This is a genomic window from Priestia sp. AB, from assembly GCF_028369225.1.
Taxonomy (GTDB): Bacteria; Bacillota; Bacilli; order Bacillales; family Bacillaceae_H; genus Priestia; species Priestia megaterium.
On the sequence record NZ_JAQMYN010000013.1, the window covers coordinates 1 to 114,729 of the forward strand.

123 protein-coding genes and 8 pseudogenes are annotated in these 114,729 nt (G+C 33.9%); 55 read left to right on the top strand and 76 right to left on the bottom strand.

The window, feature by feature from the left end; translation table 11 throughout:
* Positions 1-176: 176 nt before the first annotated feature.
* Positions 177-701, top strand: a complete 525-nt coding sequence (locus POF52_RS25470; RefSeq protein ID WP_271996048.1) for a hypothetical protein — start codon at positions 177-179, stop codon at positions 699-701.
* 654 nt (positions 702-1,355) lie between these two features.
* Here POF52_RS25470 and POF52_RS25475 read toward each other — a convergent pair.
* The 3 genes and pseudogenes from POF52_RS25475 to POF52_RS25485 form a co-directional block, all read right to left on the bottom strand.
* A pseudogene (locus tag POF52_RS25475) lies at positions 1,356-1,472 on the bottom strand (RsbT co-antagonist protein RsbRB); the annotation flags it as partial.
* 424 nt (positions 1,473-1,896) lie between these two features.
* Positions 1,897-2,949 carry a fatty acid desaturase gene (locus tag POF52_RS25480; RefSeq protein WP_271996051.1) on the bottom strand — a complete coding sequence of 351 codons (1,053 nt, stop codon included), beginning with the start codon at positions 2,947-2,949 and terminating at the stop codon, positions 1,897-1,899.
* Between the two features lie 341 nt (positions 2,950-3,290).
* On the bottom strand, positions 3,291-3,476 hold the full coding sequence (locus POF52_RS25485; protein WP_034652964.1) for a hypothetical protein: 186 nt from the start codon (positions 3,474-3,476) through the stop codon (positions 3,291-3,293).
* A 386-nt stretch (positions 3,477-3,862) separates the two neighbouring features.
* Between POF52_RS25485 and POF52_RS25490 the strand changes: the two genes are divergently transcribed.
* The gene (locus POF52_RS25490; protein WP_047934552.1) at positions 3,863-4,066 is read left to right on the top strand and encodes a cold-shock protein; all 204 of its coding nucleotides are present in this window, start codon (positions 3,863-3,865) and stop codon (positions 4,064-4,066) included.
* A 284-nt stretch (positions 4,067-4,350) separates the two neighbouring features.
* Here the strand turns inward: POF52_RS25490 and POF52_RS25495 are convergent, their stop codons facing one another.
* On the bottom strand, positions 4,351-4,554 hold the full coding sequence (locus POF52_RS25495) for a cold-inducible protein YdjO-related protein (RefSeq protein ID WP_095380013.1): 204 nt from the start codon (positions 4,552-4,554) through the stop codon (positions 4,351-4,353).
* A gap of 284 nt (positions 4,555-4,838) precedes the next feature.
* Between POF52_RS25495 and POF52_RS25500 the strand changes: the two genes are divergently transcribed.
* The gene (locus tag POF52_RS25500) at positions 4,839-6,239 is read left to right on the top strand and encodes a DEAD/DEAH box helicase (protein WP_271996059.1); all 1,401 of its coding nucleotides are present in this window, start codon (positions 4,839-4,841) and stop codon (positions 6,237-6,239) included.
* A gap of 487 nt (positions 6,240-6,726) precedes the next feature.
* On the opposite strand, the gene POF52_RS25505 is transcribed toward POF52_RS25500, so the two are convergent.
* A complete protein-coding gene (locus POF52_RS25505; RefSeq protein WP_074684454.1) occupies positions 6,727-6,927 on the bottom strand; it encodes a cold-shock protein in 201 nt (66 codons plus the stop codon).
* Positions 6,928-8,040: 1,113 nt separating this feature from the next.
* Complete coding sequence (locus POF52_RS25510; protein WP_271996064.1) at positions 8,041-8,295, bottom strand: HU family DNA-binding protein; 255 nt, start codon at positions 8,293-8,295, stop codon at positions 8,041-8,043.
* Between the two features lie 1,194 nt (positions 8,296-9,489).
* Between POF52_RS25510 and POF52_RS25515 the strand changes: the two genes are divergently transcribed.
* On the top strand, positions 9,490-9,714 hold the full coding sequence (locus POF52_RS25515; RefSeq protein ID WP_271996067.1) for a hypothetical protein: 225 nt from the start codon (positions 9,490-9,492) through the stop codon (positions 9,712-9,714).
* A gap of 414 nt (positions 9,715-10,128) precedes the next feature.
* Positions 10,129-10,401 (top strand): HU family DNA-binding protein, encoded by a 273-nt coding sequence (locus tag POF52_RS25520; RefSeq protein ID WP_271996070.1) that lies wholly within the window; start codon positions 10,129-10,131, stop codon positions 10,399-10,401.
* Between the two features lie 132 nt (positions 10,402-10,533).
* Here the strand turns inward: POF52_RS25520 and POF52_RS25525 are convergent, their stop codons facing one another.
* The 3 genes from POF52_RS25525 to pruA all read right to left on the bottom strand — a co-directional run bounded on the left by POF52_RS25525 (position 10,534) and on the right by pruA (position 15,246).
* Positions 10,534-12,231 (bottom strand): sigma-54 interaction domain-containing protein, encoded by a 1,698-nt coding sequence (locus POF52_RS25525; RefSeq protein WP_271996073.1) that lies wholly within the window; start codon positions 12,229-12,231, stop codon positions 10,534-10,536.
* Between the two features lie 451 nt (positions 12,232-12,682).
* Positions 12,683-13,597: a proline dehydrogenase gene (locus POF52_RS25530; RefSeq protein WP_271996075.1), complete on the bottom strand. Its 915-nt coding sequence runs from the start codon at positions 13,595-13,597 to the stop codon at positions 12,683-12,685.
* An 80-nt stretch (positions 13,598-13,677) separates the two neighbouring features.
* Complete coding sequence (pruA, locus tag POF52_RS25535) at positions 13,678-15,246, bottom strand: L-glutamate gamma-semialdehyde dehydrogenase (protein ID WP_271996077.1); 1,569 nt, start codon at positions 15,244-15,246, stop codon at positions 13,678-13,680.
* Between the two features lie 765 nt (positions 15,247-16,011).
* On the opposite strand from pruA, the gene POF52_RS25540 reads away from it, so the two are divergent.
* From POF52_RS25540 to POF52_RS25555, 4 genes are all read left to right on the top strand, one after another.
* A complete protein-coding gene (locus POF52_RS25540; protein WP_271996079.1) occupies positions 16,012-17,406 on the top strand; it encodes an amino acid permease in 1,395 nt (464 codons plus the stop codon).
* A gap of 36 nt (positions 17,407-17,442) precedes the next feature.
* Complete coding sequence (locus tag POF52_RS25545; RefSeq protein ID WP_271996082.1) at positions 17,443-17,604, top strand: hypothetical protein; 162 nt, start codon at positions 17,443-17,445, stop codon at positions 17,602-17,604.
* A gap of 216 nt (positions 17,605-17,820) precedes the next feature.
* Positions 17,821-18,009 carry a hypothetical protein gene (locus tag POF52_RS25550; RefSeq protein WP_271996085.1) on the top strand — a complete coding sequence of 63 codons (189 nt, stop codon included), beginning with the start codon at positions 17,821-17,823 and terminating at the stop codon, positions 18,007-18,009.
* 259 nt (positions 18,010-18,268) lie between these two features.
* Positions 18,269-18,445, top strand: a complete 177-nt coding sequence (locus POF52_RS25555; protein WP_271996087.1) for a hypothetical protein — start codon at positions 18,269-18,271, stop codon at positions 18,443-18,445.
* A 753-nt stretch (positions 18,446-19,198) separates the two neighbouring features.
* Here POF52_RS25555 and POF52_RS25560 read toward each other — a convergent pair.
* Positions 19,199-19,687, bottom strand: a complete 489-nt coding sequence (locus POF52_RS25560; RefSeq protein ID WP_164798563.1) for a DinB family protein — start codon at positions 19,685-19,687, stop codon at positions 19,199-19,201.
* Positions 19,688-19,986: 299 nt separating this feature from the next.
* On the opposite strand from POF52_RS25560, the gene POF52_RS25565 reads away from it, so the two are divergent.
* Both POF52_RS25565 and POF52_RS25570 read left to right on the top strand, forming a co-directional pair.
* Positions 19,987-20,730 carry an SDR family oxidoreductase gene (locus tag POF52_RS25565; protein ID WP_164798564.1) on the top strand — a complete coding sequence of 248 codons (744 nt, stop codon included), beginning with the start codon at positions 19,987-19,989 and terminating at the stop codon, positions 20,728-20,730.
* Positions 20,731-20,909: 179 nt separating this feature from the next.
* A complete protein-coding gene (locus POF52_RS25570; RefSeq protein ID WP_098580555.1) occupies positions 20,910-21,332 on the top strand; it encodes a MerR family transcriptional regulator in 423 nt (140 codons plus the stop codon).
* A gap of 391 nt (positions 21,333-21,723) precedes the next feature.
* Here POF52_RS25570 and POF52_RS25575 read toward each other — a convergent pair whose 3' ends face one another.
* The 3 genes from POF52_RS25575 to POF52_RS25585 all read right to left on the bottom strand — a co-directional run bounded on the left by POF52_RS25575 (position 21,724) and on the right by POF52_RS25585 (position 23,421).
* The gene (locus POF52_RS25575; RefSeq protein WP_271996095.1) at positions 21,724-22,104 is read right to left on the bottom strand and encodes a DUF5412 family protein; all 381 of its coding nucleotides are present in this window, start codon (positions 22,102-22,104) and stop codon (positions 21,724-21,726) included.
* Positions 22,105-22,343: 239 nt separating this feature from the next.
* On the bottom strand, positions 22,344-22,877 hold the full coding sequence (locus POF52_RS25580; protein WP_334314418.1) for a GNAT family N-acetyltransferase: 534 nt from the start codon (positions 22,875-22,877) through the stop codon (positions 22,344-22,346).
* Positions 22,878-22,959: 82 nt separating this feature from the next.
* Entirely contained in the window at positions 22,960-23,421 is a 462-nt protein-coding gene (locus POF52_RS25585; RefSeq protein ID WP_271996098.1) for a DUF523 domain-containing protein, read from the bottom strand.
* Between the two features lie 248 nt (positions 23,422-23,669).
* On the opposite strand from POF52_RS25585, the gene POF52_RS25590 reads away from it, so the two are divergent.
* From POF52_RS25590 to POF52_RS25600, 3 genes are all read left to right on the top strand, one after another.
* The gene (locus POF52_RS25590) at positions 23,670-24,158 is read left to right on the top strand and encodes a DinB family protein (RefSeq protein ID WP_176586257.1); all 489 of its coding nucleotides are present in this window, start codon (positions 23,670-23,672) and stop codon (positions 24,156-24,158) included.
* Between the two features lie 293 nt (positions 24,159-24,451).
* Positions 24,452-25,261 (top strand): putative protein N(5)-glutamine methyltransferase, encoded by an 810-nt coding sequence (locus tag POF52_RS25595; protein ID WP_271996306.1) that lies wholly within the window; start codon positions 24,452-24,454, stop codon positions 25,259-25,261.
* Positions 25,262-25,376: 115 nt separating this feature from the next.
* Positions 25,377-25,583 (top strand): hypothetical protein, encoded by a 207-nt coding sequence (locus tag POF52_RS25600; RefSeq protein WP_258358423.1) that lies wholly within the window; start codon positions 25,377-25,379, stop codon positions 25,581-25,583.
* A 272-nt stretch (positions 25,584-25,855) separates the two neighbouring features.
* On the opposite strand, the gene csaA is transcribed toward POF52_RS25600, so the two are convergent.
* Complete coding sequence (csaA, locus tag POF52_RS25605; protein WP_034655695.1) at positions 25,856-26,185, bottom strand: chaperone CsaA; 330 nt, start codon at positions 26,183-26,185, stop codon at positions 25,856-25,858.
* 392 nt (positions 26,186-26,577) lie between these two features.
* On the opposite strand from csaA, the gene POF52_RS25610 reads away from it, so the two are divergent.
* Complete coding sequence (locus POF52_RS25610) at positions 26,578-27,588, top strand: DUF3231 family protein (protein ID WP_271996100.1); 1,011 nt, start codon at positions 26,578-26,580, stop codon at positions 27,586-27,588.
* Positions 27,563-28,063: pseudogene (locus POF52_RS25615) on the top strand (hypothetical protein). Before POF52_RS25610 ends, POF52_RS25615 begins: the two are co-directional and overlap by 26 nt.
* 318 nt (positions 28,064-28,381) lie before the next feature.
* On the opposite strand, the gene POF52_RS25620 reads toward POF52_RS25615, so the two are convergent.
* The 9 genes from POF52_RS25620 to POF52_RS25660 form a co-directional block, all read right to left on the bottom strand.
* A complete protein-coding gene (locus POF52_RS25620) occupies positions 28,382-29,653 on the bottom strand; it encodes an MFS transporter (RefSeq protein ID WP_271996103.1) in 1,272 nt (423 codons plus the stop codon).
* A gap of 23 nt (positions 29,654-29,676) precedes the next feature.
* A complete protein-coding gene (locus POF52_RS25625) occupies positions 29,677-30,603 on the bottom strand; it encodes a bifunctional helix-turn-helix transcriptional regulator/GNAT family N-acetyltransferase (protein WP_176585664.1) in 927 nt (308 codons plus the stop codon).
* A gap of 254 nt (positions 30,604-30,857) precedes the next feature.
* Positions 30,858-32,069: a macrolide family glycosyltransferase gene (locus POF52_RS25630; RefSeq protein ID WP_271996106.1), complete on the bottom strand. Its 1,212-nt coding sequence runs from the start codon at positions 32,067-32,069 to the stop codon at positions 30,858-30,860.
* A 192-nt stretch (positions 32,070-32,261) separates the two neighbouring features.
* On the bottom strand, positions 32,262-32,816 hold the full coding sequence (locus POF52_RS25635) for a shikimate kinase (protein WP_271996109.1): 555 nt from the start codon (positions 32,814-32,816) through the stop codon (positions 32,262-32,264).
* A gap of 134 nt (positions 32,817-32,950) precedes the next feature.
* The gene (locus POF52_RS25640) at positions 32,951-33,382 is read right to left on the bottom strand and encodes a VanZ family protein (protein WP_271996112.1); all 432 of its coding nucleotides are present in this window, start codon (positions 33,380-33,382) and stop codon (positions 32,951-32,953) included.
* Positions 33,383-33,713: 331 nt separating this feature from the next.
* A complete protein-coding gene (locus POF52_RS25645) occupies positions 33,714-33,998 on the bottom strand; it encodes a hypothetical protein (protein ID WP_192101232.1) in 285 nt (94 codons plus the stop codon).
* A gap of 2 nt (positions 33,999-34,000) precedes the next feature.
* A complete protein-coding gene (locus POF52_RS25650) occupies positions 34,001-34,297 on the bottom strand; it encodes a DUF2089 family protein (protein WP_271996120.1) in 297 nt (98 codons plus the stop codon).
* A gap of 155 nt (positions 34,298-34,452) precedes the next feature.
* Entirely contained in the window at positions 34,453-34,686 is a 234-nt protein-coding gene (locus POF52_RS25655; RefSeq protein ID WP_271996122.1) for a hypothetical protein, read from the bottom strand.
* A 248-nt stretch (positions 34,687-34,934) separates the two neighbouring features.
* The gene (locus POF52_RS25660; protein ID WP_271996125.1) at positions 34,935-35,681 is read right to left on the bottom strand and encodes an alpha/beta fold hydrolase; all 747 of its coding nucleotides are present in this window, start codon (positions 35,679-35,681) and stop codon (positions 34,935-34,937) included.
* Between the two features lie 188 nt (positions 35,682-35,869).
* On the opposite strand from POF52_RS25660, the gene POF52_RS25665 reads away from it, so the two are divergent.
* On the top strand, positions 35,870-36,583 hold the full coding sequence (locus POF52_RS25665; RefSeq protein WP_074898438.1) for a DUF4386 domain-containing protein: 714 nt from the start codon (positions 35,870-35,872) through the stop codon (positions 36,581-36,583).
* A gap of 184 nt (positions 36,584-36,767) precedes the next feature.
* Here POF52_RS25665 and POF52_RS25670 read toward each other — a convergent pair whose 3' ends face one another.
* A complete protein-coding gene (locus POF52_RS25670) occupies positions 36,768-36,914 on the bottom strand; it encodes a BH0509 family protein (RefSeq protein WP_192998799.1) in 147 nt (48 codons plus the stop codon).
* A gap of 383 nt (positions 36,915-37,297) precedes the next feature.
* Positions 37,298-37,705: a hypothetical protein gene (locus POF52_RS25675; protein ID WP_271996130.1), complete on the bottom strand. Its 408-nt coding sequence runs from the start codon at positions 37,703-37,705 to the stop codon at positions 37,298-37,300.
* A gap of 401 nt (positions 37,706-38,106) precedes the next feature.
* On the opposite strand from POF52_RS25675, the gene sda reads away from it, so the two are divergent.
* Entirely contained in the window at positions 38,107-38,259 is a 153-nt protein-coding gene (sda, locus tag POF52_RS25680) for a sporulation histidine kinase inhibitor Sda (RefSeq protein ID WP_025751414.1), read from the top strand.
* 306 nt (positions 38,260-38,565) lie between these two features.
* On the opposite strand, the gene POF52_RS25685 is transcribed toward sda, so the two are convergent.
* Positions 38,566-39,609 carry an ATP-binding protein gene (locus POF52_RS25685; RefSeq protein ID WP_271996133.1) on the bottom strand — a complete coding sequence of 348 codons (1,044 nt, stop codon included), beginning with the start codon at positions 39,607-39,609 and terminating at the stop codon, positions 38,566-38,568.
* Positions 39,610-39,769: 160 nt separating this feature from the next.
* Between POF52_RS25685 and POF52_RS25690 the strand changes: the two are divergent.
* Positions 39,770-40,039 (top strand): annotated as a pseudogene (locus POF52_RS25690) (DDE-type integrase/transposase/recombinase); the annotation flags it as partial.
* 321 nt (positions 40,040-40,360) lie between these two features.
* Positions 40,361-41,596 carry a Bcr/CflA family multidrug efflux MFS transporter gene (locus POF52_RS25695; protein ID WP_271996136.1) on the top strand — a complete coding sequence of 412 codons (1,236 nt, stop codon included), beginning with the start codon at positions 40,361-40,363 and terminating at the stop codon, positions 41,594-41,596.
* A gap of 407 nt (positions 41,597-42,003) precedes the next feature.
* Here POF52_RS25695 and POF52_RS25700 read toward each other — a convergent pair whose 3' ends face one another.
* A complete protein-coding gene (locus tag POF52_RS25700) occupies positions 42,004-42,864 on the bottom strand; it encodes a LysR family transcriptional regulator (RefSeq protein WP_271996309.1) in 861 nt (286 codons plus the stop codon).
* A 154-nt stretch (positions 42,865-43,018) separates the two neighbouring features.
* Between POF52_RS25700 and POF52_RS25705 the strand changes: the two genes are divergently transcribed.
* Positions 43,019-43,531: a prolyl-tRNA synthetase associated domain-containing protein gene (locus POF52_RS25705; RefSeq protein WP_255323666.1), complete on the top strand. Its 513-nt coding sequence runs from the start codon at positions 43,019-43,021 to the stop codon at positions 43,529-43,531.
* Between the two features lie 123 nt (positions 43,532-43,654).
* Positions 43,655-44,548, top strand: a complete 894-nt coding sequence (locus tag POF52_RS25710; protein WP_271996139.1) for a DMT family transporter — start codon at positions 43,655-43,657, stop codon at positions 44,546-44,548.
* A gap of 725 nt (positions 44,549-45,273) precedes the next feature.
* Here the strand turns inward: POF52_RS25710 and POF52_RS25715 are convergent.
* From POF52_RS25715 to POF52_RS25780, 14 genes and pseudogenes are all read right to left on the bottom strand, one after another.
* On the bottom strand, positions 45,274-45,753 hold the full coding sequence (locus POF52_RS25715) for a CBO0543 family protein (RefSeq protein WP_176586414.1): 480 nt from the start codon (positions 45,751-45,753) through the stop codon (positions 45,274-45,276).
* Between the two features lie 404 nt (positions 45,754-46,157).
* Positions 46,158-46,286, bottom strand: a complete 129-nt coding sequence (locus POF52_RS25720; protein WP_255323667.1) for a hypothetical protein — start codon at positions 46,284-46,286, stop codon at positions 46,158-46,160.
* A 189-nt stretch (positions 46,287-46,475) separates the two neighbouring features.
* Positions 46,476-47,144 carry a restriction endonuclease gene (locus POF52_RS25725; RefSeq protein WP_271996142.1) on the bottom strand — a complete coding sequence of 223 codons (669 nt, stop codon included), beginning with the start codon at positions 47,142-47,144 and terminating at the stop codon, positions 46,476-46,478.
* A 214-nt stretch (positions 47,145-47,358) separates the two neighbouring features.
* Positions 47,359-49,125: a group II intron reverse transcriptase/maturase gene (ltrA, locus tag POF52_RS25730; protein ID WP_271996144.1), complete on the bottom strand. Its 1,767-nt coding sequence runs from the start codon at positions 49,123-49,125 to the stop codon at positions 47,359-47,361.
* Between the two features lie 710 nt (positions 49,126-49,835).
* Positions 49,836-50,666, bottom strand: a pseudogene (locus tag POF52_RS25735) (toprim domain-containing protein); the annotation flags it as partial.
* 226 nt (positions 50,667-50,892) lie between these two features.
* Positions 50,893-51,543 (bottom strand): hypothetical protein, encoded by a 651-nt coding sequence (locus tag POF52_RS25740; protein ID WP_271996147.1) that lies wholly within the window; start codon positions 51,541-51,543, stop codon positions 50,893-50,895.
* 120 nt (positions 51,544-51,663) lie between these two features.
* Positions 51,664-51,828: a hypothetical protein gene (locus tag POF52_RS25745; RefSeq protein WP_271996151.1), complete on the bottom strand. Its 165-nt coding sequence runs from the start codon at positions 51,826-51,828 to the stop codon at positions 51,664-51,666.
* Positions 51,829-51,979: 151 nt separating this feature from the next.
* Positions 51,980-52,345 (bottom strand): cupin domain-containing protein, encoded by a 366-nt coding sequence (locus tag POF52_RS25750; RefSeq protein WP_271996153.1) that lies wholly within the window; start codon positions 52,343-52,345, stop codon positions 51,980-51,982.
* 138 nt (positions 52,346-52,483) lie between these two features.
* On the bottom strand, positions 52,484-52,756 hold the full coding sequence (locus tag POF52_RS25755) for a hypothetical protein (RefSeq protein ID WP_271996155.1): 273 nt from the start codon (positions 52,754-52,756) through the stop codon (positions 52,484-52,486).
* 46 nt (positions 52,757-52,802) lie between these two features.
* A complete protein-coding gene (locus POF52_RS25760) occupies positions 52,803-53,240 on the bottom strand; it encodes a hypothetical protein (RefSeq protein WP_271996157.1) in 438 nt (145 codons plus the stop codon).
* 2 nt (positions 53,241-53,242) lie between these two features.
* Positions 53,243-54,439, bottom strand: a complete 1,197-nt coding sequence (gene mobP2, locus POF52_RS25765; RefSeq protein WP_271996159.1) for a MobP2 family relaxase — start codon at positions 54,437-54,439, stop codon at positions 53,243-53,245.
* Positions 54,436-54,783 (bottom strand): hypothetical protein, encoded by a 348-nt coding sequence (locus POF52_RS25770; protein WP_271996161.1) that lies wholly within the window; start codon positions 54,781-54,783, stop codon positions 54,436-54,438. The genes mobP2 and POF52_RS25770 overlap by 4 nt, the downstream gene beginning before the upstream one ends.
* Complete coding sequence (locus POF52_RS25775) at positions 54,770-55,030, bottom strand: hypothetical protein (protein WP_271996163.1); 261 nt, start codon at positions 55,028-55,030, stop codon at positions 54,770-54,772. The genes POF52_RS25770 and POF52_RS25775 overlap by 14 nt, the downstream gene beginning before the upstream one ends.
* A 259-nt stretch (positions 55,031-55,289) precedes the next feature.
* The gene (locus POF52_RS25780; protein ID WP_271996166.1) at positions 55,290-55,484 is read right to left on the bottom strand and encodes a hypothetical protein; all 195 of its coding nucleotides are present in this window, start codon (positions 55,482-55,484) and stop codon (positions 55,290-55,292) included.
* A 588-nt stretch (positions 55,485-56,072) separates the two neighbouring features.
* Between POF52_RS25780 and POF52_RS25785 the strand changes: the two genes are divergently transcribed.
* The 5 genes from POF52_RS25785 (at position 56,073) to POF52_RS25805 (ending at position 61,227) form a co-directional block, all read left to right on the top strand.
* On the top strand, positions 56,073-56,639 hold the full coding sequence (locus POF52_RS25785) for a hypothetical protein (RefSeq protein WP_176586424.1): 567 nt from the start codon (positions 56,073-56,075) through the stop codon (positions 56,637-56,639).
* Between the two features lie 517 nt (positions 56,640-57,156).
* Complete coding sequence (locus tag POF52_RS25790) at positions 57,157-58,458, top strand: replication protein (RefSeq protein WP_271996168.1); 1,302 nt, start codon at positions 57,157-57,159, stop codon at positions 58,456-58,458.
* A gap of 109 nt (positions 58,459-58,567) precedes the next feature.
* A complete protein-coding gene (locus tag POF52_RS25795) occupies positions 58,568-59,344 on the top strand; it encodes a plasmid stabilization protein (protein ID WP_271996170.1) in 777 nt (258 codons plus the stop codon).
* A gap of 206 nt (positions 59,345-59,550) precedes the next feature.
* On the top strand, positions 59,551-60,444 hold the full coding sequence (locus tag POF52_RS25800) for a sigma-70 family RNA polymerase sigma factor (protein WP_271996172.1): 894 nt from the start codon (positions 59,551-59,553) through the stop codon (positions 60,442-60,444).
* A gap of 555 nt (positions 60,445-60,999) precedes the next feature.
* Positions 61,000-61,227 (top strand): helix-turn-helix domain-containing protein, encoded by a 228-nt coding sequence (locus tag POF52_RS25805; RefSeq protein ID WP_099000595.1) that lies wholly within the window; start codon positions 61,000-61,002, stop codon positions 61,225-61,227.
* 20 nt (positions 61,228-61,247) lie between these two features.
* Here POF52_RS25805 and POF52_RS25810 read toward each other — a convergent pair whose 3' ends face one another.
* The 6 genes from POF52_RS25810 to POF52_RS25835 all read right to left on the bottom strand — a co-directional run bounded on the left by POF52_RS25810 (position 61,248) and on the right by POF52_RS25835 (position 65,474).
* The gene (locus tag POF52_RS25810) at positions 61,248-61,763 is read right to left on the bottom strand and encodes a DinB family protein (protein WP_271996177.1); all 516 of its coding nucleotides are present in this window, start codon (positions 61,761-61,763) and stop codon (positions 61,248-61,250) included.
* A 663-nt stretch (positions 61,764-62,426) separates the two neighbouring features.
* Complete coding sequence (locus tag POF52_RS25815) at positions 62,427-62,606, bottom strand: aspartyl-phosphate phosphatase Spo0E family protein (protein ID WP_255323670.1); 180 nt, start codon at positions 62,604-62,606, stop codon at positions 62,427-62,429.
* Between the two features lie 164 nt (positions 62,607-62,770).
* The gene (locus tag POF52_RS25820; RefSeq protein WP_271996180.1) at positions 62,771-63,091 is read right to left on the bottom strand and encodes a hypothetical protein; all 321 of its coding nucleotides are present in this window, start codon (positions 63,089-63,091) and stop codon (positions 62,771-62,773) included.
* A 245-nt stretch (positions 63,092-63,336) separates the two neighbouring features.
* Entirely contained in the window at positions 63,337-64,032 is a 696-nt protein-coding gene (locus POF52_RS25825; protein WP_271996182.1) for a hypothetical protein, read from the bottom strand.
* Complete coding sequence (locus tag POF52_RS25830) at positions 64,029-65,162, bottom strand: FtsK/SpoIIIE domain-containing protein (RefSeq protein WP_271996185.1); 1,134 nt, start codon at positions 65,160-65,162, stop codon at positions 64,029-64,031. Before POF52_RS25830 ends, POF52_RS25825 begins: the two co-directional genes overlap by 4 nt.
* A gap of 12 nt (positions 65,163-65,174) precedes the next feature.
* Positions 65,175-65,474, bottom strand: coding sequence for a hypothetical protein (locus POF52_RS25835; RefSeq protein WP_271996186.1), 300 nt, complete (start codon positions 65,472-65,474; stop codon positions 65,175-65,177).
* A gap of 497 nt (positions 65,475-65,971) precedes the next feature.
* Between POF52_RS25835 and POF52_RS25840 the strand changes: the two genes are divergently transcribed.
* The gene (locus tag POF52_RS25840) at positions 65,972-66,838 is read left to right on the top strand and encodes an Rpn family recombination-promoting nuclease/putative transposase (protein WP_271996187.1); all 867 of its coding nucleotides are present in this window, start codon (positions 65,972-65,974) and stop codon (positions 66,836-66,838) included.
* A gap of 237 nt (positions 66,839-67,075) precedes the next feature.
* Here the strand turns inward: POF52_RS25840 and POF52_RS25845 are convergent, their stop codons facing one another.
* From POF52_RS25845 to POF52_RS25865, 5 genes are all read right to left on the bottom strand, one after another.
* A complete protein-coding gene (locus POF52_RS25845; RefSeq protein ID WP_176586267.1) occupies positions 67,076-67,339 on the bottom strand; it encodes a hypothetical protein in 264 nt (87 codons plus the stop codon).
* A gap of 219 nt (positions 67,340-67,558) precedes the next feature.
* Positions 67,559-67,696, bottom strand: a complete 138-nt coding sequence (locus tag POF52_RS25850) for a hypothetical protein (protein WP_271996190.1) — start codon at positions 67,694-67,696, stop codon at positions 67,559-67,561.
* Positions 67,697-67,815: 119 nt separating this feature from the next.
* Positions 67,816-67,998: a YolD-like family protein gene (locus POF52_RS25855; protein ID WP_176586266.1), complete on the bottom strand. Its 183-nt coding sequence runs from the start codon at positions 67,996-67,998 to the stop codon at positions 67,816-67,818.
* Between the two features lie 44 nt (positions 67,999-68,042).
* Entirely contained in the window at positions 68,043-68,216 is a 174-nt protein-coding gene (locus POF52_RS25860) for a Fur-regulated basic protein FbpA (protein WP_271996193.1), read from the bottom strand.
* Positions 68,217-68,616: 400 nt separating this feature from the next.
* Positions 68,617-68,748 carry a hypothetical protein gene (locus POF52_RS25865; RefSeq protein WP_271996195.1) on the bottom strand — a complete coding sequence of 44 codons (132 nt, stop codon included), beginning with the start codon at positions 68,746-68,748 and terminating at the stop codon, positions 68,617-68,619.
* Positions 68,749-69,069: 321 nt separating this feature from the next.
* On the opposite strand from POF52_RS25865, the gene POF52_RS25870 reads away from it, so the two are divergent.
* The 3 genes and pseudogenes from POF52_RS25870 (at position 69,070) to POF52_RS25880 (ending at position 71,641) form a co-directional block, all read left to right on the top strand.
* Entirely contained in the window at positions 69,070-70,272 is a 1,203-nt protein-coding gene (locus POF52_RS25870; protein ID WP_271996197.1) for a COG4705 family protein, read from the top strand.
* Between the two features lie 56 nt (positions 70,273-70,328).
* Positions 70,329-70,451 carry a hypothetical protein gene (locus POF52_RS25875; RefSeq protein ID WP_255323647.1) on the top strand — a complete coding sequence of 41 codons (123 nt, stop codon included), beginning with the start codon at positions 70,329-70,331 and terminating at the stop codon, positions 70,449-70,451.
* Between the two features lie 294 nt (positions 70,452-70,745).
* Positions 70,746-71,641 (top strand): annotated as a pseudogene (locus POF52_RS25880) (esterase/lipase family protein).
* Between the two features lie 188 nt (positions 71,642-71,829).
* On the opposite strand, the gene POF52_RS25885 reads toward POF52_RS25880, so the two are convergent.
* Positions 71,830-71,976, bottom strand: coding sequence for an FbpB family small basic protein (locus POF52_RS25885; protein ID WP_098333956.1), 147 nt, complete (start codon positions 71,974-71,976; stop codon positions 71,830-71,832).
* 490 nt (positions 71,977-72,466) lie between these two features.
* Positions 72,467-72,640: a hypothetical protein gene (locus tag POF52_RS25890; protein WP_271996203.1), complete on the bottom strand. Its 174-nt coding sequence runs from the start codon at positions 72,638-72,640 to the stop codon at positions 72,467-72,469.
* A gap of 308 nt (positions 72,641-72,948) precedes the next feature.
* Between POF52_RS25890 and POF52_RS25895 the strand changes: the two genes are divergently transcribed.
* The 3 genes from POF52_RS25895 to POF52_RS25905 all read left to right on the top strand — a co-directional run bounded on the left by POF52_RS25895 (position 72,949) and on the right by POF52_RS25905 (position 76,223).
* Positions 72,949-73,575, top strand: coding sequence for a PadR family transcriptional regulator (locus POF52_RS25895; RefSeq protein ID WP_255323646.1), 627 nt, complete (start codon positions 72,949-72,951; stop codon positions 73,573-73,575).
* An 83-nt stretch (positions 73,576-73,658) separates the two neighbouring features.
* Positions 73,659-75,197 carry an MDR family MFS transporter gene (locus POF52_RS25900; protein ID WP_271996207.1) on the top strand — a complete coding sequence of 513 codons (1,539 nt, stop codon included), beginning with the start codon at positions 73,659-73,661 and terminating at the stop codon, positions 75,195-75,197.
* Between the two features lie 189 nt (positions 75,198-75,386).
* A complete protein-coding gene (locus tag POF52_RS25905; RefSeq protein ID WP_271996210.1) occupies positions 75,387-76,223 on the top strand; it encodes an STAS domain-containing protein in 837 nt (278 codons plus the stop codon).
* Between the two features lie 155 nt (positions 76,224-76,378).
* Here the strand turns inward: POF52_RS25905 and POF52_RS25910 are convergent, their stop codons facing one another.
* Positions 76,379-76,915, bottom strand: a complete 537-nt coding sequence (locus tag POF52_RS25910) for a sugar O-acetyltransferase (protein WP_176586254.1) — start codon at positions 76,913-76,915, stop codon at positions 76,379-76,381.
* Positions 76,916-77,122: 207 nt separating this feature from the next.
* Positions 77,123-77,668 carry a cupin domain-containing protein gene (locus POF52_RS25915; protein ID WP_176586253.1) on the bottom strand — a complete coding sequence of 182 codons (546 nt, stop codon included), beginning with the start codon at positions 77,666-77,668 and terminating at the stop codon, positions 77,123-77,125.
* A 148-nt stretch (positions 77,669-77,816) separates the two neighbouring features.
* On the opposite strand from POF52_RS25915, the gene POF52_RS25920 reads away from it, so the two are divergent.
* Positions 77,817-79,166 carry a D-serine ammonia-lyase gene (locus POF52_RS25920; RefSeq protein ID WP_176586252.1) on the top strand — a complete coding sequence of 450 codons (1,350 nt, stop codon included), beginning with the start codon at positions 77,817-77,819 and terminating at the stop codon, positions 79,164-79,166.
* A 157-nt stretch (positions 79,167-79,323) separates the two neighbouring features.
* On the opposite strand, the gene POF52_RS25925 is transcribed toward POF52_RS25920, so the two are convergent.
* Complete coding sequence (locus POF52_RS25925) at positions 79,324-79,521, bottom strand: IDEAL domain-containing protein (RefSeq protein WP_025751519.1); 198 nt, start codon at positions 79,519-79,521, stop codon at positions 79,324-79,326.
* Between the two features lie 701 nt (positions 79,522-80,222).
* On the opposite strand from POF52_RS25925, the gene POF52_RS25930 reads away from it, so the two are divergent.
* Positions 80,223-80,408, top strand: a complete 186-nt coding sequence (locus POF52_RS25930) for a hypothetical protein (protein ID WP_025751520.1) — start codon at positions 80,223-80,225, stop codon at positions 80,406-80,408.
* 882 nt (positions 80,409-81,290) lie between these two features.
* On the opposite strand, the pseudogene POF52_RS25935 reads toward POF52_RS25930, so the two are convergent.
* Positions 81,291-81,638: pseudogene (locus tag POF52_RS25935) on the bottom strand (ArsR/SmtB family transcription factor).
* A gap of 598 nt (positions 81,639-82,236) precedes the next feature.
* Here POF52_RS25935 and POF52_RS25940 point away from each other — a divergent pair.
* The 3 genes from POF52_RS25940 to POF52_RS25950 all read left to right on the top strand — a co-directional run bounded on the left by POF52_RS25940 (position 82,237) and on the right by POF52_RS25950 (position 85,735).
* On the top strand, positions 82,237-82,569 hold the full coding sequence (locus tag POF52_RS25940; RefSeq protein WP_271996225.1) for a hypothetical protein: 333 nt from the start codon (positions 82,237-82,239) through the stop codon (positions 82,567-82,569).
* Positions 82,570-83,196: 627 nt separating this feature from the next.
* Positions 83,197-85,284: a methyl-accepting chemotaxis protein gene (locus POF52_RS25945; RefSeq protein WP_271996228.1), complete on the top strand. Its 2,088-nt coding sequence runs from the start codon at positions 83,197-83,199 to the stop codon at positions 85,282-85,284.
* A 307-nt stretch (positions 85,285-85,591) separates the two neighbouring features.
* On the top strand, positions 85,592-85,735 hold the full coding sequence (locus tag POF52_RS25950; RefSeq protein WP_271996230.1) for an anti-repressor SinI family protein: 144 nt from the start codon (positions 85,592-85,594) through the stop codon (positions 85,733-85,735).
* A gap of 80 nt (positions 85,736-85,815) precedes the next feature.
* On the opposite strand, the gene POF52_RS25955 is transcribed toward POF52_RS25950, so the two are convergent.
* The 4 genes from POF52_RS25955 to POF52_RS25970 all read right to left on the bottom strand — a co-directional run bounded on the left by POF52_RS25955 (position 85,816) and on the right by POF52_RS25970 (position 90,204).
* On the bottom strand, positions 85,816-86,844 hold the full coding sequence (locus POF52_RS25955; protein WP_271996233.1) for an NADH:flavin oxidoreductase/NADH oxidase: 1,029 nt from the start codon (positions 86,842-86,844) through the stop codon (positions 85,816-85,818).
* Between the two features lie 214 nt (positions 86,845-87,058).
* Positions 87,059-87,487 carry a MarR family winged helix-turn-helix transcriptional regulator gene (locus tag POF52_RS25960; protein WP_271996236.1) on the bottom strand — a complete coding sequence of 143 codons (429 nt, stop codon included), beginning with the start codon at positions 87,485-87,487 and terminating at the stop codon, positions 87,059-87,061.
* A gap of 917 nt (positions 87,488-88,404) precedes the next feature.
* Positions 88,405-89,508 (bottom strand): NADH:flavin oxidoreductase, encoded by a 1,104-nt coding sequence (locus POF52_RS25965; RefSeq protein WP_271996239.1) that lies wholly within the window; start codon positions 89,506-89,508, stop codon positions 88,405-88,407.
* A gap of 96 nt (positions 89,509-89,604) precedes the next feature.
* The gene (locus POF52_RS25970) at positions 89,605-90,204 is read right to left on the bottom strand and encodes a DsbA family oxidoreductase (protein WP_271996242.1); all 600 of its coding nucleotides are present in this window, start codon (positions 90,202-90,204) and stop codon (positions 89,605-89,607) included.
* Positions 90,205-90,354: 150 nt separating this feature from the next.
* On the opposite strand from POF52_RS25970, the gene POF52_RS25975 reads away from it, so the two are divergent.
* A complete protein-coding gene (locus tag POF52_RS25975; protein WP_271996244.1) occupies positions 90,355-91,206 on the top strand; it encodes a LysR family transcriptional regulator in 852 nt (283 codons plus the stop codon).
* 53 nt (positions 91,207-91,259) lie between these two features.
* Here POF52_RS25975 and POF52_RS25980 read toward each other — a convergent pair whose 3' ends face one another.
* Entirely contained in the window at positions 91,260-91,400 is a 141-nt protein-coding gene (locus tag POF52_RS25980) for a YolD-like family protein (RefSeq protein WP_271996246.1), read from the bottom strand.
* A 411-nt stretch (positions 91,401-91,811) separates the two neighbouring features.
* On the opposite strand from POF52_RS25980, the gene POF52_RS25985 reads away from it, so the two are divergent.
* The 3 genes from POF52_RS25985 (at position 91,812) to POF52_RS25995 (ending at position 94,257) form a co-directional block, all read left to right on the top strand.
* Complete coding sequence (locus POF52_RS25985) at positions 91,812-92,165, top strand: hypothetical protein (RefSeq protein WP_016766716.1); 354 nt, start codon at positions 91,812-91,814, stop codon at positions 92,163-92,165.
* Positions 92,166-92,459: 294 nt separating this feature from the next.
* The gene (locus POF52_RS25990) at positions 92,460-93,293 is read left to right on the top strand and encodes a DUF5677 domain-containing protein (protein WP_271996250.1); all 834 of its coding nucleotides are present in this window, start codon (positions 92,460-92,462) and stop codon (positions 93,291-93,293) included.
* A 715-nt stretch (positions 93,294-94,008) separates the two neighbouring features.
* A complete protein-coding gene (locus tag POF52_RS25995; RefSeq protein WP_098476520.1) occupies positions 94,009-94,257 on the top strand; it encodes a hypothetical protein in 249 nt (82 codons plus the stop codon).
* Positions 94,258-95,101: 844 nt separating this feature from the next.
* Here POF52_RS25995 and POF52_RS26000 read toward each other — a convergent pair.
* The gene (locus POF52_RS26000; protein WP_271996253.1) at positions 95,102-96,082 is read right to left on the bottom strand and encodes an aldo/keto reductase; all 981 of its coding nucleotides are present in this window, start codon (positions 96,080-96,082) and stop codon (positions 95,102-95,104) included.
* Between the two features lie 496 nt (positions 96,083-96,578).
* Here POF52_RS26000 and POF52_RS26005 point away from each other — a divergent pair, with 496 nt between their 5' ends.
* The 3 genes and pseudogenes from POF52_RS26005 to POF52_RS26015 all read left to right on the top strand — a co-directional run bounded on the left by POF52_RS26005 (position 96,579) and on the right by POF52_RS26015 (position 97,859).
* On the top strand, positions 96,579-96,854 hold the full coding sequence (locus POF52_RS26005) for a GlsB/YeaQ/YmgE family stress response membrane protein (protein ID WP_271996255.1): 276 nt from the start codon (positions 96,579-96,581) through the stop codon (positions 96,852-96,854).
* A gap of 30 nt (positions 96,855-96,884) precedes the next feature.
* Positions 96,885-97,010, top strand: a complete 126-nt coding sequence (locus POF52_RS26010; RefSeq protein ID WP_271996257.1) for a hypothetical protein — start codon at positions 96,885-96,887, stop codon at positions 97,008-97,010.
* A gap of 368 nt (positions 97,011-97,378) precedes the next feature.
* Positions 97,379-97,859, top strand: a pseudogene (locus tag POF52_RS26015) (hypothetical protein).
* 143 nt (positions 97,860-98,002) lie between these two features.
* Here POF52_RS26015 and POF52_RS26020 read toward each other — a convergent pair.
* Complete coding sequence (locus tag POF52_RS26020; protein ID WP_271996259.1) at positions 98,003-98,605, bottom strand: TetR/AcrR family transcriptional regulator; 603 nt, start codon at positions 98,603-98,605, stop codon at positions 98,003-98,005.
* Between the two features lie 115 nt (positions 98,606-98,720).
* Between POF52_RS26020 and POF52_RS26025 the strand changes: the two genes are divergently transcribed.
* Together POF52_RS26025 and POF52_RS26030 are read left to right on the top strand one after the other, a co-directional pair.
* Positions 98,721-99,293 (top strand): cysteine hydrolase family protein, encoded by a 573-nt coding sequence (locus POF52_RS26025; protein ID WP_271996261.1) that lies wholly within the window; start codon positions 98,721-98,723, stop codon positions 99,291-99,293.
* Positions 99,294-99,413: 120 nt separating this feature from the next.
* Entirely contained in the window at positions 99,414-100,805 is a 1,392-nt protein-coding gene (locus tag POF52_RS26030; RefSeq protein WP_271996263.1) for an MFS transporter, read from the top strand.
* Positions 100,806-101,212: 407 nt separating this feature from the next.
* Here the strand turns inward: POF52_RS26030 and POF52_RS26035 are convergent, their stop codons facing one another.
* The 5 genes from POF52_RS26035 to POF52_RS26055 all read right to left on the bottom strand — a co-directional run bounded on the left by POF52_RS26035 (position 101,213) and on the right by POF52_RS26055 (position 105,803).
* Positions 101,213-102,061, bottom strand: coding sequence for a sialate O-acetylesterase (locus tag POF52_RS26035; RefSeq protein ID WP_271996265.1), 849 nt, complete (start codon positions 102,059-102,061; stop codon positions 101,213-101,215).
* Positions 102,062-102,289: 228 nt separating this feature from the next.
* A complete protein-coding gene (locus POF52_RS26040; RefSeq protein WP_271996267.1) occupies positions 102,290-102,853 on the bottom strand; it encodes a dihydrofolate reductase family protein in 564 nt (187 codons plus the stop codon).
* A gap of 28 nt (positions 102,854-102,881) precedes the next feature.
* Positions 102,882-104,084 carry a macrolide family glycosyltransferase gene (locus POF52_RS26045; RefSeq protein WP_271996269.1) on the bottom strand — a complete coding sequence of 401 codons (1,203 nt, stop codon included), beginning with the start codon at positions 104,082-104,084 and terminating at the stop codon, positions 102,882-102,884.
* A gap of 107 nt (positions 104,085-104,191) precedes the next feature.
* Positions 104,192-104,524, bottom strand: a complete 333-nt coding sequence (locus tag POF52_RS26050) for a YolD-like family protein (protein ID WP_271996271.1) — start codon at positions 104,522-104,524, stop codon at positions 104,192-104,194.
* A 13-nt stretch (positions 104,525-104,537) separates the two neighbouring features.
* Positions 104,538-105,803, bottom strand: a complete 1,266-nt coding sequence (locus POF52_RS26055) for a Y-family DNA polymerase (RefSeq protein WP_271996272.1) — start codon at positions 105,801-105,803, stop codon at positions 104,538-104,540.
* A gap of 260 nt (positions 105,804-106,063) precedes the next feature.
* Between POF52_RS26055 and POF52_RS26060 the strand changes: the two genes are divergently transcribed.
* Together POF52_RS26060 and POF52_RS26065 are read left to right on the top strand one after the other, a co-directional pair.
* The gene (locus POF52_RS26060) at positions 106,064-106,753 is read left to right on the top strand and encodes a hypothetical protein (RefSeq protein WP_098804299.1); all 690 of its coding nucleotides are present in this window, start codon (positions 106,064-106,066) and stop codon (positions 106,751-106,753) included.
* A gap of 29 nt (positions 106,754-106,782) precedes the next feature.
* The gene (locus POF52_RS26065) at positions 106,783-107,028 is read left to right on the top strand and encodes a hypothetical protein (protein ID WP_098804300.1); all 246 of its coding nucleotides are present in this window, start codon (positions 106,783-106,785) and stop codon (positions 107,026-107,028) included.
* Between the two features lie 359 nt (positions 107,029-107,387).
* Here the strand turns inward: POF52_RS26065 and fabZ are convergent, their stop codons facing one another.
* From fabZ to POF52_RS26080, 3 genes are read right to left on the bottom strand one after another with little or no spacing between them, the layout of a single operon-like run.
* Entirely contained in the window at positions 107,388-107,822 is a 435-nt protein-coding gene (gene fabZ / locus POF52_RS26070) for a 3-hydroxyacyl-ACP dehydratase FabZ (protein WP_271996277.1), read from the bottom strand.
* Between the two features lie 14 nt (positions 107,823-107,836).
* Complete coding sequence (locus tag POF52_RS26075) at positions 107,837-108,427, bottom strand: lysophospholipid acyltransferase family protein (protein ID WP_271996280.1); 591 nt, start codon at positions 108,425-108,427, stop codon at positions 107,837-107,839.
* A 7-nt stretch (positions 108,428-108,434) separates the two neighbouring features.
* Entirely contained in the window at positions 108,435-109,424 is a 990-nt protein-coding gene (locus tag POF52_RS26080) for a ketoacyl-ACP synthase III (protein WP_271996283.1), read from the bottom strand.
* Positions 109,425-109,860: 436 nt separating this feature from the next.
* Here POF52_RS26080 and POF52_RS26085 point away from each other — a divergent pair, with 436 nt between their 5' ends.
* Together POF52_RS26085 and POF52_RS26090 are read left to right on the top strand one after the other, a co-directional pair.
* The gene (locus tag POF52_RS26085; RefSeq protein ID WP_271996285.1) at positions 109,861-110,130 is read left to right on the top strand and encodes a YesK family protein; all 270 of its coding nucleotides are present in this window, start codon (positions 109,861-109,863) and stop codon (positions 110,128-110,130) included.
* A 182-nt stretch (positions 110,131-110,312) separates the two neighbouring features.
* The gene (locus POF52_RS26090; protein ID WP_271996288.1) at positions 110,313-111,098 is read left to right on the top strand and encodes a MerR family transcriptional regulator; all 786 of its coding nucleotides are present in this window, start codon (positions 110,313-110,315) and stop codon (positions 111,096-111,098) included.
* Between the two features lie 125 nt (positions 111,099-111,223).
* Here POF52_RS26090 and POF52_RS26095 read toward each other — a convergent pair whose 3' ends face one another.
* Both POF52_RS26095 and POF52_RS26100 read right to left on the bottom strand, forming a co-directional pair.
* On the bottom strand, positions 111,224-111,574 hold the full coding sequence (locus tag POF52_RS26095) for a DUF2178 domain-containing protein (RefSeq protein WP_271996290.1): 351 nt from the start codon (positions 111,572-111,574) through the stop codon (positions 111,224-111,226).
* A gap of 1 nt (position 111,575) precedes the next feature.
* Entirely contained in the window at positions 111,576-111,803 is a 228-nt protein-coding gene (locus tag POF52_RS26100; protein WP_035336035.1) for a helix-turn-helix transcriptional regulator, read from the bottom strand.
* A gap of 328 nt (positions 111,804-112,131) precedes the next feature.
* Between POF52_RS26100 and POF52_RS26105 the strand changes: the two are divergent.
* Both POF52_RS26105 and POF52_RS26110 read left to right on the top strand, forming a co-directional pair.
* Positions 112,132-112,334: pseudogene (locus POF52_RS26105) on the top strand (helix-turn-helix transcriptional regulator).
* Complete coding sequence (locus POF52_RS26110) at positions 112,331-112,735, top strand: hypothetical protein (RefSeq protein ID WP_271996295.1); 405 nt, start codon at positions 112,331-112,333, stop codon at positions 112,733-112,735. Before POF52_RS26105 ends, POF52_RS26110 begins: the two are co-directional and overlap by 4 nt.
* A 230-nt stretch (positions 112,736-112,965) precedes the next feature.
* On the opposite strand, the gene POF52_RS26115 is transcribed toward POF52_RS26110, so the two are convergent.
* Positions 112,966-113,625 carry an SDR family NAD(P)-dependent oxidoreductase gene (locus POF52_RS26115; protein WP_271996299.1) on the bottom strand — a complete coding sequence of 220 codons (660 nt, stop codon included), beginning with the start codon at positions 113,623-113,625 and terminating at the stop codon, positions 112,966-112,968.
* 329 nt (positions 113,626-113,954) lie between these two features.
* Here POF52_RS26115 and POF52_RS26120 point away from each other — a divergent pair, with 329 nt between their 5' ends.
* Positions 113,955-114,536 (top strand): TetR/AcrR family transcriptional regulator, encoded by a 582-nt coding sequence (locus tag POF52_RS26120; RefSeq protein WP_271996312.1) that lies wholly within the window; start codon positions 113,955-113,957, stop codon positions 114,534-114,536.
* Positions 114,537-114,729: the final 193 nt, after the last annotated feature.

Here is a 114,729-nt window from a genome sequence, read left to right on the forward strand (position 1 = left end):
AGAATAATTTGGATTATAAAATGAGTATCTTCTATCCTCTATTTTTTGCCCTTTCTTGATCTTTATAAATTTAAAAGGCCCTTACAACATTGATTAAGCAGTGTCCTTTTTTATCTTGAGAAAACAGGGAATCCTTTAAGACTCGTCGTATTATTACTGATAAAGAGGTGGTTGAATTGAAACAATTAATTATCAATAATGTTGAATTTAACGTTGAAAATTTCGAAGAAAAGACCATTACACATTCCACTACAGGTGAGCAGCTAAAAAAGATTGGTTTTGCATTTTCGGTTATAGGAAAAAAGAATTATAACTTATATGACTTATTTTTCGAGAGCCCCGATTTTGAACTTACTATTGTTGATACAAATGAGAAACTTAAAATGAAAAATATTTCGCACAGTACTTTTTATCAAGCAGCAGAGATATCAGATGACACAAAAGTCGTATTTAGAATTAAGTTACAACAAGAACTAGCCAAAGAAAAAGAACTTACAAAAGATCAGAAGTCGTTGGTTAATGCCGTAAATGAGGTCGTTTTATCTAGAGTAAGATTTAAAGCGTTAGAAGAAATACTAGAAGAAAAAGGATTAATCAAAGGGAATGAATTATTTGATAAGATTGAAAAAGTAGCTAAAAGAGACTTTGACACGTTAAAAAAAGAAGTACTTTATGGTAAAGAAGAAATAAATAATACATAAGAGTACCCCTACTTTATCAAGGTCCTTATTTATTTTTCCATAAAGATCCTTTTCGTTGGTCTCTCGTAGGCACATAAGGTTGTGGCTATCTTTTGACGAAAGAAACGTACTGTTATGTATACCTCCGTTTGGAGCGTAGGCGTACGTTTCGCTTACCATTTTGATATGTGACGAAGATACGATAGTAAATGGACCTGCAGGCTTGAGCTGATGTGTCTTGAAAGGGGCTCGCACGGTTCTTAGGGGAGGATAGGGCATCGCTGCCTCTAACTTACCCGACTTAATTAAGGGTATATATCGTATTCGGCTAAAAAAACAGAAAAACCTATCTCTTCCCAGTCAAAAGAGGTAGATTTTTTCTGTTGCAGAATTTAGTTGTATGAGTCGATGCTCGGAAACATCTTGATTAGTTTGTTTAAACTATCATTAATTATTCGTTTTATAATCAAAAAAAAGAAACAGATCAAAAAAACTGTTCCTTGTAAAATTCCAATCCAGATTAATACATTACCCTTTCGATTAAGAAATAAAACATAATTATTTTATATAAAACAAACTATTAAATGCAGAAAACAGTTTGTTAGAGAGTCTGTAATAAGAATAAATATATTTTCAGCATGACAAGCCAAGAGCCAAGGGCTTTTTGATTAATCTTTACTGGATAGATATTTGAATATAAGAATCTAGTGCTTGAGCAAGGTTCGACTTAATTCTTATATTTTTCAATGAAAGACCAAGTTGAATGGCTGTTTGGGCAATTTTTGGTCTAATGAATCGTACCATTCTTCGGTTAGTCGTTTAGCATTACTTAGTAAAAAGGTACGTAACTGTTCATTCTGATTCAAATCTATTCTCCTTTCAATTCATTTATCATTTTATAAGACTAATTGATTTAGCGATTAGTCTTATAAAATGATAAATTAGGAAGGATCGTAGAGTCAAATATTCTATATATGTAAGTAGCTGTACAAGAGGATAGTTAAAGTAAAAGTGTATTAGATGAAAGAGATAAAGAATATTGAATAAAAGTTAATGTATTACATGTAAATAAATGGTTTTAAGATTTACATACAATAATAATGTAGACAAATAGCGAATAAGGGACACTTTTTATGTAGTGACCCTTATTCGGATTATAGTTCAACTAATCCAGGTATTTTTTATTAGGAAATGAATAGTTTTATCGTATGAATATTTAATTTTTATCTAGATTTGGCCTTTTATTATTCAAATTCATACGCGATTTTTTAGTGTCTACGAGATGCTTAATTTCTTTAAAGCTTACAAAACGTTTATTTTGTTGATCTAAAAGTCGAAAACGAAGAGACTTCAAGCTTGTGCTTAGTGTAATGGTTGTTGCTTTCTGTAATGGTGGCGTAGACTCATGCGCCTTTTCTAAATTATAGTTTGGAACTCTTGGAGCCAAATGATGTACATGATGGAACCCAATATTACCTGTTACCCATTGTAAAACTTTAGGGAGCTTGTAATAGGAGCTACCATCAACTGCAGCCTTCACGTAATCCCACTCTTTTTCATTTTCAAAGTAGGAATCCTCAAATTGATGCTGTACGTAAAATAGCCAAATTCCAAGTGACCCTGCTACAAAAAGGATGGGAGCTTGAACGAGCAGAAAAGCTTGCCAACCAATACCCCAACATAAAAGTGCATACACTGCAACAATTGAGAAATTGGTCAAATACGTGTTCAAACGTTCCTTTCGCTTCGCGTCTTTTCGATTCAATCGGTTAGAAACGAAGAAAAGATAGATGGGACCTAATCCAAACATAACAATTGGATTACGGTAAACTCGGTAAGCTAACCGGTCCCAGTAGGAAGCTGCAACATATTCATCAACTGTCATGACCCACACATCACCAGTCCCTCGTTTATCTAAGTTGCTGCTCGTAGCATGATGAATCGAGTGGCTTCGTTTCCACTGTTCATACGGAAACATGGTTATAACCCCACTGATTGTACCAAGGATATTATTTGCTTTTCGGCTTTTGAAAAATGATTGATGACAACAATCATGGAAAATAATGAAGATTCGGACGACGAACCCGGCTGTAACAATAGCTAATGGCAGTGTTAGCCAATAAGAAACGGACAAACTTTTATAAGCTAGAAACCAAAGTAGTAAAAACGGTAGGAATGTGTTTATTAATTGCTTTATACTCGATTTCGTATTGGATTTTTCAAAAGGTGCTACATTTTTTCTTAATTCAGTCGTTTTTTGTTTGCTCATGTGTTCCTCCTTACATCTTTACCATATTTAATATACAGCTCTTCTTTACATTTATAGTAGAACATAGTAGCTGGTAACAAAAGATATAAACGTCAAGTAACTAGTATGACAACTGTCATACATGTGTGAATGTATTTTCTTAATAAAAGGAAAAAAGTGTGTGGGAAAAATCAGTTTGATTAAAGCATTAGGATTATTGTAGTCCTAGCTATGTAATGGTGCTTGTAAACCTGTATCTTACCAACAGGTTTTGAGCCACTATTTTTTAAATATATTGCGAATAAAAAACTACCTCCTCTAAATGATGACTAGGGCCGGTAGTTTTTCAGAGCTATGAATGTTCAACTTTTGTTCATTTTGGTATAAAAACTCTTTAACAATTTCATCATATCACGCCCCGATGTTCTAGACAGTTTATCATTATCTTCATGCGTACTCACATACCAGCTGCCCTTGTCATCTTCATTTAATCTATATACCTTACCGTTTCTACTATCTGTATAAAAGTCTCCATCCTTCAGTCTCAAACGATCCCCCCTCTACCACGTATATACCCTGTATTGTACCCAAGATATCCATTTTATAAAAAATTTCATCTACACAAAAACAGCAGGGCTCTTAACACGCTTACTATTTTGTATGTAAGCTACATATGTGGAAAGTCAATTGAATTTATTTACTCCTAGTAGATCTTAAATTAATCTTTTTACAATAGGATTTCACGCTTGAAAGGGTCGTTTTTCCTGTATTTGCTATATTAGGTTTTATATGTTACGATTAAGTTAATTATTTTTGTTCGGTGTAGGATTAAGAGAAGAGAAATCTCTTCCATAGAAATTTTCATCTTAAGATAGTATGGTTGGACAAGGGTAGTAATATAAGTGTGGAGTACTCTACACTAGGAGGCAATATTATGGAACAAGGTACAGTGAAATGGTTTAATGCAGACAAAGGCTTCGGTTTTATCGAAATCGAAGGCGGAGACGATGTATTCGTACATTTCAGCTCTATTCAAAGTGAAGGCTTTAAATCGTTAGACGAAGGTCAAAAAGTAACGTTTGATATCGAACAAGGCCAACGCGGAGCACAAGCTGCTAACGTTCATAAAGTAGCATAATTAAAATGAGTAAAAAAGACTCCACCTGGGAGTCTTTTTTTACTTTTGATTCCATTAGCTAGCAAAAAACGTATTATATCTACTTTTAAAATCTAGATATAATAGAAAAACCAGAGTTTTAAGTCTGGTTTCTAGATAAAACAAACGGTACAAGGTATGGACTAGTTATACCACATATTAGAAATATAAAGCAAATATCGCATGTTTTTTTGGTAAGAAGTTTAATTTTAGTTAAAGAAGTGCCAGAAATTTTTTTAAGTATTTTTCCAAAAGGTAGCCATTCATTATTTTTGATGGGGATTAGGTGACGCATCTAAAAGTCGTTTTTCAGCTCTCATTTTATGGCCACATAAAGGACACTTTTGATGATTTTCATAAGAGAAGTTTTTTCTCATCCAACCCTTACATTCTTCTGACTCACATTCCCAAATCATTGTTTGTTCTTTTGGTAAGGGTTCTTGATCTTTCTTCCTATGGTTATAATACATAACTACATCATCCCTCCTCCTAAGTAGTATACCTTTTAAAAAAGAAATAGTAGGAACCATATCTTTCTAAATTACATTACTCTTTACAGGTACTATAAGAATTTATAAATACACGTAAGCGCGGATAAAATAAGGCATGAGTTCGTCTTGTACAGATATGTTAGAACAAGATATTCGTGGATAGTAACACTGATTTACCATACACAGGAATGAATAAGCAGAATCTCTGGTTAAAGAGTACCTTTCTCATTTCTGAATTAAGTAAGAGAAGGAGCACGAAATAGTTGAAAAATTTTTCTGATTTCCATTTAAGCAAGGACATTGAAAAAGCCATTCATAACTTGGGTTTTGAAGAGGCTACACCGATTCAGGCTGAAGCTATTCCGATAGCTATGACGGGTAAAGATCTAATTGGTCAAGCTCAAACAGGTACTGGCAAGACAACAGCTTTTGGTATCCCCCTTATAGAACGAGTTGAGCTTTCTGAAGAAGCAATTCAGGGGATTGTGCTAGCGCCGACGCGTGAACTGGCGATTCAAGTAGCTGAAGAGTTAAATCGAATTGGACAGGTAAAAGGAGTTAAAACATTACCCATTTATGGGGGGCAGGACATTAATCGTCAAATCAAGGCCCTTAAGAAAAGACCTCATATTATCTCAGCAACTCCTGGACGTCTTATGGACCATATGAAAAGAAGAACCATTCGTTTAAATCATATTCGTACGGCTGTTCTGGATGAAGCAGATGAAATGTTAAACATGGGTTTTATTGAAGATATCCAAACGATTCTTGGTGGCATCTCTTCTCCCCATCAAACTTTACTATTTTCAGCAACCATGTCCAAGCAAGTACAAAGTTTAGCACAGAAATTTATGAACACTCCTGAACTCGTGCAAGTAAAAGCGAAGCAGTTAACGGTAAAGAATATTGAGCAACAGTATGTAGAAATTCCAGAAAATCGAAAGTTTGATGTTCTTTGCAATCTTGTAGATCTTCAATCACCAGACCTAGCTATTGTATTTGGACGTACGAAAAAACGTGTGGATGAACTTGCTGAAGGGCTAAAAAAGCGTGGATATGCAGCAGAGGGTATTCATGGAGATCTTACACAATCAAAACGTGCCGATGTGATTCGTCAATTCAAGGAGCATACCATTGAGATTATGGTTGCAACCGACGTTGCAGCACGAGGACTTGATATTACAGGTGTCAGCCATGTCTACAATTTTGATATTCCTCAGGATCCTGAAAGCTATGTTCATCGTATTGGTCGAACAGGACGGGCAGGTACTAAGGGATTGGCCGTTACATTTATAACTCCGAGAGAACGTCATCACTTAAAAGTGATAGAAGATGTCACGAAAACCAGAATGTCTAGACAATCACCTCCTACTTCTAGTGAGGTAATGGCAGGACATCAGGAAGCAATCATTCACCGCGTTTTGACCGCCATCGATAAGAGTGAGTTTGGTGAATATAAACCTATGGCGGAAAAGTTATTAGAAGAGGTGGATTCTGTTACCTTATTATCAGCTACTTTAAAGCTCCTAACAAAAGAATCGAATATGACTCCTGTCCAATTGACTGAAGTGGCACCACTTCGTAATAAAAAGGCAAGAGCAGAACGTAAGAGAGGTAGAGGTAGAAAAGAGACAGTGGGCCGTAAAAAAAATTATAGAAAATAACCCCTTATTGTTTGAGAACTGTACCCTTTATTAGCAAGTATTGAGATTTATCACACTGTAAGGTGTCAAAAACCACTAATCTTTAATCTTTATGATTGTGAAGAACTAAAAATACCGTACAAAAGAATTCAGCAAAACAAAGAATGTTAGGAGCTTTCAATTATCTCTAAGATAATTGAAAGTGAAAATTTTATTATTTCTAATATCTAATATTAGAGGGATGAGAATATGAGCCAAAATATATTTACTAATGGAGAAGTAGTAGCTATAAGAGTATCCAATGAAGTAGTGATAATCTTAAAAAGTCATTATGTAAAAAACATGAAAAGATACTCTTATACAGTCAACAAATACCCAAATACTTTTTTCTTTGAAGAAGAATTAATGAACTACGAATAACAATTACTACTGAATGAGTTCTGGTAAAAAGGACTTTTAAAATAAAAACAGACTCTGAAGATAGAGTCTGTTTTTTTATTATGTTTTCTTATGCTTTACTTACGTTTGTCGCTTGTGGTCCACGTTGCCCTTGTTCGATATCAAAAGTCACTTCTTGACCTTCATCCAAGGATTTAAAACCGTCACCTTGAATAGCTGAGAAGTGAACAAACACATCTTCTCCACCTTCACGCTCGATAAATCCAAAACCTTTGTCTGCATTAAACCATTTCACTTTACCGTGTTCCATTTTGTTGCCTCCTAGAATATAGAAAATAAACCAGATTATAATTAAACCTAGCTTATTTATTATATTATCCCAATAAAGACATCTTAAACTTAAATTAATTTGATCTTTCTAACGTTCTTTATCATTACCCACTTCACTAAAAGATCATTAGGGTATGATTATATACATCATAATGAGGTTATCATGCAAAAACTTCAAAATATTTATAAGTGACCTTCTAAACATGGAAATGATGGAAGATCGAAAATTAACCGTTGCCCACACAATGCATTATGCATTGTATTCATCAATATGAACCTAAATTAGATGAGAGAGCACAATGGGACCGATCTGTCCAAAAGAAAGGGAAGTTTACTCAAAAAAAATTTGAATAGTGACGTAAAAATAGATTCTATTAGATAGGAATCTATATACCTTTTTCATATAAATGCAACCTACGCGCTAGAATCCGTAAACTTGTTTACAAATAAAAAATGACGCCGTTTTAGGCGCCATTTTTCATTGAATGGGGAGGACACACCCTATGCACGGGCGGTACTATTAACACATCGTCTTGATTTGATAATACCCAGTGTTCAAATTTAATAAACCTTTGCTGATGACGATTTATGCAGAATATCTGCATGGAGGTAAGTCTACACATAATCTGGATTTTTGCGTGTAAATAAATAACAAAAAAAACAAAGTTAAATTGGCTTTTTGTACACCTCACCTATGGTTTATGTCATTTAAAAGAGATTATTTTTTCTCATATTCTAAAGGCAAGGGGGAGAAATCATTATTTGTAACTAATTATTTAAAAACTAAATTCCTATGCTCTCTCTCTCTTCTAATAAATCCCTAATCTCTTTACATAAATGAATTCCCATATTCAATAATTCGATTTCTTGTGACATCCGATTTGCTCCCTCTTGAATAAGTTTATAAAAAATTTTACGTAAAATGAAAAAAGTCTTTGAAATGGGACAATAATTATCTTTGTGAAAGGATTTGATTGAAGAAGCAGAGTATATATGCAGAAATAAAGGCAAATGGGTGTTTAATTTATAAACTTATATTACTTTATAAAAATCAAAACAAGGCACCTTTTCTATCCATTGTAGATACACGAGGTTATTTAACAGCCTTTAATTCCTTCCCTGCTTTAAAGGAAGCAATTTTTGAAGCAGGAATCTGCATTGTTTCACCTGTTTGAGGGTTTCGACCTGTTCGTGCTGCACGTTCTCGTACTTCAAATGTACCAAAGCCAATTAGTTGGATTTTTTCTTCTTTGGCAAGTTCGGCAGCAATTGTTTCAAATACTACATTCACAGCTTTTGTAGCGTCTTTCTGTGTTAGACCTGCTTTTGTTGCAACGGCACTTATCAAACACCTCATTTCATTTGTTTAAGCAAGTATATTAGGAGAATAACCTAGCTTTTATGCACTTGCTCTCTTATAAGATTAGATAAAAGTAGGTAAATACCCTTTGATTAATATACAATATATAACAAGTTCTTTAATACAGTTAATTCTCTACAGCTATAATAAACGCATGTCCCACAGAAACTTAAAATAAAAAGAACTCAATTAGTTGGGGAGTTTATTGGAGCTTCTTCTCTTAGAGCCACAGGTAATCAATATTAAAACAACAAGGACCTTTACTTTGGGGTCTTCTTTTACTGATAATTCACATTACGTAAAATCATTTATAATAAATTGTACTTAATAAAAAAGAATCCTTTGCTGATAGGCAAAGGATTTTCAAATTTATCGGAATAGGGGGGAATACGTTATTAGTTTGGACAGTTTTATAGATTAATATACAGAAGAGATTAAAGAATTATATTTTTTATTTTAAAATTCATTATTGCCAATAACCCGTTTTTGCTAAATGGAGAGACTTTCTCTTTCAAGAAATACACAGATGTAATCAAGTAAATATTAAACATTTCATTATTTACACTTAACCCAGGCAAAAATGAACTTTTACTTCTTATCCTATACGAATCTACCTTCTATTTCCCTTCTAAGAGATTGTTATATATATAACAAATAAACAATAAATCTATAAGTATTTAATTTTAATGCGTTTTAAATAGCGTAAATTAAATCTAAAATAAAAAACTAATTTATTTTATATAAAACAGTAAATTAATAAACTTACTTATAAAAATCATAGTTTTAACCTTTACTCTTAATAACGACAAATACAACGTTTTTCTACAATATAAGTAATGATTAAATTATTTTCATCTAAAATATTTTATTATTTACTCTTATGAATAATGTAACAACAAATATTATTTGGGTTTGAAAATAAAAAGTATTAATGGTTTATTTAATAAGTTATTTTGAAATTATCTAACGTTTATTATTTTTATTTTGATGTTCGTTTTAATAGGGATGCGTTCTTTAAGGCATAAAAGTAGAATTTATCTTTGACTCTTTTACTCAATAATTCCTTTACAATTTAATTTTCTAAATATTTGAGACAAGTTAACTGAAAAAGGTTAAATTATCCATATCCATCTTATATACTAAAAATGAACCTATACACAATAAGAAGGAGGAAGAAATCCTATGATAAGCGTAAAAAAAGGTGCTTTTACTCATTATGGAATAAGAATGGACGTTTTTAAACCTGAGGAAATAATTAGCTCCAACCATATGCAGTCTAGAGGATACCTTACTTGTCCTTATTGTGGCGATATCGAAATCGCTCATGAATGCCAAGAAGGAAAATCAAGGTTTGTGGTTGCTGCTAATAAAGATCATACTCATGATTACCTCTATAAAGAGTCATAAAAAATTAATCGCTCTAAAAGGATAAATCTTTTTAGAGCGATTAATTTTACTTACACAAAAGTCTCTTCAAAATTGTATAGAAGAAACTCATCAAAAAAGTAGCCTTTGCTCAACCGGAGCAAAGGCTTGTTAAAATTCAGGCGATTGGGAAATATGTTATTATTTTAAACTAAATTAAAAATCCATATACATATTTTTCTATATTATATGAGTGGGGATTTTGCAATGGATGACTCATTATCCAGTTTGGATGGACTTCATTTCGTCACAGAGCAAATCTCAGTATAAATATCTAGGAAAAAACCGAAATTCGTCTTCCTTTACCTAACCTTATTAAGTGACAAGTGTGTAGAAACTATGATATGTTAGCATCTCTACATATCATCTAAAAATAAGAGAATGAGGTATTTGAATATGAATAAAACTGAACTGGTAAATGCAGTTGTAACAAAATCAGAGCTAACAAAACAAGATTCAAAAAAAGCTGTAGACGCGTTATTTGAAACGATTTCTAATACACTAGCAAAAGAAGAAAAAATTCAACTACTTGGATTTGGCACATTTGAAGTACGTGAACGTGCAGAACGCACAGGCCGTAATCCTCAAACAGGCGAAGAAATGACGATTCCGGCTTCAAAAGTTCCAGCCTTCAAGCCAGGAAAAGAATTAAAAGAAGCTGTAAAATAAACATCCAGTATAAAAATAAACCCTCTAGAGATTTGTCTCCAGAGGGTTTTTATTATTCTTACTATGACAATTAAAACTAACTTTATCAAAAGGAAAATAAATTAGTTATTCGATGAAAAGTATACAACTAAATTAGTTTAGCCCGTACTCTTTGATCTTATTATAAAGAGTTCCTCTAGATATCCCCAGTAAATTAGCTGCCGCACTTTTATTTCCATAGGTTTCATGCAAAGCATCTTTAATCATTAATAACTCTTCTTTTTCCTGAAGTGATGTTTCATTTTGTTTCCTGAGATCATTATTACTAAAAAAATAGTGATTAGTTATATTATTAGGAAGATGATTACTTTTGATAATGTTTCCATCATTAAGAAGAATAAATCGTTCCACGACATTTCGAAGCTCTTGGACGTTTCCTGGCCAATTGTAATTAACTAATATATTCATAACCTCTGAACTAATTTCTGGATTTTTTTTCTTATATTTAGAACTAAATTCTTGTACAAACTGTTGAACCAATTTAACAATATCCTCTGTTCTTTTTCGTAAAGGAGGGATATCAATAGTTATTACAGTTAAATGATAATATAGATTTTCGTTAAACTCTCCTTTGCTTGCCATTGTTTCTAATGCCTGTGAAGTAGAGGCTATAACACGTGTATTTGTAGGGAGTGTCACCAATTCAGCTTCACCCACCCGATAAAATGAGTGATCCTCTAAATATTTTAAGAATTTTTCTTGAATATCTAGTGGCATTTTATCGATTTCTTCAATAAACAGCGTTCCATTACATGCTTGTTCGACTTTTCCAACTTGTTTAATCTTATTATCAGCTGTAAAAGCTCCTTCTTGATACCCGAATAATTCAATCTCTAAAAGAGTGGGAGGAATAACAGAACAATTAATAGATACAAAAGGTCCATTGCGCTTTGAGCCTTCATAATGGATAGCTTGAGCTAACATCTCTTTTCCTGAACCGGATTCACCAGTTACCAGGACTGGAATGTCTGCATAGGCGACTTTTTGTGCGACCTTTAATGCTTGCTGAATTTCTGCGTTAACTCCAATAATAGAAGAGAAAGGTTTTTGTTGATGAATAAGTAATGATGATGATGAATCAAGTTCCTCATTTAATCGAACAATTTGAGTAATATCATGCTCAGTCGCAATACCTCCAATAATTTTATTATCTTTTATAATGGGAGAAGCATTTATTAATACATGGTTATCATTGTTAGGACGATGATAAGCCCCACGAACTGGACGTCCTTCATTTAAAATACGATGTAATATAATAGAATCTGATTGAAAATGTTCGCCAATCTTTTGACCAAGAATATTTTCACGTTTAATCTTATATGTCCCCTCAGCTGCAGTATTCCAACAAATAACGTTTCCCTCTTGATCTACAGCTGTAACTGCATCATTAATGGTTTCTGCTAATGTAGAAAACGAGGCCCAAGCCTCTTTATTTTTTAAAACCAGTTGCTGAATCCATTGGTTAGCAGTCAGTATCCCCATAACGTCTTCTTTTTCATAATCTTTAACTAGAATAGGTCGGCTCCAATCTAGTTGTGACGCGTAAAGTTCAGTTATTGTGTGAATAGGAGAAGGAATCCATTTTACCTTCTCAATCCATTTACCTACAGGCATTGAATCATTATCTATAGGTATAAGGTTGCACTCATTATTTGCAATAATGTGGTGTGTTCTCCCTGACACTACAACAAATTTATAATCTACAAAACTTTGTTTTATATCTATTAAAGGTGTATATGGGTTAACTACAATAAAAGAATTATCTAAGTCAATTGGGCCTAATTTGAACATAATAAAATCTCCCCATTACTAATTTTGTCCAATTTATTACTACTTAAAGAATGCATCATATATTTAAAATCCTATTTCATTGCTAAATGGTTTTTTCTTTTTATTCAAAGAAAAACCCTTCAAATATAATATATCATCAACTTAAGCAAAGTAGAGATTATACTATATTTGAAGGGGAGAAAATCATTCCTTATGAAGTGCCTTAAAGCTGCATTTCCTTATTATTTCTATCAATATATATAACATTATGTTAGAGACCGTTAACAAAATAACCTTTGTATAAAAGGATTTTTATACTGATTACATAACCTTTATAGCAAGAATATTGTCATATAGTCTTTATTTTTCCCTTTATAAAATAGCACATTATACTATAATGTACTTCCTACAATTTATAATAGTAAACGTTGTTTCAATGAATGTTTTCTGTAGAAGGGGAGAAACTCACCAATTATTTAGAAAAGAATCCTTTAAGCGCAAAAGCTACATTTTGTGGCCTTTCTGCTAAGCGACGCATAAAATAACCAAACCAATCATTACCGAACGGAATATATACACGCATTGTATATCCTTCTTTAGCTAAACTTAGTTGCATGTCTGTCCTGAATCCATATAACATTTGAAATTCAAATTGATCACGTGGAATATGATGTTTTTGGGCAAAGTCTTTTACTTTAGCAATGATATGATGATCATGAGATGCAATTGCCGTATAGCTCCCACTCAACAAATGCTCTTCGATAATTCTCATATAATTTTTATCTACCTCTTCTTTTTCTTGAAAAGCTACAGAAGGAGATTCTTGATAAGCCCCTTTTACTAAGCGTAGGGGAATCCCTTTTAATTCTTTCACATCCTGTTCAGCTCGAAATAGATAGGCCTGAATTACTGTTCCCACATTATCATACGTTTGACGTAATTCTCTCAGGATATCTAATGTGATTTGACAATGTGCGTGATCTTCCATGTCAATTCGTACAAAATTGTTATATTTTGTGGCTGTCTCAAGAATTCGTCTCATATTTTCCATACAAAAACTTGGATCAATATCTAGACCGAGTTGAGTCATTTTAACCGATAAATTACTATTGACTCCAGCTCTACCCATAGCTTCTAATGTTCGTACATTATATTGTGTTGCCTCTATCGCTTCTTCTCTACTTAAAACGAATTCCCCTAGATGATCTAGTGTACAAATCAACCCTTTTTCGTTTAACTCTTGAACTTTTTTAATGGCACTCTCAATCGTATCCCCTGCCACAACTTGCGCAGCTCCGAATCGAAGACCCCATTTTTTTGCAGCCTTATTTAACACCTTGTTTTGGGAAGCGTGAAGAAAAACGTTTTTTGAAACCTCTGCCAACATGAATATTTCCCCCTAAATATATGCACCCTTGTTATCATTTTTTAAATGGGGCAGCTAAAAAAAGTTGCCCCATCTTTTTTTTAAAGTGTTTCGCTCGTTGTTTTTGCCTGCATGTGTAGAATCAAATAATCAGGACCCCCTGCTTTTGAATCTGTTCCAGACATGTTGAACCCACCAAATGGATGATACCCAACAATTGCCCCAGTACAACCACGGTTGAAATAAAGGTTTCCTACATGGAACTCTTCTTTTGCTCGTTCAATATGATCAGGAGTGTTAGAAAGTAATGCACCTGTTAATCCGTAATCTGTGTTATTTGCTATTTCCATCATATGATCAAAATCACGAGCTTTACAGAAAGCTACAACTGGTCCAAAGATTTCTTCTTGCATTAAGCGTGCTTTTTCGTCGATATCTGCGAAGATGGTTGGTTGAATAAAATATCCTTTTGAGTCGTCTGCTTCTCCACCAGCCATTAATCTGCCTTCCTCTTTGCCAATTTCGATATATTTTGTGATTTTATTATAAGAAGCTTGATCAATAACAGGCCCCATATACGTATCCACATCTGTTGGGTCACCCATCGTTAATGTTTTTGTTAATGTAACTGCTTTTTCAAGTACTTCCTCATATACATCTTGATGTACTACTGCACGGGAACCAGCTGAACATTTCTGTCCTGAGAATCCAAATGCAGAATATACAATGGAGGATGCTGCTACATCTAAATCTGCATCTTTATCGACAACGACCGTGTCTTTTCCACCCATTTCAGCAATAACACGTTTTAACCAAATCTGACCTGGTTGTACTTTTGCAGCGCGTTCGTAAATACGACAACCTACTTCACGGGAGCCAGTAAAGGAAACAAAACGTGTTTTAGGATGGTCAACAAGATAATCACCGATCTCTGCGCCACTACCAGGAACATAGTTAAGAACACCTTCAGTAAGTCCTGCTTCCTTCATTACTTCCACAAATTTTGCTGCAATGACTGGTGTATTGTTTGCTGGTTTTAAAAGAATAGTGTTTCCAGCTACAATCGCAGCAGCAGCTGTGCCTGCCATAATAGCTAATGGGAAGTTAAATGGTGAAATAATGACACCTACACCAAGTGGGATGTAATTAAATTTATTTACTTCTCCTTCACGGCTTTGTACTGGCGCTCCATCTTTTAACTGCACCATTTGACGAGCGTAGAATTCAAGAAAATCAATAGCTTCTGCTGTATCTGCATCAGCTTCTTTCCATGGCTTACCAGCTTCTTTAACTAGGTACCCTGAGAATTCATGTTTACGACGACGGATGATATCTGCTGCACGGAACAAAATGTCTGCACGTACTTCTGGGTCTTCTTTTTTCCACGTATTGAATGTAGAAAGTGCTACTTGCATAGCCTTCTCAGCTAATTCTTGATCTGCTTTAGAAACTCGGCCAATCACTTCTTCTTTATTGGCTGGGTTAATGGATACAATTTTTTCAGTCGTTGTAATAGCTTCTCCCCCAATAACAAGTGGATAATCTTTTCCTAGTTCTGCTTGAACAACTTCTAATGCTTTTTTAAATTCATTGTTATTTTCTTCAAGTGTAAAATCTGTGAATGGCTCATGCTTATATTCTTTAATACCCTTGTTAGTTGTTGTAATCATATTATTCGCCCCTTTTAATTATTAGAAAATTTTAAACATAATTAATATTCAAACTTGGTATGACATATTATAATCATATTCTTACATTTTTGTACACTACTTTTTTAACAAAATTGTTCAAATAAATAAAAAAAATAATATAAATTAAACAATTTTGTCGATTTGATTAAGTTATTTTATAACACTTTAATTCTCTTCTGAAATACAGGGTCATATATCCGGTCATATTTTTTTGAATATATTTATCTTATTGAGAAGGAGAATGAGAGGTATTCATTGTTTATAATGTAACCAAGCCTCGGACCTGTTACTAACAGCTTACTTAGAAGAAGAAGCACAACAACATTTTAAGCTAAGAAATAAGTTTTCAAGGAATCGATAAAGTGTATATCAATCTTTATTGCGTTGAAACTCAAGTTATTTGCATGTAAGAAAGCCTAACAACATAGTTTCCTTTTTATAAAACCCTTAATATAATTAGACTGCAATATAAACAAAAATGTTTAGTTATATTTTCGTTTCACGAAAATTATAGACAAAAATGTACAAAATAAACTATCATATAATTCTAAAAGTTATTATTTTATAGAATATTTTTATTTCTTTGTAGGATATATTTTTTTAATTAGATAAAGGAAATTAAGGAGGTGTGTAAAATTATTTGCTCCTAGGCTTCATATTTTGAAAAGGTTTTCATTATCTATATGTCTTTGTTTAATAGAGTTGAATTTCCTTAATTACTTTTTATAAAGGAGGATTAAAAAAATGAACCATCAACAACCTGAATTAAAGAAAGAATTAAAAATTAGGCATATTACAATGATTTCTCTCGGAGGAATTATTGGTGCTGGATTATTTGTTGGAAGTGGATCGTTAATTAACGCGGCAGGTCCCGGATCTATCTTCTCATATGCTTTTGCAGGATTACTTGTCATTTTAGTAATGCGAATGCTAGGAGAAATGTCCACTGCTAATCCATCCAGTGGTTCTTTTGCCACCTATGCTCGGGAAGCACTCGGTCCATGGGCTGGTTATACCATTGGCTGGTTATACTGGTTTTTCTGGGTTATTGTCATTGCAGTTGAAGCGATAGCAGGTTCAACAATTATTCAATATTGGTTTCCTTCTTTACCTTCGTGGTCTGTCAGCCTGATCCTTACTTTTTTATTAACCCTAACCAATCTATATTCCGTTAAGTCGTTTGGCGAGTTTGAGTATTGGTTTTCTTTGATTAAAGTGGTGAGTCTTGGGCTCTTTTTAATTCTCGGGGGAGCTATTATATGTGGCTTCATACCAGGAATAGAATCACCTGGTACTTCAAACCTTTTACATAGAGGCGGGTTCCTTCCTAATGGAATAAGTTCTGTCTTTTTAGGAGTGGCTATCGTTATGTTCTCATTTATGGGAACCGAAATTGTAGCTACAGCTGCTGGAGAATCATCTCATCCAGAGAAAGCTATTACAATTGCAACAAACACAGTTATTTATCGTATTTTAATTTTCTATCTTGGCTCGATTTTGGTACTTGTGACAGTTCTGCCATGGGATTCTTCTAGTTTGATGAAAAGTCCTTTTGTATCAATCCTAGAGCTTGTCAATATACCAGCTGCAGCCCAAATAATGAATTTTATCGTGTTAACAGCAGTGCTTTCTTGCTTAAATTCAGGTCTTTACACAAGTTCACGTATGTTATTTTCGATGGCTCAAAAAGGCGATGCCCCTCGTATGTTTTTAAAGGTAAATAAAAAGGGCATTCCATTTAATGCAATCATAGGTTGCACAGCTATTTCTTACATCAGCGTTGGGTTCAATTATCTTTCTCCAGATAAGATCTTTTTGTTTTTAGTCAATGCCTCTGGAGGAGTAGCGCTTCTTGTTTATCTAGTAATCGCCTTTTCGCAATTGCGCATGCGAAAAAAATATGAAAAAGAGCAGCCTGAAGCAATCAAAATAAGAATGTGGCTATTTCCTTACTTAACATATGGCACGATTATTGCCATAACTAGTATTTTTATTGCAATGGTATTTATTGATTCTTTACGTACACAGTTCTTTTTAACACTACTCATTGCTATATTTGTGGTTGGTTCTTTCTTTGTCATAAAGAAGAGAAAAACAAATGATTTATTATCAACGAAAAAAGAAGAAAATATTTCTTAATAAAGGAAAATTAGATGAAAAAGAGGTGATATTTTTATGTGGGTAATCACCGTCTATTCAAATTCAAACAATATTACAATGCTTGAATTTGAGGCCGAAATGGAAGCAAGAGAAGTTTATAAAAATACTTCTGGATGTAAAGTTCTTACAGAGGTTGTTTATTTCAATGATACTAATGTATCTTTAGTTACAATTTAATAGTTCCCATTGTTCATAAGAAACGTAAAATAAAATGAAGTGATAAATCGTCTAGACTATTACTCTAAAAATTAGATGAAAAAGATTTCCTAAAAGCATGTAGAAGAGTTTCTCATAAGTACCGATAAGACCCCTTCTTGAGAATAAATATTTATTAACTACCGAGTAAGCGTAATTTTTATATGTACGCTATCTAATATGGAAAGGTGAATTCTATTGAAAGAAAGAGAGCTTCAAGAAGTAACCCAACATCTAGATAGGTTATTTAAGGATTTAATAAATGGCGATATTACAGAAGGGGAATTTAACAATTTATCCAATGAATTTTATAAAAGACAAACCAGACTTAGATATGAGATTGAAATTGAAAATGGTTCATATTACAGGGAGTATTTTAAATCTTAAGGTCTAAAAAAGGATAAAAAGATGCATATCCAATAAAAAATCTTCTGAGAACCCTTATAATAAGGGTTCTTTTTTGTGATGTGTACCGGAAAATAGTCTTATGTAAACTAGATTTGCATGCAGTATACATTTTTCCTCTTTGGCTAATAGGATGGATTAGTTAAAAATAAACTCCAAGTATTTCCTGAATATTTAAGAGCTATTATCTGTTAGGATATCATTATGCTACCAGTGAATATTCTGGAAAAGAGGATAAAATATGAAAAAAGATTATATTTTTGGCGTTATTGTCATGTTAGTTGTTTTGAAATTAACTGACAATTTATATATATTGGACAATTGGTTTATTACGCATTTAGTTAGGTTGATACTTGGTTTTGTAGTATTGTTTATTGCTTCTATGATTTTAAAAAAGGTTTTTCAAAAAGGAAAATAAGTTTATTTACAATAAAAAATTCTCCCTCTTAAACTAACAGGGTAAGTTAGTTTAAGAAATGAACGAAAGGAAGCTTGTTTGTGTTAGTGTTCTTTGGAGGTCTTCTCTTTTTAATAGGTTTGGTTTCTCTTATATCCTTATTAGTTTACGCGTACAAAGAGTTTAAAAAAGATGAAACTAAAACATCCAAAAAAGTATTTTTTTTAATTCTAGGAATACTTGATATCTTGTTTGGTACAGAAAGCTTAGGTGGATTTGTTTTATTATTATCAATTTGGGCTATCCTTGTTGGTTTTTTGCTTATAACGAGTTAGTTTACTAACGGATCAGGTTGATTAAATAAAAATATCTCTTTAAAGTAACGGGTGCTTTAGTTAAAGAAAGACAACTAAAAAATTCGCATCGAGAGCGCAACCTAAGTACAAAGAAAGCCCCAAGAATCCACGGATTTCTAGGGCTTTTTTTGTTTTTTCGATAATCAAATTTATGTAAACTTACATATCGTATTCATAGTCTAACTATATGACATAACGTATAAAAAGGTGAATTACTTTTTATACGTTCAACAAGGTTTATTTTATAGAATAAATTGTCACTTTAGGAGTTATTTTGCACCTTTTTCAAGCGATATTTTGCACTATAAATAAATATAAAAAGTCCAATTTCTCAATATTAAAATTAAGAAATTGGACTTTTATCCTCACTTCGGAATAGTGCTCTATAGTGGAATAACTGTAAAGCTAATAAAACTTTTTAAAAGCTGCGTTTCCCTGCCCAAGCTCCTTGCATTTTACTAAGGAATACAATTTGCCCAATATGATATGCGTCGTGCATTACTAAACTCTTCAGTTCAAGCACTAATGGATTGTCATCAGGAATCGGTCTATACAAATCTTCTAGTTTTGATTTTGCTAGTATTTTTTCAAGTTCACGATGAACAGAAAAGTATTCTTGTTTTGTTTCCTTCCAATTTTGAACCGTCTCAGTTGGTAATCGATATGTAGCGTCATTATTTTCTGCCTTTGGTTCATTTGCTGTTTCACCTAGAAAGCGTAACAGAATTCTCTTTTCATAGAAAAGTAAATGACAAACTAATTCCCAAATGGAATGTGCCCCTTCAACTGGTTTCCAAATTGCCTGTTCCAAAGTAATATTCTCTAGTACTTTTTCAAGTGGTGGAAACCAGTCTTCTTTATCTAAGCAGCTTGCCCATTGTTGTAACAAAAGTGTCCTTACATCCATTTTCTATTCCCTCCAATCTTATCCCTTTTAATAGATAATCCCTTTGGTCAATATTCATTTGAGGCATGTTGTTCTGGCATAACTTACAATTTCGAGATGAACCATCTGATTACCTCCCTTACCCAATTGCTGAGCAACGTTAAAAAAGCACACATTTTATTATTTGTTCCAAAACTCGTACCTTTTGGGACAATTTTATTTTTTAGGGCAACTAAATTTTTTTATAAAACTCTTGAGCTAGAGCGTGCTCTAGGTATTATACTTAGAAACATCTTAAGAATAGAAAGGGTTGATCAGACATGTTAAATGTTGAAGAGAAGGTAGTTATTTTAACTGGAGCATCAAGTGGAATCGGTGAAGCAACTGCTAAAGTACTTGCTAATAAAGGAGCTAAAGTTGTACTATCAGCAAGACGCGAGGAAAGATTACAAAAACTCAAGTCAGAAATTGAAAAACAAGGTGGTACAGTTGAATATAAAGTAACGGATGTTGCTTCTCAACAAGAAGTAGAAGAACTTGCAAGCTTTACCTTAGATACCTTTGGGAAAATTGATGTTTTGGTCAACAATGCTGGTTTCATGCCACTTTCTTATTTATATGAAAAAAGAGTGACAGAATGGGAACAAATGATTGATGTAAATATTAAAGGCGTCCTTTATGGAATTGCTGCAGTTCTTCCTTATATGAGAACAAGAAAGCAAGGACATATTATTAATGTTTCTTCTGTGGCAGGGCACATAGCTTTTCCATCAAGTGCTGTATATTCAGGTACAAAATTTGCTGTAAGGGCTATTACTGAAGGGTTAAGGCAAGAAGAAGTAGAAAATAATGTTCGTACAACAATTATTTCACCTGGAGCAGTAGATACAGAATTGGTCAATTACATTTCTAATCAAGAAATTAAAAAAGGTATTGAAGAACAAATTATGGAATTTGGACTTCCTGCAGAGGCTATCGCTAATTCGATTTTATATGCAATTTCTCAACCAGATAATATAGCTGTCAATGAAATAATTGTAAGACCAACTAAACAAGAAATATAATAAAAAGGATATTGATATTTGTGGCTCACTTTTTTGTAAGTGGGCCTTTAATTGCAAGAAATTTAATAGTTAATTGACTCTATACTGATTTGAAAATTTGAAAAAGCCAACCATTTTAAACCGATCGTACCTTCCGGGTAATGATAGAATAAATAATAAAGAGCCAGGAGGTATTAACTATGAGCTACACAATTAGTCAAGTATCAGACCAAACAGGCTTATCAATTCATACTTTGCGCTATTACGAAAAGGAAGGTATTACTCCAATTATTAAGCGAAATGAAAGTGGCAGACGTATTTATGAAACCAAAGATATTGAATGGCTTAAATATATTTGCTGTTTTCGAGCTACGGGTATGACTATTGCTGATCTAAAGGAATTTGTGGCCCTCGTAATGCAGGGTGATGAAACAATTGAACAACGCATATTAATGCTTAAAAATCAAAGTGAATATATACAGTCAAACATAAATCAATTGATGTCTTATCAAGCAATGATTGACCATAAAATTAATTGGTATAGTAATGAAATAGGTCATAGTAAAGTCTGTCCTAGAGAAGAAAGCATTGAGAATCGACTGAATTCAGAGTGGAAATATTGATTAAAATTAGAGTTATTCTCTCTCTAAATATAAATTGTATAATCTTATAGAAAATAATACGAGATTAAAAGGTATATAGATTTTTAAGTGAATTTAATTTAATATTATTAACAAGAGTAACAGTTAACGCATTTCATTAAAAATGGTGTTAACTGTTACACACATTGTAGAAAAATTTCCTATTTGTCGTCAATTAGAGTAAATGATACAACTTTAATTTTTATAAGATAGTTTATATATTTACTTCATTATACGAAATATGTTTAATATTCTACAAGAGTGTAATTAACTTAATAAGTTATCAAACTCAATTTATAATTTCCTTTAAAGTTATAGCATTTTTTTACAAATAAAAGCAAGCTTCTTCGACGCAAGCTTGCTTTACTTATATTTATTCTCTTCTAAAATCATACTTGTCTTTCTCAACATCCAATGTATGACCGTTTATAGTTACTGTACGGTTATTTTTCCACGATACTGTGTCTTTTTCTTTGTCATATGCCCAGTAAATATTTTTCGATTCCTTATTTTTATTGTTAATCACTTCTCCTCTAAGAGTATAACTAGTAGTAGCTCCACCATTAGCTCTGTAAAGCTTTATTGTATATGTATTATTTGGTGAGTCCTCTTTTTTTATTAATTTACCTTCTGGAAGATGATTCATAGAAAAGGAGAAGTAGTAAATTAAATAAGCAACAATCAATACAACAATAAGTATTAATCCTAAGCAACCAAATAAAAATTTCTCTTTTGGTGATTTTCTTTCTGCCATCTTAATGCCTCATTCCTAAACCAATATCTTTTGTTATATATATCAGGTAAAACTATACCAAAAAGATACTTATTAAGCTATATATATTCATATAAAACCCTTTGAAGGTAAATGAAGGAAGTGGAAATACATATAAAAAGCAGCCTAATACATTGTACTAGGCTTTTTCTTTACCTTTAGTAAATACCTTTTAACCTTACTTACTTAACACAAAACCAATTATCGGAAATAATATAAAATTAGCTGCTGCTATAATCTTCTTTAGTAAGTAAATAAGAAGGATGTTGTAACCCAGTTGGCTTATAAAACTCGTCATGTGTATACTTAAATCCTAGTTTTTTAAGTAATCTTGCAGAGTCTTTATTTTTAGGATTATGTCCAGCGAATAAACTATTTACCCCAATGTTATTAAAAGAATAACCTATGACTGCTTGAGATGCTTCTTGAGCTATTCCTTGTCCCCAATAGAGAGGCTTTAAATGTATTCCGAACTCAAGAGTTTTATCTTGAGTATTATAAGGACGTACGCCACAACAACCCACATGTTCATTTGTCTGAAGTAAAAAGACAGGCCAATACTGAATATTATCCTGAAGATATATTTCTATTTCTTTATTGAGTCTATCCTGTATTTGATTTACAGACATTTTTCCATTTGCAACAATGAATTTCGTTACATTTTCATCTCCCCAAAGAGAATTTGCATATTTTATATCATTGCTATTCCAAATAGAAAAGCCTAACCTTTCAGTCTTTAAGAAATACTCTCTGATATACGTATCCTCCTCTGCTTGCTTTTTATCTTAATTGTATACTATTTACAAATCTAGTTATTATGATGTACCTTACCCGAACTTAAAAGAAGTTAGTATCTAAAAACTGTTTTTCAGAAATCACCTGCATTCCAGCCCTCTTAAATAAAGCAGTTGTAACTCCTTGACCAGCTATCTTTGTATTAGAAAATTCTCCATTATAAATCATAGTACTTCCACAAGAAGGACTACTTTCTTTTAATACAACATACCTAACATTGGCCTCTTGAATAGTGTTTAATGCTTTATAGGCTCCTTCTATATATAATTTTGTTACGTCGTTTCCAGACTTTTCTATTACCTTAGCATTTCCATCTAATACATCTTCTCCAGTACCCCCTACAATTTCTGCTGATTCACGTGGAGTTGAAAAGCCTCCTAAGAGTTCAGGGCATATTAATAATGCTCTGTCTTGCTCGACTAATTCCTTAATCTTCCCCACTAAACTATGCGATCCGTTATATCTACACTCTATTCCTGCTAAACATGAACTTACTGCAATCAAAAAGACATCCCCTTAATTAACTACCTTTTTATTCCATTCTATCATAATAATTCTTCGAGGAGCGCTATATATGGTATACATTTGTAGTTACCATAATGGAGTTTCTAGGAATAAAACAGCCTATACGACCCTATGTATTACCTTGCCCTATTCCAATGAGATAGGTATCTATAAATATTTGTCGAACTAATTAATAACCCCATTAAAAAAGAGACAAAGTGAAAAATACAGTAAACGGAGGAATTAGTTTGCAAACTATGTTTCATTATAACTGGTTGGTTAGAGAAGAGTGGTATCAATGGTGTGAGAATATTCCACTAGAGGAATTGCTTCGGAAACGAACAGGGGGAGTAGGAGGAATATTACATACTCTCTTTCACATTGTTGATGTAGAGTGGAGTTGGGTTCGCGTTCTTCAGGGAAAGGATGATTTTCAGGAGAGTTTTGAGGAATATCAAAGCTTAGAAAAAGTTCGCCAGCTAGATACAAACTTTCAGTTTGAGGTAAGAGAGTTTGTTAGGGGTTGGAATGCAGAAAAGGAAAATAATATTCTTTATGACCCACAACCAGACGGAAGTATAGCAACTGATACTTGGGGAGAAGTTATGCGTCATATGATTGCTCACGAAATACACCATATTGGACAATTATCGATATGGGCTAGGGAAATAGGAAAGAAACCAGTTTCAGCCAACCTTATTGGTAAAGGACTTAGTCATACATTGCCAAAAGTTTAATTTAATGAACTTTATTGCTAGATTTCATGGATTATAATTAAGAAAGTATAGGCTTTTTAAGTTTCTGCAGCTTCCATTATATGCAATCCTCTTTACTAGTTACGGTAGGAAGATACTCTCAAGAATGTCCTCCTACCTAACTTAACTGCTATATAATATACACCTTGCTTATGTAATTAAAGAACGGTTGAAGAAGGATTCCTCTAAATTCCAAGGAATTAGTTATCAATGAACATAACTTCAATAAGGTATTTGGAATGGTGAAATGAATGGAGAAACAGATTCATAATTATATAGACAAGAAAACAGAAGAAATTATAATAAACAAGCTTAGAACTGCCGGTTGTGTTTTTGCAGAAGATGAGGCTCGATTACTTATTTCAGAGGCCCAGACATTGGACACACTCATCGGCATGGTGGAACGGCGAGCAACTGGTCTTCCCCTTGAGTACGTTGTTGGTTGGGCAGATTTCTGCGGTATGCGAATAAAAGTGGAACAGGGAGTCTTCGTACCACGTCGGCGCACTGAGTTTCTTGTTCAACAGGCAGCTTCTCTTACTACTCCAGGATCCATCATAGTTGACTTGTGTTGTGGTACGGGTGCAGTTGGAGCCGCGCTGGCCAAAGTTATAGGCCACATTGAGCTGTATGCAACCGACATCGATCCAGCTTCAGTAAGGTGTGCATGTCACAATACTACTTTCTTTGGGGGGAATGTGTATAAAGGTGACCTCTATCATCCCCTTCCATCCGCATTACATAACCGTGTCGATATCTTGGTCGCAAACGCGCCCTACGTACCTACAGATTCAATCGAGTTGTTACCCCAGGAGGCACGTAAATATGAGAATAGGGTGGCACTCGATGGAGGGATGGAAGGTCTAGATGTCCAAAAAAGGGTAGCTTCTGAAGCACCAATATGGCTGTCGCCCAGTGGTTATTTACTTGTCGAGACTAGCCAGAAACAGGTCTTGCAAACGGCTGAGATATTTGCTCAAAATGGACTAATTCCCAAAGTAACACATTGTGTCGAACTAGATGCTACAGTTGTAATTGGAACTCAGGTCAGTAGAGTAAATACAGCTTGCAAAGCATTAATATAAATAAAAGTGATTATGTCACCTAAATTGGAATATTATGTATTAATAAATTCTAATTTATAACCATTTAAAAGTTCTATCTAATACAAACATATTAGAGAAAGTTGGAGAGAATGTTATGGGAGCACATTTATCATTTCAATTAACAGACGAAAAGTGGATGGAAATTAGAAAGTGTACTCATAATATAATCGAAATAAAAATCCGTCCCGATTCAGTATTGAAGCCACTTGAATCTTATTGCAGTATTTCAGAAAAAGAATTTATTAAAATCATTATGGATGGGCTAGGAGAACGCTTGAAAAAAAATGAAAAAAAAGAGTGACTTATAAAACTTTTATACTTCTAGGTAAAACACCATTATGAAAGTTTTTGTAAAGGGACTAGCTATTTCCTTGAGTGATGAATTAACAGCAGTAAAATTGACTATTTTCCGCAACTTCGATTGAAGTTAAAACTAATCAATTTAACAAGATGCTCTATTATTTACTTAACGTAATGTAAGTTAACAGCATAAAGAAAAAAGCACTAGTTCAAGACTAGTGCCTTTCTATTTATTTTAATTATAAATTAGTTCATTTTTCTTTGATGACTTTACTAAGCAATCGGTGTACCATTTTTAACAAACTCACTAGGCCTTAATAGGACTACATCGCCCTCTTCTGGAACTCCACCTATGACTAGTACCTCGGATTTAAAACCTGCAATACGCATAGGAGGAAAATTCACTACGGCAACTACTTGGGATCCAATCAGTTGTTCTGGTTTATAGCGTTTTGTAATCTGAGCTGAAGAACATTTTACTCCAAGCTCCCCAAAGTCTATCTCTAATTTTATTGCAGGCTTCCTTGCTTCTGGAAATGGTTCGGCTTTTACCACAGTACCAATACGAATATCTAATTTGAAAAAATCATCGATTGTTGCGATCCTTATCACCTACACTTTTATTATTTGGAGATACATTGTATAAAACTTTAATTTATCCCTTTGACCTTATTGATTCTAACATCAGGAAAATAGGTATTTTTGTCCTGTCTTAAGAATATATTATCCAACTACAAGATGTAAGAAAGTTAAACATACTTAACATAAAACCAGTTATAGGAAATTGTATACTAAAAAGCTTTTTTATCAGGGGCTTTTTTCAACTTATAAATTGTAACTTTCTGAATAAGCATAAAAAAATCAATAATAAAGCTTACAGATAAGATTCTTTTTATAGTGTTTAATTTGTTTGAAAAAAGAGTCTGTTCTACCCTTATCATAAAATATTTTTATTAGGAGAAACTATTTTAGATAAATTTATAGGAGGTCATTAAATGGAAGATATTACACATAGTGGCAGGGTGAGTTCTTCGGAACTTGCAAACCTTTGGTCACAGTATCTTAATGACAGCTTATCACGTTGTATGCTTCGCTATTTTATTGAGAATGTTCAAGATAAAGACATAAGTAAGGTACTTCAATTTGCTCTTGAATTGTCGGAACGCCACCTTCAAAAGATAGAAGAATTTTTAACAAAAGAAAGTTATCCACTACCCAAGGGGTTTACAGATGAGGATGTCATACTAGAGGCACCTGCTTTATTTACAGATACATATATTATTGTTTTTATTCAAATAATGTCTATTCACGGCATGACTAGATATGCTGGAGCGATAGGCTGTACCATTAGAGAAGATCAAAGAAAATACTTTAAGCAAGTTATTTCTGAAACAGTGGAATTGTATGATCTAGCCACTGGTGTTCTTGTAAGTAAAGGGATTATTAGCAAACCCCCTACTTTTAATAATCACCAGAAAGTCGAGTTTATTAAAAAACAAAATTTCTTAACAGGTTGGCTTGGAAAACGTAGACCTATTAGTGCAGTTGAAGTTAGTGGTACTTATCTTAATATGCAAAAGACAATGACAAAAGTAGTACTAGAATTAGGGTTTAGTCAGGTAGCTCAATCTAAAGATGTTCGAAAATATATGGAAAGGGCTAGAAAGGTCTGTCAAAGTCACTTCGAAATCCTAACTTCGATGTTAAAAGAAGATAATTTACATATTCCACGGACTTTTGATTCAGAAGTAACGGATTCAACAACCCCACCTTTTTCTGATAAACTTATGATGTTTTTAATATCTACGCTAATCTCTTCAGCCATTGGGTATTATGGAGAAGCAATGGCAGTATCCCAACGAAGGGATTTGGTAGCTAATTACGCGAAAATGATTATGGATATTGGATTGTTGGCAGAAGATGGAATGAATCTTCTAATAGAAAATGAGTGGATGGAACAGCCTCCACTAGCTACAAACCATGAAGATTTGGCAAAAGACAAATGATGTAAGTGAGATGGAAAAGAAAGATAAAATAACAGAGAGTATTTTGTGGAGTATAGCTTTACCTGGTTTTCCCCAAATATTAAACGGTCAACTTCTTAAAGGAATTTTATTTATTATATTAGAGCTTATAATAAACGTAATGGCAAACTTTAATGAAGCCATCCGTTTGAGTTTTATTGGAAATATAGAAGGTGCGGTTTCACAAGCAAATTATCAGTGGCTTATGTTCTATCCGTGTTTATACTTCTTTGCAATGTGGGATGCCTTTAAAGATGCAGGAGGAGGAAAACAGCCTTATTCCTAGCTGCCCTTCGTTAGCTCAGCATTCTTTGTTACTGTCGGAACTATATATTCAGCCCAAACAAAAGTTTTTGGGGTATTGTTGGGGGCGGTCTGGTTTCCAATGTTGTGGGTTATTCCTGGATTGATAATTGGTTTCTCTATAAAATTAATATTAAACCTAAAAGAAGGATAAACGCCTATTAAAAGTAATAAAAATGAAATATCAAAGATTACTTTTTCATATACAACACCTCTCTAACTGAATTTCACCATAATATGGAGTTGTATAAATTATACATAAGTTATTGGTAACTTGAACAAACTACTCAAGACGCCGTGAGGCTTCAGTCCTTTGGTTAAATAAATGTAGCAGAAAAACTCCTGAACAGGTCACAGGAGTTTTTCTGTTTTTAACCTGTATACGCTATTCATTCTTAGTTAACGTAATCCATATTATAGGTAGTCATAATAAATAAAAAAGTAAGCCTTTAATTAAGGCTTACCTTTTTTATTAACCTTGTAATTGTTCGTAAGTATCTATTTTTTCCTTTTGCATAACCTTATGAGGTTCAGGCAGTAACAAGTTTAAAATGGCTGCTCCTGCTAAGATTATAATTGAAAGATAAAAAGAAATATTATAACTACCTGTTTCGTTATAAAATAAACCTGGTAAATAAGCGCCCAATGCCGATCCTATTTGATGGCTAAGGAATAACCACCCTAAAATAAAACCAATGGAGTATTCTTTAAAATATTGGGTAGCTAGTAATTGAGTTGGAGCTACAGTTGCAAAGTCAACTAATCCAAATAATACTGCAAAAACAAGCAATAATGCAGAATTATGACTATATAAGATAATACAAATAGATATCGCCCTCATTCCATATAAAAGGAATAACATTTTGCGACTACTCCAGCGATCAGCCACAACACCAGATAGTAAGATACCTATAATATTAAACCCAGCAAGTATACTTACGGCAGCACTAGTAACACTTGTTGAAAATCCGTGATCATGTGAAAAAGGAATAAGATGCGTATCCATTAACCCTGTAGTAGTGAAACCACAGATAGCAAAAGGTAAGATTAAAAACCAAAACTCTCTTTTTAGAAAGACATTCCATATTGAAGAGCTTGTGTTTAAAGCTTTTTTTTCGACTGTACTTTCTTCTACGATTTCACCCCCAATAGGAACTAAACCTTTCTCTTTAGGATGATTCCGTAAAAATAAAAGGACGATAGGAAAGACAATAAGCACTAAAAAGGCGCCTAATATAACAACAGTCATTTTCCAGTTAAGCCAATGAATTAACATGAGCGATCCTGGGACAAGAAGCATTTGTCCAGCACCAAAACCAGCTTCCATAATTCCAAACGCAAGTCCACGTTTTTCGTTAAACCAATTGGTCACAACCACTGTTGCGGCTACATTGGAGGCTCCTCCCACGCCGAGAGAAACCATAATTCCGTAAAGAAAGAATAATTGCCAAGGATGAGTTACAAAAGAGGTGAGAAAAATACTTATCCCTACTAGAAAAGTGCTAAAAGATAAAATGAGCCGAGCACCTAATTTATCTACAAGCCTTCCAACGAGTGGTTGAGACAGCCCATAAGTAATAAAACTCAATGTTGAAATAAGAGAAATGGTTCCTCTATCCATTGAGAAATCTGTTTCCCAAGGCTCAACAAAAGCTCCAAATGAAAGACGAACACCTTGAACGGCTAAAAAGGTCAAAAATGTAACAAAAACAATAATCCAAGCGTAATGAAATGTTCTTTTCATATATTCCCCTCAACTAAAAGTGATTATTTTTTTCTTAGCTCTAAATCCCAGCGTTCTTCTATTAAAGTAGCTCCCCATAAGGATTTTTTCTCTTGAACTTCCATTATTTCAAACCCAAACTTTTTATATAGTGGTCTAGCTGTCACCATATCACTAACGGTCCAAAGAAAAAGGCGCTCATAATCAAGTTCTTTACAGTATTGAACTAGAGAGTTAATAAGTTGACTCCCTATTCCTTTTTTGTGAAATGACGGATTTACTAAGAACCACCTTAACTGTCCTACCTTATTGCCATCATTCACTAAGCCAATACAGCCTGCAAACTCTCGATTTATTTCTGCTATCCAGATTCTTTCTATATCAGCAGTAAAGGTCTCCTGAAGATATGCTAAAAAGCTGTTATCCCATTTATGTACTTGATTATAAAATAACCATTGTTGTTCAATCATGTTGTTAATATCATCAGAAGTATAATAGCTTCTAACAGAAATAGCTTCTTCGTCTTTTTCTTTAAATGACGTCGAAAGAATTTCTTGTATGGTATTCATTGAGGCTACAAGCTTTTGTTGTTGGGTATAATCTAAATTTTTAAGAATATATTCCACCTGCTGGTTCGCCTTCTTTTCCAACTCTTTATAAATTAATTCCCCATGCTCTGTTACATACAAAAAATGATTACGTCCATCTTCTTTACACTTTTGTTTATAAACCATCTTTTCTTTTTCGAATTTTTTGATAATTCTACTTACATAACCACCATCTAAATCCAACTTTTCCTGAATGTTTTTAGCCATACAATTGCTAGTGTTATAAATTTCAAATAAAATACGAGTTTCTGTTAAAGAAAAAGGGCTGTCATAGATATGTTCATTTAAAAAGCCTAAAACATCTGTATAAAACCGGTTGAATTTTCGGAACTCAAGACCACACTCACTCTGTACATTGATCATATTCACACCTCTTCAAAGTCTAATAAATTATTACATACGTAATTATTTACCAATTCTAACCTCAACACTTGCCTAAGTCAACTATTATTCTTAGATTTTATCCTTAAAAATGAATGCGATATATAGATTTAGTTAACATCTTGTACTTTCTAGGCAACAGTAAAAAGAAGTCTCCCATTGAGACTTCTTTTCTATCTTCATTAATTTTTTATTTCTAGACTGATTTAAATGTTAAGATTAAAAATCAGATAAAATTAAATAAGATCCTCTATTTTAGCATCCTCTTTAAATTTTAAAATAGCTTCTACTGCCTTTTTGTATCCTCCAGAATCCCTTAAAGATTTTCCAATTTCCAAGCTTTTTTCTTTAAATGAAGAGTTTGATAGTACTTGTTCGGTTGTATTTCGTAATGTAATAGCATCCAGTTCTTGACGATTAAGTTGTAAACCAGCTCCTAATTCTTCAATTCGATTAGCCACTATTGGTTGATCCCCCATAACAGGGATAACAATGAGAGGAACACCAAAATAAAGCCCTTCACTCGAACTATTCATTCCACCATGAGTAATAAAAACATCTGCTTGTTGTAGTATTTCTAATTGTGGTACATAATTACGCACGATGAAATTAGGTGGAATATCTTTAAACTGGCGAATATCAGTCTGTTTTCCTACTGATAATACAACTGTAGCTTTACTTTCTTGGAATGCTTTAAAACAGGTAGTATATAACTCAGGTTGCTGATTAAATACCATGCCCATTGAGATAAAGATGAGCCTATTACTAGGGATACTTTTTAAAGGAAGAGTTTCTACATCTTTCCGTGGCGCAATAGAAGGACCAACAAAGATGAAAGACTCATCAAATTTATCAGCATGGGGTTGATATAACTTAGAGGTAAATACAATCGTGATATCCCCAGGACAAGACATCAAGTTTTGACTATCACTGAGAATTACTCCATATTTATGCTTCCATTTTGTCGATATTTCTTCAATTTCTCGATACCTTGGGGAGGTTTTATCTATTTCTCCTCTGCTCTTTATAAGGGCTGAAAAGATATCCTTATTAATGGCAAATGTTGTACAAGAAGATATTTTAGGTATTCCTAGTACATCAGCAATAATCCATCCTGCGGCGAAATTATTATCATAAATAACATAGTCGTATTTCTCTTCGCTTATTTCGTTTAAAACATCCTCTATAATCTTATCCATTGACCGTCCCATAAATAGCAACATTTCGAGAGGATCTATTTTTTCCGTCATCCTTTTCATTGGATCTATATTGCGTACAAAATTTTCATAAGGTCGAAATAAAGCACCTGTTTTTTCAATTCTGTTTTTATATTCTTCCACACAGTAATAGACCACGTCTTCTCCCTTTTTCACTAGCTCTTCTACGAGTGCAATGGTGGGATTAACATGGCCTTCTCCAGGAAAATTAAAGAATAATACCTTTCCCATTGAAATTCCTCCTTTTTTCACAATGAAAAATAACAAAATATTAATATATTTCCTTATTGTACCATAAGGTATCTTTTAATATCATATATTTTCTTAGTTCACATAATGTGCGTTGTAGGAATCAAAAAGAACAAGTCTAGAATAACAATTTTCTAGACTTGTTCCCTTTGCTTGAATATGTACATACACATATTAATTAATGCTATCAATTATTTGTTGAGCAACTTCCTCGGCAGATTTCCCATTTGTATAAATTATATGCTTAGACAATATGCTATTTGATTTATGTCTAATGAAGTGTTCATTTAGTTCAAACACACTTTTGTCATCTGTAATTTTACTTAGTCTTTCTGTTAAAGTATTTATAGATTCATTTATGTCTGAACTTGGAAGCAATAGAAAGATGTTTTCGTGTTTCTCTAGAATAACCTGTGCTTCTTGTAATAAAGATTTATCTTCATAAACAGAATGCCCAGCCCCGAAATCATGTATATAGTTTGGGTAGTCTTCTAATACTCGTTTCACCGCATGAACTTCAAACGGCTTCCAGTAAGTATATACACCTTTAAAACCATCTGTTTGTCGTATTCTCTCTTGCTGTTCTTTACTAAATCCTATTTCTTTATAATAATCAAAACGTACATCATCAATTGAGCATTGAGGAGTATCTAGCTTATTAGCTATTATTTCTGCCACAGTCGTTTTTCCTGAACAAATAGGTCCGATTAGTATAACAGGCTTCTCCAAAACAACCCCTCCCTTTGTATAGAAAATAGTACCATAAATAACCTTTTATAAGATGTATACTCATATATTTTCAGTTAACATAACAGGTATTATCGGAAATAAACAAAGAATCTTTTATCAAGATTCTTTGTTTACTATGTATTACGGATATGGTTTATCATTGAATTAGATTTTAGACTAAATTTAGTTATAAAAGATTCAACGATAGCTTTAAATAACTTGAACAATATTAAATATCCTATTAATGTCCCTAAGAAGTTGAAAATGACATCATCAACATCAACAAATCTAAACGTATATCCTGCGTATAATGCTGTTAACAATTGTCCCATTTCAAACAGTAAACCGGCAACTAACCCTATGTACATTACTTTTTTTAGGGATACTTTTACTATAAAAGGCAATCCAAAGCCTAACGGGATAGTCATTAAAATATTATAAAAACTTGTCATAGAAAAACCATGTTTTAGTGGAATCAAGTTCATGTCTCTCCAAACATTTTGACCACCAAAGGCTTTACGTTGATCATCATCTATATAAATAGGAAATTGAGTAAGATTGATCACATTGCATATATATATACATGACTGTGAAACAGAAAAGATACGTATAACTTTTCTTAAACTTTACTTTCATGACCAACGCAATAAGACAATATAAAACTATAAAACTATTCAGAACGATACCATTAAAATAGATAGCCATGCTATCACCTCCTCTAAAAGTATCTATTCTAACAAACAAACCTACATTTTTGTTATATATTTCATAAAAAGGTAATTAAAATATATATTTGAAATTATCATACAAGATTAGTTACCATAATGAATTTTATCGGAATAAAAGAAGCTAAGGATTAAATCCTTAGCTTCTTTTATTCTCTACACTACAGATATTTTAAAGGTTCTGTAACTCAATTCGATCTAATTCTCTTTGTCTTTTCTTTTTAAAGCGTTCTCTTCCTGAAATCCATATACTTAATAGTCCGCATAAAGCAGCCATTATCATGACCCATGTAGAAAAATGATCATTACTGGCCATCAATTTATTAAAAAAGAAGCTAATAAAACCTATATATATTACAGGAAGAATTCCACCTAAATAAGGGTTCTTTCGCGATGATAAAAAATTTTGAGTAAGCAAAATAATAACGACAACTAGTATTCCAATTACATGGCTCATAATTAAACATCCTTTTCCTTTTTATATTTTTCGATAATGACTTTAGCAATATCTAAGCTAATTCGTTCATCGATAACAAACCCTTTAATCATATTTACAAACTCTACATCTTCCTCTTGACTATGTATTTCAATCTTTTTTATTAAACGATCTAATTTGGCTCGTACGGTTGGATAAGAAACATCATATAGATTAGACATGTTTTTTAAAGAGCCAGAATTCAATATGAATTTTCTAATAAATTCTAAAGACTCCTTATCTAATGCAAGGACCCATGAAGGAATTTCTTCTCTTCCCATAAAAAACCACCTCCTATATAAATAATATTAAACAATATTTTAATTTTATTTAAGTAAAAAATAAAAATATTTAATTTTATTTTAACTATATTGAATATCTTGTTTAGTGCTATTGGTGAAAGGCATGTTATATATGTAAAAAAAGAAGCAGATCTTTAATTAAAGATCTGCTTCTTTACCTTAGCAAAAACTAAATATGTTCCCAATATAAACACAATACCCAAACCGATAAAACTTAACCAATACACCCAAGGGTAACTATATGAAACTGTCGTAACTCCCGTATTTCTATCCACTATGGTAGACGTACTAGGAGTATAAATTGTATTAATAGTTAAGTACGTTAATAAAGCTTGAGCAATAAGAAATACACCTATTGCACGTTTCATGACCTTGCCTCCAAACTCATACATGTTTCTATTTACATTTTAACATAAAGAGAATTATTTAATTGCTAGTTACCATAATCATCATTCTAGGAAACAAAAAAAGGTGTCCCTTGGTAAATTAGGACACCTTTTAGTTATTTAATCAATTAATTCTTCTTCATGAAACAAATTAGTTCTTTTCTGCTACGATTATTAAAAACATCGGGCTTCTCGTTTCATGTACCATTTCAGGGATACTTTCTAACATTTCATTTCTTTATAAAATCATTAATGTGATGATACAATTTCTCAGGATGGGTGAGATTAATCATATGATCAGCACCTGTAATTTCTATGATGCGAGCATCTGAGTGCTTTCGAAAGTAATCAGCAACACGAAGGTTATCAGGTGAATCCTCCTTACCAATTATCAACAATGTTTTAGTCGTCAATTCTCCTAATCTTTCGATTGCCAATGGTTGCTGCCAAATCAATTTAACGGCTGGCCATTCAAACATTCGATTCATATGGTGCTTGAGCATTTGAACCATTAAACCCCGGTGAGGACTCATCGTTAGTACACGATACGATGAATCGCTGAGCAAAAGTTCAACCATCTTATCTATATCTGGGGCAGCTTGATGAATCTTCTTCATGTTCTCTTCAAATTCTTTGGAATAGGTAAACCCAGATAATCCAGGCGCAAGCAAAACAAGTTTTGAAACCCTTTCAGGATAATTCAGAGCGAATTCAGTAGCAACTTGGCCACCCATTGAGTGACCAATAAGCGTTGCCTGGCTGATTTCTAGATAATCAAGTAGTGACAGCAAATCTTTAACAGGGTTGACATCTTCTAAAGGGGCCGGTGATTTCCCCGTCCCACGTCCATCACAAGCAACAACCTTATAATGTTTTGCTAAAAGAGGTACCATAAATGTCCAGTTTCGTACATCAGCACCACCAGTTAGGAGAACAACAGGATGGCCATGCCCATTAATTTCGTAATACAAATCCATTGAAATTCCTCCACCCATTACAATTTAATATTATTTTATTGTCGAATATAATTTTATTCATTCTTTGACAGTCATAATATCATAGCAAACAACATACTTAATGATAACGTGAAAATAGCTGTTTTCATCAAGATAATTACGATATTAGTTTAGTTCAAAAAAGAATGGTCAAGGAAGGGGATGAAAAAGTGAATTCAAACAAAAAAGCAGCAAAAATGGTGGGGGTACTGTTTATACTTGCAGCCGTTACGGCAATAATAGGTCTTATTTTATATGACCCCATCTTAAACGGTCCCGATTATCTCACTAGAGGTTCTGAATATGCAAACCAGGTGATAATGGGTGCAATTATGGAGTTAATCCTTGTGGTATCGGCCATCGGTACTTCAACTATAATGTTTCCATTTTTAAGAAAGTATAACGAAACGATAGCTCTTTGGCATGTTTGCTTCAGATTTCTTGAAGCAGTTATTATTACTGTGGGTGTAATCAGCGTACTGTCCTTATTGACCTTAAGCCAAGAATTTGTAGCAACAGGAACTCAGGATGCAACCTCTTTTCAAGCATCAGGAACTGTATTAAAAGCCTTACACGATTGGACATTTTTACTTGGACCAAATATCATGCTAGGTATAAATACGATGATGTACAGTTATATATTTTATAAATCTAAACTTGTGCCTAGATTTATACCAATCTTAGGTATGATTGGAGCAACTCTTGTTTTTATAGCAGGCCTGTTAGAAATGTTTGATGTATTTTCTCAACTTTCTTTTTGGGGTGCTATATTGTCTCTACCAGTAGCAGCTAATGAAATGATATTAGCTGTATGGCTCATCGTTAAAGGGTTCAGTGAATCTGCACTTGCTTCTTTGGAAGAAAAAAAGAAAGCCATGAGATAATAGCGATAACATAATTAGCTTTATAAAGAACTATACGTAAACTAACGGTAGTTTGACAAACATTTATGACTATAAATTTAAGGGGTATCGTATGAAAGGTAACTAAATCAAAAAGGAGCATCCTCATAAATTAAAACATTAGGATGCTTCTTTTTAGTTTGCATGATAGCATTTTATAGTTGAATTACATATAATCATAAACAGAGTCATCAAAATAGAGCCAGTGATAATATTCAACCTGTGGATCTGTCATCTTCGAAATTTCTTCCTTATTGAATTTTTGGTAATCAATTAATTTCTGCTCTTTGGAATTTCTTTCTACTTGGCTCATCTTAAAGCCTCCTTATAGTTTGAGAGTAACAAAGTATTTAAGTGTTGAAAGCGTTTTCTTTTTTATTCTTGTTTTTATTATATATCTCAAGGTGAGATTAAACAAATATCAAATATAGATGAGTTTTCAGAAAATAATATGGAAATGTTATTTATCTACACACTTTGAAGCCGTTAAAGAGGCAAGATCTAATTGCCACAGCATGTGTTTTGTTAAAAGTTATGGATTGAATCCAATAAGTTGGACACAAAAAAGTAGGAATTATGCTGTTTTTTAGATTGTATAAAGCATTTATTTCTAGTTAACGTAAAACACGTTCTAGGTAGTGATGTAAAAACAAAATTAGGCTCTTTCCTTAAAGGTTGTTGCTTTTAGAAATAATTTTATAAGAACTTTACTTTATGAAGTAAATGTTCGTGTCCTGTCCACTCAATAATAAGTTCTTCATAACCCAAGAGGGCAGTATCTGGTTTGTTAATTTGACCTTCAAGCCATTGTTTAATAGTTAATAGTATTTGGTTATTAAAATCGTCAGAAGCATTGTTTGGGTAACCCGCAATTAAAAGAGGATAAAGCGAAAAATCAACAGTTCTATCCCTGGAATAAGAAATTGAAGCAACTACATTACCAACGATATTTGGCTTATTAGGACACCTACTATCAAATTCGAATTTTCTTATCAAACCAAATAAAACATCCATTTCTATGTTGGAAAAGACGGATTTAAGTTGTCTTTTAGTAGTCGAGTATCTTTCATTCTTGTTTAAATTACGGAAATATTTGAATTTCATTTATAATCACTCCTTGCTATCTAGAATTATAGCTCAGTTCAGAATGAATATCATATACATCCATAGTTACCATAATCACTTTTACAGGAGCCAATCGAAAAAAGAATTCTTGGAGAAGTAAGGGGACTGCACCTGGCTTAATGAAAATTTCTTTCTACACCTTTTTCTGTTATTCTCCATTTTGATCTTAAATTTATAGGTATTTCTCTTTAATAAATAGAAATAAGGGAGATTTCCTGTCGAATTTGGGTGGAATTTATATAAAATTCCCTTCCAAAACAAAGTTTGCTTAAAAAAAGAGAGGGAACAAAATAGGTATAAATTAGGGGTTATTTGTAAATGGGAATTCATTAAGGATTTTTTGAAAATATGTATTACTTTTACAGGAAAGGGGTAATAACATGGAAAATTTGGTCGATGAACTTTTACTAACATCCTATGATAAGGCTATAAAATTAAACTTAGAAAGAGAGTTCATTCTCATTCTTGAAAAAGAAATAAAAAGAAGAGGTTTGCCTCTGACAAGTACCTTAATCAAATATTATATGGAATGAGATAATGGCTTGAGAACATTCATTAATGACTCAACATTAACGAATATCCTTTTGAGGTTTAATAATGTAGATATAACTTTTTAAAAACCAGCATAAAAGAGAATTACTATTGATACAAGGTTCCCCTGTTAAGTAAGTAAAAGGAATAAACAATATTTGATAGGTCAGTATGACACGGAATTTGGTACATCTTTATTGTCAACTACCAAATCCCGTATACGTTTGCTTTGATCCCTTTTCTTCTCTAAAAGAATACGTTAAAGGAACTGTAACTTGAACACGCTCACAACAGCATTTCAAAATAATTTAGTTAAGAGGAAGTTTGATATGAAAAGTAGTTCCTTTCCCGACAATACTTTGAACCGAGATAGTTCCTCTGTGTTCACGTATAGTGGCAAATACTTGAGTAAGACCTAGACCCGTTCCTTCATTTTTAGTGGAAAAAAACGGGTTTCCCAGTTGTTTTAATTGTTCTTCAGGAATCCCCACTCCCGTGTCACTCACTTTTATATGAATGTATCCCTCATCAAAGTAATGTTCAATCTTTATTTTCCCTTTATCTTCAACAGCTTCTAATGCATTTTTAATCAGGTTAAAAAGAGCTTTTAGTAATAAATTTCGCTTTCCTATTATTAGTCGCTTAGAATCTATTGCGTCCATCTCTATTTCCACGTTGTAAAGTCTTCCTTGAAAGAGGAATAAGAGAGATGCTAATTCTTTGCATATATCGATAGGAACAAAAGGTTCGTCATCTAAGTCCGGCTTGGATACCTGTAATAAATTTTGAAGAGTGTTAAATGCTTTTTCTAATTCAGTTTCCATTATATCTAAATAGGAATGGGGGTGAGATTCTTTTAATAACTGTAAAAATCCTTTAACTGTTGTAAGGGGGTTTTTAACTTCATGGGCAATACCAGCTGCTATTTGACCAATAGCCGAGAGTTTTTCTCCTTCATTTAAAAGCTTCTCTGCTAATTTACGATGGGTAATATCTTGAATAATGACTTGTGCAAAGACTTCATCTCCCACGTAATATGGAGCCGACATGACTTCGATCTCTATAAGGTCTCCATCATTCTTTATTATTCTTTGTTCTATGAGTTCTGCTGCTGCTTGTCCTTCCAACACCCTTTTTAATCGTTCTTTAAACACATCATGGAAGTCCGGATGTAAAAAACGATACCAACTTCTATATAGGACTTCCTTGTGAGTAGCTACATTCAGTAAATTCAAGCATACCTTATTACAGTAAAGAATGTGGCCGTCTTTTTCAATAATCAAAATAGAATTAAGGGAGTATTCAATTAACTGTCGAAAATCTATGTCTTTAGACTGAATTCGTATATCCATGACTATCCCTCACTTTTACATTAAAAGTACCCTTTTTATCTAAAATCAACCCTTTTTACCTATTTATATTCTATGATTGACTAGAAGATATTCCTAGAATAAAAGTAAATAATAAACAAACCATACCCAAGTAGATATGGTTTGTTTTTATTAACTACACATTGAAGAGTTGAAGAAAGAGAAAAAGATGCCCGTAGGCATCCAAATAAGGCGGATAAAATATCTAAATAACATCGTGGAACAAGATCACCGTTTTATTAAGAAGCGTGTTCGTTCGGTGTTAGGGTTGAAATTATTTCGTACAGTCACTTACATACTGAGTGGCATAGAAATCATGCATATGCTGAAAAAGAAGCAAGTTTACCAAGAGGTGAAGTCCGCCCAAGGTAGAAAAGGGTTCATCCATCAACTATTTGGGTTAGCCTCATAAGCTAGTAATTCAAGGGAACCTAACGCTTTATTTTTCTAGCGAATGTTTTTTGCACCACAACCAGTATGTCCAAGTTTTAGAGAGTAGTTTCAAGTCGACTGAAATTTTGCATCAGAACCAAAATATTTAACCTTCATCTGCAAGCTGAATTTTTAATTGTTTACCCCAAAATGATAACAGGTTATAATCAGAACTATGTATTTTCGGGTATCGAATTAAATCTACATTTTGGTCCCTTTGTGCCTAATGTACGTTGGGAGCTTATAGCCTACATTTCTGTAGTGAAATGAAATACAAACTACATAGAAAGGCGAGGAAAAATTGAATACACTTAGTGGAAAAAAAAGAATTCAACTTGCGATACTTTTGGGATCACTTGGACTCTTAGGCCCTTTTACAATTGATACGTATTTACCTTCCTTCCCCACAATCGTAAAAGATTTTCATACTACGGCATCACTCTTACAAATTAGTTTGACAGCATGCTTATTAGGATTGGGAGCAGGACAATTATTTATTGGCCCATTGAGTGATGTGAAAGGCCGTCGTAAACCTTTACTATTATTTCTTTGCTTATACTTATTAGCTTCTTTAACTTGCTCGTTTTCACCAAATATCTATTTCCTCATTGTGGCTCGTTTTGTCCAGGGTTTTTCGGCAGCAGGCGGGCTTGTGGTTTCAAGAGCTATTGTCAGGGACCTTTTCAGTGGAAAGGAACTGACCAAATTTTTTACTTTAATTGTATTAGTCGGTAACCTCGGCCCAATCGTTGCACCAATTGCTGGAGGAGCCATTCTTTCCTTTACCAAGTGGAATGGAGTTTTTATTGTTTTAGCTTGTATTGGAGCTATATTAATCTTCATGGTTTCTCTAAAACTACCAGAAACGCTACCACCTGAAAAACGTGTGCCTAGTAATCTGCCACAGCTCATGAGCAATTTTGGTTCCTTATTTAAGGAGCGAGAATTCATGGGATACGCATTCACACAAGGATTCACGACAGCTGGAATATTTGCTTATGTATCTGGTATTCCGTTTGTCTATCAAAATATTTACCATGTTTCTCCGCAACAGTTCAGTCTACTTTTTGGAGTTAATGGTTTAGGCTTGATTATTGGAAGTCAGTTGGTTGGACGCTTGACCGATTACATTTCGGAGCGTACATTCTTAAAGATAGGACTAGGAATTTCTATTGCGGCAGGAGCAATCCTACTCATCGCTCTTCTTTTAAAAGCTCCATTAATTGCCGTGGCGATCCCGATTTTCTTTTTTGTCTCATCAATCAGTATTATTGGTACGACGTCCTTTGCATTAGCCATTGAATCACAAGGACATATTGCGGGCAGCGCCTCCGCATTATTAGGCTTATTGCCATTTGTACTCGGATCGCTATCAGCACCTCTTGTTGGAATAGCAGGATCGTATACGGGTGTTCCAATGGGCGTTACGATCTTTGGTGCTAGCTTGTTGGCGTTTCTTTCCTATTTTGTTTTAGTTCGAAAGCGTTCGGTTAGGATGCAGAGGCCCAATGATGCTGAACAAGGTTCTAAGCTATAATGTGGATACGTATGTTATTTAAGTCAATTAGACAGTTGACATGTAAGAAGAAAAAAACATTAATGTTATTAACAACACGCCCCAAGTGATGAGCCATCGCTTGGGGCTGTTTTCGTTTTGATGCATTGTTTCTATAACAAACAGTATTTTTTTCTGTTTTTAAGCTGTATATCATATACAAAGATAGTTAACATAAAACTTCTTTCCGGAACACATGGGAAAAGAAACCCCTTGGCGTAGAGGGGTTTCCATGAGGGTAACGTTTCTTTATTATGCAGCTTTTTATACATCCTTGATATAACGCTGATTATCCAAGGACATTCGCCGGAATAATGTATAAAAAGCGCACCTTTTATACATATGCTAGTATTTTAAAATATAGTATCTTTAGGGAAGGAATAAGTATTTTATCTATACTCTAAATAATTTAAAAATTGTTTGCTAGCAAGAGATAAAGTTTGATTTCCCTTGTATGCTAACCCGATTTTTCGGTAAGCAGGTACTTCCAATTCTTTTGTGATAACGTCGTAAGAAATGCGTTGTAAAACCAATTGCGGTAAAATACTAATACCTAAGCCACTCTCTACCATAGCCATAATGGCATAGTCATCCCATGTCGTAAAATTGATTTTGGGACAAATATTCCACTTTTTCAGCAGTTTAGCCACATCGGAATTCCCTTCTTTTTCCAACAAGATAAAAGATGACTCAGAAAGTTCAGCAATTGGAATTTTTTCGAGATCTGCAAGAGGATGGCTTTTAGGCAATACAACAATTAGGTTATCTTGTTCTATAAATGTTGTTTCCAATTCTGGAAGAGTAGGAAGTCGTAAAAAACCAAAATCCACACGCCCTTCTAAAATCCACTTTTCTATTTCGTGGTAATCACCTAAAAGTAATTCAAAATCAATATTAGGATAATCAGTTTTAAATTGCTTTATTATTTTTGGAAGCCAATGCGTGGCTACGCTAGAGAAAGTGCCAATCCGAACCACTCCCGATTGTAACCCGTTAATTTCTTCTATCAGATGTTGTAAGTTTTGATATTCTTCAAATAGTCTTTTAGCAGCTGGAAATAAATTTAATCCGTCTGAAGTTAACCGCAAACCAGATCGGCCTCGTTCAAGTAGAGTTACTCCCCATTCTTTTTCTAAATCGTTAATCATCCTACTTATGCCAGACTGAGAATAATTTAAATACTTTGCTGCTTTTGTGAAACTTCCCAATTCCACTGTTTTAACAAAAGCAATATATTTTTGTATATTCATGTCCATAGTATCACAACCTTTGCATCTGTTTTCGTCATGCTTATCATGACAAATATTCGCTTTTGTAATGCTGTTTCCCATGATAATCTACATTTATTAAATATACAAAGCAAAGGAATGAAAAAATATGTTTTTTATTAGCGAGGTTTATACCATGGCTCCAAGAAAAGGCTCCACACCTTTACAAGAAAGTACATATCTTGCTTTACAACAATTAAATATTCCTTTTCAACGTGTTGATACAGATGAAGCCATTACAATGGATGACTGTACGCTTATTAATAAAAAGTTGAACATGAAAATGGTTAAAACCGTGTTTTTATGTAATCGACAGCAAACTTCTTTCTATCTATTTATCACTAAAGGAGATAAGCCTTTTCGCTCAAAAGACTTCAGTAGTGCTCTAAATATAGCTAGAGTCTCGTTTGCTCCTGAGGAATTGATGAAAGATATGTTAGGAACAAAAATTGGAGCAGCCACTGTTTTTAGTGCACTATTTGATAAGGATAATAATGTACAAATTGTTTTTGATAAAGATGTAACGAATGAAGAATGGTATGGATGCAGTGATGGAACAACAACCGGATATATGAAAGTACGAACAGAGCAAATTATTAATGATTTTTTACCTTATACAAACCATAAGGTATCGATTATAGAGGTGTGATATGTGTCTATATAAAAATAAAATAGCCATAAAAGTTAGAATTTCTACGCTGACAAATGAAATAGAGCACAATAATCTAAAATCGTTTAATCAAATTGCCTGTGTATTAAGTAGGTGAAGGCAGTGAAATATAAGATACAGTTTGTTTTATCTATGATTATTTTCGGTACAATGGGTTTAATTGTAAGATACATTGATTTATCTTCTAGTGAAACGGCCTTACTAAGTAGTTCAATTGGATGTTTATTTTTAATAGTTGTTCTTTTTATGAGAAAGAGAACCATTACATGGAAATTGGTAAAAGCTAATGGTTGTATCTTATTTTTTTCGGGTATTGCATTAGGGGGAAATTGGATGTTTCTTTACCAAGCATATGATCACACAACGCTCACTAATGCAACGCTAGGCTATTATTTTGCACCTGTATTCGTCATGATCCTCTCACCATTTATCCTTAAAGAACAATTACCTGTCAAAAAAATTATTTGTATCGGTATAGCGATAATAGGTATGTTAATGATTGTTGGAAATGTTGTGAGTGCCTCTGGAACAGAAGATTTACTTGGAATCTTTTTTGGGTTACTAGCAGCTGCATGTTATGCTGCATTGATGTTACTCAATAAATTTATTCGCCTCATGGGTAGGCTAGAGATTACAATTATCCAACTTGGAATAACAGCTTTACTGCTCTTACCATATGTATTTTTGACGGAAGGATTCGGTGTCTTTGAAGTATTTAAATCGTCCGTGCCCTTTATAATAATTCTGGGGATTGTGAACACTGGTATTGGATTTTGGTTGTTTTTCTCCGGTATGGAGAAATTAAAAGGCCAAAGTATCGCTATGCTAAGCTACGTAGATCCATTCGTAGCCATATTGATTTCTGCAGTTATCTTGCGAGAACATATGACAATTGTTCAAATAATAGGTGGCGCACTTCTTTTAGGATCAACATTTATAAGTGAGAATAAGGTGATTAATTTTCCCAAAAGAGGTAAGAGTGTATCGACCCTATAATATGCGAAGCAGTAGGAAGTATTAGTTTCCTACTGCTTTATATATATTTAAAAACTTTTCATGTTGATACTGAGGGATTTTCCGATAATTAATTCCGTAAAAGTATACTTTTACGGACAAGATATTTAAATCTAATACAAGATGTTAAAGTATTTATTATCGTTAACAAAATAAAAAGCTACCTCTTGAGTGTGCAGCACGAGAGGTAACTTTTTATTTCAAGTTAAACAAATGAAATTCCAAAAACAACTTAGATAATATATCACATAATAGGCTAATAGGGAAATTAAATTAGAATTTGAGCATATGTATAAAAGGTGCGCTTTTTATACATTCTCGTTTCTTTCAACTATCCCAAAAAATGTAGTCATATCAATGATGTATAAAAAGTTGCATACTCCGAAAAAGAATCCTTGGTGAAATCCTACTGCCCCAAGGGTTCTTTTGCTTTCTTGCTTCTTTGAAGAGACATTATGGTAATTAAAACTTTATATCATATATGGAACATAATTGATTGAAAACACAAAAAAAGCTCACCTTAAAAGGTCAGCCTAAATAGGGGAATTCTATAGAAAAATGCTGTATTGCATTACTAAAATGTATATTAGCGCTTAATAGTGAAAAATTGGTGAAATGTTCGTCATACTGATCTTTTTCCAAGTGTACATGGTCTGGTTAGCGACCATAACCCTAATTCTAGGTGGTTTATTTATCTGGCGTATAAATTATATATTGTCTCTTTTTATTTTTTTCAAAAACCAAATATAATATCTGTACGAAATTAGTAGTGTCACTAATAAAGTAATCCAACTCCAATACCAAGTCCAATGAATATAGGTGATAAGATCCGTATATTTCTCTAATAATACTTCAATAACAGTAATAACTGTAGGATAAGATACACTATAAAAAAACTTAGACATCCAACTATGATTTTTTGGAAAGTACAAATTAAATATGACACTAATAGAAGGATAAAGGTAATATTCAAATGAAAAACTCGCTTTATAAGCATAATCTAAAAAACGAACAGGATATTTAATTAAGCGATTTTCCACCACAAGCGTACCAAAAAGCCAAGTTATTACTTGCATAAATAAAAAACTAATATGAGCATCTATTATTTTATGACGAGGAACAAGTCTCCATAAAAGGATAGCCATAAGAATCCATATTATAACTAGAATAACCGTTTCAAACTTCAACGAGACCCTCCTCTTTACTCTAACGGGGGTTGATATTAAAAGTGAAACTGAAAACAACATCTAATTTAATACTTCCAAACTTAATGTGAATTAATACATAAAATCTTATTTCTTCAGCAAATACACTAAAAACCCTAAAATCCCCATTTGAACATCCTCATTGTTTTAAATATTTCATACTCCATATATTTTTAGTTAACATAATAGCTCTTGCACCATCTAACTAAAAAAGAGAACCCCATTGAAAAAGAGGTTCTGATAAGACTCAATTTTGTGCACCTTTTTACACATTTTTGATTCACCAACACTTCATTTTGAGATTAATGAAGAAATCTTTTATAAAAGTGTGCCTCTTATGCGTATGCTCGTACGTTAGAATGTAATATTTATAAAAAAAGATATTTTTATTTTTGTTTTCTTTCTCTTAATAAACGGTTATTCTGAGAAATAATAACACTGCTGAAAACAGTGGTTGCAACCATACCCAAAATAGAAAAGAATAGCAGCACCACAAAATTATTATTTGAACGCATAGTAAACCTCCGGTTATTTGTGAATTATCAATATTATTTGAAATCCACCTATTTTTATTCTCTATTAGGCACTATTTCAGCTCTATTCGTTACAGAGAAACCCTCTCTGACGAAATTAACTTTTGTTTTGCGTATAACTCTCATTCGATGCAAATTTCAGCACCTATTTAGAGCAAGAAAAAACAGACCTTACGATCCTGAAGGTCTGCTTTTTCTTACTTCCTTATTAATGTTTTCCGTATGACGACAAGCAGGGAAAGAGGAACAGCCAAAAAAGCGAGTGCCATTCCCATCTCGTACAACTAGATCTTGCCCACACTTTGGACATTTACGAGGTTCTGGTGTGATATTTTCAAAGATTTCTCGTGCCTTGAAAACAGGGTTTACCTCATTAATAAACTTTTGAAGATCTGCCCGATCCACTAAGGTCACATCACATGCAGCTGCAAGCTCTTTTGCTTGTTTCGTGAAATAACTATTGGTCACAACCCACGCTTGATTCGCTTTATAATACGCTTTTGCTGCGTATACTTCTTGTACGGCTGAAAGACTAACCCTATTTTTAGCGCTATACCTTTTAGCCTGAATGACAATTTTCTCTTTTCCTTTCATCACCAAGTCAGCCCCAAAGTCACCAGATGATGGTGTTACTTGTATCTTGTATCCTAACTGTTGGAAAAGAGCCTGCAAATAAAATTCAAACTGCCTCCCATCCATTTTATCGATATAGGGCATGCCTGATTGGGCTAGCTCTTTCATATACCGCCGTTCACGAAGGACACGGTAAGCAAATTGAGATAGCTTAAATAAAATGATGATAAGAAAAAGATAAAATACACTTTGAAACACGTTATCCATTCATTGAAAGCTCCTGTTCAGTTTGTTTATTCCGGAGACGTGATGCCACAGGTTGAATGCTTTTTCCATTCTTCTTTAATGTCGGGTAGGTCAGGAATGTTACCATTCCTTTCCCCCCTCAGAACCGTACGTGTGGCTTTCACCACATACGGCTCAAGCATACCTTTATCAGATTGTCTTGGTTTTAATTTGAATGTACCTTGCAAATACATTCTTAGCTTATTACTAGTATTCTTCTTTTTCTTAGCATTTTAGTAAATGCTATTATTTGTTTCTTGGTTGGTTCTTTTTCCCTTACGGGAAATGTTTTATGCCATAAAATGTGGCAGGAACTATGCACTAACCATAGATTTTTATATTCATCTGTTCCACCTTGAATTTTTGGTTTGCGGTGGTGTTTTTCTAAACCTTCCCCTGTCATCAAAGAAGATTGACATAATGGACATTTGAATTTCTGTCTTTTGGCCATTTTCCTTCTGTAGGCAATATTATCTTTACTAAAATATTTAATATCTCGTTTTTGATAGTAGTCTGCTAAATTGCTATCAAAAGGGGAATTTTTATGTTTAATCATTGAGTGCCTAATAATAGGTGTCCATGCCATACGAATTAATTGATAGTTTCGTATTGGATCTGTCAAAAGCCATTTATTCTTACTTTGTCCATACATGTCCGGTTGAAAATATCTTTCAGTTAACCATTTCCAAGATTTTGTTGAATGTAGTCTTTTGAGAAAACGTACAGTTTTCTTGAAAATATAAGCATCCATTTTTGAGAAGATTGTTTTGGATGGTACGGCGCTCCAATAATTTGCATACCCTCGGATAATAGGATTTAAATCCCGAATAAGCCCGGCAACATTTCCTCCTTGGTTCTTACTGAAACATGCTCGAATTTTATCGGTCATTTTAGATTGGGATTTTTTACTTGGTTTAATAATTAGTTTCCATAGGCGTCCTTTTTCCTTGTTAGTAGGATACTGCCGAAAGTTAAAGCCAAGAAAATCGAACCCCTCACTAATGTGGGTGACCTTCGTCTTGTCGGGGGCTAGTTCCAATCCCCGTTTGGTTAGATAAGGTTGCAACTTTCCATACATGCTTTCTGCTTCTTCTTTGCTTTCACAAAGAATGACGAAGTCATCCGCATATCGTACCACTGTTGTTGTATCCTTAGTTCCGTAGTATTCAACGCCCTTTCTCATTTTACGACGGTAATTAACACCTATTTCTCTTTCCATTCCATGTAGAGCAATGTTTGCAAGTAAAGGTGATAAAATCCCGCCTTGTGGCGTGCCAAATTCAGTTCTGTTAAATACGTTATTGTCAATGTATCCAGCCGTTAACCATTTCTGGATAGTTCTTTTCGCAGAAAAATCTTTGATTTGCTCCATTATATAGTCATGGTTTAAGTTATCAAAGCATCCTTTGAAATCCCCTTCAAACACCCACTTCTTTTTTGTTCTAGCGTTTATTTTTCTGAAGATAGCTGATGTAGCATCATGAGCACTCCGTTTTGGACGAAATCCATAGGAAATCGGCTCAAAGTGAAATTCCCATTGCGGTTCTAGAGCTAATTTCGCGACATTTTGGTAGACCCTATCTTTCATAGTAGGAATTCCTAGGGGTCGCAGCTTATCACTTTTCCCTTTGGGAATATACTTCCTTAAGGTAGGTGATGGTTTGTGCATAAAGACATTATAATTTCGCATCCTATTATACAACGTGGTTCGTTCTTCGTTGGAAGCAACCTTAAAACCATCTACTCCTGCGCTACGTTTGCCTTTATTAAGTTGGGTGACTTGCCGAATTGAAAGCAGTAATGCTGCTTGGCTTCTCATCAACAGTCGCTGCAAGGATTTTACTTTTCGTTTGTTCCCAAGATTTTCCGCACGATAAATCCGTTGTTGTAACTTCCTGACATACCGTTCCAAACGTATCCAAGGGACATTATTGAAATCAGTAAGTGGAGTAGTTGCGGACACTATCTATGGTTCTGATGTGTTGTTCATCGCATATCTCCTCCTGTTAATTGTATAGTTACGTTCCGTTTTTTAGTCGTGTTGTACACCAGTTAAAAGTCAGCACTCTTTCGAGTTATGTCATGGATATGGTGCTAATACACCGACATTATACGCCCTTAACCAACCCCGTTAAGTGAGCTTTCGCCCAAGCGCCATTCGCTTCCTTTAACATCCTCTACCCACTTGAGAATTCAGTTTTCCTTACGGTCGACTTACCTAGTAAAAAACTAGGACTCAAGTGGGGTTACCAAGTTCAGCTTGTTTCAGATACGAATGGGACAGACTCCTTCTGTTCACCGCCTGATATATTGGTATAAAAAATTGATAGCGAAGAAATATCAATTCAATCAGGTATGCAATGGTATCAGCTTATGGTTTCCATTGGTACTGGTGACGATGTTTATCAAAGGTTCACATTACGTTAGTCCTTATATAGGTAAACAGCTTCAGATAAGTTGTTTCAACCTACTCTATACCATTCTTTCTCTAGCACTGTGTTCGTTATAAGCTAACGAGTTTCGCACATTTAACTCTCATGCAACCGAACAATGCCGTTACCAGCAAAGCCGTTTCGAGCGAGAACATCCATTATACTCGGAAGGTTACCAATCTAAAATATTAAAGTTAGCAACACTGAAATTAAGGGTTAAAGCTGCTTACTTGTCGCACTCGTCGTTCCAGTCTTTCGCTCCCTTCGGAATATCTGCTCTTATTAAATCAGCATTCACGATTTGGTTCATTTTGTCAATAAATTTTTTTCCCCCTTGATCATTGTCGACAGCTAGCACCAATTCTTTAATGGCTAAGCCTTCTTTTCGAGCTTCGATATAGGACTGAGCAACGGTTTTAGGCTTTAATCCATTCATACTAATGAGTCGTGTGTTTTGTAGGCTATTCTCCTGAATACTCCAATAGGAAAGTAAATCAATTGGACTTTCAAAAAAATGCATCTTATTTGGGCGACCAACATCAACTGAAAAGCCTGTATGTGGGTTATCGTTCGGTAAGACTTGTTTAAAGGAACCACGCTTATTACTTATAGAAGCTGTGCCTTGCCGATCCGCCCCAATTACCTTTCCTTTACCTCCATGTTCACGCCATTTAAACACGACATTGTTTCGTTTGTCCTGGGCGATTAAATCTTTTTGAAGGAGCCAGTTAACTAATCGAGGATCTATTTTACGTTCTTTTATGAGATAATCTTTTACTTTGCTTTGATCCTTTACCTCTAACTCTTTTGGATAGCGAAAAGGCTCTTTTGATGATGAAACCGACGGTTGCTCATGTGACTGAGAAAGCTCTTTATAATCGCCTTTATTGATATCTAATACAGCTTGTGGAAAAGACATCCCATAATACATTTGAGCGAAACTGATCGCGCCGTATCCTTTTTCATTTCGGCTATTCCAAGCGTACATGTTTCCTTTGATGAGTAAACTATCATGTTCGGTATGACGATAATACTTGCCCTCTTTTACAAAGGTTTCGCCTTTTGCTTCCAGTTACGCCAACAAATCAATATCTCTCGCTTTCATAATCTCCTCCTCCTTGACGTGTTTTCGTTCTCCCATCTAAATCCCTCCTTCACTTCACCCTATGCAAAAAGGGATATTTTCCAATCTTTTTCCATTTTTAGCGTTCTATTTCTTGTTGCTCTTGCCGTTTCTTTGAAGAAAATGCTCCATTATTCCGTGCAAAAAACTTCGTAAATCCATTCTGTGATTTCTCTTATTTTTTCTGCTTGTCATGATCCTTTTTCTCCGTGTCTAAAGCCTTTTCAAGCTTAGTTAATTTCTCACGTTTAGAATCAGTCAAATTCAGCTCTTTTAATTCCTGCAGCACTTCTTTTTTTAATTTGTACACCTTATCAAAAGAATGCTTTTGTTCAAACTCCTTCATTTTGGCCAAACGCTGTTCTTTCTCTTGAGGTATTTCTTGTTTAAGCTGTTTTTCGACAGGAGCTTTTTCTGCTTCAGCTTCCTTTTTCGCTTCTTTAGAAGAATCTTTTTCATCCGATATGCCTAATTGAGCTAACAAGCTTTGTTTAAACAGCTGCTTATACTGTGTTTCTTCACTAGGTTGCTGCATAGATTCTAGTACTTCTTGTTTGTAATCTTCTTGATATCGGTCCTTCTCTTGTGCCTGTTTTCGTGCTTGAAACTGACGAGAAAGCTCATTCTCCATGCCTTTCAATTGGTCAGGGGTGAACGTATTTTCCTTTAAAGCGCTTGATTTCAACATCACATAATCGTTTTCTGCATTCACACGGGCTAACATACTATCAATATCTTGAGGTTTCTCTTTGTCATGCGCTTGTAAAAACGTAATATAGCTTGTTTTGAGCTGCGTTTCTCGATCTTTCTCTAAAACAGGATTCACATCATGACTCTTCAAAAAATCAAGTGTTGTTTCACTTTCATAGGCTTGTTTTTGTCCTTTTTCATCAGTGGAAACAAGTAAAACCTGCGGTTTTTCCTTCCCTATAGCTGATTGTGTGAATTAAACAGCGCCAGAAGGTATGTCTTGCAGCTTTTCCCCATTGATGTTCGCCCAACCTGCCTCGATCTTTTCATTTTGTGGGTATTTCATGAACTTCTTTAATTCACGCTTATCTGTAATAAGGATGTTAAATTGTTCATTTGAAAGAGATGTTACTTTTTTCATGATTGATCCCTCCATTTAATTCGCATTTGGACATAAAAAAAGAGAGCTTTATGCTCTCTCACCGTTCTAACTTTCGAATTCTTTTCTTTTAGATTGATAAATAATTGAATAAAGGTTTAATTATTTTGAACGAAATTTATTTCTAACGCATTTAAATCCAGACATCATTTTCTGCTGTTTGCCCAGTTCTCTTATCCCCCGTATTAACAACACCCTTAGGTTCTACGATCATAATTTTACACTCTGATTCTGCATAAGGCTTATGTTCAACGTTTCGTGGAATGACAAACATTTCACCTTGATTTAACTTCACTTCACCATCGCGGAATTCAATTGTTAAGTGACCTTCAATCACCATAAAGACCTCATCTGTATCTTCATGCTTATGCCAAACAAAGTCCCCCTGTACCTTAACTAGTTTAAACTGATAATCATTCATTTCAGCAATAACTTTTGGAGACCATAGCTCTGTGAATTTAGCTAATTTTTCTTGTAAATTAATCGGAGTATATTTCATTCTTTTCTCTTCTCCTTTTTTATCAATCTATTAAATACATAACTAACAGAAAACCATCGTTTGGGTTAATGATAACCAAAAGGAGTAAATTTTTACAAATATTTTATAAATCTTGTATCTTTTGTAGATATTGAACCCTTACTTCAAATTTTTATCTTCTTGATAAGAAATCCCCTTAAGTTCTTCTAATTCTTGTTCATACCAAGGTTCCTCTAAATCTAAAAAAAGCTTCTGTGTTTTGATATTCATAGGCACCAACATATTTTCTTGATGTACCACATATTGGTGAAACTCCTTGGCTTCCTCAGGATTTAAATTAACCTCTACCTCTTTGTCTTGATACTGTACAATGGCATGGTCCTCTCCCACAGCTTTAATCGAAGCTAACACTAAATCTTTGTTAAACAACATGAATGATTCCTCCTTTAAATTTTAAATCTATCTTTATATGAAACCATCATGAAAATGGTTGTTTCCCTCTTGATTCTTCTGCATCAACCTTCTTTTGACGTTTATGAGCAATACGATTTTCTACAACTTCTCGCGCAATTCGTGTACTATCCATTTCCCTCATGCTCGTAGTCATAAGTCCTTTAAATCCATGATGAGCAAATAATCCATTCATATACTCAATTAAAATTTGTGTGTTTTTATCCGCACTGTTTGCGCCAAGACGAATCTTTTTTAGTTCTTCTTTAATGACATCATGTAGGCTATTGCTGACGACTTCAGAAATATATTTCAATGACCATTCTTGCTCTTGAATCTTTCTATATTTCTCACAAATATCAATAATCGCTTCTGAAGCAAAACGAAGTTTATGTTCCTTCATATACGCTTGAATGTATGCCTCTGTTTCTTCATCCACTGTAACCTTATGTCTGTATTTCTCCATTTTTAATAACCCCTTTCGACTTCACGATTTTGTTCAATATCTTTTTGCAAACGCTCATAATGTTGTTGATTTTTCCAGCTTTCATATTCTGATTTAAAAGCACGTTCCATTTTCTTTAGAGAAACGTGTACAGGTAGATGGTTAGCCGAATAGGACTTTTGCTTTGCACCAGAAGAAGAAGCCAATACTTTTTTGATATGTGTTTGTTTGCGATCATACTCACGCATTTCACTTAAAAAAGCATTCCCCATTCGTTTATATAATTCATCTATTTTGTTTTGCTTATAATGTTCGTACCGTTTCTTATCAAATGTCCCTTCACCGTATGCCTTCCTTAACACCTCTACCTCTTGATCCAATTTTTTATTGAACTCTTCAAACTCTTTTGCATGATACTTTTGAATATATTTTGCACTTAATGTATCAAGAGAGGATCTTAAAGGTTGCAACGTGTTATAACTGTATTGCCATTGTCTCTTATCTTCTGGAAGATGATTATAGATGTGCAAAAAGAGTGGTTTAAGCTCTCGATTTCTCCATTTAAAAGAGGAATCCTGTTTCTTGCTTCCTACCATGTTTTTACGGATTAAATCATTTATTTCTTTTTGTTCCTGCCCACGTTCAAGAATCTGACTCACCACTTTTGATTTCATGGCATCTAACGTTTTGGGCTTTCTTTTGCCCCGATCACGTGTAGGATGTGGTTCTACTGTCGCAACATGAATATGAATGTTGTCGGTATTGTAGTGTATGGCAGCTGACCAAATAGCTGACTGATCTAACCTTTGCCTTTTAAGCATTTCCTTCATGGACTGACGGGTAATCTCCATTAATTTTTTCTCATCCACTGTATGAGTACGAGCGTCATATAAACCATTTTCTTGGAGCCAAGGGTTATGAAATGTAATAACATCTTGCCACATGATACTGTTATTTTTTTGTGCTGTTTCAAATAAACCTTTCAATTCTTTTTTCTCATCTTCATTTAACTGATTTAAGTGCTCTGTAAATAAAGAGGACGTCTTATCAGGGTTATTCATATAGTCTTGATAAAGAGAAAATAGTTTTTCATGTGCTTCTTGATCTTTCTTTGCATCGTCACGATCAACATACTCCACGTACTCTTGAAATGCTTTCTTATCAGACGTAACAAATTTCGTTTTAAGCACGACTCCTGGTGTAACAGAGGACTGATTCATTTTTCATATCCCTCCAATAAAGAAGCGAAAAGCACACCCCGTTTTGCTATGCTATAATCCTCAACTTCTTTTAAACTGTTCCTTGTAGATCGTTCAATATTTTGCTCCATATATAGCAACTCTTTTTTGATATGAAGTCGTTCCTTCTGTAAAAGATCCTCTATATGTTGAGTAACATCCTTTAAGGTTTTTTCTATTGAATCACCCTCTTTTTTCTGCGCTTCTTCATGTTCCTGACATATACGAGAAATCGCATCATCTGTAAATGCCAAGTGATGTTCTTTCATATAAGATTGGATATAGGTAAAGATATTTTCATACGCTCTTTCATCATAACCGTTCATCTCCTCCCATCAATTCATGCATGATGTCATTCATATTTTCCACCGTTGTTGAACACTGGCCCATCATTTGAAGAACTTTCTCTAGCATGTTTTCAAGCTGTAATTCTCTGTTGGTTTGTTCATGAAAAAAAGCCAGCGTTTCAAGCTGACCTTTTAAAAATTCCTGACGAGAAATCTTTTTTTCTTTTGCCTTTTCATCAATCTTTTTTATTGCAGTTGCACTTACATTTCGTATGATTATATCCACTACATTCGTTCCTTTCTTGTAATTTGTGGTTCTCCACTGAAACAGAGAGAAGAGCATAAGGGGTTTTTGCCCCCACCATAGGTGTAGGGCTAGGCAGAGCCTAGCAAAACCGTGGGTACAAGAAAACCTGTTGAATGTGAACCTACTGTTGACCTAAACCCTGTCATGTTAACCTACTGTGAACATGAAAAACTAATGATGTGAACCTACTGTAAACCTCAAAAAAACACATGTTGACCTACTGTTAACATGCGTTTTTTCACTTCATGGCTAAATCTTGTTGTTTTTCATTCAATTTTTGGAGCTTTTCTTGTAAACTTTTTTGTTCATCTTTATAGAGCTGAATACTTTCATCACTCGACTGAATCGCATCTTTTTTCATCGCAATCTTTGATTCTGCATCGGCTTTTTCCTCATTCACTTGGTACTTCATATCACGTTGTAACTCGTTCATTTCTTGTTACTCTAATCAATGCTAAATGTCCCATGAACTCAATAAACATTTTCTACATTTGAAATAGAAATCACCTTAATTTAATTCTTAAAAACAGATAATAAATGCTATTTGTTCATTGTTGTATTGTTCTCTCCTATTTTCACAAAACAGAGATTGGTGTTAACAAAAAACAACAAGTTTACCTTTAGTCGAACTTAATGATCACCTTTCTAACTTCCAAAACTTAAGTTAAACTAAAAACTACATAAGTTCACCATACATTCACCACAGAACACACCACCATTCATACAAGTAGAACTTAAGTTAAACTAACATCTTGACAGTTCATAATATAAACCATATACACAAATCTGAAACAGGAATTGTTGATTTTTTGTCGAAATCATATAAAATTAAATGAACAGATGACTGTGAACTGGGTGAATAACCACAAATTCAACAGGTGAATGACTGTGAACCAAGTGAACATAAGTAAACAAGATAAGTGATTGACCGTGAATTGAATGAACCCTTATAAAAATCATATGTGAATGACTGTGAACTGAGTGAATGTACATAAAATATTAGTAAATGGTGGTGGGTTAAATGAATACTTCTGAAAGTACAAATTTTATTGGCGTACCAGAAGCATCTGAGTATACCAATATTCCTCCTGAAACATTAAAAAGGTATTTAATTAATCATGAACAGTTTTTGAATTTCAAAAAAGAAGGTAGACGCTATAAAATAAGTATTGAATCACTAGATCTATTAAAAAAAATCCGTGAGCTCTATAGTGAGGGATTACTAAAAGATGATGTAAACGATAATTTAGCAAGTGATGGGCTTCCTATAACTATTACAGTCAAGAATCAAGAAGAGAAAGGCTCTATCTCTATAAACGATGAGCTGAGTGAAATAAAAAAGATGTTACAACAACAAGAACAACAAATGACACAGCAAATGCAATTTAATCAAAAGTTAGTAGAAGAGTTACAGAAAGTTAGCCAAACCAATCAAGAATTAAAGCAAATGATAAACAGAAAAGATACTGAGTTGATTGGTGAGTTAAGAAAAGGATTATCAGAAAGTAAAAGAATGGTTGAAGAAGCTTCTGCTAGTGCAGAGTTAGAAAAGAAAAAAACATGGTGGGAAAAATTAATGGGTAAATAATAATAAGCTTCTACTATCCTAGTAGAAGCTTATTATTATAGTGTTGTACATTATAAAAGTTACTGATTATAACATATTTTTAATGTATTGAGGAGGGGTATTTTTTTGACCCTCCTCATTTTTTAAAATGAATTGTATAATAAAACAAATTTATAGTTAGGGAAAAACAGTTAAAAAGAATTCTTTTGAGATATATTACTAATTTTTATTGAATTATGAGATTAATTAACGCTATAATAAAACTAACAAAAATGTCCGGAATAGAAAAAAGACTTCAACTGTTTAAGTAGTGCGACCAACACACTTAAACCGTTCACCCTAATCACAGTAGGGAAAACACTTGTCGAAGTCTCTTGTTAATAGAGTTAGTTTTTCTATAAAATAAAACTTATGTTTTTATTTTATATGAAATTGACATCTATTTCAAGGGCTTAGTTCATCAAAATCAAGGCATTGTTTTCCTTTTTCCAGGGAAACAGTGTCTTTTTTTGTGTTCCTTAAAGGAGAAGATGAACAAATGACAAAAATATTAACCTGTTATTTAAAAGATGTAGATACCTTCAATGGACGGTTCAAATGGTTATGGACCCACAAGTCCACGCTTAGGAAAAAGAAAGAAGAGTTTTTAGAGATTCTTTGTACCCACTTTAAACACCAACAATCTGCTATACATAAAGAATTTCCTAAAAAGAGAATGGAAATGCTCGATCATGTCATCTATAACCTAGTGGCTACAGGCATTCAAGCGATCCGTTCTGAAACGCTTATGAAGAAATTTAATGTGTCCAAAAGTACGGTTTCTCGTTTTGTACGTTCGTTAAAGGCGACACCATTTATCATTGTCGCTCGTTACATTAAAGAAGATACAACAGGTACTCATCCGGACAGTTATGTATTTATCCTTAAAAGTCATAAGAACTTTCATCACATTTGCGACGAAATCTTTTTTGCCCATGATACAACAGGGATACAAACGCTTCAACAAGAAGAAATGACCACTCCTGTGACATGTCCTGTGACGCATCCAGAAAGTGCTGAAAACGTTGATACACCAAGCTTAGAGGCCGATAAATCATCTGATGCCTTTATTAACCTTGATTTACCTGTAAATCATATAAATAATCATTTAATATCTGTTCCACAGTCATTCAACTATATCAAAGGTGTCCCTAAGAAAGTCAATCAAGTCTATGCAGGTAAATATGGGCATCAACTACAAGACTTTTATGCTCGTATCCAAAATGCTGCAAAAGCCGTAAAACGAGATACAGAGATTGAGATTGAAAAAGAGCAAGTACATGAGATTGCGTATACATCCGTTGTGGGATTAGATAAATATGTACATGAAGCCAATCAACAAGGCAATCCTTTATCCCTGCGGGATATGTGTCGATTAATCTATCAAATTGCGAAAAATCAATTCTATGAATTAACAAAACCTAAAGACCAGGATTATTCATCAGTATACGCAAATCAACAAGAAGTTATACATAACGGAAGCAAAGAAACAACATTGGCTACACCAAAACGAATTATCCGTAAAGAACTTGTTCCAAATTGGTTACAGGCTGAACAGCAGCAAGAAGAAGCTACAAAAGAAACAGAGATTTCTTTGGAACACCAGCTTGAAATGATTCAGTTAAAGCAAGATTTAGGTCAAGAGCTAACACCGGAAGAAGAGAACTTGCTGCAGGAGCACAGCTCTACGTATAGTTTGTTGGAGATAGCTCAGGTAAAACAAGACTTAGGACAAGCTTTAACGCCAGAGGAACAAGACTGTTTGCGTCAACATAACCAGTTAAAAGACACAGCTTCCTAATCAAAAAAAGTAGAAATTCCTTAGAAGCTAATGTTTTAATAGACTATGTTTACTTAGAATTGTGTTCTAAGTAAACAGTAACTACTAATCTACGCAGGAGGAGACTATTATGCCACATAAAATTACCTTAACAGGATCAGCCACAGGACCACTACGAGAATATGATCGCTACGTTGCCTTTGATATGCGTGAAAAAGGATCACCATCTGCGCCTAAGGGATTAAAGAAGAGTACCTTTATTTCGTATACAGTGTTTGTTGCGAAGAAAGCTTTTAATAAAACAGGTCTCACAAAGAAAAGCATCATGCATGAAAAGGTTTTAATTCAAGGGGAACCAACGTTAGACATTCCAATTGATGAATGTCCTGGTGAAGTAGGGGTCATCTGTTTTCAGATTACCGTTCTCCCAAATAAAAATGACAAAGAGAAGAATGAGTCAGATGCGAAAAAAGAACCTAAACAAGAAGCATCTACGCCTTCTGAAGTCCAAAAGAACACGGAATCTACTGTACAGGAAGAAGTACAAGAACCTATTTCTCAACCTGTAGCAAAAGAAGTAAAGCCTATTCAGCCAGAAGTACAACAAGCGCCTACAGAAGAGAAAAAGACTGAGGAAAAAAAGACAACACTACCCAACCAACCGAAGGGAACTCAGGATCTATTGAACTTTGATGATATTATCGTTCCTGAAGAGTTCTTAAAGACACGCCCAAACCCTGAAAAAACGCAAAAGGTGATCGATTTTGTGAAGCGTACGGGGCGTTTAGATGAGCCGTTGACGATCGAAAAAGGGTCAAAGATCTTAAAAGATGGATACCGTCGTTACGTGGTAGCCAAAACAGTCAAAATGAATCAAGTTCCTGTTGTATATGAGTATCAAAAGTAAGAACTCAAAGAAAAAGTAACGATTGTTTATCATTTCACTGACAAATTAGACAAAAATAGACTAAATAAAGTGATAACCTGTGTTCAATGGATAAAAAGGTAAATGAAACAGGGTTTAATCTCTGTTGAGGAAAGATGAACATCTCCACTACTATTCTCTATACGTAGCTTTCTATACATCTAAGTCGCGAATTGGAGGGAGATATAGTGACTAAAAATCAAAAACTGTGGACGGAGGAAGAAGATTTATTTCTAAAAGAACAATATGGGCGGATGACACTCCAAAAAATTGGTGAATGTTTAAATCGTAGTAAAGAATCGGTTAATAAACGGATCTCACGACTACAACTTCGCAACAACCAGAATGGCATACGCAAAAAATGGTCCCCTGACCAAGATACGTTCTTAAAAGTAAACATTAATAAAATGAACAATCGAGAGATTGGAAAACATTTAGGCAAGAGCCCTTCTTCTGTGGCGAATCGAATTAGGCTGTTAAAATTAGTACGAAAAACGTCATTACGTAGATGGACAAAGAAAGAAGATGAATACTTGGTAAAATGGTATGGAGTCAAGTCACTTGACCAAATATCTAGACGCTTACAGCGAAGTACACAAGCATTAGAGTCTAGGTTATATCGTTTAGGTATACGTGGCGTAAGAGCTCATCTGGGAAATGTTACAGTATATGAACTATCAGAGTGCCTGCAAGTTGATGTTCATACCATTTATAACTGGATTCAGAAAAGAGAATTGCCCTATAACATCTTGAGAGCAAATACACGAACATTTTTAGGAATTGACGTAGCAGCCTTTTGGAAATGGGCACAACAGAATAAGGAACTGATTAATTTTTCTAAGGTATCCCTGAATACTCTTATTCCAGAACCCGACTGGGTAAAGGAACAAAGAAAATATGATTATTTTAATCGACCTAAATATGAAAATAAAAAGTGGACTGAAGAGGAAGATGCACGTCTATGGTACATGTTTTACCAAGAAGGTCGTACTCAACAAGAAATTGGCCAACTAATCGGTAGATCAGCCCATGGAATTCAACGGAGATTACACCGACTACGGAAAAAGAAGTTACCTCAATAACTCCTACTTTTTATGATTGTTTTTACTGGTCCCACATACTAGTTCTTTCCATTGCACATTCATTTTGTGAAACAGCCTTTTTTATAAGAAAGGTAGCTCTATAGAAGCATAGAAATTTAGGTTATGCTTAAAAATGTTATATTTTACACTTTACTATTATTTATTGCTTTATTCCTTAAAGGAGAGGGCTCTATAAAGGGAGATGGGGTTCTCTTTTCTCCTTCACTGAGTAAATTGTGTTTTTTGGCTTGGTAATCTAGGAATTGCTGTTGTTAGCGATGTTCTTACGTTCTCTGAGGCAGTCTGTTTTTTATTTTCCATTATACTCAAAATCTATTCATACCTATAACAAAGACCGCCCATTATATATTAGTGTATAAGGCGGTCTTAACTGTATTCATGCTATATGATTATGACAAAAATATCGACAACATGCGTGGAACATCTTAATTTCTTTTATTCTATGTGAAAATCCCTTCCTTATGCCTACTTTTTCTCCAAAAATGATTCAAACTGATGAAAAGTGGACAGGCTAATAGATAAGGAGGGGTGGTTATGTTCTGGTGGAAGAATCCTAAAAGATCGAAATTTGGGAGATGGTTAGATCAAGAAGGTATTGCTCAGGTTGATTTTGCAGAGCGAAGTAAAGTATCAAGGAATACCATTTGGCGCATTTGTAACAATAGAGACTACATACCATCACCTGTTGTCATGAAGAAAATTATGAGTACTGTAAGAAGAATGGATAAAAACAAAAATATTCAAGATTTTTTCGATATATAAAAGGCACATTAATTGTGCCTTTATTTGTTATTTATGTTCAAAAATAAATAAAGACCGTAATCTGTTGGAACTGAAGCGTATCCCATTTGCCTCAACATAGCTGTGATATTACCGCGATGATATGTCCCATGATTGGCGATGTGAGGTAATAATTCTCTAACGCTTGTTTCCATTATTCCCCCAGCTGGATTCTCAATTACGATTGATTTATTTAAGTTTTGTTCTTGGTTGAGAAATAATTTATATCGTTCTGCTAATTTATGAAACATTATTTTTATTTCTTCTAAATTTTTTGCTTCTGTTTGTTCTTTCTGTTGCTCTGCTAAATTTAACGCATAACTCATACTTTCACCACAAAAAACTTCTATCCATCCAAGATCAGAAAGATAAACATGGGATAATACAGAAGATATAGATGGGAAGACGCTCTCGACTTTCTGGTGGTAAGTATCTTCCGGTAATTCTTTTAATCGTTTAAATATTTGTTTATTTGCCCATACGTGAAAATCAAAAAATTTTAATGTGAAATTGTCCATCTTAAAGTCTCCCTTTTTTTATTGCTTCTCTATACGTAACAATCTTCTTAGTCTTCTACGGCCATCAAAAATCCTTTTTAAGGTCTCCTGCTCATTTTCATTTAATTAAAAAAGTTATATAAAGTACCTATGAAGTTTTTATATTAAACTTTAAATACAAGTTAACATAAATTCTCTTCATGACAAACACAAAGAAGAACTGTATACCTTGCTAATTGTATTCAGAGAATTCCCTTGTATATTAGATGCACATTTAGATAGCATTAAATAAACTATATGTTTTAGGATATTTTTTGTTAGGATGTTCTAAACATATCTTTAGTTGTCAAATGTTTTCTTTAAAAAGTATAGTCTAGTCATATGTTGTGTGGTGCAATATAGAACCCTGAGAAGAGTTGGTTTGGAAATCCTCATTGTGTTTTCGAGTTAACAACATGCATTGCAGAAAAGCCACTGATATACGTCAGTGGCTTCTCTGTGTTTACGTTAAGCGTGATATATAAAGATAATTTCAGCATATTATAACTTTACTTTATTATCCAAATTATTTATAATTTACAAGTCGATTAGTAAGTTAATCACCACCTACTGAAGAATAATCGCTTTCTCATGCTAGGCCAATGCTATGAGAAAGCGATTGTTTTTTATTTATAAAAAAGATAACTAGTACTTTGTTGAAGTTCCCTTATGTAATTCATTGAACAGTTGGTCAATAGACTGGCTTACTTGCAGTGTACTCTCGCTTGTAATACCTTCTTCTTTTGCTACCTGAACCATATTTTCTTTGGCCTTTTCTATTTCTGTAAGTAACGCTTGTCTTAAACGAATCTTACATGTCTCCAAATCTCCTACCATCTACTTACCAATAATGTAAAACTTTACACTTATTTAACAGTAAATGTATTTTTAAACCATTTCAATTCCTAATTTATAAGGATTTAAAGGTAGCTTCTAGTCAATTTATCAGTATTTAAACAAAAAAAGCTACCTTATGGGCCGCCGTAATCCTACTCGTTATTTTCAAATAAATTAAAAGAAAGTTGCTCGGCTCTTTTCCTATGGTAATAAGCATTTTTAACGCGTTTTACTCGCTCTCTATTTTCAACATAATAATCTCGGTCAAGAACAGAAACGCAAACTTTACAGTATGGTCCAAGTTGGCCAAACCCATCGCTTTTATGATGATAGTTATTTGCATGCTTTAATTCGCCGCATTTACGGCAAGTCTTAGCGACAACTTGTCCGTCAGCGTCTGTGAAGTATACGAACCCTCTCGGCTTTTTTCTTTCTTCGTATTCCTGTGCCAGTAATTCTTCTCGTAAACCCATATTCGCTCACCTCCTCAGTTGTCTTGATATTACTACTAGTTCTCTTTTATTATACGAATTAATTTCTCCCGATACCAGCCCACATATTGATTGGTTTCCTCACGACATTAATTCTTTCTACATTAATAATCAAGCTGTTTCCAGAACCCTTTAGCAAGTCGTCGATAAGAGGTGTATAAAAAGGCTACCTCTCATTATCTTGAGATAGCCCGTTTTTAGGTAATTACAAACAATTTTCTAGCACTCTATGTTAAATTGATTTTTATTCCACCAGAAGAAGGTGATGGCCTCACTCTTGCTTCTTTCGTGTGTTTTGAAGAGCTTTTATATTTCTCCATCAATTCATAAATGCTTGCTACTTGTATAATGCGGATGTGTTCAGAATTAACAGCATAACGAACAGGTGTAATTAAAATAACGGAAGGGAAGATAGCTGCCCGTTCTTCAGGTTGCCAATGCAACGATTTCCACTCATCTGAAAAGAAAAACTCCTCATAAAGGTTTATCTTCTCCTGCATTTTCTGTTCAGAATACTGATTGCGTTGTACTTCAATCCAAAAAGGGGACCCTTTAAAGATACAAAACAGATCTGGTTCGATGCCTCCTTTTCTTCCAGTAGGTTTATCCTCCACAATGACGTGTTTAGGCGCGCCATACGTACACATTTGTTTATAGATGTCTAAAATGGAAAGGAAATGGAGTATTTTCTGTGAGTTCTTTTTGATTTTGGCCTCTACAGGTAAATAGACGGTTGGAGAATACTGCTGTGTACGTTCAATTAGCCCTAATCGATATAAACGCACCATGACACTATTGCAAGCATTTATGGGCGATTTGAGCTGTTTAAAGAAGAGGTCAACTAACGAGTCTCGATCCATGGCTCTAAACTGGTTGATAAACGCTATGATGTCTTTATCACGTTGAGATAACCGAAAGCTCATCGTTGTTCCTCCTTCTCTAATAATCCAAAGATAGGTTGTGGTACGACTTCTAGTTGTGGTTCAGGATCTTTTACCCTAGTTTTGTAAGGGGAAAGCAGTTCCTTGCACGTTTCTTCATCTAAGAAAAAAGCTTGAAACTCTCTTACATCATCAATTTTAATTTTCATTCGTCCTCTCGCTGCAGCATCGATTTCTTCGGCACCAAGTACGCCTGCCACTTTTGCATTTGTCGCATCTGCTTGCCTTCCAGAAATTCGCACTCGTAAATTCGCTTTTAACGCAGAGTTTAATAAATCCGCATCAGGGCGCTGCATGGCAATAATGGTATGGACACCTAGCGCACGACCTTGACTGGCGAATTGTTGAATCATCTCTACGAGATCGGTTTCTTTCTTTACGATGGACATCTCATCAATGACCACCACAATACGAGGCAGCTTAAAAGGTAGCTTACTGATATGTGTCACGCCATGCTCTAACAGTAAATCGCCTCTTTGATACATTTCAGCTCGTAATAAAGCAAAAGGCTTTCTCATATCCTTGGCTTCAAAGCAAAGCGCATCCACATGTTCAATCCCATGAAATAAGCCCAAATCCGCACGCTTTAAATCGACTAATACCAAACGTAACTCATCAGGTAATGAATGTTTAACCCATGTGGTGAGAATGACACGCATCAGACTGCTTTTTCCTGCGCCAATTTCGCCAGAAATCAGTAACGTTTCTAAGTCCGCAAAATCCCACGAAACAGAATTTCCATAAATATCTTGGCCAATGCATACTGGGAGTTCCATTTTTTCAATATGAGGATGAATCGAATCATATTTATAGTGGAGCATCTTAGGTAGGCTTTTGTGATGAACGGTAATACTAAAGTTCTTTAAGCTGCCGTTTATTTCGATGTTGCTGCCTAATACTTGTCGTAAGGCCCATCTTTTTTTGTTTAAGAGTTCAGGATCAATGCCATTCAATAAGGAAAAGGCGTACCGAGTGTACATATGATGGTTATCGATTTGATGAATTTTAGGAAAGAGATAAGAGGTCCGGTCTCCACGTTTCACCACTCGATAAATCTCTGCCGTACGAAACGCTTTAATTAATTGACCACGCAATTTTAGTTTTTCAAACATACACATTCCTCCTCAGAACATAAAAGTCGCAAAAAAGTAGATCAAGGCGCTATAGAAGGTGACAGGTAGAATAAAACGCATCACCTTTGCAAACTGATCCACAAGATCGATGACACCCCATAGCTCTAATATTCGTTCAATAATCGCAATTCCTAAGACGATGCCTCCTATGGTTAAGATAGTGGGGTCAAGCATGGCTAATGGACTAAAAGGAACAAAGGAATAGGCCCTGAAGGGACGAGGTCTCGTGAGAGGTGGTTTGGGAGATGGAGGCAAGATTTTTGAAAAGGTAAATACTTTTGCTTTTCTCATGCTGGTACCTTCTTTCGCTTTTTAAATTTTTTTGCTTTTTACACACCTGTTTTTTCAGCTCACCACATCCGGTCGCCCCCTTCGCCTCTTCGGCTCAGCTCCCTTACAGGTTCCACCAACGCCTTCACGAGGCGTATAAAGCTTGTATTAACGGGGGAGCGATACTGAACTAGCTACTGATTAAGTAATGAAGTTAAGATTCTTTAGATACTATGTAGTTACTGCAGTAAGCTTGCCTGTCCACTCAAAAAATAACAAAGAACCCTTACTGCAGTAGGTAAGGGATAGATAGTTATGTAACATGTGCTTAGTTTTTATACGACAGAGTTGTCTTAGTTACTTACCTTTTTTCACTAAGTACACAAAAGATTCAAAGCTGTTTTATGGCTGAGAGATATAAAATGAGATATGAATGATTTTATCCTCAACATTTGCAAACATATCCGGTTATCTTATAAAATAAGGGTAAGAAATAAGAAAGATAGGAAGACGAATCCATGTCCACAAAATTAGTGAATTTACGAATTGATTTCGCTTTTAAACAGTTATTTGGTACCAAGGGTAGTGAGGATATCTTAGCGGGCTTTCTAAACGCCGTTTTAGAAAAATCTTTGGAAGCACCCATTACATCTCTTCAATTGGAAGACCCACATCTTCACAAGGCTTACGAAGATGACAAGTTATCTATCTTAGATTTACTAGCCACATTGAACAACGGGACACAAGTAAATATTGAGATACAACTTCGTAATACGCATGACATGGTTAAACGCTCTTTATATTATTGGAGCAAACTATATACTTCACAAATGCAAGAGGGAATGCCTTATCGTGCCTTACGAAAAACCATCACCATTAATTTATTGGATTTCATTTTATTTTCTTCAGATGAAGAATTTCAGACAACAGGTCAGCTGTGGGATACAACTAAGCAACGTGTTTTAAGTGATGATATTGAAATTCATTTTGTGGAAATTCCAAAGCTTGTGAAACAGTGGCGTGAAGAAAAAGTCAACCCGTGGGAAAATGCATTTGTTCGTTGGATATTATTATTACCGGCTCATGAGGATGAACGTTTAACACAAACATTGGAGGAGATTGCCATGAATCAAGATCCAATTTTACAAAAAGCGATGGATAAATGGGAAAATATGAGTCACGATTCTTCTTTCCGAAGCGCATATGAAGCGCGTGAAAAACTATTGCTTGATGAGCAAGCTAAACTAGCCCATGCTCGTGAAGAAGGGCTAGAAGAAGGGAAAATCCAATTGATTCGTAGCATGCATGAGAATGGTATGCCATTAAGTGATATTGCAAAATTCACCGGATTAAATATAGAAGAAGTCAAGAAAGTAATACGATAAGAATAAATTAAACTGATAGATAAGTTATGTTATGATGGTGTTGGGAATAATACGTGAATCATTGAATGTATTCGACGTAGCAGAGAGCCACTTGTTTTATACAAGTGGCTTCTTAATGATTAAATACACTTATTTTGCACCAAAGCAAATACTCATGTCTAAAATAAAAAAACAATGACTGTATTTAATAAAGGGATTTACATATCTGAGGAAGTGTATATATATCGTTATTTCTATTTACCTCTCAACCAGACCCATGATAAATGGAGTAAGATCACTCAATTTGTCTTTATCACTAAGGATTTTCAAAAAAACATTGGAGACATGTTCAGGTATAGGTGTTTGACTATCTACAGTTGCTGTCAAAAAATAATATAAAAAATCAAAATGATTTTCTCTTCTCATTGCATCAATTAAATAATAAGCATAAAGACTATTATTTAATAGCTTTCTCCTTAAAACTATTCCAAAATCATACAAATCGTTAACAGTTGTATTCACAAGCTCTCGTCCCTTCTAAGCTTTATACGGGTAAAAAATGAATTTTACATAAGCTTACTTGTATAGGATCATAAACATAATTGATGTATGTATCTACTATATATTGAAAAAGGTTTATAACAGCAATAGACGACCTATTCATTTGGATTAGAAACGTGAGGTCGCCTACATTATTTTCATATTCATTTTTTATCCTTTCAATTTGCTTTATCAATAGCTTTATTCTTCTATATTTTCATCTTCTAACTGCCTTGGACTCTCATCATGACATTGATTAAATAAATACGTAAGGTACGAATGAAGTTCAAATTGGTCCTTTTGAATAAAATCAGACCATATTTGTTTGTTTTCTCCCATCATTCCTTCTCCTTTTTTATTTCATTCCTTTATCTTTACGATTTTCTAGCTAGTAACCTTTTACACGTACAAAGTCACTATTTGAAAAGAAACTGAGAAAACTCTTTACTAAATTAAAATCAATAAATATCTTCAATACCGGATAAGCGAATAAAAAAAATATTTTGTTTTTCATCTTTTAAAGACAGTGTCTGTTCATGAAGGTTAAGATTGTAAACACGACCTTTACATGTTTGTAGTGACCCATTTTCATAATAGTTAACTGTAACTGCTCCATTTTTGATTAGCTTTTTCAAAAACATAGATTAATCCTCCTTTTAATAAATGAAATGCAATTAGTAAAAATCTAAAAAGATAGATCTCGGATTGCCGGATTAACTATTTGATACTCCGTTTCCAACTCATGTAAGGTTAATTCATAAAGCTGTTGGTTTCCTTTTTTATAGATTCCTAAATGGATTAAAGAGTCTATAACCGAGTTTTTTTTACGTTGTATATCAGAGTGGATTTGTTCACTCATTATCCCACCGCCTAATTTTAGAATGGTCGTTGGCATGATTGTCAAACTATTTTAATTCATTATAAAGCTCGCCAGTTACAAGAAAATGAAAATGAAGTAAAACTGATGTAATAAATAAGTAAATTCGATTAGATAAGTATATATTTGTCCTATCTATTTACTTTAAAGTTAGTATTTATCGCATCGACCCATAATTAAAAATATCCCTATGAATTTCACTTTTAAGAAGTTCCTTTTCATAGTCCTTGGATTCTTCTCTCAATCGATTCTAAAACACAAAAGATTGTATTCATTATTCACTGTAATAACTCCCCATAAAAACTAACATTAGGTATATTATGGTATCCTTTTTTGATTAATGAAATACTTTCTACAAAACTTCCTTTAAACTTACATAAAATCACAAAGTAAGACTAAATAATCTCACAGTAGGTGATGAGTAGATGATTATAGAGTATGCACTCTTCTTTAGAGATTGTTCAATTACTTCTTTTGCTTGAATTCCGTTTTGTACTACTCTTACATTTTTCATAAAACAACCTCCTTTAGAATGTTTTCGTAAAATGAAATATCAGTCGTGTATAAGCTAAAAAACCAATTAGCAATTCTAATGAATTGTTAATTGGTTTTTCATAAATAATTAAGAGTAGTTCAATACAATTATTTTAGTTTTAAAAAATTATATTGAGTATGAGGTGGTAATCAAAAATTGATAGTTAAGTAAGTTGCTACAAATTAAAACTGTTTTTTGAATTCTAAAATCCATGTCGATACTATGGAAGAAGCAGCTTTTTCCTTATTTAATGATGCAGAAAAAAATTGTGGGAAGCCACTGTAAAGAAAGGGAATGTGTATGCAAGAGAACCAAAATAAATTAAAAATTTTACTTAACAAGGTGCCTGAAGTTACAGTTTTCTTCTGGATAATCAAAATTTTATGCACAACTGTCGGTGAAACATTTGCCGATTTTCTAAATTTCAACCTAGGATTAGGGTTAACTCTCACTACTATAATTATGGGAATAGCGTTTTTTATTGTATTGTATCTCCAATTCAGAGCAACTAAATATGTACCAGGCATTTATTGGGCAACGGTTGTCCTTATAAGCGTATTTGGAACGCTGGTAACTGATAATTTGACAGACGCAATGGGAGTCCCTCTTGAAGTTAGCACAATTGTCTTTTCCGTTCTACTTGGATTAACTTTTCTTTTTTGGTATCTTAGTGAAAAAACACTTTCCATACACTCAATTTACACAAGAAAAAGAGAGGTTTTCTATTGGCTTACCATTCTTTTCACATTTGCACTTGGAACAGCAGTAGGCGATCTATATTCTGAACAACTAGGTTTTGGATACCTTAAAACAGGAGTAACAGTCATTATTATCATAGGGTGTATCTTCTTGGCATACAAATTGAAGCTTGATGGAATTTTATCGTTTTGGATCGCGTATATTCTTACTCGTCCACTTGGAGCATCATTAGGAGATTACTTATCTCAGACAAAAGTCAATGGTGGTTTAGGTTTGGGAACAACTGTTACTAGTGTTATTTTTCTTGTAGCTATTTTAGCTATAATCGTTTTTCTTGCTGTTACAAAAATTGATATAAATCAAAAAAAGGAAACAGCAGATATAAACCAACCAGATGGGAATAAGAAAAATGTTTTGACACAAACCATTGTGGTACTATGTATTTTCTTAGTTCTTGGTATAGGTGGTTATATTTGGCGCAGTAATGATCTAGCATCACAATCCACTACTTCACAAGCGAGTTTATCTGGACAATTAACGGGTTTTATTAAAATCGAAAAAGGTATGCTCAAGGATGTAAATTCAAAAAACTTTACTGCAACGAAAAAAGGAGCAGACGATTTAGAACATCAGTGGGACTCATCAGAAGCTAAACTTAGAAAAATAGACGGTTCTAAATGGACCAAGATCGATGGAACTATTGATGTTGTATTAGCAGCAGCTCGTTCATCCAACCCTGATGTCAATAAGTGCAAATCAGCACTTAATAATTCACTGACTACACTAAACGCAGCTAATAAATAAAAAAGAGATCGCAATTTGCGATTCCTTTTTTATTTTGAAGACAAGGTTTAATTATCATGTTTAAATATAAAGAAAAAAGTAACACATCCCCAACGTTCACTTCCATACCTGAATTAAATCCTTTCGGCATCTTTAAATTGGATATGATGGAGCGAATCCCAATTGAAGAAGTGCGGTAAGCTTGCCTGTCCAATCGAAAAATAACAAAGAACCCTTACCATAGTAGGGTATCAGTAGATGGTGATATAAGAGATGCTTGGTTTTTATATGCTGAGAGTTGTCCAAATTACTTACCTTTTTTGTGAAATGGACAAGAGAATCCAAGTTGCCTAAACAGCTAAAGTGAATATAAGAAAATTAATAAGAGTTAATTAAGTGATGTATCTAAAGGAGCTAGTAGTTAGCATAATCAACGTAACCTGAAATAAAATGATAAAAACCTACGCTTATGTATAGATCCTGGAGGAAAATGTATGTTAAGTTGCCCAGTAAATAAGATTCCTATCGTTTTAATACCTGGACTATTTGGATCGATGAGTGATGCAATCATTCCTGGTACTGGTAGCTGGAGCTTTGGAAGTGCAAAGTTTATTTACGAACCTTTTATTCAACAATTAGAAAGTATAGGCTATCAGCGTAATAAAGACCTTATTACTTAATCCCAAGAATTGAAGAGATAAAATTAAAGACAGGCTATAATAAAGTAAATTTGGTTTGTCATAGCATGGGAGGGCTAGTCGCTCGTTCCTATATTCAAAGTGAGCAATACCTCTACGACGTAGATAAAGTCATTTTATTGTGCACACCTAATGCAGGCTCTGCTCCTAATTACAGTTTTTGGACCAGAGGAAAAGCACCTGTAAAATCGTCATTAGAATTCAATATTGTTTACAATACAATGGAGCTTTATATACGATACCTTAGTACACGTTATAGATTAGATAGGATACAGGCTGTTCATACTTACTTTAAAGGATTGCAAGATGTCATCCCAGGAAGAGAGTATGGTGACTATTTGATAAGAGAGGACCGTGGTTCAAAGGAATTTATATATTATCAAACGATGAAGACGAAAAATAAATTCCTAGATAAGCTGAATAACCATAAGAGTATAATAAAAGCCAGAGGCATAGACGTTACATTAATTGGAGGATATGAAAAAGAGACCATTTTATACTTAAAAGTCGTTCCTACTATGTCCCCTAACATCGAAGGGAAAGTAGAGGGTGTATTGAAGACAAATATAGGTGATGGAAATGTGGTACTAAATAGCTTACTTTCTTTAGATGGAGACAAATATATACTACAAGGAGACCGTACTGAAGTTTTATATAAAAGTCAACCTATTTTATGTAAAAAACTGCAATAGCTAAAAAAAGGAATTTATAATTAGGAAGCAGCACTCTAAAAGAAGAATAAAATTTAAATTTTTGAACAAACTAAGAAGAAAAGGTCCCAATTCCTTTTATCTCATAAGTATGATGTTCTTAAGAAAAAGAAGCTACTATCTAGGGTAGCTTCTTTTTCTTACTCTTTAAACGTACATTCACAGTTTCTTTATTTCTTTAGGGTTGTTTGTTTTATTGCATGCTCATGCCGATAGTCAATACGTTCTTCAATTTGATCTAATAATCTCTTATCTTGTTGGATCTGATTTTTATTCTCATTAATAAGATGTTGAAATGAGGGTTTTAACTTTCGCATAAAGGCACTTCTCTCTTTTAAAGATTTTTATATAAATTAGGTGTAATTATAATCGTTATATGAAATAAAGCAACTGATAAGACTTAATGGAATAAATCCTTTCTTCCTATCCAAATATTATTTCTACTCTTTGTTTTTTGTACATTTTTTATACATTCTTTTTTTATAATGGAAAGTGCACAGAAAGCATAAGACAAGAGGTAGAATCAAGAGAAGAAAAAAGTATAAATAAATTAATGCAAGAGCCAACTTGAATAAATGCTCAGAAAATATAATTAAAAGGATAAAACGAGAGTAAATAAAAGAAATAATTTGTAAGTACGTCTATACATTATCTAAATCCTGTTTAATATTACATAAAAAAACCAAGCAGAGACTTATTTTAATCTGCTTGTTTTTTAATTTTATAGTCTATCCTCAAGTTCAACTAAGCGTTTATCCATTTCAACGAACTTTTTTTCTAAATAACGATTATTGGATTGTACATGTTTCAGCATACCTCAATATCTTCAGGTTGATTTAGTTCAATTCTCGTCACAGTTTCTAGTATTGTTCCTGTTGCGTCCTCTACTGTACTTATTCTATTTTCAATTTTATCTAATCGACTATTAACTTGTGTAAAGCCGACTTCAACAACTTTTAATACCTCTTCTAACTTACTCATGCGTTATATTCTCCTCTTCTGCTTCTTAGCTTTTATTTTATCAAAAGACAAAAACAAAATAGACTCATAAAAGTATTCCTATATTGAATATAGTTTAACGTGTAAAAAAAGAGATTTTTCTTGTTATTAAAAAGAAGACAAGGCTTAAGAAGGATCTATTAAATATATACTACATTCTTTTGGAAATAAGAAAACATCGAGGCAATCAGTTAAGAATTCATTATAGAAACTTGATAAATCTATCTGCGTATTTGGTGGATTTATCTTCCTCTTGCCTTAGTAATATTATTAATAGTATTATTATAACTATGAAAAATAAAATTAAAAAATCACCTCTTGCTTTAGCAATACTTTGTCTCCTTATCGAAGAGCCTATGCATCCTTATCGTATGCAACAGCTTATTAAAGAGAGAGGAAAAGATGAAGTTATTAACGTTCGTTATCGAACTAGTATCTATCAGACCATCGATCGTTTGCATCGCGATAGAGCGATCGTAATTCAAGAGAAGAAACAGAACGAAGGGAGACCAGATTTAGTTATTTATGAAGTAACGGAAGAAGGGAGAGAAGCTGCGTACGAGTGGATAAGAGAAATGCTTTCAACACCCAAACAAGAATTCTTAGAATTTCCAGCTGCTATTTCTTTTGTTGCTCTTTTAACACCTGAAGACGTGAGAGAACAACTTGAAAAAAGAATACTTGCTTTAGAGAAGGCGTTAGCTCACATAGAAAAACAAATGGAATTGGCCACAAGCAGGGGTATTCCACGTTTATTCTTACTCGAGGTGGAATATCAGCGTACGGTGTCATTAGCTGAGTTAAAATGGGTCGAATCTACTATCCAGGATATACAAGATGAGAAATTAAAATGGGATTGGGAATGGTTACGCGAGATATCGTTATATCTTACTTCTAAAGAAGAACCCTTGAACTAACCCTGACTAATGATTGTTCAATTATTTATAATATACACACTTTCAGAATTTATTGTGTTACAAAAGGAGAAAAATGATTAAATATGAATGTAAAACAAGGTAATTTAAAGATAGTGCTAGCAGGTCTTTTGCTAGCAATTTTAATGGCGTCTATGGACAACACGATTGTTGCTACTGCTATGGGAACCATAGTCGGAGAGCTTGGTGGGCTTGATAAGTTTGTATGGGTTACATCAGCTTATATGGTCGCTGAAATGGCAGGTATGCCGATATTCGGCAAGCTGTCAGATATGTTTGGACGTAAAATGTTCTTTGTTTTTGGACTAATCGTCTTTTTAATTGGATCAATTCTTTGCGGTACGGCAGAAAGTATTATACAGCTTAGTATCTACCGCGCAATTCAAGGGATTGGCGGCGGAGCACTTATCCCAATTGCTTTTACTATTATGTTTGATACTGTTCCTGTTGAGAAACGTGGTAAACTAGGTGGTTTATTTGGAGCAGTTTTTGGTTTATCGAGTATTTTCGGGCCTTTGTTAGGTGCTTATATTACAGATTACATCAACTGGCACTGGGTCTTTTATGTGAATATTCCTTTGGGACTTTTAGCATTAGCATTTATCGTATTTTTCTACAAGGAATCACCCGTGCATGCCAAACAAAAAATTGATTGGTGGGGCGCTGTGACTCTGGTTGGCTCTATAGTCAGCTTAATGTTTGCCTTAGAGCTTGGCGGGAATAAATATGAGTGGGGTTCTGGAGAAATCTTGGGTTTATTCATTGCTTTTGTTTTATTGTTTGTTGCCTTTATCTTAATTGAAAGAAAAGCTAAAGATCCTATTATCTCTTTTCCAATGTTTAAGATTCGTTTATTCACCACAAGTAACCTTTTGGGCCTTTTCAGTGGGATGGCATTTGTCACGGCTTCCGTGTATATACCTATATACATCCAAGGTGTACTTGGAGGGACAGCTACTAACTCAGGTCTTGTATTGCTGCCAATGATGTTAGGATCTGTCGTTTCAGCCACAACCGGCGGTTTTCTAATGAATAAATTAAGCTATCGTAGCATCATGATTGTCGTTACAATTATTCTAGGAGCAGGTGTATTCTTCCTAACAACGTTGAGTCCTGATACAAGTCGTTTCTTAGTTACAGTCTATATGATTCTTACAGGACTAGGAATTGGAGCAACATTCTCTGTTCTCAGTAACGCAGCAATTCATCATTTTGAGCCGGCACAAAGAGGATCTGTTAACTCAACCGTTTCTTTTATTCGTTCATTAGGCATGACGCTTGGTATTACCATTTTTGGAATCATTCAAAGGGACGAATTTTCTTCTAAACTTAAGGAGATTTTTGCAGGACAAGATCAAATGGTCAACAATCCGACATTTAACGATCCTCGTGTAATTCTTGCGCCTGAGGCTCGTGCTCATATCCCAGCACCTGTGTTAGATAAAATTGTAGGAGTTCTTTCTTCTTCTATTGCCCATACCTTTATGTGGGCACTCATTCCTACGGTGCTTGCATTTGTGGCCGCGCTAATAATGAGCAAAGAACAACTGAAAACATCTCTGGAAAATGAAATGTCCAATAAAAAAATGGAAATGAAAAATTAAAGTAGTTTGGTTATAATCATAGTTAATAATTTTCTTGGATATTCCAAGTAAAAAGAAGTTACCAAGGGGTAACTTCTTTTTTAAATCTAATATGCGTGTGTAATAAATATTACAAGGAATAGTAGTTAGGTTTTTTGTGTTCAATAAAAGGGAAAGATAAATTTATCTATCACCAAAGGGGAAAACACTATGGATAAAATGACTCAAGAATTTCATGATTTTTTATTACAACATGTGAATGAAATGGCTCAAGAGTGGTTAGATTCTCGAGAAATAGAAGAGAATTCTGTTTATACAGCTGATGCTTCTTCAGAGGTAACTGAATACCTTCGAGAACAAAATCACTATTTTACCCGTACAATAGTGAAGGTCCTAAAGGATGGATCTTTTAAAAATCTTAGTGGTTGGGCCCAAGAGATTGCAACCAAACGAGCTCGCTTAGGGAACCCTCTTTACCAGAGTATTCGTCATTTTAAAACGTTTCGTTCTATTTTTCTTAACAAGGTTGAAGCATTTGTAGGGCTCCACCAGTCTAGTATTACACAACAAGATATTATTTTATGGAACAGAACTTTAAACGAAGCCTTTGATCGGATGATTGAACTCTTTACCATGTATTATGGGCAAGTATCAGAGGCGCAAGTATATGCTCAAAAAATGCTAATTTCAGAACTTAGTACACCAGTTATCAGTATTTCAGATACAGTTGGTGTCCTTCCTATAATTGGTCAGATTGATGACTATAAGAGCAATGACTTTGCAGAAAAAATTATGGTGCAAGCAAAAGACCTTGAATTGTCTTGCCTAATTATTGATCTATCAGGTGTACCTTCCATTGATACAATGATGACCAATGAATTGTTTCAAGTGGTAAACATGTTAGAGTTGCTAGGAATCGATACAACGATCACAGGTATCCGTCCAGAAATCGCTTTAACAGCCGTTCAGTTGGGTATAGACTTCAGTAAAATAAGAACCTATGGAAAACTAAAGGACGCAGTAAGTGACCTTTTGCATATAAGGTAAAGCTAAGGTTTTATATATATTTATAACTACTTTAAAGCCTCTTCTTTATACAGAAGAGGCTTTTGTTTACTTAACGTAAGTTTGATTCTCGGAATCAAAAAATGACCAATTAAAATTAATTGGTTATTTTTTGATATCATGTATCTTAAGAAAGGTTAAATGTCTTTTAACTTTTTTGCTGGATTTCCTGCCATAATAACATTACTTGGAACATCTTTTATTACAACTGAACCAGCAGCAATAATTGAATTATCACCAATTGTAACACCTGGTAAAATGGTGCAACTTCCACCAATCCATACATTATTACCAATCTTGATAGGTATTGCATAGCCACTTTTATTTCTATCTTTAGGTTCTATAGAATGACCAGCTGTATAAATACCAACATTTGGACCAATCATGCAATTGTCTCCAATAATCACTTCGGTCATGTCTAAGATTGTACAATTATATCCCGCATAGAAATTATCACCAACATGAATGTTATAACCTAAATCACAATGGAAATTATGTTCGAGGCTAGGGTGATCTCCGACACTTCCAAAAAGTGCCCTAATAATCTCTTCTTTTCTTTCAAATTCTTCAACATCTGTATTATTAAATTCTTGAGTTAATCTATGGGCACGAATATTATCTCTTTTTAGTTCCTCTGTTCCTCTTTTATAATGAATTTTCAATGTATCTTTCATAAAAGAAGGTACCTCACTTTGTCTTTATTATTTATTATGGTATACAAAATAACATGCCTATTATCTAGAAGCATAAGAAAGAGACTCTCTCTTCTTCAGATTCTCTGTAATTAAAGATGCCACTATTTAAAGTACAAGCACTAATAAATTTCCATATCTTTAAATATTAGCGTGTATTTAGTTTTTTCTTCCTACACGTACTAATTATTAAAAAATAGGAGGGGTAACTGAAAATAATACAACCGCATTCTGGTCAAAAGTGTTCTCCCATTTGTGCCTTAAGTTGGTTGGTATTTTTACACTGTCTCCTTTATCTAAGACATATTCTTCTTCGTTTAAATATAATTTAATCCTCCCCTCCAAAATTAAAGCAATTTCCTCCCCTTCATGAGCTAAAAGCTTTTCAGAAGAAGTCGTATTGGGAGACACGTTCATAATAACGGTTGCAAGGTTGCCTTTAAAATCTGGAGATAGCAATTCATAAGATAAGTTATCAACAATCATTTTCTTTCTCTGATCTTTTCTCACTACTAAGTTAGAGGTATTCGTTTCCTCCAAAAAAAACATAAATGTTGGTATATCAAGTTTTTTAGCTAGTATTTTAAGCGTTTGAATAGAAGGATTTGCAAATCCTCGTTCAATCTGACTTAACATAGAAGGAGTAATTTCAGCAAGGTTAGCTAACTCCTTGCTGCTTAACTTTTTGGCCTTTCTATATTTTGCAATTTTCTTTCCGATATCTATATTTTCCATTAAATTAACCACCTAATTAAATTTTATTTAATTGATTAAATATAACTTAACAATTTGAAAATGATATGCTAAAGTAAAAATTAAATTATATTTAATTTATTTAATTATAATTCATATAAAAACGTATAACAAGCATCTTAGGAGGGCAATGCAAGTGGAAAATTATGATGTAGAAACTTTAAAAGTGAATTACCCATTGCTAAATCAGCTTATTTCTTTAGAAGAACTATTTTGGACAAACCCTAATCTTGAAGACTTTCAGTCTGGAATTATAAAGAGCCCAGTAACAAAAGAGGATGTAAGAGAGGCAGAAGAAAGGTTAAAGCGTTTTGCTCCGTATATTGCTACGGTTTTTCCTGAAACTAAAAAATCAAATGGGATCATCGAATCTCCTTTGATAAGAATCCCAAATATGAAAAAACAACTAGAACAGGATTACAAGCAAACAATACAAGGACAACTTCTTTTGAAATGTGATAGTCACCTTCCGATATCAGGTTCGATTAAAGCAAGAGGAGGTATTTATGAAGTTCTAAAATATGCAGAAAAATTAGCATTTGAGCATGATTTGTTAAGCTTTGATGACGATTATGCAATATTAGACAGTCATACCTTTCGACAGTTTTTCTCCAAATATTCAATTGTTGTAGGATCCACTGGGAACTTAGGACTTAGTATAGGTATTATGAGTGCAAAATTGGGTTTTCAGGTGACTGTTCATATGTCTGCAGATGCAAAACAGTGGAAAAAAGATTTACTTAGAAGTAAAAGTGTTAACGTTATTGAGTATGAGGCCGATTACAGTAAAGCTGTAGAAGAAGGAAGAAAACAAGCAGCTGCTGATCCTACATGCCATTTTGTAGATGATGAAAATTCACACGATTTATTTTTGGGATATTCGGTGGCGGCTTCTCGGCTGAGTAAACAACTGATGGAATTAAATATCACTGTAGATGAGGACCATCCTTTATTTGTTTACTTACCCTGTGGTGTAGGTGGGGGGCCTGGAGGAGTGGCCTTTGGTCTAAAATTAATGTTCCAAGATCATGTTCATTGTTTCTTTGCAGAGCCTACTCATTCCCCTTGTATGGTACTAGGCTTAATGACTGGCCTTCACGATCAAATTTCTGTACAAGAGATTGGAATTGATAATAAAACAGATGCAGATGGCCTAGCAGTAGGTAAAGCCTCTCGTTTTGTTGGCAAAGTCATAGAACCTTTTTTAAGTGGAAGTTACACAGTTAGTGATGAGCATTTATACAAGTTATTAAAACAACTTGTTGACACTGAGAATGCTCAATTGGAACCTTCAGCACTTGCAGGAATGATAGGACCTGTTAAATTACATCAGGAAGGAATGGATTATTTAAACAATCACAACCTTACTGAAAAAATAAATAAAGGTACGCACATTGTATGGGGCACAGGTGGAAGTATGGTTCCTGATAACATAAAAAAAGACTATTATGATAAAGGAATAAAAGCTTCTCGTAGTTAAGAGGGTGTATCTTTAGAGAAAGAACATATTCATCAGAACTTCTAGGATTTTAATTCGTTATAAAGAGATATATTGAAATGTAAAGTAAAAAGAAGCCTTAGTCTTTATACAACAAGGCTTCTTTTTCATGATTTTCTTCTATGTTATATTGTTTTTATTAAGATACAGATTTAAGTTCCTCTGTTAAACGTAAAAAGGCTTCTTTATCTTTATTCTTTAAGGAATGATCAACTTTCTCTAGAATTTTATTTCTTTTGAAGTCATTCATAACTTGATTTAAAAACAATTCAGCCAACATTTCATCACGTAAATTTGGATCAACTCGATCCATTCCGTTAAGTACATTATTTTCCATAAAGCGTCAGCCCCTTTATCTTTTCTCTTTTGCAAACAGTATTCCCTTTTGCCCCCTTTTTATGCAAAGTTAATAGATGAGTTGAGACATAGAATAATATATAATATGCATGATTACGCTCCTATTTCCTTTTAAATATCTTTCACATATCTTCAACTAGATAAGAAAAAGATATCACTCCATAATTAATAACTAATCAATTAAAGAGAAATAATTAGGTTTCAAAAGAATTCCTTTTTAGAAGCGATTATGAAGACTAATAATAGTTTATTTTGTACGAAGCTGTAATGTAATCTAATTCACGTCTATCATTTTTAAAACCTGTCTTATACTCTATCCGTCATACACACATGTTCTGATGCAGCCACCAAAGTTTGTTTTTGTGAATAAAATTATATGTATGGATATAAAGGGTAAGCTCACTGTAGTCAGAGCTTACCCTTCGTTGTTCTTCACTACCTTATCTATTTAAGGACTGCTCCGTTTTTCATAGTAATTGCCTCCTATACATTTCAAGGGGCATGTTATCCTCTACAGATCTTTTGAAGGTGCTCAATTCAGCGTATTTGGAATCGCTTTAAATCTAATATGGCATAAATCATACTAACATATATGAATAATGAGAATGATTGGTTTCCCCTTGAATAAGATGGGGATTAGTAAAAGGAAAGTCTTTACAATCTTAAATAGGAGGGAAGAAGATGTTTAATGATTGGAAAGAAGAAATTCAAGCTCATTTAATCAAAGAAGGTTATAGCGTTAGAGAATTTTTAGGTGAGTCCCGAAGTTGGTATTACTTTAGAGTCAATAGTATTTGGATAGGTGACCATATAGTCAAAGTCCAAAATGGATTTCTAGGTTATTTAAAAGAAAGAGTTAGTGGATAGGTAATAAATTGTTTAAATACCAAGACCATAAAACATTTAAGGGAAAAAGACAAACCGAGAGTAAAACATATTTTTCTACGTAGAGATCAAAGGTTAAAATTTAAAAGTATTTTTATAAAGAACTTTTTTAAAATTCTTTAGTTGTATCAAAATTCTGTTTCATTACAGTCGTGCTTATATATTTATATCTAGTTATTTGTTATTAAGAGTTTTAAAAAAGATTACAGCAGGCAGTTTTCTTGATAGAGAACTGCCTGCTGTGATGAACTCTATATAATCATTAAATCAAGTACAAAAAGGGTTACCTCTGTAGCTTATCTAGTCCTTCTAATGTTATACATATAAGAAGAAAAAATACATAAGAATTTGTACAATCAATGTTTTAATTTTAAGGTATGTGGTACACATATAGTACAACACCAATATTATTGATTGTTGTGAAAAGGTAAATACTTAACTTATGAAGGGACTGATTAGTTTTGAAAGGATTAACAGTGACTTCAAGAAACGTATTACCTCAAATTGAAAGTAGATATTCGTATCTTACACAAGGCACTTTGGTTATGAACCGATATACGTAACGAAAGGGCCTCACAAGGGCAAACAAATTTCTAAACAGCATGGGAAAAAGCTTGTATCTTTTTAGATACAAGCTTTTTCTTTCGAGTCAACGTAAGTTCAATTATCAGTGGCAGAAGTATTTTACTATTTACTTGACTTTATAGAGTTTACATATAGTGTTCTCTTTATAATCTATGTATTTATTCCAACGTTCTCCTTGGCTAATATAATCATCAAACGTAGCGTTTCTAACTACAATGCAATCACATTCATCTGCGGCCTGTTTTGCAATTCACTGTGTGTCAAAGTGTAATCTAATTACTAAAAACAACTAATGCGTAATCCTTGTTTTTCTAATTCAATTAAACGATCATCTTTAGTGGGTAACGAATCGAGTATACTTACTAGAAAATCCTAATGTTTATGTTTTTGATTAATCGAATAGAAAATCCAGTGACCTTTTCTTTTCTCTTTTACTAGCCCGATATCTTTTAACTTACGTAAATGCTGACTCATGGCAGGTTGACTGGCCTTGTAAATTTCAACTAGTTCACCTACACAACATTCATTTGTTTGTAAAAGTTTCATCATTGATAGCCGTGTTTTATCTCCAAATAACTTGAGGATCTGAGCTGCCTTTTCCATCTCAATTGAAGCTTTTGTATCCATAAAAAAAGACCTCCTGATTGCTATATAACAGTTTACTTATGTATTTATACGTGTAATATACTTGCTTTTTCCATTATTTACAACCTTTTTATTAAATCCAATGTAACACAATCTAATCATTAATATGGTGTACCATGTTGATAACACTATAAATAACAGACAATTCAAATTACAAGTATAATCGAAGGTGAATATTCGTTTCGTTGTAATAATAGGGATAATTACAATGTTTTTTGTGTTTGCCTATCTTTTAATCGTAATAGGAATGAACCACCCTACCGAGTTTCCTTCTTACATTGAGCCTAAACCGTAATTTTGGAATGATTAGCCTCCTTATTTAAACTCAAGTGTCTATTACTCAACCTTATCGATAAAAACAAACAAATTTCTCAGGGAATCTTACACGAAATGACTAGAGAACATTGCTACTTTTTAGTTAACCACTATATGGAAAAATTAATTAGACAGGCAGGTCTTCAAAGAATCCGTCTTTTTATTTAACTATAACTCAATATTTAAAGAAGGGTTTATTTTATTGTTATTGAATCTATACAGGACGGTTTATTTCAAATCTCAATTGCAGAGAGGGGAAATGATAATGGCCATTGGAAGAGAACGAGCTGCAAGGAGTATTTTGGATCAATCAGGGTTGAGGAATAGGAATCCAGACAACGCTACGTTTGATGAAAAAGAAACAAAACCTCGTGCCTCAAATTTTGAAAAAGTTCCGACTCCTCGTGAGGGTTCTACTCGAACAGCAAGGATGGCAGAAGAATATAGGGCTGAATATAAAAGGGTAAATAGAAGAGAGCAATTTTTGCAAGATACAATAGATTTATTAATTAATTGTAATAACAAGCAATCTGTTGAAGAGTTAAAGGAATTAATTAATTTAGCAAAAGAACGATTAATTATGTATAAAGGTAAATAGAAATTATTTCTTTTTCTATTAATGAAGTAGTATAATATGGATACGTTAACATTCACATTTGTGTGAGTGCATTTTTGGTAGGAGAGAGCAGCCAGTATATGATGGTTGCTCTTTTCGTATTTGCAAGAAGATGTGACTACATGAAAGATTGGTTTAGAGTATTCCCTCTAAGAAATGAATCAAAGAGAGAAAATAGAAGTGAGGAATAGCGCTCCTTGCAAAGTGCAATGAAGAAGCTGGGGATAATGAGTCAGATATTTTTTAAATACAAATGGTGGAGATAGATACCAATTAGGTAATGGAGTCGGAATTCTTTAGATACTATGTAGCTACCGCAGTAAGCTTGCCTGTCCAATCGAAAAATAACAAAGAACCCTTACCTAAGTTGGTAAGGGGTAGCTGATTATGTAAGAAAGAGTGTGCTTTATATGCTAGAGGTTGTCCTAGTTACTTACCTCTTCATTAACTGGATTGAAAATCAAATTCTGTCCCAAAGGTTATTGTAAAAACTGAAAAATGAAATTTATTTAAACATAGTTAATAACGAAAGAAATAACCCGATAGTAATTTAGTTGAGTTTTTATTTTTTTAGGGTCAATTTAAATTTAAAAAGAGAAGGTATTTATTATGAGGAAAGAATTTTCGTTTAGAAAGATCGGTAATCATAAAGGATTATCTATTCGCACCAAATGGGTTTTATTTATTTGTACCACCACCTTTATAGCACTTATAGGAACCGTTATCTTTATGCAGGTAAGTATAAGTGACATTTTGAAAAAAGATAATTTAAGTTCAAACGAGGTTACTGCCAAAAGTGCGTCTGAACAAGTAAGTTTAAATTTAAAAGGCTATGAAAATTCATTAAAACAGTTGGCAGGTGTCGTATCTAATGAAATGAACAACAAAGGTTCTGTTTCTAACGTCGACAGTCTATTGCAAGCCGTTAAGAAAAATGATTCTACAATTATTTCGGCCTATTACATGGATGGAAAAACGGGGAAACTTCATATTTCTCCGTATGCTGATTTTAAGCAGGACGTACATGAAACAAGAACATATAAAACTTTAACAAAGACACCTAAAGTAACATGGATGGATGTGTACAAAGATAAAATTTCTGGGAAAATTATGACTTCTGTCGTTTCTCCGGTCATCGTAAGTGGGAAAATGATAGGAGCCTTAGGTTATGACATAGACTTAACTACAATTGGAGTTTCTAGAAGAAAAATAGAAAAGTATACTGAAAATAATCTTGTTATCTTAGATTCACAAGGATTTGTAGTTAGTGCTTTTATAAAAAATTCTGATGGGAAAAATATGAACCCCGAAAAAAGTGGTACTGTAGAGGGCGTTAGTGATTTAATATCCCACAGAGAAAACTTTAATTCACAATATGATTGGGTATCAAAGATTTATAAGAATGATTCTGTGCATTCTCTTGATGTGGAATTAAATAAGAAGGATTATACTGGCCAAGTGACAACAATACCTCATTTAAATTGGAAAGTGATTTCTTTAACACCCAAAGACATCTTTTCCTCTAAGATGAATGATATTAAACAAACTGGAATCATTTCGATAGTTATAGGTCTAATAATTGGGGCATTGTGTGCCTATTACCTTTCTGGCATGCTAAGAAAGGTTATACTTAATATTCAGGAAGTCTTAAAAAAGACATCACATGGAGATTTAAATACCGAACTCAGTATTGCATCAAGGGACGAGTTGGGAGATCTAGCAAAGAGTTATAACGAGATGCTTGCTGGCATGAGACAACTAATTTTTAAAGTAAAGAACAATGTCGTCTCTGTCGAAACAACCACTAATGGCGTTAATACTATTGCTTCAGAAAATAACGTCGCAATTGCTGAAGTTTCCCAATCCATAGAGGAAATCGCAATGGGAGCATCAGCTCAATCAAATCAAATTGAAAATGGTTTACATACCATTAAAGAGTTAAGTATCGAAATTGACTTATTATTAGAGCAATCTAATATGGTTGAAAAAGAAATGAAAGAGGCTTCCACTCAAGTGCGAGTAGGCGAGGAACAAGTTGAGGGATTAAAAACCTCTTATGAAAAATTAGACTCGAATTTTAAAGATATTACACTAATGGTTTCAAATTTAAATAACAAATCAAAGACTATTGCAAATGTGACTGATCGCATTTCTGAAATAGCCGAACAAACTAATTTATTAGCTTTAAATGCTTCCATAGAAGCTGCGAGAGCAGGTGAGCATGGCAGAGGATTTGCCGTAGTAGCTCAAGAGGTTAGACGTTTAGCTGAAGATTCTAAACAAGCGACTAAAGACATTAACGAAGTTATAAATAGTATACTTAAAGAAAATAACACGCTTGTTAATATGATGACAGAAACAACTCAGACTAACTTTGAACAAAGCCAGGCAGTAAAAACAGTGAGTGAATCTATGACGTTTATTACTGAATCTTTAACTAAGGCAGTAGATTCTATCGTTAGAGAAACTGAATCCATTAACAGTATAAATCAACAAAAAGAAGTCGTTATTCAGATGATTCAAGAAATAAGTGCCGTTTCTCAACAAACTACGGCATCTGCTCAAGAAATAGCATCAATAGCTGAAGAGCAATCCGCATCTTCAAGTGAGCTAACACGTCATACGGACCACTTATCTAAATTGATTATTGAGTTAGATACTGCAGTAGAAAATTTTCAAGTTGAAATACGCTCTTAAAGTAAAAATGGTGCATCTATAACTATAATCGATAACAATAACCAATTAGTGTAATGGTTATTATTACTTGAAGAACCTGAAAGTGAAGAAATAACTCAACTACTAGAAGAGATTGCAGTGCAAGAAGGCCAATTATCATAAAAGCAAGAGATAAACGGGCATTTGTAAATAAAGATCCAGAAATCTTATCCACCTATAAATATTAACTTATAATCCTTAAGGAAATATATTTAGATATATATACTTGTATTAGATCGTTTTAACTTACAAATTAAGGGTAGGCGAACAAGTATGGGAGGTAATGATGATGAAGGATTCTGAGAAAAATCTTCCTGAAGAATGGATGAAGCTAGTTAGAGAAGCAATGAATTCAAATGAGAGCAAAAAACAATTTAAACAGTTTTTAGAAGAAAAAGCTGAAAATAACAACAAAGCAAAAAACATTAGATAATGAATATCTAATGTTTTTTGCTTTCAAGAAATTTGTTTACTATCTAAAAACACTTAGTTTTTATATTTTGTTACTTGAACTTATCTTCTAAAACCATCTGCATACTGTTTTGGGACAGTGGTTTCTTTTTTTAATGTAGAAGCAGCTTCTAATGCCCAATGAGGGTTTCGTAACATGCCTCTTCCAACAGCCACAAGGTCTGCATCCTCATTACCGATAACAGCATTTGCAAGCGCAGGATCATCTAATCTTCCAACAGCGATGACTGGAACATTGAGAGCTTTCCTAATCTCTCGAGCTAATGGTACTTGGTAGCCTGCATGCGTGCCGGGTCTCCCACCAGCACCGATAGGACCTTCACCTCCTGAAGAGATATGAAACATATCTACGCCAGCTTCTTGATAGTCTTTTGCAAACTCGATACTTTCATTAATACCATATCCGCCTTCTACATACTCTTTAGCAGATATCCGCATGATTAATGGCATATCTTCCGGTATTTCAGCTTTTGCTGCTTCAATAATTTCTCGGCCAAATTTAGTAAGATCTTTTCCATACTCATCTTCTCGTTTATTTGTTAAAGGAGAGTGGAATTGATGAATTAAATATCCATGAGCACCATGAATTTCAATAGCATCTACACCAGCTTTCACAGCACGCTGTACAGCTCTACGGAACTTCTCTACCATTTCTTTCACTTCATCTGTTGAAAGAGCTCTAGGTGTTTTTGATTTTTCATCAAATGGAATAGCCGAAGGAGCAACTGGTACCTCTGCATCTTCAGCTTTACGACCAGCGTGAGCAATTTGGATGCCCACTTTAGCTCCGTAACGATGACAAGCTTCTACAATTCGTGCTAAAGCAGGAATTTGGTCGTCTGACCATAATCCTAAATCATAATCTGTAATACGGCCATCAGGTTCCACATCTGTCATTTCAATTATAATAAAACTAGTCCCACCGATTGCACGATTTACATAGTGTAAGTAATGCCAGTCAGTAGCAATTCCATCCTTTTTTTCAACAGAATATTGGCACATTGGGGGCATCGTAACACGGTTTTTTAAGTCCAATCCTTTTATCTTATAAGGACTAAATAAGTGATCCATAATAAAATCTCCTTTATCAAAATTATATGCATGCGCACGCATATAATTTATAGTATTCTTTATGTCTTGTCAATTTATATGTTTATGATTTATGTTCACACCGTAAAAATACACATAGACCAAGTGATAAATAAAAATGACCTAGCAAAGTTTACTAGGTCGTTTTTATTTATCAGTTAAGATAAACTAATTTGTAAAAAATACATGCATCACATCATGATTTGTGTAATAACGATTGTAACTCATGATGAATGTTTTCCTTTGAAAACGCAGATTGAAGGATGTTATAAACAGTATCTAAGCATCCGTGTAGTTTTTCTGAACCTTTTTCAGTCAGACTAGTATAGATACCTCTACGGTCATCCTCACATATATGTCTTTGCAAAACTCCACAACTCTTAGCCTCAAGTCTACCTACTAATCGTGACATAGCGCTTTGGCTTAATCCAACCATCTCTTGTAATTGCTGTAGTCTTAATTTTTTATCACTGCTTTGAGATAAAAAGTAAAGAACGTAAAATTCTTTCAATGATAGATCATAATTTTTTTGTAAAGCCCTTTCAAGTTCATTGGTAATACTTAGTTGAATATTAGTAATGGATATCCAAGTATTTAAAAGTTCGTTTTTGGGATTGGTTGTCATATGAATTCCACCTATTCTATCCTATATAGCACTTTAATCAATTATCTTAATGTATACAGATATGATGTTCAAGTCCTATTATATAACAATTCCTTAACTTTTAATTATATGGTGAACAAATGAAGTTAGTAGCTAGGTAATTTATTGTTGCTATCTATCCTCGATACACAGGAGAACAATAAAAAAGATGACTATAAGTAGCTTAATAAACTAAGTAAAAAGCTTAAAAGGTAAATGAATGATGCACAATTTTAATTACCATAATGTCTTTTTTCGAACTCATCAAAAAAAAGAACCCTTACTGCATTGGGTTAGGATGTTCTAGGCTTTTAGCTACCATGAGTTGTCCCAAGCGTTTGTTCTTTTTATAAAGCTTACATAGCATAGATAATACTAGCATATTTGAATAATAAGGAATATCGTTTTTTTCTTGCATAAAGTGGTAATTAGTAAAAAGAAAGTTTTAACCATTTTGAATAGTAGGGAATGTCATGTTTAATGATCATGCAGAAGAAATTCAGGCCCATTTAATTAAAGAGGGTTATAGTGTTAGTAAGTTTTTAAGAAAAGATAGGAATTGTTATTACTTCAGGGTCAATAATATTTGGTTAGGTGATCATATAGTCAAAGTCCAAAATGGCTTTCTAGTTTTTTAAAAAGAAAGGGTTAGTGGATAAAGAATAAATGGTCTAGACGCAAAGAGTATATTAAAAAGAATGACAAAGGAGCAGCCATTTCCGTTGTTATCTCAGTTGATAAAATTGAAATTTTATCAACTGAAAAAGCATTCCTTTTTGAGGAATGCTTTTTCTTAATGTCGAGAAATTATAAAAAATCTTTTTTCGACACTATGTTAATTGCAAAATTTGGTTTTTTCTTATTCGAATAAAGCACTATCACTAATGCACGGAGAATATTTACACTTCAAATTCTTTAATTTTAGCGTCAGGACTTAATGTCTTTTCTGGTACAAATTCGTCTGGTTGTTCCCCATTTTTCACTTTGTTTACCCAGTCATGATTAGCAAGTGCTCCACGACCTAAAGTGATAACATCTGCTTCACCTTTTTCGATAATTTCTTTTGCTTTTTCTGGGTTATGAAGGCTTCCGTTTGCGATAACAGGTAATTTGCTGTACTTTTTAGCTAATGCTGCAAGAGTAGCTCCAGTTCCTTCGCCTTTAGAGAATGCAGGTTGCCATGCTTCAAATTCTGTTACATGGATAAAGTCTAGTCCTGCTTGTCCTAACTGACCAAAAATAATTTCAGCGTCTTTCTCTTTATCGGCCCACTTATGATAATAGTCATTTATTTTACCTTGAGAAATTCTAATACCAATTGGATAGTCTTTTCCGACTGCTTCACGCACTGCTTCTGAAACCTCTACTAATAAACGAACACGATTTTCAGTAGTGCCACCATATTCATCAGTTCGTTTATTTGCATAATCTGTTAAGAACTGGTCTAGGATATACCCATTTGCACCGTGGATTTCAACTCCATCAAAACCAGCCTTTTTAGCATTCTTTGCAGCCTCAGCAAATCCTTTAATTACTACTTTAATATCTTCTTTTGTTGCTTCTTTAGGTACTGAGAATTTACCATTACCACCATAAACTTTCATTTGTTCTCCTTTTGGTTCAACAACTGATGGCCCAATTGAGTCCTTTACAAATCGATTTCCTTGAGATAAAGCACCAGCATGCATCAATTGAAGGATTATTTTTCCACCTTCTTGATGAACAGCATCTGAAACCTTTTTCCAACCCTTAATTTGTTCGTCATTAATGATACCAGGTTGATCGAAATAGCCTTGACTATAAGCATCATCTGGATATGTTCCTTCAGTTATGATTAAACTAAATCCTCCACGAGCAAATTTCGCATAATAATTAACCATTTCGTCAGTGGCTACACCTTCTGGTGTAGCGCTTGTGCGTGTCATTGGAGCAACACCTACGCGATTGTCAATTGTAATACTACCTAATTTCACGGTTTCGAAAAGTAAATTGTTATTTGGCATAATAGAAACTCCTTCTTTATTTGAAATTATATATAGTGGTAAATTGTTGAATTAACACCCATTAATTCCGCACGCCATATCCTCTGGGAAATCAGGCTACTTTTTATTAATTTCTTCTGCAATAATATCTTCAAAAGATTCTTTAGAACGAATACCAGCTATTTTGGTATCACCAATAATAAAAGTGGGCACTGCAGAGATATCTGCTTCTTTATATGCATGTTGAAGTGCCTTTTGATGTGATTCCCGATACTTTCTCGTTTCTAGAGCTGCTCGATACTCATCTGTATTTAAATTGACTTCACCAGCTAACTTGGTCAGTACATTAATATCACCGATATCTTGTTCTTCTTGGAAAAAAGCTTTTAGTATACGTTCGTTATATTCATTTCCTTTCCCATTCTCTTTCGCATATTGGTATCCTTCAAATGCCAAATGAGTATAAGGTTGAGGAGAAACTTTGGGAAGTACTATATTAACTCCCATTCTTTCTGCCATAGGATAAACAGATTGTCTCCAAGTATTCTGTAGATAGTGACCTTCAGGCTTTAGAGTTTCATTCGGGAAAGGACGCAATTCATAAGGCATCCACTCTACTTCTACATCCTTTCCTTTAATTGCTTCCTCTAATGGCTGTTCAGCTAGAAAACAAAAAGGACAAACGTAATCGGAATAAACTTTTATCTTTATCGTCACATATAATACCCCTCTCCTAACATATTTAATTCGTTACTATTGATAACAAACTTGTTATGCCCTTATAATAATATACAATATAGAATCAGTAAAATAGATATATTCGAACATAACGTTCGCTAAAATTGAACTGAGGAAGGGAGAAGTAATATGGAGCTTAGACACCTGGTCACATTTAAAACGATTGTAGAGAAAGATGGCTTTAAAAGGGCAGCTGAACATCTGGGGTATGCTCAATCTTCTGTTACCACCCATATTAAAGAACTAGAAAGAGAATTGGGAAAACCCTTATTCGATCGATTAGGTAAAAAAGTGGTGCTGACTCAATATGGTCACCACTTTTTACCGTATGCGGCCAAAATCATTGATTTATTTTCACAAGCTTTAAACACCAATGATGAGCCGGTAGGAAACCTTATTATAGGTATTTCTGAATCACTCACAATAGACCGTATCCCCCCAATACTAATTGAATATAAGAGATTATATCCGAAGGTTAATCTCTCTTTAAAATCAATTGATAATTATGATGTAACATCATATTTACAAAACGGAGATATTGATCTTGCATTGATACTTGAGAAAGATGATTTATCCCTTTCAGAACTTTTTACGGAAAATTTAAAAAGAGAAAAAATGGTTCTAATACGTCCTAACGACGTTAAAGACTCTAGTACAGTACTATATACCGAGCGATTATGCAGTTATAAATCTGTTTTTGAACACTATATAAATTACAAGCAAATGGATGTAAAAGAGAGTCTGGACTTTCAAAGTATTGAGGCTATAAAGCAGTGTGTTAGAAGTGGTCTTGGTATTTCACTCGTTCCTTATTTCTCAGTAAAAGAAGAGCTAATCACAAACAAATTGTCGGGTGAAGAAGTACCGCCAGATCACCCTGCCATTTCTACATTCCTTGCTTATCACAAAGATAAATGGTTATCACCAGCTATTTTAAAAATGAATGAATTGATAAGAGAACATGCTAAGGGATGGGAATAATCTTTTATTACCCAAATCACATTTAATCTGTATTCATAATGAGTTCCTATTATCTAAAGCACTAACTTATTTGTATGTAAGGCTTCAATCAGGGTAAAATTGATTTGTTCCATTTGCTCTTCTGTTAAAAGAGGTTGAGGTACTTCTTCTTGCTTGTTTATGACTTCCTGTAATCCTATGTATTGCTCCGGCATTCAGTAGCATTATAGGTTGTATGTCTCCTGTTTTCAGTTGTAGTAAAACGAGATGTATTAGACAAATCGATAAGTTATGCTATAATAGCGATGGAAATGATACGTGAATAATCTAATGTATTCAACGTAGCAAAGAGCCACTTGTTTTATACAAGTGGCTTTTTCTATTGAGTAATTTGTCCTCATATGAATATTCATCTTTAGAAATCTCTACGCTTGTAGATGTAAAGCCTAACTCACTTTGCAGCTCTTTATGTACAATCCTGTTGTGATATCTGTTATTGAAAACCCCCTAGACTCCTGCGGAAACTGTCGAGGGGTTTTTGTCTTTTTATAAAGGAAAAACTCAAAAGAACGAAGAATACATTACGGAGCGTAATGATAAAAAAATATTCCAAAGGAGTGTTTTTTATGAAGTTCTGGATGAAAGAAATTAGTTATTCTCAAGTTGAAAATAAGATACAGAGTGGCTATAAAGAGTTGTTTATGATCGGACAGTTTCGAATTGTAGATGCCTATAAAATAGTAGATAGTAATGACCATACAAAAGATATTCAATCTCATTTCATACTGGATACGAAGACTGGTAATAACTATGAAATAAGTGTAGAGCTTGCTTACGGTCTTGTATCTGCATTTTATTGTGATGGGGATCGAAGGTCTCTATTATCTAATATAATAGCATGGGTAAAGTATATGAATGGTAAAAATAGATTAGCAACTAAAAAAACCGATATTTCTAATGTATTATCTGGTGTAGTATAAATAAGAAAAGAGAGCAAACCTCTGCTTTCTTTTTTTGTATTATATTTAGAGCAGCTTTCTTTTGCCCATATCTACTGCGATGGAGTTAATTTCAAAAATAGTGTAGGTAAAGGCAAGTTTCTACGTGAATGTTTGAATTGTGGAATGAAGAAGTATATATAAAGAATCAATCAAAGAGTCTATGAAATTTATAGGCTCTTTTTCTATGTTTATATGTGTTTCTTTCTTAAAAATGGGGAATATTTTATATATAACGTTTAAAATGGAGGGAGTATATTGAAGGGGAATCCAATTTTGGAGCAATTAGAGGAGTATAGTAACAACCTAGAAAAAGAGATTGCCGTTTTACAAGAAAAAAGATGCATATCATACAAACCACTTTTAGAAAGTTTGAAGAAACAATATGCATTTGCTCATTTTCTCATGTATGAAGAAAGCGTCTTTGATACAATGCCCCAAGGATATAAAACCCTTTTGTCTAAAGTTTTATCCGATGTACTGGTAATACACAGCACAGTTACTATAGGTTGTATAACTCAAAGCTATAATATAGTACGATCCTTATTTGAAACATATGCTAATTTAATGTATATCAATAAAAACTTTGAGGCCAATATGAAGTATTATGAAGACTATACGATTTTTGCTCAGTACCACAAACTAGAGGAACATAAGAACGATCCAGATTATAAATATGATCCTTATTTTATACAATTTAAGAATAGAACGGAAGGCCCTCTCCAAGAAAAATATAGCTTCATAGAAAATAATTATAAAGAAAGAAAAGATTGGTATTTCATTCCACTATCTGAAGACATCAAAAACCATCCTGATTTGACAGACCAGGAGAAAAAGAAAAAGAATATAAACTTCAAGACTCTTTGTGAAATTACAGGTAATGAAAAAATGTACCAAAAGCTGTATCCTTCTACATCCAATGCTGCTCATAGTACTTCACTAGTACATAACCTTCAAAGTCAGAGCGTTGCTTCTCAAGCGGGTACAGTAATTAGCTTGGTTAATCTCTCTATACATTTATTAAGCCAAATGTTACTAGTTGGCCTTAATAGACAGATAGAAACAGGTCATGAAGAGTGTGGAAAATATCTTGAAATAAGATTTGCTTAATAAAAAAAGAGAGAGCAAACCTCTGAAGTTGCCCTCTCTTCATCACAATAAGGTAATTCAATTTATCATAAAATCGGCACCTGATCCCTGCTGTCTTCATGATTGTTTTAATATATACATTTTGAACCGTTCGGAAAATATCTGTTGAAAAATCAAACTGCTCCGTCAACCCCTCGTCGAAATACAATTCATGCTTTACCGCGTAATCATTAAAAGGTGGACAACCTACAGGAGTGGTTACTAAAGGATTATAAATTGAAATCAAGTTAGAGAAATGAACATGGTAACTATAAAGCCTAGATTGCGAGAGCTACTAAAAGAAAGAGGTCTTACACAAGGGCAATTGTCAGAAATGACGGGCATCTCACATCCAATCAAATTAGGAGGCTTTTCTACATAAAAAACCCTAGATTTTTGATGAATACTTTATGTATTTCTATAAATAATTACATAAATACCTAAATTAATTCAAGCTAATAAAGTATTCCCCAATCCCTGAATTTTAAAAAACCTTTGCTCCTGTAGAGCAAATGCTACTGTTTTGACGAGCTTTTTGTACATGTCAAAATTTTAGAGATTGTTTACAAGTCAATTGAGGCCTTTGCATCAAAACCAAAGTATTTACTCTAATAGGGTCGATTGGCGTATGGAGTAACATTTTTTGATATGAGATAATTCCGAGTATACGGAAAGCAATAAGTGGGAGAGTGAGAATATGAGTGAAAAAAAGAGAGAGATTGAATTTATAAAAATTATATGTGTCATAGATGGTTTGGCTGAAGGCTTAAACATTAGAAAAGAGCAAGAGTATTACGGATTTGAGACTGTCGATAGGCTTGGTTACAACGTTTATACGGAGAAAGAAAAAGGTAGATTACCTATTTATATCGGATCATATCCAAAGACGTATTTTCAACTAATAAATAATGAAACATATGTTGTAACGTTCGAAAAAAACGCCTAACATTTTGGACGTATTTTCTGTTACAGACAAGTAGGGTGATTATCTACAATAGGTGAAGGACCCAATAAGGAAAGCAACTCTAAAGGTTGCTCTTTCTATAAAACTATTGTCCTTACAACCAAGTATATTGCAACAATAGCTGCAAGTACTATTAGTACACTTAAAATACGATGTTGAGTAGCTAAGTGATTATGCTTTCTACCTGCACGAGTCAATGGTTGCTTTTCATTGTTATTTCCACTCACTATGTTACATCTCCCATCCTATTTGGTTATTTGTTTTCATAATTTAAGCCATAAGCTGATCTTCGTTAGTTGATTCTTCTTTTTTTCATTTTCCTTATACATAAGATATAAAAACCACTAAATTTAATAATCGACCAAATAAGTGTAACCCCAGGTTCATAGTTAACTACCTTAAACAAATTTGGTATAGATTCGAAAACAGAATCGTTACTTGTGAGAAATACTGCTAAAAACATGTTATTTACTGTATGTGCTCCTTTTTTATATGCTTGCGTTTAGTTATTGGCCTATCTTTTTCATAAAATGGACGAGAAATTGAAGGATGTCCTAACGACTAAAGCAGAATGTAAGTAGGGGCAGTGGGAGCTTGATGAATCATACGCCTCAAGTTTTAAAAAGAGTGAAAACATGATTGAATAAAAAAAGAGAAGGGAAGCCCTTCTCTTTTCACTCTATAACGACCTGGGCCTAGCATAGGGTGACGTCTGTCCAAAAAAATAAAAAATTCATCCATCAACTTTTTGGATTAGTTTCATAAGCTAGTAACTTAAAGGGAACAGGATCTCTATGTTTCTAGTGAATGTTTTTGCACCAGCACCTTACAAATTAACACTGCTCATATCCGGATAACGTTCTCCTGCTGCCACACCTTTTGGGGCTACTTCATTAATACGATAAAGTTCTTCTTTGGATAATTGAATTTTAAGGGCTCCAATATTTTCTTCTAGATATTGAATTCGTTTTGTTCCTGGAATCGGGACAATATCATCTCCTTGAGACAGAATCCAAGCAAGTGCCAGCTGTGAAGGCTGACAGTCTTTTTCTCTTGCTAATTCTCTAATTTGATTCACAAGATCTAAATTTTTTGTAAAGTTTTCTCCTTGAAAGCGAGGAGAAAAGCGACGATAATCATCTTCTGCCAAGTCTTCAAATGTTTGAATTTGCCCTGTTAAAAAGCCTCTTCCTAAAGGACTGTAGGCTACAAATCCAATTTCAAGCTCACGGATAACAGGTAAAATTTCGTCTTCGACATCTCGGCTCCATAGTGAATATTCCGTCTGAATAGCTGTTATTTCATGTACTGTATAAGCACGGCGGATCGTTTGAGGAGCTGCCTCAGACATGCCAAGGTAGCGTACTTTTCCCTCTTGAACTAATTCAGACATCGCACCAATTGTTTCTTCAATTGGAACATTAGGATCTACTCTATGCTGATAATAAAGATCAATATAATCTACTCCTAAGCGGGATAGACTTGCATCACAAGCTTGTTTTACATAGTCTGGATGGCCATTAACTCCTAAAAATGATCCATCTTCCCCTCTTACATTCCCAAACTTTGTAGCAATAATAACTTGATCACGTCGATCTTTAATAGCTTGACCAACTAATTTTTCATTTTGGCCAACGCCATACATATCTGCTGTATCAAGAAAATTGATACCCAGTTCGATGGCACGATGAATGGTTTTTACTGATTGGTCATCATTTCGTCCGCTGTAAAAATCAGACATGCCCATACAGCCTAAACCAAGAGATGAAACCTCTAAATCGGATTTTCCAAGTGTTCTTTTCTTCATATTAATCATCCTTCCTGCTTAAATTAAGGCCTATAATAGTTAAAATAATCTGAATATAACTGATTTTATTATAATCTAGGATTAAGAAATGAGTAAAGAATAAGGGTTTTGGGGCAAAGATAAGCGGTAACATTAAAGGAATAGATACTGATTCATGAATGGAGTAGTAATTTCTTAGATACTATGTCGCTACTTCAGTAAGCTTGTTTGTCTACTCTCAGAAATAAAAAAGAAACGATACCGCAGAAGGTGATCGTTAGATGGTAATGGAATATGTGCTCTTTTTTTATGCTTGGGATTGACCTAATAGCTTATTCTTCTTATGAAATGGACGAGACATTTGATGTTGTCCAAATGAACAAAAATAGATTGCAAGCAAAGCTATACGATTTTGGTACATCAGGAGAAAAACTTTATTAAGGAAAAAAATAACAGGGTTAATGAGTTTTAGTCGGGGGTAAAGTCAACTAACTATTTCAAAAGGAGAGAGTGATTTATGGAAATTCTATGGATGCTAATTGTAGGTGGAATTATCGGTTGGCTTGCCAGTTTAATTACAGGGCGTGACGTTCCTGGAGGCATTATCGGTAATATTATCGCTGGTTTTATTGGTTCTTGGTTAGGTGGTCTGATCTTGGGAAGTTGGGGACCAGTCGTTGGTGGTTTTGCTATCATTCCATCCATTATTGGAGCAATCATTCTGGTGTTAATTGTAAGCTTTGTTCTAAGAAAAATGGGACAAAAAAACAATCATGGTCATCATGCAAAATAAACTGAAAAAATTAAGTTGGAGTGATTAAAAATGGGAAAAGAAAGTAAGCCTGTGTTAGATGATTTTGTTGAAGATAATCAATTTGAATTAGAATCTTACCTTACTTATTTGTTCGATCAAATTAATCATGATAGCGAAGTTCTGTCAGAAACTTAATGAGAAACCAGATATTTCATTACAAAGAAAAAGATAAAAAAATAATAAATCAGAATATAGCATAAGCGACCTTAGTAACTTTGGTTACGATACATAGGGTCGTTTATTGTTATGAAGAATGTTTAAGGTATTATTATTCATAGGCAAGGTTCAAAGGGCATTAATCACTTTAACTACTGCTTTAGTAAAAATCAATTGTTCCTATACGTTGATTAAAGTCCTTTCGAAGTGCCAAACGAAGGGGTGTACATATGATTAAAAAAGGCAGATCCCCTGTTGGGGCATACCTGTCCACTATCAAATAGACTTTATCTACCTTGATAAGCTAACCATTTAGTAAATCATTTCATAATAAAGGAGATGGAAGTGTGTTTGGATTCAGTGATATGCCTAAGTTCTTGTTTTCTTTCTTACTTGTACTACCACTTGTATCTCTTGTTCACCACTTAGGTCATTCTATCATGGCAATCTTTTTCGGAGGAAGAGGGGATTTTACCATTGGAAAAGGAAAAACAATTTTCAAATGGAAGAAAGTTAAAATAAAATCCGTTTACTTTTTGGATTCTTTTTGTGTATATGAAAAACTAAAATATGACAACCGATTTACCCATGCTTGTGTCTATGCTGGAGGTGCCATTGCCAATTTAGCTTCTATTTTTCCTTATAAATGGTTTAGTTATAGATGACATCCTTTCAGCAAGTCTCTTTTCTTACCAGTTTGTCTATTTTTCTGTTTATTATATTGTCTTCTCGCTACTGCCGATCAAATATACAGAAACAAATTCAAGCGATCGACGTGCTATCTATGATGCATTGAGATATGGAAAAATAACATGTAACCCTGATTAATAAAGCTGGAATAATGATGTTTCCAGATCCTAATGAGAAATAAATAAAGTCAAATTAACGTCAATAAGCGTAAAGAAGGGATAGCACTCTATCCCTTAAATTCTCTATCGACTCCCATTAAGTTTAGGGGATTTTTTTTGTGATTAATCAGAAATAAAAGTTGAACAGAGAAGATTTAATATTTCCTCAGGTGAATAACCCCGCACGTTTTTTTGAAAAAAATACGAATCGCTGCTTAAAGCCAATAGCATCATATCGGCTTTAAAGGCACTGTGTAAATAAGGTTTTTGCTCTCTTCCTCTCATTTCGTCAAATAGCTGAACCAATATTTGATGTAATTCAATATATAAAGGGCTTTGAGCTCGGGATTTAATTGACTTCGTTTCCTCGACTCCTGTAAGTAGTTGTGCTTTTTTTTCTCTGAAACAAATAAAAGAGCTTATGACTTCTTTCAATTTTTTTTCAGCCGGAACGGTTTCACTTTCTTGCAAGTATGCTTCAATATCATCGAAAAATAGATCAATACTGTCTTTAATCAAATCTAAACATAACTCACCTTTGTTTCGATAACGGCGATAAAGGGTCCCTGGACCAATTTGTGCTTTTGTAGCAATTTGATTCATGCTTACCTGTTCTACACCATATTGCTCAAATAGTGTATGAGCTGTATCCAATATTCGTTGACGATTCCTTGCAGCATCACGTCGCTCAGGCCGAGTACGGGGTGTATTCTCTTCATTTACCATGCTATCACATCCTATAAATTAATACTCATCTTGACAAACGGAGAAGTCTCCACTTAATATAAAGAGGAGAAGTCTCCGTTTAAATTCTAAATAAAAAAGGAGGAAATTACAACTTATGCAAAATCAAAGTAAGAAAACCGCATTACTAGTAATGGATTTACAAAATGGCATTGTGCCACATTTAGGAGAAAATATAGAGGAAGCAATAATTCCTTATCAGAAGGCAGTAAAAGCAGCCCGTGAACACGCTCTTCCAGTTATTTTTATCAGAGTGGGGTTTAGTAAGGGGTATCCTGAAATTAGTCCAAAAAATAAGGCATTTTCAGCTATATCTAAATACGGTGCCATGACAGTTCATGATAAAGCAACACAAATTCATGAATCCATTCAACCTGAGGGAAATGAACCTGTCATTACGAAGTATCGAGTAAGTGCTTTTTGTGGAAGTAATCTTGAAGTAATCCTACGATCACAGCAAATTCAGACACTTGTCCTCAGTGGAATTGCTACAAGTGGGGTAGTTTTATCAACGTTAAGGGAAGCAGCAGACAAAGACTTTGAAATAAAAGTACTAGAAGACGCTTGTTTTGATTCGGATCCAGAGGTTCATCGAGTTCTCATGGAAAAGGTATTTCCACGTCAAGCCGATGTGTTAACGGTCCAATCCTGGATTGCTACATTAAATTAAACAAATAGGGTTTGTTTTCATTATGACGAAAACAGACCCTACTAATTTATTTTTAATGATTTACAAACCCATTTTTGTAGCTATGGAACCTTTCAAGATAAAATGAAGGAAGGAATAAATTTGTCTATATTTAGTAACAGCAAAAAGGATAAAAAGAAAGATCATTTTAAACAAAAGCTGATTACTCCAATGGTTTTAGGGTCCATTCTAAATCCAATTAACTCTTCTATCATTTCAGTTGCTTTAATTCCAATTGGGCAGGCGTTTGGAGTACCACCTTCCCAGACAGCATGGCTTGTGTCTGCTTTATATCTTGCGACAGCAATTGGACAGCCAGTCGTCGGAAAGCTAATTGATGTTTTTGGTCCCAGAATCCTCTTTTTAATCGCAACATCATTAGTAGGAATTTCTAGTCTAATTGCGATTTTTGCTCCTGATTTTTGGTGGTTAGTGGTTGCACGATGTTTACTTGGTTTTGGAACCTGCGCTGGTTACCCTGCTGCTATGTATCTTATTCGGAGTGAAGCAGAACGAACAGGTAAAGACAGTCCGGCAAGTATACTTACATTATTATCGATTGCTAGTCAAACCATTGCCGTTGTTGGTCCTACCTTAGGGGGGTTACTTATTGAAGTTGGTGGTTGGCAAAGTATATTTATCGTAAATATTCCTTTGTCATTAGCTTGTGTACTCTTGGGCTACTTCCGTTTTCCAAGAACTTCAGAAGATTCCCTTAGAGAAGAGAGTAAGTGTTCCTCTATTGATTTTATTGGTATCCTGTTCTTTGGAATTACGTTAATTACAGGGCTCTTTTTCTTAATGAATCCTAATTGGAATCATCTATATTTATTGCTAATTGCAACAATCTCCGGTGCTATTTTTACTGCCTTTGAGTTAAAAATTAAAAATCCTTTTATAGATTTACGATTACTAGGAGGCAATACTCCTTTGTTATTAACATATGCGAGAGGCTTGCTTTCAGCTACTGTATCGTACAGTTTCCTTTATGGATATACTCAATGGTTAGAAACAGGTAGGGGACTATCTCCTTCTCATTCTGGTTTGTTGTTATTGCCGATGTTTTTAACATCTATAATCGTTTCTAAAACAACCGGAAAAAATCCGGCAATTCGTATGAAACTGATTGTAGGGAGTGTCGTTCAGGCTATTGCTATGTCACTGCTCCTATTTACAAATCATTCAAGCAGTCTTATTTATCTTGTTATCATTGCTATTCTATTTGGAATTCCACAAGGGATATTGAATTTAGCTAACCAAAATGCTCTCTATTTTCAGGCTTCATCCAAACACATTGGTGCTTCAGCTGGTTTATTAAGAACCTTTATGTACATGGGAGCTATACTTTCTTCTGCCGCAAACGGATTATTTTTTAAATCTGAAGCAAATACAAAAGGAATCCATCATCTAGCACTATTTAGTTTAGTTATTTGTTTTATTCTGATTGTTACCCTTTTCGATCAATCTCTGAGTAAAATTGAAAAAAACAGATGACCGTTTAAAATGCTGTATTTACACTTCGGCATGCTTATCTGCAATAAGATTTTAGTAATAAACTTCAACGATTGGACGCTTTTATGTGGTAACGAAAAAGTCCAATTTCTCAGTCAATAAATTGAGAAATTGGGCTTTTTATTACTGTAAATTCCTTAGTGGGAAAAATGCACATTTTGTTGATGGTACCCCCTATGTAATCTACTAGCTTAGATACCTTCTTCATTCCGCAGTTTCGGCATTCGCGCAAGAAAACGCCAGCTTTCACCAAACTTTTGAAGTAAGCTGAGTTGCAGTGATCGCATCTGCCACTAACTTTATTAACTATACCTATAATGATAATAATTAAAAATAAAGGTTGATACATATTGCACACAACCGATATGTATCAACCTTTTAATTCTGCTTTACTTACTTTCATTAATAGTAGAGACATTAATAGAAAACTCCTCAAAACTTAATTTTCCCAAGGCAAACTTCATACTTTCCACAAATATACGTTCATTTTTAGTTAGTTCACGCTTTGCTTCCTTTTCAATCCATTCATGCTCAACGTCCAAAATATCTAAAACATGCTTTTGTTTTGAAAAAGCCTCATAGTATCTTAATCCAAATTTTCTTTGGGAGACGGCATCAATGTGAATGCCATCTGGATTTGCTGTTAAGCCTTTTGATGTTACAAAATAACAATTTTTTTCAGTATGGGCAACTTTAGATAATATCTGGTTTATTTGTTTATATTCTACAGCGCTTTTTCCAAATCCGACATCTCCAAGGTAATGTCCTAACTCACCGATAATAATCGGGATATCTGGTGCATTCAATTCTTCTCTCAAGTGTTTAAATAATGAAAGCAATTTATCTTCATACGTCTTATAACGTTCTCCGTAACTGTCGCTTTCTCCTTGATGCCACAGAATTCCCACTAACTCACTTGTTTCCATTGCGAATTTTGCTTCAGAAATCGTGTGTCTTGTTAATAGTCCGTCAATTGCCCACTCATCAATTGAGCTTCCTCCCTCGGCACATGGTATTACCCCAATGGACTCGCCCGGATAATCCTCTGTCCAAGCTTGAGCAAAAGAGGCTGCCGGCCCAACACCAGATATGTGACGATCAAAATTAAGTGGTTCTGCCATCGTTTGCCATCTACCGTTTCGCAACATATTTATATGCTCATTATAAATCGGCGGTACATCCTCAATAAATCCTCTGCCTGCCATATTTGATTGTCCAATTAATAATATAGATTTCATAGAAATACCTTCTTTCTTTGTTTACAATAGTCTAATTAGACTAAGTAGATTTATAACTATAGTTTAATTAGACTTTTTATGATTTAGGTCTTGATAAAATTTTATCCGGAAATTCAGCGTATTCATACACTTTAGTAAGATCTATCTCTTGCTCCTTTATTTCTTCCAGGTTCATCACTCTTTTCTGTTTACTCTTATTAAAAAAGCTTTCTTGAATTTGATTAATTATCATTTAAGGCGATAGCACAGCTGGATAACGCCAGAAGAAAACGTTTTTGTATTAACCAGTTTAAGGTTTAACCTTTGTTTTATGTCAATAAATAAAGGTTTTCCACTTCCCAAAACAACAGGATGAACCGATAATCTAAATTCATCTACAAGCCCTAAATGTATAAAATTTGTAATAAGACTTGCTCCACCATATAGCCAGATATCTTTTCCAGGCTTTTTCTTTAATTTATTTACTTCTTCCAAAATATTATCATTTATATATATTTCTTTATGATCAGCCCTTTTTTGTGTCCTAGAAAAAACATACTTTTCTTTGCTGTGAACTAATTCCCACATTTCTTTTTCAGTATCAGAATCTCCAGTTTCCGGAGTGTATTCTCCCCATAATTCGTAGCTTTTTCTTCCATATAAAATAGTATCAATTTGATTTAAGAAATGAGTAAACTCCATATCAGGATCCATGATACACCAGTCAATCTCTCCGTTTGGCCCTTCAATAAATCCATCTAAAGTAACTGCTAAATCTAAAATTACTCTTCTAGACCTTATGTTATTGGACATAAAATCTCCACCTTTACATGTTCTATATTTAAATATTGTATTGTCTTTTAAATGTGAAAATCTCATCTACAGCCTGCTGATATCCCCCTGATTTTTGAAAAGATTTTCTTATATCTGTTAGAGCTTTATGAAAGGAAGGATGTCCTAACACATAATCCACGGTTTTACATAGGTGACTTACAGTCAACCCTTGCATTTGTAACTTAATGCCAGCTCCAAGGCTCTCAACTTGTTGAGCAATTACTGGCTGATCAGCGCTTTGTGGGATTACAATGAGTGGAATCCCATAATAGAGACCTTCATTGGTGCTATTCATTCCGCCATGTGTGATAAATAATTTCGTGTACTTTAGCACTTCAGTTTGGGGAACGTAATTTTTTACAATAAAGTTTTTAGGAATCTTCCCTAAATCAGATAGTTGAGTTTTTCCACCAATAGACATAACAACGGTATAGTCAGTGTTCTCAAAAGCCTTAAAGCAAAGTTTATAGAAATCAATTTCTTGATTAAAAACTGTACCTAATGAAATGTAAATGAGACTTTTTCCTTTTAATACAGAAAAGTCAAAGCTTCCTTGTGTTTCCATTGCAGGAATGGATGGTCCTACAAACTTGTACGTTTGATCAAATGTTTCTCGAAAAGGTTGAAACTCCCTAGTTGTATATACAATAGTAAGTGGGGCAGGATTACAAAAAACTTCATAAGGAGAAGTGATTTCAACCCCATATTTTTCTTTAATCTTTCTTGTTAGGCTTTGAAAATCACTATTTATCCTGTTAGCATGTTCTGGTGGAATACTTTGCGAAAGGTGTTCGTACATTCTTTTAAATGATAGTTCATTTTGAGCAAAAGATGTACATGAATTAGTTGCAGGGAGCTTTAGAATTTGGGAAAGTAAACGTCCACAACCAAACATCGAATCGTGAATGATGTAATCAAAATGTTCTCCCTGGATTTGTTCAAGAACGCTAGGTATAATGATATCCGCCGTATGTAAAAGACCGTTGATTCTTTCTGGTAAATAATTTCTTCCACCTGAGATAAAGGCTTTTAAAAATTTTTGACCGTCAAATGTTCGTACATCAGCTCCTGTCTTTTCAATACGTTCTCGAAAAGCTTCTATTGAAAAATATACTACCTCTTCTCCACGCGAAATAAGCTCTTGTACAACTGCAATTGTTGGATTGATATGTCCTTCTGATCCACCATTAATAAATAGAACACGTGCCATTATAATCACTCCTTAAGTAAGATGTTCTCTAGATTTTATATAAGAGTAAGGAGCACTGCTGCAAACTCTTGCTTAACTTAAATAATGAAACTGAATTTATCCTAAGTTTAAACGAATCGAACATCAATTAGCTCACTTAACCTCATTTTATTTTTTAATTCGAATACTTCATCGATAAAAATAAACAAATTCCCCAGAGAATCAACAAACTGAATGAATCCTGTCTCTGTTATGCATTGTCCTCTCTTATAGTATGTAAGATACACTTGTTTATTTGTATGTAAGGCTTCAATTAAGGTGAAATTAATTTGTTCCATTTGCTCTTCTGTTAAAACAGGTTGAGCTACTTCTGCTTGCTTATTTATAATCTCCTTTAATCCTATGTATTGCTCTGGCATAGTGGCGAATGGACGCCATTTTTTCATTCCTCTAGGTTCCATCTCTTTTTCCTCCTTACGCTTTATGGCCACCCATAAGGCCATTTCGATAACGAGCTGTGGAATAAGGAAGGTGACTAGACGCACGTAATACACTATTCTTCCCATAACGCAGCCGAATCTCATCAATCGTTTTGGCAAGAGTATAGGCTCTTTCACGCTGATCGATATCCTCAAATAAGCTCATTTGCTCCTCTTCCTGAATGCTGGTGTTTGATAATGAAATGCCAATGGAGCGAATCGGCATGCCACTATCATACGTATGTAAAATGGTTAAACAATACGGAAAGATATCTTGGCTTAAGTTTGAAGCTCTTCCCATTTTCTTTTGTCTGGAGAAGCCGCCACCTGTTTGTTTGCTGTAACCAATCGATAAATGGATCGTTTGAGCCACCACTTGATGCATGCGTAAACGAAAGCAAACATCGTCCAATAGCTCCAACAGCAATAACTCCACCTCTTTTCGGTTTGTATAATCGCGAAAGAGAATCTGACTTTTTCCAAAGGAACGAGAGCTAGGAATGTACACATCCGAAATGCGACTGTAATCAATCCCGTTCGCATGTTGATGAAGTTCTTCGCCCAAGATGCCAAATTCTTTTTGTAACATCTCTTTTGAAGAAAGAGCGAGTTCTTTTATGGAGTGAATGCCTAACCGGTGTAAGCGTCTTTCCGTAGCAGACGAGATCCCCCAGAAATCCTTCATCGGATGAATGGACCACAACTTAAAGGGAATATCCTCATATCGCCAATACGCAACTCCTGTTGGGCTATTCTTGGCCTCATGATCTAAGCTCACTTTCGCCAATAAGAGGTTCAGACCGATACCTGCGGTAGCTGTCAGCCGTGTCTTGCGATAAATCTCGTTGATGATTTTATGAGCTAATTCTTCTGGTGTTTGAGCGAATAAATGCAGAGAAGCTGTCGCATCAATAAACAACTCATCAATGCTGTAGGCATGAAAGTCTTCAGGAGCCACATACTGTAACACCAAACTCGAAATATAGTTCGAAGCCTTGATATATCTCTCCATGGATGGATTCACCACATGGATATCTTTCCTTTTAGGAATGTCGAAAAGGCGACTTCCCGTTTTGATTCCTTCTTTCTTTAATAAAGGTGTGGCAGCTAACACAACCGATCCTGACCTTTTGATATCTCCTACCACCGCAAGCCTTGTTTTCAACGGATCTAAGCTCCGTATGACAGAAGAAACGGAAGCAAAGAACGCCTTCATGTCGATACATATAATCACTCTGTTTGGTAGCTGCCCATAATCCATCGAAAGAACTCCTTAAATAAAAGAACGTTTGTTCTCTGTATTATATACGAACAAACGTTCTTTATTCAACAAAAACTCTAAAGTTTTCCCGATTATTGTTACTACAATATGACATATCTTTTTTAATCAATTTACAGACAAGTCTATATAACTAAAAAAATAACAAATTATTATTTTTATGTATATTTTTGTTACATTTCTGTTTTTATATAGTATAATTTCTCATTGTTGACAAAATATGAAAAAGGAGAGAAAATCAATTGGTAAAGAATCGAATTTTAGTTAAAGCCTTTTTATTAATGATTTTAGGTCTATTTTCGTTTAGCAGTATATCTTACGCAGATGAATGGAACGATGATGAATTTCAGAAGTTAGTTTTGGAAGAAAAAATTGAAGTATATGGATTAGATGAACTTAAAAATGCAGGGATTTTAGAGAGCGATGCAATCAACAAAGTTACATATACTGCTTTTTTTGAAGATGGAGTTAGTTACGATATCAATTTACAAGTGACTACAAACACAAGTGGGGCTATCACGGCTGTTGTATCTGATGCTTCTACAAGTACTTTTGAAGCTTTAAAAAGAAGAGGTAAACCTAAAAAGGGAAAGAATAACACTGTTCCATATAAATTAAATGGTGGAATGAACAAATCAAGCTTTATCAATGAGCACGCATATGATAGGCATAAGTATAATCCAAAGAAAAAATCTACACCTAATGATACTCAATATGGTCGCAATGTTGATGTCAAAAAATTAAGAGAAGAAACTATGAATAATTACGATAATAAATGGTCACAAACTGATAAAAAAGGAAATACTCAAGTTTTTTACGCTAAACGTTTTGATTCTAATATTAGTACCTCAGATACTTCGACAAGAGATCATAGAGTTATAATAAATAAAAGCAATTCTGCAAAGAGTACGCAATTTCCACTAGCATTCTAATTATGCTATAGATAAGGGGTAGACAACAAATGAGTAACGTAAAAAAAAGCCAAGTTTTTATAGAGCTTGATATAGCTAATTGGGATAATACTGAGTTTGGTAGCACTTTATATGAAATGTGTGAAACTAACAAAGAATATGAAAATGATTTAGTTGAAGTTCACCAAGTTGTTTTTCTTGGTAAACGAAAAAGCCAAGATCATTATTTAATCATTTTAAATATTACTCAAGATATAAACAATTTAGGTAAACCTGTAGAAAATTTATATAGATAATCTAAGAGGCTGGGTTTTGTCCCGGCCTCTTATTATATTCTAGTTCACATAAGTTTGATTATAGGAAGTAGACTTTTCAATCTATTAGTTTGCTAAAAGCGTTCGTAAAACTACATGCATTTTAAAGAACGTTCGTAAATTGTTTTTAAATTTAAACGAACGTCGAGAATGATAAATTTTTTATACAAACACACAGTCCGTAAAAGTATACTTTTACGGACGCACTTCATTCATAGAAGTAAATGAAAAGATCCTACATCATTTTGATGAAGGATCTACTTGGAGTGTCTTGTTGGTCCTCTTTGTCTAGATTATTTAAGGAACCTATATGTTAACTACCTGTATATATTGAAATTTGCTTACTTCCCATTATTCCAAAGAAAGAATGTTAAATCTACTTCACACACAATATTATTATCTACTTTAGCAACGCCATGAGCTTTTGCAACAGCTCCTCGGACGCGTGTCATTTCTACTTCTAAGTATAATTGATCCCCTGGACGAACTTGTTTCTTAAAACGACAATGTTCAATACCAGTTAAAAGGCCTATTTTTTCATGATTTTCTCCTTTTTGCAGCATTATAATTCCACTTATTTGAGCCAAAGCTTCAACAATCAATACACCTGGCATAACCGAATAGTCAGGAAAATGTCCATTAAAGAATTCCTCATTGGCTGTAACGTTCTTAACCCCAATTGCATTTTCTCCTTCTCTTAATTCAATAATTTTATCTATTAGTAAAAAGGGATAACGATGGGGTATAATTCTTTGAATTTCTTGGATATCCAGCACAATTTTTTCTCCTTCTAAACATTACTTTTTAATTCTTTAAATACTTTTGAAATCACTGCGTTTGTTTTTTCTGTAACAACTTCTTTATCTTTAGTCATTTTAGGTACATGAATAGGATCTCCTAAAATCATAAATCTTCTTTTTCTTCCTAATAAGCCTTTTATGGTATGTGGTCCTACATATACTGCTGGTATAATAGGAACACTTCCCCTTGAAGCAATATGAATAGCTCCATTTTTTAACGCTTTCTCTTCTGAGTTTCTTGTTCCACTTGGAAAGATCCCTACTACTTGTTTCTTTTTTAGCAATTGCAAAGGTATTTTTAAGACACTGGGTCCAGGTTTACTTCGATCTACAGGAAATGCATTTAATTTTTTTAAAAGCTTTTTGATAAAAATCTTATTAAATAACTCTTTCTTAGCCATAAAGTGAATAGGAGTCGGATATAATGCTATTCCTAAACACACTACATCAATCCAGCTTTTATGCGTACACACAACAATAAACGGATCATTTTGAGGAAGTTTTTCTTTGTTTACTGTTTTCATTCTTCCGTTCATCAAAAATAGTATAAGCTGTAGAAATCTTGTTGCAAAGGTATACATTGATTATTTACTCCTTACCTAAATCCCATTTAATAATATGACCTGCGTGGGTAAGGCCTCCTCCAAATCCATAGAGTAAGAGAACGTCTCCATCTTTTAATTTCCCTTCGTTTATCCCTATTTGTAGTGCTAGAGGAATGGAAACGGAAGAAGTGTTTCCCATGTACTCGACACTAGTTAATGTCTTCTCAACTGGAAACTCTGATCTTTCACATATAGACTCAACCATTCGTAAATTGGCACTGTGTGGAACGAACCAATTTACTTCACTCTTTTGTAGATTTGCTTGTTCTAGCAATTCAGCCATACCTAAAGGAATTGTTCGAGATGCCCACTTATATACTTCCCTTCCGTTTTGCACCATCTTGCCACTCGAACTCAAAGGTTGTCCATGCATGGTAGTAGATAAATTGGTGCGGTATACATGTTTACCTCCCTTTCCATTTGTACCGATATGCGTAGCAATAAAACTTGGGCGCTCTGCATCACTTTCCACCAAAACAGCTGCAGCTCCATCCCCAAATAGAACACAGGTAGTTCGATCTGTATAATCTGTAACCTTTGATAACGTTTCTGCAGTTACGACTAAGACTTTATTATGAAGTCCAGATGTAATAAAGGCGTTTGCCATGTGTAATCCGTATGTAAAGCCAGCACAGGTAGCGTTAAAGTCTAGCGCCCCAGTTGTAGGAATATCAAAGTAATCTTGTATTTGGGCTCCCACGCTTGGAAATGCATAGTCGGGTGTTGTAGTTGAGACAACGATACATCCTACATCCTTTAACTCTTTTTGATACTGCTCCACTAAGTTTTCAATTGCTTTAATAGCTAGGTCAGAGGAATACTCGTTTTCATCGGCAATTCTTCTTTCCCTCATGCCAGTTCGTTTCACAATCCATTCATCGTTCGTATCCACAATTTTTTCTGAATCGTCATTCGTAAGTCTTTTTTCTGGTACGTATGTGCCTATTGCTGTAATACGTGCAGTTGATTTCATTGTATTCACCCTTCTTTATAACTAAGTTATATAAATTGATATTAGTACTAGGTACTAATAAAGTCAATGTTTTATATGAAAAAATTGTAAATTAAGATCACCCGAGCTTAATAATAAAAATAGAAACCTCTCCCAAATTGTACTCGGAAGAGGTTTCTATTTAGTAAGCTTATAAGAAGCTTACGTTAGTAAACATATGTGTAAAACGCAAATTTTTTATACATTCATTTTATCATTTTTCTTGCATCAAACCTTTATAAAAAGCTGGATAAACGATAAATTCAAATAACGAACGAGCCCTTGTGTACCATGGACTCGTTTCTTACATGTGTACGAGAAAGAGTGTTTATGTAAACTAGCCTTGTATGTCATATACATAGTGATTTCACTCAATATTATTGTTAAAATGGAATTAAAAGGATAAAAGGGGGATTCTATGGATGTTAAGATAATTTTAGGAACGATTATAGCTGCTTTAATATTGGCATATATATTTCATTCGCTTCAAAGAAAAAGAAACTCTGATAAACACATAGGGGATAAAGTTTTTAACATTGGGTTTGTCATTTCTTTAACTATAATTACAATTAGCATTTTGGTAGTAGGCGGATGGGACGGAATGGCTTTAGGAGCACTAGGAGCTTATTTATTGTTCCCATCATTAAGTGGACTTATTTTTACTAAGCTTTTGATCAGATATAACTAATAAAGTGTTAAGCATATTTGAAGCCTTTAGATTTATAAATCTAAAGGCTTTTTTGTACTGATAAGTCACATTATATTAACTACAAATGTATATTTAAGAATTAACACTTGAACCTCCAGTTACGTTAGGTATTATGATGAAACTAATTAGATTAATAATGGGTTGTAAGGAGGTTATGTAAGTTGGGTAACGATTTAGGTTTCTCAATTGGTAAATTTTCCAAGAAAACGGGTGTTTCAATAAGGACGTTGCATTATTACGATGAAATAGGGCTACTCAAAGCTCAAAAAGATCTCAGTTCTGGCCATCGCCTATATGGAGAGGACCATATAGTAAAACTTCAAAAAATCTTAGCATTAAAATTCTTAGGTTATAACCTAGAAGAAATAGGATTAATGTTAACAAATACAAATCTGAACTTAAACCTAGAGAACACTTTAATTCAACAGAAAAAAGCATTTGAGAAGAAAAAGGAGCATTTAGACAAAGTTCTGAAGGCAATTAATCAGACGATTTCTTTATTAGGAGATCAAGAGGATGTTCCAAGTGAAATATTAATTAGTTTGATTAATAACATTCAAAATGAAGAAGATCAACGTACATGGCTTGAACATTTCACTTCTAAAGAGATTGCAGATAAGATTTATAATAAATCTGATGAGGAGAATTTGTCCTTAGATAGAGAATTTATTGATTTATCGAGAGAAGTGAAAAGGTTAGCTGGAAAACCAGTTCATGACCCAGAAGTACAAGAGTTGGCCAATAAACATTGGCAGGCATCTCTTAAATATGTTGGTGAGGAGGCTATGCATGCTTTTGGAAAATTAGAGGACGAGGAAATAGAAGACTTTCAAAGGATGATGGCATCACCTTATACAGAGGAAGAAGAAAAATGGTTAGACCAAGTAATAGAATATTATATGGTTCAAAATGGAATGTATAATCCAAACCAACATAATGATAAATAATTTTTTAAAAGCTAACCTTATTATTCAAGATCGTTAAAGAAACCTATAGAAAATTCTATAGGTTTCTTTAACTACTTAGAATTCGCAATATGTTAACTACTTCTGAATATGGTATACACAATTTTTTAGTTTAAGAAATCCTTTTTATATCGAACAGCAAGATATATACCTGCAGCAAGGAATGCGAGGGAATATTTAAATAAGAAGAAAATTTGCCACATATATTCTTTGGGGAAGATTAGGTCGCACAAGATGACTCCAATTAACATAACAAGGGCACTTTTTAAGTTTATTTGACTTGTTCTTTCATCAGACACACTCATACCCATCTTCTTTTGAAGTACGTATACCAATATCATTGCAATTATAAGCGATAACAGTCCAATCCCAATCAGCATATTCCAGTTACTATTTGATTGTTCTGTCCAGGTTTTTAAAGGGGTAAAAATAGCATCTTCTATTTTGTCAGTTATCATCTCAGTCACGTCCTCCCACATAATTAAAAATATCGTTAACGTCTACGTCGAAGAAATTAGCTATTCGAAAAGCTAAAACGAGGGAAGGAGAATAATTATTTTTCTCCATCACATATATGGTTTGTTTGGATACTCCTACAGCGTCTGCCAATTCTTTTTGAGACATTCTTTTTAAAACTCGGTGCTCATACACTTTATTTTCAACGTAGTCACCATTTTTTTCTTTCAATGTATTCACCTTCCTTTTTTTGACTACAAACAAACAATACAACAAACTTATATAAAGGTAAAGTAAACTTATACAAAAGATAAATATTATTATACGATTTATAATAATAAAAAGGGTTAGACTCTTAGCGAGGAATCTAACCCTTTTTCCATCTTTAATCGAAAATATAAATTCTTTCTCACTGTCTATAAAGCACATTATGTTAACTAAGTTTGTATGCTACATACGAAAAAAATAGACATTTGTAAAAGATATTTGACATAATGAAAATATTACCATACACTATAAATGTAAAATGTTTTTTACATTTTAGGGGTGGGTTGAGAGTATGGATAATCAAATTAAAGAACTAAGGAAATCTAAAAAGTTATCTCAAGAAGCGCTAGCTAATGCTTGCAATGTATCGAGACAAACGATTAATGCGATTGAGAATAGTACGATCCAAGCTTAGAGCTAGCATTTCAGTTAGCAGGAAATTTGAATGTTAGTGTAGATGAATTATTTTTATACAAAAACAGGGGGAATTTATGATGAAAAATGTAAAAAATAATTATGTATGGACTGCCATTATTTTACTAAGCTGCGCTTTTGCAATGTATACGATTTATATAACAGATTTTAAAGATGGAGTTAGATTAGGGGTAACGAGAGTTATAGCAATAGTTTTGGTTATTACTACTTTATGTCAACTTGCTACGTGGGGATTTGATCGACAAATTCAAAAAGATGAGATGGGTAAGAAAATTGCTAGGATGAGTGCTAAAAGAAGCTATCATATCTTAACTATAGGTCTTTTCATTCTTTGGATTTTAGATCGTATTATTTTCGTAAGAAAAAATGATTTTGGAAATATTTCTTTGTTTGCAGCGTTATGCCTGGCATTGGTTATCTTTCCAATTGTTCAATTCTTTTCTGCGAGACGTTATAGATAATGTTTAAAAAGCCTAGAGCATTATGTTTCTAGGCTTTTTAGTTCATATAACGTTGATTATGATAACTAAAAATGTATACTTTTGCGAACGATATATTCAATTCTATTACAAGACGTTAAAGTAATTATCATAGTAAATAAAATACATGTACGGACACATAAAAACGGCTACTTTTTTGGTGATTGATGCCGGATTTATACCTGAGATGATTGATTTTCAATCTACCCGATTCATACTTTATCTTCCGTAATAAATTCTTCGATTCGATCTCTTTTGGTGTACATGTCATACCAAATGTCGGCGATTTTGTCTTGAACTCCCGAATTCGGTTGCATCCAGATTCCGATCGAAATATGCCCTGCATAAATACCTTTGTCCTTTAATTCACTATTCAAATTGAGGATATAATTACGAAGACCGGAAACTGCAATTCCGACATTGCCCATCATTGGTACTGGATTGACTGCGGCTCCGCCTGTCGTAAATAACAGAGCTCCACTTTGTTTATCCAACATATCCGGAAGCACTTCTCGAATACTCGATATCGCACCTAAAACGTTGAATTGAAATTGGTATAGCGCATTTTCTTCTGTTACATCTAATGCGTTTGTTACTGTATCAATACTTGGAGTTGGACTGTATTCAACCACATCAATAAATCCGTATTTCTCTTTGATCGTTGCGAAAGCTAAACTAATTTGGGCTTTATTTAATATATCAGCTTGAAATGATGCTGCTTCAATGCCTAATTGTTCTAGTTCAATAACCAGTTGGTTCAACTTTTCTTCATTACGGGCTATAAGCGCTACACGAAATCCGTTTTTTCCGAACTTCTTCGCAATAGACATTCCTAATCCTGGTCCTGCCCCAACAATTACAATATTTTTCATAATATAATTCCCTCCATAACTTCTTAGCTAATTATTTTTTCTAAGAGAGTTCATTTGTTACAATAGGTACTACTTTATTTATTAAGAACCAATCGCATTTTCAATCTTTTGGGTATGATTCTGAAAGATCACAACAATTTACTTGATCAAAACCCTTCCACAAAAACATGTGTTATTTAAGCAACGCGCGTTGTATAATTGATGATAAGATGAAAAAGAACTATTAACAACCACCAAAATGGCTAATATGTTGTTTACACAACACTTCTATTATATTGTCGTTTTTAAACACCATTGTGTAGCCTAAAAAGGAGAAGAAAAAATTGATTATGCCAAAAAAAGATCCGAGAATACTTCGTACAAGACAATTGATTGTAGACTCTTTTATTTCGTTAGCTAGTGAAAAAGATTTCAACAATATAACGGTACGTGATATCACTGAAAAGGCTACTATTAACCGTGCTACATTTTATGCGCACTTTGACGATAAATTTGATTTATTACATTCCACCATCACCAATACTTTTACAGACAAATTGAAAAAAAGACTAAATGGTCACGAGGGATTCAATGAAGAAGTCATTGCGAATATTTTTCTAGCCATGTGTGATCACCATAAAGAGTTAAGTGACTTATGTCCTAAAGGTTACAATTCTTTAGGAACTATTATAGAAAGTAAAATTAAAGAAGAGTTACAAAAGCTAATAGCTGATCTTGTGCTAAAAGGCACTAAAAATACCATTGTATTAGAAGATAAACAATTGGTAACAACCCTATCTACTATACTGAGTTGGAGTATATACGGAGCTACATACTCATGGAATAAGGACGGAAGACTTATTTCACCAGAAGAGCTAGTGACTAAGACCCTACCTATATTTAAAAATGGCATGAGTAAGTATTTCTTTTAATGAAACTTATGTTAAATATCAATTCTTTTTGGAATTCAGTCGCCATATAGACTATATTTTACCGTACAAGCATACGTATAAAAGGTGAGATTTTTATACATTTTTCTGTCACTTAAGCCTTGGGTAATCAGCGTTATATCAAGGATGTATAAAAAACTGCATAAAGAAGAAACAAGGCCCCACCTAGAACCCT

Coding starts and splice junctions, on each gene's coding strand:
- POF52_RS25480 (WP_271996051.1), bottom strand. CDS start 2,949: ATGAGCAAACAAAAAACGACTGAATTAAGAAAAAATGTAGCACCTTTT.
- POF52_RS25490 (WP_047934552.1), top strand. CDS start 3,863: ATGGAACAAGGTACAGTGAAATGGTTTAATGCAGACAAAGGCTTCGGT.
- POF52_RS25495 (WP_095380013.1), bottom strand. CDS start 4,554: ATGTATTATAACCATAGGAAGAAAGATCAAGAACCCTTACCAAAAGAA.
- POF52_RS25505 (WP_074684454.1), bottom strand. CDS start 6,927: ATGGAACACGGTAAAGTGAAATGGTTTAATGCAGACAAAGGTTTTGGA.
- POF52_RS25515 (WP_271996067.1), top strand. CDS start 9,490: ATGATAAGCGTAAAAAAAGGTGCTTTTACTCATTATGGAATAAGAATG.
- POF52_RS25520 (WP_271996070.1), top strand. CDS start 10,129: ATGAATAAAACTGAACTGGTAAATGCAGTTGTAACAAAATCAGAGCTA.
- POF52_RS25525 (WP_271996073.1), bottom strand. CDS start 12,231: ATGTTCAAATTAGGCCCAATTGACTTAGATAATTCTTTTATTGTAGTT.
- POF52_RS25530 (WP_271996075.1), bottom strand. CDS start 13,597: ATGTTGGCAGAGGTTTCAAAAAACGTTTTTCTTCACGCTTCCCAAAAC.
- pruA (WP_271996077.1), bottom strand. CDS start 15,246: ATGATTACAACAACTAACAAGGGTATTAAAGAATATAAGCATGAGCCA.
- POF52_RS25540 (WP_271996079.1), top strand. CDS start 16,012: ATGAACCATCAACAACCTGAATTAAAGAAAGAATTAAAAATTAGGCAT.
- POF52_RS25545 (WP_271996082.1), top strand. CDS start 17,443: ATGTGGGTAATCACCGTCTATTCAAATTCAAACAATATTACAATGCTT.
- POF52_RS25555 (WP_271996087.1), top strand. CDS start 18,269: ATGAAAAAAGATTATATTTTTGGCGTTATTGTCATGTTAGTTGTTTTG.
- POF52_RS25560 (WP_164798563.1), bottom strand. CDS start 19,687: ATGGATGTAAGGACACTTTTGTTACAACAATGGGCAAGCTGCTTAGAT.
- POF52_RS25565 (WP_164798564.1), top strand. CDS start 19,987: ATGTTAAATGTTGAAGAGAAGGTAGTTATTTTAACTGGAGCATCAAGT.
- POF52_RS25570 (WP_098580555.1), top strand. CDS start 20,910: ATGAGCTACACAATTAGTCAAGTATCAGACCAAACAGGCTTATCAATT.
- POF52_RS25575 (WP_271996095.1), bottom strand. CDS start 22,104: ATGGCAGAAAGAAAATCACCAAAAGAGAAATTTTTATTTGGTTGCTTA.
- POF52_RS25600 (WP_258358423.1), top strand. CDS start 25,377: ATGGGAGCACATTTATCATTTCAATTAACAGACGAAAAGTGGATGGAA.
- POF52_RS25610 (WP_271996100.1), top strand. CDS start 26,578: ATGGAAGATATTACACATAGTGGCAGGGTGAGTTCTTCGGAACTTGCA.
- POF52_RS25620 (WP_271996103.1), bottom strand. CDS start 29,653: ATGAAAAGAACATTTCATTACGCTTGGATTATTGTTTTTGTTACATTT.
- POF52_RS25625 (WP_176585664.1), bottom strand. CDS start 30,603: ATGATCAATGTACAGAGTGAGTGTGGTCTTGAGTTCCGAAAATTCAAC.
- POF52_RS25630 (WP_271996106.1), bottom strand. CDS start 32,069: ATGGGAAAGGTATTATTCTTTAATTTTCCTGGAGAAGGCCATGTTAAT.
- POF52_RS25645 (WP_192101232.1), bottom strand. CDS start 33,998: ATGAGCCATGTAATTGGAATACTAGTTGTCGTTATTATTTTGCTTACT.
- POF52_RS25650 (WP_271996120.1), bottom strand. CDS start 34,297: ATGGGAAGAGAAGAAATTCCTTCATGGGTCCTTGCATTAGATAAGGAG.
- POF52_RS25655 (WP_271996122.1), bottom strand. CDS start 34,686: ATGAAACGTGCAATAGGTGTATTTCTTATTGCTCAAGCTTTATTAACG.
- POF52_RS25660 (WP_271996125.1), bottom strand. CDS start 35,681: ATGGATTTGTATTACGAAATTAATGGGCATGGCCATCCTGTTGTTCTC.
- POF52_RS25670 (WP_192998799.1), bottom strand. CDS start 36,914: ATGAGCCAAGTAGAAAGAAATTCCAAAGAGCAGAAATTAATTGATTAC.
- POF52_RS25675 (WP_271996130.1), bottom strand. CDS start 37,705: ATGAAATTCAAATATTTCCGTAATTTAAACAAGAATGAAAGATACTCG.
- sda (WP_025751414.1), top strand. CDS start 38,107: ATGGAAAATTTGGTCGATGAACTTTTACTAACATCCTATGATAAGGCT.
- POF52_RS25685 (WP_271996133.1), bottom strand. CDS start 39,609: ATGGATATACGAATTCAGTCTAAAGACATAGATTTTCGACAGTTAATT.
- POF52_RS25700 (WP_271996309.1), bottom strand. CDS start 42,864: ATGAATATACAAAAATATATTGCTTTTGTTAAAACAGTGGAATTGGGA.
- POF52_RS25705 (WP_255323666.1), top strand. CDS start 43,019: ATGGCTCCAAGAAAAGGCTCCACACCTTTACAAGAAAGTACATATCTT.
- POF52_RS25720 (WP_255323667.1), bottom strand. CDS start 46,286: ATGCGTTCAAATAATAATTTTGTGGTGCTGCTATTCTTTTCTATTTTG.
- POF52_RS25725 (WP_271996142.1), bottom strand. CDS start 47,144: ATGGATAACGTGTTTCAAAGTGTATTTTATCTTTTTCTTATCATCATT.
- POF52_RS25745 (WP_271996151.1), bottom strand. CDS start 51,828: ATGAAAAAAGTAACATCTCTTTCAAATGAACAATTTAACATCCTTATT.
- POF52_RS25750 (WP_271996153.1), bottom strand. CDS start 52,345: ATGAAATATACTCCGATTAATTTACAAGAAAAATTAGCTAAATTCACA.
- POF52_RS25755 (WP_271996155.1), bottom strand. CDS start 52,756: ATGTTGTTTAACAAAGATTTAGTGTTAGCTTCGATTAAAGCTGTGGGA.
- POF52_RS25760 (WP_271996157.1), bottom strand. CDS start 53,240: ATGGAGAAATACAGACATAAGGTTACAGTGGATGAAGAAACAGAGGCA.
- mobP2 (WP_271996159.1), bottom strand. CDS start 54,439: ATGAATCAGTCCTCTGTTACACCAGGAGTCGTGCTTAAAACGAAATTT.
- POF52_RS25770 (WP_271996161.1), bottom strand. CDS start 54,783: ATGAACGGTTATGATGAAAGAGCGTATGAAAATATCTTTACCTATATC.
- POF52_RS25780 (WP_271996166.1), bottom strand. CDS start 55,484: ATGAACGAGTTACAACGTGATATGAAGTACCAAGTGAATGAGGAAAAA.
- POF52_RS25785 (WP_176586424.1), top strand. CDS start 56,073: ATGAATACTTCTGAAAGTACAAATTTTATTGGCGTACCAGAAGCATCT.
- POF52_RS25790 (WP_271996168.1), top strand. CDS start 57,157: ATGACAAAAATATTAACCTGTTATTTAAAAGATGTAGATACCTTCAAT.
- POF52_RS25795 (WP_271996170.1), top strand. CDS start 58,568: ATGCCACATAAAATTACCTTAACAGGATCAGCCACAGGACCACTACGA.
- POF52_RS25805 (WP_099000595.1), top strand. CDS start 61,000: ATGTTCTGGTGGAAGAATCCTAAAAGATCGAAATTTGGGAGATGGTTA.
- POF52_RS25810 (WP_271996177.1), bottom strand. CDS start 61,763: ATGGACAATTTCACATTAAAATTTTTTGATTTTCACGTATGGGCAAAT.
- POF52_RS25820 (WP_271996180.1), bottom strand. CDS start 63,091: ATGGGTTTACGAGAAGAATTACTGGCACAGGAATACGAAGAAAGAAAA.
- POF52_RS25825 (WP_271996182.1), bottom strand. CDS start 64,032: ATGAGCTTTCGGTTATCTCAACGTGATAAAGACATCATAGCGTTTATC.
- POF52_RS25830 (WP_271996185.1), bottom strand. CDS start 65,162: ATGTTTGAAAAACTAAAATTGCGTGGTCAATTAATTAAAGCGTTTCGT.
- POF52_RS25835 (WP_271996186.1), bottom strand. CDS start 65,474: ATGAGAAAAGCAAAAGTATTTACCTTTTCAAAAATCTTGCCTCCATCT.
- POF52_RS25840 (WP_271996187.1), top strand. CDS start 65,972: ATGTCCACAAAATTAGTGAATTTACGAATTGATTTCGCTTTTAAACAG.
- POF52_RS25850 (WP_271996190.1), bottom strand. CDS start 67,696: ATGGGAGAAAACAAACAAATATGGTCTGATTTTATTCAAAAGGACCAA.
- POF52_RS25855 (WP_176586266.1), bottom strand. CDS start 67,998: ATGTTTTTGAAAAAGCTAATCAAAAATGGAGCAGTTACAGTTAACTAT.
- POF52_RS25860 (WP_271996193.1), bottom strand. CDS start 68,216: ATGAGTGAACAAATCCACTCTGATATACAACGTAAAAAAAACTCGGTT.
- POF52_RS25865 (WP_271996195.1), bottom strand. CDS start 68,748: ATGAAAAATGTAAGAGTAGTACAAAACGGAATTCAAGCAAAAGAAGTA.
- POF52_RS25870 (WP_271996197.1), top strand. CDS start 69,070: ATGCAAGAGAACCAAAATAAATTAAAAATTTTACTTAACAAGGTGCCT.
- POF52_RS25875 (WP_255323647.1), top strand. CDS start 70,329: ATGTTTAAATATAAAGAAAAAAGTAACACATCCCCAACGTTCACTTCC.
- POF52_RS25885 (WP_098333956.1), bottom strand. CDS start 71,976: ATGCGAAAGTTAAAACCCTCATTTCAACATCTTATTAATGAGAATAAA.
- POF52_RS25890 (WP_271996203.1), bottom strand. CDS start 72,640: ATGAGTAAGTTAGAAGAGGTATTAAAAGTTGTTGAAGTCGGCTTTACA.
- POF52_RS25895 (WP_255323646.1), top strand. CDS start 72,949: ATGAAAAATAAAATTAAAAAATCACCTCTTGCTTTAGCAATACTTTGT.
- POF52_RS25900 (WP_271996207.1), top strand. CDS start 73,659: ATGAATGTAAAACAAGGTAATTTAAAGATAGTGCTAGCAGGTCTTTTG.
- POF52_RS25905 (WP_271996210.1), top strand. CDS start 75,387: ATGGATAAAATGACTCAAGAATTTCATGATTTTTTATTACAACATGTG.
- POF52_RS25910 (WP_176586254.1), bottom strand. CDS start 76,915: ATGAAAGATACATTGAAAATTCATTATAAAAGAGGAACAGAGGAACTA.
- POF52_RS25915 (WP_176586253.1), bottom strand. CDS start 77,668: ATGGAAAATATAGATATCGGAAAGAAAATTGCAAAATATAGAAAGGCC.
- POF52_RS25920 (WP_176586252.1), top strand. CDS start 77,817: ATGCAAGTGGAAAATTATGATGTAGAAACTTTAAAAGTGAATTACCCA.
- POF52_RS25925 (WP_025751519.1), bottom strand. CDS start 79,521: ATGGAAAATAATGTACTTAACGGAATGGATCGAGTTGATCCAAATTTA.
- POF52_RS25930 (WP_025751520.1), top strand. CDS start 80,223: ATGTTTAATGATTGGAAAGAAGAAATTCAAGCTCATTTAATCAAAGAA.
- POF52_RS25940 (WP_271996225.1), top strand. CDS start 82,237: ATGGCCATTGGAAGAGAACGAGCTGCAAGGAGTATTTTGGATCAATCA.
- POF52_RS25945 (WP_271996228.1), top strand. CDS start 83,197: ATGAGGAAAGAATTTTCGTTTAGAAAGATCGGTAATCATAAAGGATTA.
- POF52_RS25950 (WP_271996230.1), top strand. CDS start 85,592: ATGAAGGATTCTGAGAAAAATCTTCCTGAAGAATGGATGAAGCTAGTT.
- POF52_RS25955 (WP_271996233.1), bottom strand. CDS start 86,844: ATGGATCACTTATTTAGTCCTTATAAGATAAAAGGATTGGACTTAAAA.
- POF52_RS25960 (WP_271996236.1), bottom strand. CDS start 87,487: ATGACAACCAATCCCAAAAACGAACTTTTAAATACTTGGATATCCATT.
- POF52_RS25965 (WP_271996239.1), bottom strand. CDS start 89,508: ATGCCAAATAACAATTTACTTTTCGAAACCGTGAAATTAGGTAGTATT.
- POF52_RS25975 (WP_271996244.1), top strand. CDS start 90,355: ATGGAGCTTAGACACCTGGTCACATTTAAAACGATTGTAGAGAAAGAT.
- POF52_RS25980 (WP_271996246.1), bottom strand. CDS start 91,400: ATGCCGGAGCAATACATAGGATTACAGGAAGTCATAAACAAGCAAGAA.
- POF52_RS25985 (WP_016766716.1), top strand. CDS start 91,812: ATGAAGTTCTGGATGAAAGAAATTAGTTATTCTCAAGTTGAAAATAAG.
- POF52_RS25995 (WP_098476520.1), top strand. CDS start 94,009: ATGAGTGAAAAAAAGAGAGAGATTGAATTTATAAAAATTATATGTGTC.
- POF52_RS26000 (WP_271996253.1), bottom strand. CDS start 96,082: ATGAAGAAAAGAACACTTGGAAAATCCGATTTAGAGGTTTCATCTCTT.
- POF52_RS26005 (WP_271996255.1), top strand. CDS start 96,579: ATGGAAATTCTATGGATGCTAATTGTAGGTGGAATTATCGGTTGGCTT.
- POF52_RS26010 (WP_271996257.1), top strand. CDS start 96,885: ATGGGAAAAGAAAGTAAGCCTGTGTTAGATGATTTTGTTGAAGATAAT.
- POF52_RS26020 (WP_271996259.1), bottom strand. CDS start 98,605: ATGGTAAATGAAGAGAATACACCCCGTACTCGGCCTGAGCGACGTGAT.
- POF52_RS26025 (WP_271996261.1), top strand. CDS start 98,721: ATGCAAAATCAAAGTAAGAAAACCGCATTACTAGTAATGGATTTACAA.
- POF52_RS26035 (WP_271996265.1), bottom strand. CDS start 102,061: ATGAAATCTATATTATTAATTGGACAATCAAATATGGCAGGCAGAGGA.
- POF52_RS26040 (WP_271996267.1), bottom strand. CDS start 102,853: ATGTCCAATAACATAAGGTCTAGAAGAGTAATTTTAGATTTAGCAGTT.
- POF52_RS26045 (WP_271996269.1), bottom strand. CDS start 104,084: ATGGCACGTGTTCTATTTATTAATGGTGGATCAGAAGGACATATCAAT.
- POF52_RS26050 (WP_271996271.1), bottom strand. CDS start 104,524: ATGGAACCTAGAGGAATGAAAAAATGGCGTCCATTCGCCACTATGCCA.
- POF52_RS26055 (WP_271996272.1), bottom strand. CDS start 105,803: ATGGATTATGGGCAGCTACCAAACAGAGTGATTATATGTATCGACATG.
- POF52_RS26065 (WP_098804300.1), top strand. CDS start 106,783: ATGAGTAACGTAAAAAAAAGCCAAGTTTTTATAGAGCTTGATATAGCT.
- POF52_RS26075 (WP_271996280.1), bottom strand. CDS start 108,427: ATGTATACCTTTGCAACAAGATTTCTACAGCTTATACTATTTTTGATG.
- POF52_RS26080 (WP_271996283.1), bottom strand. CDS start 109,424: ATGAAATCAACTGCACGTATTACAGCAATAGGCACATACGTACCAGAA.
- POF52_RS26085 (WP_271996285.1), top strand. CDS start 109,861: ATGGATGTTAAGATAATTTTAGGAACGATTATAGCTGCTTTAATATTG.
- POF52_RS26095 (WP_271996290.1), bottom strand. CDS start 111,574: ATGATAACTGACAAAATAGAAGATGCTATTTTTACCCCTTTAAAAACC.
- POF52_RS26110 (WP_271996295.1), top strand. CDS start 112,331: ATGATGAAAAATGTAAAAAATAATTATGTATGGACTGCCATTATTTTA.
- POF52_RS26115 (WP_271996299.1), bottom strand. CDS start 113,625: ATGAAAAATATTGTAATTGTTGGGGCAGGACCAGGATTAGGAATGTCT.
- POF52_RS26120 (WP_271996312.1), top strand. CDS start 113,955: ATGCCAAAAAAAGATCCGAGAATACTTCGTACAAGACAATTGATTGTA.